The organism is Streptomyces sp. NPDC090106 (assembly GCF_044747265.1).
Classification (GTDB): Bacteria; Actinomycetota; Actinomycetes; order Streptomycetales; family Streptomycetaceae; genus Streptomyces.
In genome coordinates, this window is the sequence record NZ_JBIVDS010000002.1 from 508,638 (window position 1) to 622,287 (window position 113,650).

Genomic DNA, 113,650 nt, shown 5'->3' on the forward strand with positions numbered 1-113,650 from the left:
CGCCCTCGGTGGTGTGGGTGACCAGGCCCTCGGCCTCCAGCTTGGCGAGGCGGGGGTAGACGGTGCCCGCAGAGGGCGCGTACAGCCCCTGGAAGCGCTCCTCAAGCAGCCGGATCACCTCGTAGCCGTGGCGCGGGGCCTCGTCGAGGAGCTTCAGCAGATAGAGACGCAGGCGGCCATGGGCGAAGACGGGGGGCATGTCAGAGCACCTTCTTGTCGGTCGGGCCGTCGGCAGGGGAATTGTCCCCCGGGGCGCTGTGCGTCTCGTCCCCGTCCGTGCTCTCGTCCTCGCGGGGCGGCCGGTGCAGCAGGGCGATGGAGCCGGAGACGGTCGTCGCCCTGAGCTTGCCGGTGCCCGCGCCGAGCCGGCCGGTGACCTTGTGGGCGCCCCACTGGCCGTGGACGCGCAGCCCGTCGAAGGCGTTGGAGATGGTGCCGCTCGCGGTGTTGGCCTCGACCTCGGCGTCGGCGGGCTGGGGGAGCCGGATCGCGATCTCGCCCGAGACGCTCGTCAGCCGGATGTCGGTGGGGCCGCCCGGATCGAGGTCGACGATCATCGAGCCGCTGACCGAGTCGGCCCGCACGGCGGAGCCCGACCCCTCGACGACCGTGAGATCGCCGGAGACGGAGTTGAAGCGGAGGTCGCCGGTGACGGCCTGGGCCTCCAGGTTCCCGGAGACCGTGTCCGCCCGGACCGCTCCGGAGAGGCCGACCAGGGTCGTGTCACCGGTGACGCCCTTGACCACCGAGGGACCGCGCATCCCGGAGACGACGGCCGCCGCGCCCACCACGCCGACCTCGACCCGGGTGTCCGCCGGGACGGCCAGGGAGACGACGGCGCTGCGCTGCCAGCCCTTGCGGTCGAGCCACTTCAGGAAGCCCTTCCAGGGGAGGTCCTCGTAGGCGACGGTCAGGGTGCCGCCTTCCTGTGTCACCACCAGGGGAGGGCCCTCCAGCTCGGACACTTCCAGGCGGGCGGAACCTTCGTCGGTGCCCACGACGTTCACCGTTCCATTGACGATGCGTACATGCAGCGAGCTCACCGGCTCGTCGAACGTGAGCTTGCCCGGCTCCGAGACGGACCACTCGGACATGACCTGACCTCCCCGTGACACCGCGACCGACAACACGCCATATCGCGTCTTCTTCTACTCACGATATATCGCGGCCATGGAAAGTCAAGACACCCGTTCTGGCGACGGCGCCCGCCCCCGAAGTGACCAAACCGCCACAATCCGCCTAGCGTGTGATCATGCCGGAAGCCCTCGCCCCCGCCCCGGGCGCCCTCCTCCTGTGCCGCGCGGAACCCGAAGCCGTCGCGCCCGCCGCCCAGCTCCTGCGCGAACGCATGCTGCTCACCCCCGCGGGAGCGGGCTGGAGCGTCCTCGTCCCCGAGGGAAAGCCCTGGCGCAACGGCGGCGAACCGGTCGACCGCGTCCTGACCGGCTGGGCCACCGCCCTCGCCGTCGGCGCCCCCTGGCCCGTCCTCGCCCTGTGGTGGGACGCCGACCGCGCCGGCTACACCCTCGCCTCCGGCTTCCGCCGCCCGGTCGGCTACGTGTGGCTCGCCAACGGCACCCCCGCCGGCGAGGACGAGGCGATGCGCACCTTCGCCGCCCGGCTCGGCCTCGACCCGGTGCTCGACGTGCAGTCCCTCGACGCGCTCACCGGACCCGACCCGGCCGCCGACGCCCGCGCCCGGCTGCGCGGCCTGCTCGCCGTCCTGACCCGCGCGGACCTCGCCCTCCCCGCGGGGCTGACCCCCGGCGAACCCGCCGACCGGCTCCGCGAGGTGGCCCGCGTCCAGCCGGACACCCGCCCCGTCGAGTGGGAGGGCTGGCAGGAGACCGTCCGCGCCGAACTGGAGGTCGTCGCGGGCCGCCGCCTCGCCCCCTGGCTCCCCTGGTCCGGCGACCCCCGGGCCCGCGTCCTGGCCCTCACCCAGGTCGCCGCCGGCCTCCCGCTCACCGCGTTCGGCCTCCGGCGGCGCAGCGGGGGCTGGCTCACGGCGGGCGCGCTGCTGCTGGCCCACGGGGCGCTGGGGCTGGTGTACGACCTGGCGCGCCCGCGCGACTGAGGGGGCGACGCCTCGCGGGCGGGCGCCGTCGCCGTACCGCATACCCTGAGGGAACAGGTCCGTCCCGTCAGGAGCATGCGTTGTACTTCACCGACCGTGGCATCGAAGAGCTGGAGAAGCGGCGCGGCGAGGAGGAGGTCACCTTCGAGTGGCTCGCCGAGCAGCTGCGGACGTTCGTCGACCTCAACCCGGACTTCGAGGTCCCCGTGGAGCGCCTCGCGACCTGGCTCGCGCGCCTGGACGACGAGGACGACGAGTAGCCCGCTCCGCCGGGAGGCGGCGCGGCGCCCGCGCGACCTGCCTCCCCGTGAACGCCGAAGGGCCCGGCCCCCCAGGGGGACCGGGCCCTTCTCGTGTGCGGGGTCGGGGCCTACGCCTCGAACACCTCACGCACCAGCTGCTCCTGCTCCGCCTGGTGGCGCTTCGCGGAGCCGACCGCCGGGGACGAGCCGTGCGGGCGCGAGATGCGGCGCAGGCGCTCGCCGTGCGGGATGTCCGCGCCGACCGCGAGGTCCAGGTGGTCGATCAGGTTGAGCGCGATGAACGGCCAGGCACCCTGGTTCGCCGGCTCCTCCTGGGCCCACAGGTACTTCTCGACGTTCGGGTACTTGGCGATCTCCGCCTGGAGCTCGGCACCCGGCAGCGGGTACAGGCGCTCTACGCGGATGAACGCGATGTCCGTGGCGCCGCGCTTGGTCCGCTCGGCCTCCAGGTCGTAGTACAGCTTGCCCGCGACGAACACGACCTTGCGGACCGCGGCCGGGTCCACCGTCGAGTCGCCGATGACCGGGCGGAACTGACCCGAGGTGAACTCCTCCGTCTTCGACGCGGCGGCCTTCAGGCGCAGCATCGACTTCGGGGTGAAGACCACCAGCGGCTTGTGGTGCGGGTTGTGCACCTGCCACCGCAGGAGGTGGAAGTAGTTCGACGGGAGCGTCGGCATGGCGACCGTCATGTTGTTCTGGGCGCAGAGCTGGAGGAACCGCTCGACACGGGCCGAGGAGTGGTCCGGGCCCTGGCCCTCGTAGCCGTGCGGCAGGAGCAGCGTCACACCGCTCGTCTGGCCCCACTTCTGCTCCGCCGCCGAGATGTACTCGTCGACGACCGTCTGGGCGCCGTTGACGAAGTCGCCGAACTGCGCCTCCCACATGACGAGCGCGTCGGGACGGGCGAGCGAGTAGCCGTACTCGAAGCCCATGACCGCGTACTCGGACAGCAGGGAGTTGTAGACGTTGTAGCGGGCCTGCTCCTCGGCGAGGTACTGGAGCGGGGTGTGCTCCTCGCCCGTCTCGCGGTCGATGAGGACCGCGTGGCGCTGGCCGAAGGTGCCGCGCTGGGAGTCCTGGCCGGAGAGACGGACCGGGGTGCCCTCCAGGAGGAGGGAGCCGACGGCGAGGGTCTCGCCCATGCCCCAGTCGATCGTCCCGTCCTCGACCATCGTCGCCCGGCGCTGGAGCTGGGGCAGCAGACGCGGGTGGACGTGGAAGGTGTCGGGGATGTTGACCTGGGACTCGGCGATCCGCTTGACGACCTCGGAGGAGATCGCGGTGTTCACGGCGACCGGGAACTCCGCCTGCGGGTCCGAGATCGGGCCCGCGGCCGGCTGGGCCGTGACGGCCTCGCGGACCTCGGTGAAGACCTTCTCCAGCTGGCCCTGGTAGTCCTGGAGCGCCTGCTCGGCCTCTTCCAGGGTGATGTCGCCGCGACCGATGAGGGACTCGGTGTAGAGCTTGCGCACCGAGCGCTTCTTGTCGATCAGGTCGTACATCAGCGGCTGGGTGAAGGCCGGGTTGTCCGACTCGTTGTGACCGCGGCGGCGGTAGCAGATGAGGTCGATGACCACATCCTTGTTGAACGCCTGGCGGAACTCGAAGGCGAGGCGGGCCACGCGGACGACGGCCTCGGGGTCGTCGCCGTTCACGTGGAAGATCGGGGCCTCGATCATGCGGGCCACGTCGGTGGCGTACATGGAGGAGCGCGAGGACTCGGGCGCCGCCGTGAAGCCGACCTGGTTGTTGATGACGATGTGGACCGTGCCGCCGGTGCGGTAGCCGCGCAGCTGCGACATGTTCAGGGTCTCGGCCACCACGCCCTGGCCCGCGAAGGCCGCGTCACCGTGCAGGGCGACGGGCAGGACGGTGAAGTCCGTGCCGCCCTTGTTGATGATGTCCTGCTTGGCGCGGGCGATGCCCTCGATGACCGGGTCGACCGTCTCCAGGTGGGAGGGGTTCGCGGCCAGCGAGACCGTGATCTGCTCGCCGTCCAGGCCGGTGAAGGTGCCCTGGGCGCCCAGGTGGTACTTCACGTCGCCGGAGCCGTGCATCGACTTCGGGTCGAGGTTGCCCTCGAACTCGCGGAAGATCTGGGCGTACGACTTGCCGACGATGTTGGCGAGGACGTTCAGCCGGCCGCGGTGGGCCATGCCGATGACGACCTCGTCCAGGCGCGACTCGGCCGCGGAGTCGATGACCGCGTCGAGCAGCGGGATGACGGACTCGCCGCCCTCCAGGGAGAAGCGCTTCTGGCCGACGTACTTCGTCTGGAGGAAGGTCTCGAAGGCCTCAGCAGCGTTCAGGCGGCGCAGGATGCGCAGCTGCTCCTCGCGCTCCGGCTTGGAGTGCGGGCGCTCGATGCGGTCCTGGATCCACTTGCGCTGCTTGGGGTCCTGGATGTGCATGAACTCGACGCCGGTGGTGCGGCAGTACGAGTCGCGCAGCACGCCGAGGATGTCGCGCAGCTTCATCAGGGACTTGCCGGCGAAGCCGCCGACCGCGAACTCCCGCTCCAGGTCCCACAGGGTGAGGCCGTGCTCGGTGATGTCGAGGTCGGGGTGCTTGCGCTGGCGGTACTCCAGGGGGTCGGTGTCGGCCATGACGTGGCCGCGGACCCGGTAGGAGTGGATCAGCTCGAAGACGCGCGCGGCCTTCGTGACGTCGTCGTCGTGCGAGGCGTCGATGTCCTTGAGCCAGCGGACCGGCTCGTAGGGGATGCGCAGGGCCTCGAAGATGTCGTCGTAGAAGCCGCCGTCGCCGAGGAGGAGGTTCGCGACGATCCGAAGGAACTCGCCGGAGGCGGCGCCCTGGATGACCCGGTGGTCGTAGGTCGACGTGAGCGTCATGACCTTCGAGATGCCGAGCTTGTTCAGGGTGTCCTGGGAGGTGCCCTGGAACTCCGCGGGGTAGTCCATGGAGCCGACGCCCATGATGACCGACTGTCCGGGCATCAGACGCGGCACGGAGTGGACGGTGCCGAGGCCGCCGGGGTTGGTCAGGGAGACCGTGACACCGGTGAAGTCGTCCATGCCGAGCTTGCCGTCGCGGGCGCGGCGGACGATGTCCTCGTAGGCCTGCCAGAACTCGAAGAAGTTCAGCGTCTCGGCCTTCTTGATGCCCGCGACCACGAGCTGGCGGTCACCGTTGGGCTTGACCAGGTCGATGGCGAGGCCGAAGTTGACGTGCTCCGGCTTGACCAGGGTCGGCTTGCCGTCCTTCTCCGCGAAGGAGTAGTTCATCGACGGCATGGCCTTGATCGCCTGCACCATCGCGTAGCCGATCAGGTGCGTGAAGGAGATCTTCCCGCCCCGGGCGCGCTTGAGGTGGTTGTTGATGACGATGCGGTTGTCGAAGAGCAGCTTCACCGGGACGGCGCGCACGGACGTGGCCGTGGGCACCTCCAGCGAGGCGTTCATGTTCTTCGCGACGGCGGCGGCAGGGCCGCGCAGCGTCACCAGCTCGGGGCCCTGCCCGGACGCGGCGGCGGGCGCGGCCTTCGCGGCGGCCGGCTTGGCGGCAGCGGCGGGCTTGGCGGCCGGAGCCGGCGCGGGGGCCGGAGCGGCGGCGGCCGGCGCGGGCGCGGCGACCGGAGCGGCGGGCGCGGGCTGGGCCGGGGCGGCCGGAGCCGGTGCGGGCACCGAGGGGGTGGCCGGGGCCGGGGCGGCGGCCGGTGTGGTGGTCCCCGCGGCCCCCGCGGCCGCGGTACCCGCCGCGGCCGGAGCGGCGGCGGGCGCGCCCGGCTTGTAGTCGGCGAAGAAGTCCCACCAGGCTCGGTCTACCGAATTCGGGTCCTGGAGGTACTGCTGATAGATCTCGTCGACGAGCCACTCATTGGCGCCGAACGCGGCCGCGGGGTTCTTGCCCGCTTGGTCGTTCTCGGTCGAGATGCTCGAGTTACTGGGGGACTGTGGCGACACGGCGGCAACCGCCCTCTTCCGCTTCACAAGGTGATGGACAGCGGGAATAAAGGCTACGCCCCCATGGCCGGGAAGGTCAGGCCGAGCATGGTCATCGTCGCGTAAGTCACACCGGAAAGCGTGTTTCGGGCCCGGAAATGGCGGGAAACAAGCGTGGTTCTGGTCCGGGAGGGAAGGGTGGAGCGCGGCCCGGCGCGATCTTCGCGCGGGTCTGTGGCCGATCACACGTGTCCGTCAGCACGGAAGCACATGGATCTTGGGACTCCGCTTCGAACTTTACGTCAACTTGGCAGAGAAGGGAGTCCCGGAAGAGTGACAAGGATCCGGCAGCCCCGCTCGGATTCGGCCACTCCGATCCGGCCGCCGTGCAGATCCACCGCCCAGCGGGCGATCGCGAGACCGAGCCCGGTGCCGCCGTCGCTGCCCGGGCCGTGCGGACGGCGGACGGCGCCGCGGTTGAACCGCTCGAAGACGCGGTGCCACTCCGAGCGCGGGATGCCCGGCCCCTCGTCGAGGATCTCCAGCTCCAGCGACTCCGGGGACTCCCCGCGCCGGGCCCGCACCGTCACCCGTCCGTGCGGCGGGCTGTGCTTGACCGCGTTGTCGATGAGGTTCGCCACGACCTGGTGGATCCGCTCGGGGTCCGCGTGCGTGGTCAGCTCCGGCGGGGACACGTCCAGGTGCAGATGCACGTCCGTGCGCGAGTGGCTGCCGGAGCCGGAGGCGATGCCCCCGCGCGCCGAGGCGACCATGTTGGCCTCCTTCAGCACGCCCGACAGATAGGGCCACACCTCGAAGCGGCGGCGCTTGAGCGGGACGACGCCGTTGTCCAGGCGGGACAGGTCCAGGAGCGTCTCGACGAGCCGGCCGAGCCGTTCCGTCTGCTTCAGGGCCGTGCGCATGGTCTCGGGGTCCGCGGGCGAGACCCCGTCCACGATGTTCTCCAGCACCGCCCTGAGTCCCGCGATGGGGGTGCGCAGCTCGTGGGAGACGTTCGCCACGAGTTCCTTGCGCTGCTGTTCCTGGGCCTCCAGGTCGTCGGCCATCAGGTTGATGGTCCCGGCGAGGTCGCCCAGCTCGTCCCGGCGGTTCTCGCGCACCCGGCGGGTGTAGTCGCCGTGCGAGATGGCGCGGGCCACCGCGTTCATCTCGTCCAGCGGGGCGGTGAGCGAATGGGCCACGAACTGCGTAATCAGCAGTGTGGCGATCATCGAGAAGACCGTGATGAAGCGGATCTCCGTCTTGGTCTGCACCGCGATCATGGACAGACCCGTGGTGATCAGGACCGAGGCGACGACGAGCGCGCCCAGCTTGGTCTTGATCGAGAACGGGCGCACGCTGCCCCAGGGCTCCTCGGCGGAACCCTTCGGTTCCCCGGGGCCGCTTCTCCGTCCCGCCGGAGCGCCGCTCATGGCGTCGGCGTCTCCAGGGCGTAGCCCACACCGTGCACGGTGCGGATCCGCTCGGCGCCGATCTTCCGGCGCAGGGCCTTGATGTGGCTGTCGACCGTACGGGTGCCGGAGGCGTCCGCCCAGTCCCACACCTCGGCCAGCAGCTGCTCACGGGAGAGCACCGCGCGCGGGGTGTTCGCCAGGCACACCAGCAGGTCGAACTCGGTGGGCGTCAGATGCACGTCCTCCGAGCGCACCCGGACCCGGCGCTGCGCGTGGTCGATCTCCAGCTCGCCGAGCCTGAGGATGCCCGAGCGGGGCGTCGCGGCGGCCAGCGCCGCCCGCTCCACGCGCCGCAGCAGGACGTGCACCCGCGCGGCCAGCTCACGCATCGAGAACGGCTTGGTCATGTAGTCGTCGGCGCCGACCCCGAGCCCGACCAGCATGTCGGTCTCGTCGTCCCGCGCGGTCAGCATCAGCACCGGCACCGGACGGGCCGCCTGCACCCGGCGGCATACCTCCAGGCCGTCGAAGCCCGGCAGCATGATGTCGAGGATCAGCAGATCGGGCTGCCAGGCCTCGGCGGTGTCGACGGCCGCCGGTCCGTCGCCCGCGGTCTGTACGAGGAAGCCCTCGGCGCGCAGGCGGGTTGCGATGGCCTCCACGATCGTCGGGTCGTCCTCGACCACCAGCACGCGGCGCTGTGCGCCGGGGGTCGCCGTGGCCGTGCCGTTGTGGGAGGTGTGTGTCTGCTCCATCGCCCGCCCCATAAGTTGCTTTCCGGAATCAGTGGGGTGATCCCGCTTACTGGCTATGCCTGCGCATGCTTGCGATTGACGCTTGAATGATCTGCGCCAGGGAAGCAGGGTACGGGCAGTAACACTGCCAGGGCTATCCAGGTCTGACCGCGAGGTGGACGGCGTCGGGTACGCCCCGGGCAACGGGGATCTCTTCGGTACGCACCTGCTGGAAACCGGCATTCCGCAGGGAACCTTCGAAATCAGGCGAGGGCTGGGCCGACCACACGGCCAGTACCCCTCCCGGCCTCAACACCCGTGCGCAGCTTGCCAGTCCGGCCGTCGAGTAGAGCCCTTCGTTGCCCTCGGTGACGGTCCAGCCGGGGCCGTTGTCGATGTCGAGGCACAGGGCGTCGTACGTGTCCGATGTCTCATCCAGGTAAGTGACAAGATCGGTTTCCAGAACATCCACGCGCGGATCCGTGCGGGCCCGGGCCGTGAGCGGGGACAACGGACCGTGACGGTGCCAGCCGACAATGGCCGATTCCCGCTCCACGACGGTGATCGCGCCCCAGCGCGGGTCGCCCGCCGCGTGTGCGAGCGAGAAACCCACGCCGAGACCGCCGATCAGCACGCCCGGTCCCTCGCGGCCGTCCAGCGCCCCGAGCGCCGCGTCGATCAGCAGACGCTCGGACCGGCCGTCCGAGGTGTCCATCAGGAAACAGCCGTTGGCGATGATCTGGAGCAACTCCCCGTGCCGGCGCAGCACCACCTCGCCGTACGGTCCCTCGCGACGGTCCAGGACTTCGGGGAGGTCGTACGACGTGGGCATCCGCCCATCCTCACACGGTCAGGCCGTGCCCGTAGGGGAATATCGGGTCCGCCGTGTCGTTGGGGACGTCCGGGCGGGAGGCGGCCACCGCGGCCATCGAGCGCGGGAGTTCGAAGGGCAGCCGCCCCTCCGCCCGCGCGCGCCCGAAGGCCACGTCGAGCAGGGCCGCGTCCGAGGCGCCGTAGTCGGCCACCAGCGCGGCGGCCCGTTCGGCGATCTCCGGGAGTACGGCGGGCCGTTCGAGGTTGACGCACACCAGCGTCGGCACGGTGTCCAGCAGCCGCAGGATCTCCTTGAGCTCGTCCTCGGGGAAGGCGAGCGAACCGGAGTGGAAGAACGACTCGAAGCGGCCCGGCCGTTGCTCGTAGGGGGTGCGCAGCCGCAGGACGGCGACGTCGGCCTCGGCGGGATCGGCGACGACCTCCCCGTAGGCCGCCGCCGTCCCGGGGGCGACGCCCTGGACGTACAGGCGGGGGCGTCCGGTCAGCGGGAGCAGCGCGGAGTTGCCCAGGACCGTCAGCGAGCGGCGCTGGGCGGCCTCGCCGAGCGCGGTGAACTCGGCCGCCCCGACGGTCTCCTCGGCGCGGTCGACGTCGACGTACGGGTTCTCGAAGAGGCCGAGGACGAACTTCTCGCGCAGGAGGCGGCGCACCGACGCGTCGATCCGCTCCTCCGGGACGCGGCCGGATCGGACGAGCTCGACGATCACCTCCGGACACTGCTCGCCGCCGAACTGGTCGGAGCCCGCGTCCAGGGCCTTGGCCGCGCGCTCGGCGACGGAGAGGTGCTCGACGCCCCAGGCGCGGGCCTCGGCGGGCTCGCCCATGATCTCGGCGTCCGTGAGCAGACCCCAGTCGGTGCAGATGACGCCGTCGAAGCCGAGGCGCTCGCGCAACAGGCCGGTCAGGACACCCTTGTTGAAGCCGAAGCCGACCTCCTCCCAGTCGGTGCCGACGGGCTGGCCGTAGTACGGCATCATCTGCGAGCAGCCCGCCTCGACGGCCGCGGCGAACGGCGCGAGGTGGTGCTCGCGCAGCCCGCCCGGGTACACCTGCTCCTTGCCGTGCGGGAAGTGCGGGTCCTCGCCGTCCTTCTGGGGGCCGCCGCCGGGGAAGTGCTTGACCATCGCGGCGACCGACTCCGGGCCGAGCGCGGGACCCTGGAGCCCGCGGACGTACGCCCGGACCAGCTCGCTCGTGGTCTCGGCGCTGGAGCCGAACGTGCCCGACTGGCGGGACCAGCGGGGTTCGGTCGCCAGGTCGATCTGGGGGTGGAGCGCCACCCGGAAGCCGACGGCCAGGTACTCGCGGCGGACCGTGTCCGCGAAGCGTTCCACGAGGTCCGCGTCGCCGATCGCGGCCAGCCCGAGCGGCTCCGGCCAGGCCGAGAAGGCGCCGGAGTTGAAGGAGGCGCCCGGGTTGTCGGTGAAGGTGTGGCGCGGGTCGGTGGAGAGGGTGACCGGGATGCCGAGCCGGGTGCCCGCGGCGAGCTCTTGCATCCGGTTGGCCCAGGTGGCCATCTCGCGGGCGGTGCCCTGGCCGAGGAGGTTGAAGTGGCTGAGCAGGCGCCCGGCGACCAGCTCCGTGGTGCCGTACCGGAGGAAGGGGCCGTCCTCGGCCAGGTCGCCGCCCGGGGCCATGCTCAGCATCGTGTGGAAGAGCTGGCCCGCCTTCTCCTCGAGGGTCATCCGGGAGAGCAGGTCCTCGACGCGTGCGTCGACGGGGAGGTTCGGATCGCGGTAGGCGGGGGCCGGCGTGGTCATCACTGTGTTCCCTTGCTGGACTGGCCGGTCCGGCCGGACCTGTGCGGCCGGCCGGACTCGCTGGACGGGCCCGGTGGTTACTTGACCGAGCGGATGAACTGGACGGCGAGGGCGCCGAGTACGGCCGCGATCGCGCCGAAGAGGAACAGTGCGCCGTAGTTGCCGCCGCCGCCGATCGCGAGGAACGCCGGGGCGACGATCGGGACGAGGGACTGCGGCAGGGCGTTGCCGATGTTGAGCACGCCCATGTCCTTCGCGGACTCCTCCGGGTTGGGCAGCACCGCCGCGGCGAGCGCCATGTCGACGGAGAGGTAGAGGCCCTCGCCGAAGCCGAAGACGACCAGCGCGGCCAGATACATCCCGAAGTTCTGCGCGGAGGCGATCATCGCCAGGCTGACGCCCATGAGCAGCGAGGAGCCCAGCACGTAGGGCTTGCGGCGGCCGGAGCGGTCGGAGAACTGGCCGCCGAGCAGGGAGCCCGCGACGATCGCGACGACCATGACGAGCGTGCCGGACAGGACCTTGCCGGTGACGGTCTCGTCGTCGTAGCCGAGCCGGTCCATCAGGAAGTACACCTGGTAGCTGGTGACGCAGGAGGCGCCGGTGAAGACCAGGAAGCGGCCGGCGAAGTTCCAGGCGAAGTCGGGGTGCCTGACCGGGTTGACCCAGAAGCTGCGCGCGAACTCCTTGAAGCTGTACGGCGCGAAGGCGCCCGGCTTGGCGGGACGGTCCTTGATGACCACGGCGAGGCAGGTCACGGCGGCCACGCCGATCAGGCCCGGCACCAGGAAGGCCAGCGCGATCGAGGAGCTGAAGACGTTGGCGAGCAGGGAGCCGCCGATCATCGCGAGCGAGGTCGTGATGCCGATGACGCCCGAGACCCGGCCCTGCTGACGCGGCGGGATCAGGTCGGGGATGCAGGCGGTCAGCGCGGCCAGGGTGGCGTTGATGCCGAGCTGCGCGAGGGCCCAGCCGGCCATCAGGACCGGCACGCTGCCGCCGACGGCCACGACGAGCAGACCGGCGAACCCGGCCACCATGCCGCCGATCAGCCAGGGGCGGCGGCGGCCGAAGCGGCTGGTGGTGCGGTCGGAGAGGGCGCCGAAGACGGGGTTGCCCAGCATCGCGAGCAGCGCTCCGACGGAGAGCACCTGGCCGAGGGCGGTGCCGCGGTCGGCCTCCGGGACGATCTGGCTGACCCGCAGGGCGAGGGTCACCATGACCGGGGTGAGGACCGCGAGGTAGGCGCCGAACTGGGCGAGGGCGAGCGTGAGGACCAGTTTCGCGGGGGCGAGCGGCCGGTCGTCCTCGGGGGCGAGCGCGGCGGGGGAGGGCGTCGCGTCGAGAGAGGCGTCGTGGCTGAGGGCCATGCGGCACTCCAGTGGGGACGGGGGCGGGCTTCCTTGCCGCGCCGACAGGCCTAGGGAAACAGCAAAACCGAGTAGGTACTAGGTTTTGTTCGGGTGGGCAGAATCACGCTGCACGTGGCTTGAAATTCAGGGTCGTTTACTCGTGTAAGTCATGGGTGTGGGGACGCTGTGAAAGGGCCCTGATCCTTGTGAGTACTGGCTTGTCGTCGTATCGCGTGCCCGATCGTGAAGGATCTGTGCGCGCGGGCGCCGATGGCCGGAAGATGCACTCCTTCGAGCCCTCGCCCCGCTGATCGGGCGACGGCTACTGTGGCCGGTATGACCACGATGGACAGCAAGCCGATCGCCGCCGCCGCCGGCCCGGGCGGGGCGCGGCGGAGCCGGCGGACGTACGCGGTCGGGGACGAGCGTCGGCTGCGGATCATCGACGCCGCGGTCGAGCACTTCGCCCAGCGTGGCTTCCACGCCTCGTCCCTGGCGCAGATCGCGAAGGACGTCGGCATCACCCAGGGCGGCCTGCTGCACCACTTCCGCAGCAAGGAGGACCTGCTCGTCCAGGTCCTGGAACGCATCGACGAGCAGGACGAACAGAAGTTCTTCTGCGAGGAGTTCGGCACGGCCGCCGAGGCCTACGCCAAGCTCCTGCGGCTCACCGCGTACAACGCGGCCCGGCTCGGCCGCACCCGGATGTTCAACGTGCTCGCCGCGGAGGCGGGCGACGTCGCGCACCCGGCCCACGCCTACTTCCGGCGCCGCTACGCCAAGGTCGTCGACTCCATGGCGGCCTGCTTCCGGCACGCCGTCGCCAACGGCGAGCTGAGGCCGGACACCGACGTGACCGGACTCGCCGAGGAGACCGCCGCCGTCATGGACGGCCTCCAGCTCCAGTGGGCGCTCGACCCGCAGGGCTTCGACATGGTCGGCCGCTTCCACCGGTACGCGGACCGTCTGCTGCGGTCGATCACGGTGGCGGGAACCGGGCTGCCCGCCCTCGGCTGAACGGGAGCGTGCGAGAACTCCCTGTGAATCGGGGGCGGGGTGGCGCCCGTCACAGACACGGGGAGGGGTGGGCGCCAATCGTGGGCAGGGACGGAAGGAGCGTCCCGTGGTGGAACGGACGAAGACGGCCTGCCCCCTCCCGGACGCCGCCGGGCTGCTGGACGGCATCCCGGCCCAGCGCGGCACGTCACCGGCCACGCCCGCGCCCTCCCGGCGCCCGCCGATCCCCTTCACCCTCGGATACGGCGCCGTCCTCGCCGCGACCTCCCTGTTCACCGCCTACGCCGACCCCGGCGTCGTCCACAGGCTCCTCCAGGGCTCCAGCACGGACGTCGCCCACCTGCTGCGGGCGCCCTTGTTCGTGCTGCCGGCCAGCGCGCTGTGGGTCGCGGGCGGGCTGCTGTCGCCCTTCTCGGTCGGGTTCCTGCTGGTGCTGGGCGCGCTGGAGCGGCGCGTCGGCGGGGTGCGGGCGGCGGCCGTCTTCCTGTTCGGCCATGTCGTGGCCACGCTCGCCACGGAGGTGCCCGTCGGGTTCGCCGTGCTCGTCGGCCATCTCCCCGGCAGTTCGCTGCACCGCATGGACTACGGCATCAGCTTCGGCGTCGCCACGAGCCTCGGCGCCCTGACCGGTCTGCTGCGCCCCTGGCTGCGGTGGCCCCTGCTCGCGCTGTTCACGGCGATGCTCCTCCAGGACCTCGTCGCCTTCAGGGACCCGCTGTCCGACTGGGGCCATCTGATCGCCCTCGCGCTCGGGGTGGCCGCCTGGCCGGCGGTGAGGCGGTGGCGGGCGGCCGGGCGAGGGATTCGCTGACGCGCTGTCCCGCGCGGGTCAGTTCCCGTCCGAGAGGCGGGCCTTGGCCAGCTGCTTCTCCAACGCCGGTACGCCCAGGCGCTGTTCGTCGACGTTCGTCGCCGCGTGCAGCCGGTTCTGCAACTGGTAGGGGTCGGCGCGCAGGTCGTAGTACTCGCGGAAGAGGGTCTGGCCGGTGCCGTGGGGGCGGCCGTCGGGGCCGAGGCGGGTGCGGTAGTACTCCGTGTACTGCGCGGTCTTGCCGATCAGCGACGCCCACGTGTGGATCGGCTTCTTGTCCTGGCGGTTCCACCACCACTCGGCGAGCAGATGGGTGCGGTCGTTGCCGGGATCGAGCAGGGAGTGCCCGTCGTGCGGGGTGTCGGGGGTGATCCCGGCCGCGTCGAGGAAGGTGGGGGCGATGTCGACGTGGCCGACGAGACGGTCGTCCGTGCGGGCCGTGTGCAGACCGCCCGCCGGCCAGGAGGCGAGGAAGGGCACTTCGAGGCTGGGCCGGTAGGGCACCGACTTGCGCAGCCAGCCGTGGTCGCCCCAGCACAGGCCGTGGTCGCTGGTGAACAGGACGAGTGTGTTCTCCAGCTGGCCCAGCTCCCGCAGCTTGTCCCGGAAGTCGCGCATCGCGTCGTCCACGGACAGCAGGGTGCGCAACTGGCGGGCGCGCAGGGCCGATCCCTCGGCGAACGTGTGCCCGGCCCGCCGCAGGAACGGCGGCTTGTCGGCCTTGCCGCTCTCGAAGACCGACGGGCGGCCCTTCCAGTCCGGCACGCGCGTGTGGGCGTACTTCCGCTCGGCGATGTTCACCTCGTGCGCGGCGCGGGTGGCGACGTACGCGAACCAGGGGCGGCCGTCGTCGCGGGAGCGCTCGATGAAGTCGAGGGCGCGGTCCTTGATGACGGTGGTGTTGTAGCCGGGGATGTTCCGGACGGTCCCGTTGTCGTTGTAGTGGCCGTCGTAGTAGCGCACCGGCTCCTGGAGCAGCCACTCGTCGAAGTGGGGCGGCGCGTCGCCGGTGGGCCAGAAGTTGAGGTACTTGCCGAACAGCCCGGTGCGGTACCCGGCCTCCTGCAACTGCCGCTGCACCACCGTGCGTTGGTCGAGGTGCTCCGGGTGCCGGGTGTCGAGGACGCCGTGGTTGTGCGCGTACCGGCCCGACATGATCGACGCGCGGGACGGCGCGCACAGCGGGGTGTTGGCGTGCGCGCGGCCGAAGGTGGTGCCGTGGCCCGCCAGCCAGTCCAGGGTCTGCGGCAGCGCCCAGTCGGTGTCCTTGGGCTGGTCGTCGGTGAGGACGAAGAGGATGTTGGGGCGGGCGTCCCGCCGGGCCGCGGGCGACGGCGCGAGGGACGTGGCCCGGCTCGCCACAGGGGCGGCGGGACGGGGGGTGGTGCGCGTGGTGGCGACGGGGGAGCCCTCGCTCTCGCGCAGGACGAGCGGGACCGCCGCGCCCGTCGCCGCGACCGCGGCCCCCGCGATCAGCGCGCGCCGTCCCGGCCCACGCCGCTGCCCCTCGGTCATCCGCTTCCCCAAGTCCCCGTAAATCCCCGTACAACGGCCGAGCCGCCTGTGAACGAGCTTGCAGTGTGCAGGGATTTCCTGTGAGTCGCGTTGCGGGTTCGTGACGGCCGGCCCGCGAAGTCGTGGCGAAACGGCGGCGATACGGCGGCTGCGCGGCGCCGGTACGGCGGCTGTGCGGCGGCGGTCAGGTCCGGGAGTCGCCGCCTCGCGGGCCCGTGGACTTCGCGCTGGTCAGCGCCGCCGACACCGTCCAGCCCAGCGACGCGTACAGTCCCCGGCCCGCTGGGGTGGCCGCGAGGACGCAGGTCTCCGCGCCCTCCTCCAGGGCGGTGCGCTGGAGCGTGCGCATCACGAGGCCGCCGAGCCCCTTGCGCCGGTGCGCCGGGGAGGTGGTGATCTGGTCGGCGACCGCGGTCGCGCCGGTCGGGGCGAGCTGGCCGCGCGCCGCCCAGGAGCCGTCGGGGGCGGCGACCATCACCCGGTGGAGTCCGCCGCGCGACCACGCGCGCAGCCGGTAGCCGTCGGGCACCGCGGGCAGCGGGCCGCGCTCCTGCTCCAGCGGCAGCGTCATCAGGTACCCCGGCTCGGGGTCGACCCACCACTGATCGCCCAGCCACGGCCCGACCACCGCCGGGTGCCGGAACACCTTGAGCCAGACGCCCTCGCCGGTCACGGCCCCGGCGACCTTCCGTACGGCCGCCCCGTCCACGTCGTCCCCGAGCGCCCCGAACACATGCCGGGTGACGTGCCCGTCCGCGCCCATGTCGATCGTGCACCCCCACGCCTCGACGTCGGGCGGGGCCGCTCCGCGCGAGAGCACCCACCCGTCGACCCAGGCCCGCACGACCCTGTCCATTCAGCCTCCCGCACTGCCGCGACGGTCTCGTCTCGGTGGACGAATGCAATGGCCGGAATGTAATGGTCGGAAGGTCCATCTGTCTATTACTCGATCGTTGATCGCTCAGAGCGAACGGCACCGGGGGAACATTCGAGGGCTCACGTGCATTGAGTCGGCATAGCTCAACTTGAATGCCGAAGGGGAGATCATGGCTGCTGAGTCCACGCCGTTCACCACGCTCACCCTGCCTGTGCTGCCGCTCGACGACGAGGTCGTGCTCCCTGGCATGGTGGTTCCGCTGGACCTGAACGACACCGATGTGCGCGCCGCGGTGGAGGCCGCCCAGGCCGCCGCGCGGTCGGAGCCCGGGAAGCCGAGGGTCCTGCTGGTGCCGCGTGTCGACGGGACGTACCCGGGCACGGGTGTGCTCGGCACGGTCGAACAGGTCGGCCGGCTCGCCGACGGCGACCCCGGCGCGCTGATCCGGGGCCGGGCCAGGGTCCGTATCGGCGCGGGCACCAACGGCCCCGGTGCCGCCCTGTGGGTGGAGGGCACCCGGATCGACGAGACCGTGCCCGAGCCGCTGCCGGGCCAGGTCGCCGAACTGGTCAAGGAGTACAAGGCGCTGGCCACGGCCTGGCTGCGCAAGCGGGGCGCCTGGCAGGTCGTCGACCGCGTCCAGGCCATCGACGACGTGTCCGCGCTCGCCGACAACTCCGGCTACTCGCCGTTCCTGACCACCGACCAGAAGATCGAACTCCTGGAGACCGCCGACCCGGTCACCCGCCTCAAGCTCGCCACCCAGCAGCTCCGCGACCACCTCGCCGAGCAGGACGTCGCCGAGACCATCGCCAAGGACGTCCAGGAAGGCGTCGACAAGCAGCAGCGCGAGTTCCTGCTGCGCCGCCAGCTCGAAGCCGTCCGCAAGGAACTGCGCGAGCTCAACGGCGACGCCGCGACGGACGGCGAGGAGTCCGACGACTACCGCGCCCGCGTGGAGGCCGCCGACCTGCCCGAGAAGGTCCGCGAGGCCGCCCTCAAGGAGGTCGACAAGCTGGAGCGGTCCAGCGACCAGTCGCCCGAGGGCTCCTGGATCCGCACCTGGCTCGACACCGTCCTCGAACTCCCGTGGAACGAACGCACCGAGGACGCCTACGACATCCAGGGCGCGAAGTCGGTGCTCGACGCCGAGCACGCCGGCCTGGAGGACGTGAAGGAGCGCATCACCGAGTACCTGGCCGTGCGCAAGCGCCGCAGCGAGCGCGGCCTCGGCGTGGTCGGCGGACGGCGCGGCGGTGCCGTGCTGGCCCTCGTCGGCCCGCCCGGCGTCGGCAAGACCTCGCTGGGCGAGTCCGTGGCCCACGCGATGGGCCGCAAGTTCGTCCGCGTCGCCCTCGGCGGCGTCCGCGACGAGGCCGAGATCCGCGGCCACCGGCGCACCTACGTCGGCGCGCTGCCCGGCCGGATCGTCCGCGCGATCAAGGAGGCCGGGTCGATGAACCCGGTGGTCCTGCTCGACGAGATCGACAAGGTCGGCTCCGACTTCCGGGGCGACCCGGCCGCCGCTCTCCTCGAAGTCCTGGACCCGGCGCAGAACCACACGTTCCGCGACCACTACCTGGAGGTCGAACTCGACCTGTCCGACGTCGTGTTCCTCGCGACGGCGAACGTGCTCGAAGCCATCCCGGAGGCCCTGCTCGACCGCATGGAGCTGGTCCGCCTCGATGGCTACACCGAGGACGAGAAGGTCGTCATCGCCCGTGACCACCTGCTCCCGCGCCAGTTGGAGCGCGCGGGCCTGAAGGACGACGAACTCGCCATCGACGAGGGCGCGTTGCGCAAGCTCGCCGGCGAGTACACCCGCGAGGCGGGCGTCCGTACCCTGGAGCGCTCGATCGCGCGCCTGCTGCGCAAGGTGGCCGCCCAGCACGAACTGGGCGAGCGGGAGCTGCCGTTCACGGTGACGGACGCCGATCTGCGCGCCCTCATCGGCCGCCCGCACCACGTCCCCGAGTCCGCCCAGGACCCGGCGGAACGGCGCACGGCGGTGCCCGGCGTGGCGACCGGCCTGGCGGTGACGGGCGCCGGCGGTGACGTGCTCTACGTGGAGGCGTCCCTGGCGGACCCGGAGACGGGCGCCGCGGGGCTGACGCTGACCGGACAGCTCGGTGACGTGATGAAGGAGAGCGCGCAGATCGCGCTGAGCTTCCTGCGCTCGCACGGCGCCGAACTGGAGCTGCCGGTGGCCGACCTGAAGGACCGGGGCGCGCACATCCACTTCCCGGCGGGCGCGGTCCCCAAGGACGGCCCGAGCGCCGGCATCACGATGACGACGGCCCTGGCCTCGCTGCTCAGCGGGCGGTTGGTCCGCACGGACGTGGCGATGACCGGTGAGGTGTCGCTGACCGGTCGGGTCCTTCCGATCGGCGGCGTCAAGCAGAAGCTGCTGGCCGCGCACCGGGCGGGCGTCACGACCGTGATCATCCCCAAGCGCAACGAACCCGACCTGGACGACGTCCCGGCGGAGGTGCTGGACAAGCTCGACGTCCACGCCGTCACCGATGTCCGCCAGGTCCTGGAGCTGGCGCTGTCGCCCGCCACGAACGGCGCGGCACCGGAGGTTCCGGTAGCGGCGTGACGGCTGTGCCCGTTCAGCAGGCTCCGCCTGCGGGTGCCGGTCGGGTGAAGGCCCGGGTCCTTGTGACGGAGGCCCGGGCCTTCGCCGTGGCCGGTGGTGCTCCGGCGCGCTCAGCCGTTGGCGAGGGCCACCACCCGGTCCAGGGCCCCGTTGAACCTGTCGTGGTCGCCGACGGTCGGCCCGGAGGACGTGTACTGCCACATCGTGTAGTACGACCAGCCGGCCGGCAGCGTCCCCACGGTCGAGGCGTACCGGGCGATCCACAGCGGGTTGGCGGCGGCGAAACCGCTGTGGTTCCCGGTGCAGTCCGTCCACCAGCTCGTCGCCGTGTAGATGACGGCGTCCCGGCCGGTACGCGCCTTGTACCGGTCGAGGAAGGAGGCGATCCAGCCGACCATCGCGCTCTGCGACTTGCCGTAGCAGGCGTCGCCGTACGGGTTCCACTCGATGTCCAGCACCCCGGGCAGGGTCCGGCCGTCCTTCGTCCAGCCGCCGCCGTGGTCGACGAAGTAGTCCGCCTGGGCGGCGCCGGTCGTGGTGTCCGGGGTGGCGAAGTGGTAGGCGCCGCGGATCATGCCGACGCCGTAGGAGCCGTTGTACTGCTGCGCGAAGTACGGGTTCGTGTAGTACGTGCCCTCGCTGGCCTTCGCGTAGGCCCACTTCACGCCGCTGCCCCACAGCGTGGACCAGGCGACGTCGCCCTGGTGGCTGGAGACGTCCACGCCCTCCGTCTGGGCGGCGCGGGTGCCCTGCGGGACGCCGTCCTGGCCGTCGTGGGCGAGGACGCCCACGCCCATGCGGGCGGTGCCGCGCGCGGGGGTGTCCGAGGCGGCGGAGGCGGTGGGGGCCAGGAGGGCTCCCGGGAGCAGGGCGAGGAGGGTGAGGGCGACACGGGTGAAGGTGAGACGTACCGATCCGGGTCTGTGCCGGTGTCCGTGCACGGGCATGCGTGCCTCCGAGGGCGAGGTGGGGGGAGAATCCGATGCGCTACTGGCATGGGCATGCCAGTAATTGCCTGGTAAAGAAGCTACGTACGCGGGGGAGCGGGTGGGAAGAGGGCCCGGGGGCTGCCGTTGGTCTGCACCTGCGAAATACTGTCCCAGCTGCGACGATGACGCATTTTGGCGGAAACTTTCACGACCCGGAAAACCTAGGCAGGGACTGACGTGCACGAAGAGCGAAGCGGCGGTATCGACCAGCCCGGATTCCTGGCGCTGGAACGCGAGTTGACCGTCCTGCTGCGGCGCGCCCGGGCCAACCAGGGCGAGATGGCCCGTGAGGTCCACCCGGACCTGGAGTCCTCCGCGTACGGCCTGCTGGTCCGTCTGGACGAACACGGCCAGCAGCGCGCGACCGAGCTGGCCGCCTACATCGGCGTCGGCAAGGCCACCATGTCCCGCCAGCTGCGCGCCCTGGAGGAACTCGGCCTCGTCGCCCGCGCCCCCGACCCCGCCGACGGCCGCGCCTGGCTCGTCGAACTCACCCCCGAGGGGCGCGCCCGCGTCGGCCGGGTCCGCGACGCCCGCCGGGCGCGGTACGCGGGACGCCTCGCGGACTGGGACCCCCAGGAGGTGTCCGAACTGGCCCGGCTGCTGCACCAGTTGAACCTGGGGATGGAGAAGTAGGACCCGGGAGATCGCGGATCGCGCCCCGCCGGACGCATGCGCCGGTCATGCGGGGGGAATCGGGGCGGTACGAGGGCGGGGGCTGATCGTCGGTCCCGGCACGCGGTCCTCGACCTCGGGGGAGGTGCGGTGCGGTGGCGGACATCGAGGGCGACGCACGGTTCGACGTCTTCTTCTCCTATGCCAACGGGGACGGCGACTGGCCCGTCACGCTCGCGGAGAACCTGGAGCGACTGGAGCTGAGGGTCTGGCTCGACGCCTGGGAGATGGTCGGCGGGCAGTCGCCGGCCGCTCGGATGCAGGACGGCCTGGCGCGCGCCGACACCGTGGTCGCCGTGGTCACGCCCCGATGGATCGCCTCCAGGTGGTGCGGTGAGGAGTTCGCGGCGGCCGTCGCCGCCTCGGTGGACGGCCGCCAGCGCCTGATCCCCGTGCTGTGGGGCGACATCGCGACGGTCCCGCCCTTCATCGCCGGCCGCGTCCACTTCGACTTCCGTACGGTGACGGCACCGGGGGAGTACGAGGCGAAAGTGCGGCAACTCCTGCGTGCGGTCAAGGGGTTGCCGTCCGGAGAGCGCCCCAGGGCCACCGGGGTCGTGGTCCCGCCGACGGGGCTGCGGTACCGGCCGGACGCGCCGATCCACGCGGAGTTACGGATCGGGCCCGACGCGGTCGTGTTCTCCACCGAGTTCTCCACCGAGTTCTCCACCGAGGGCGGCTCCGCGCGGAGCGAGGCCTTCGGCCACGAGGCCGGGCCGGTGGATCTGGACGACCCGCTCGGCGCCCTCGAACAGGCCCGCGAGCGGGTGCGCCGGGGCCAGGTGACCCGGACCGGCACGGCATCGGCCGCGCAGGCGGACTCCGCCGGGGTGAACGGCGCGCTGGCCGCCGTCGGACAGGCCCTGGGGGAACGGTTCGTCACCGGGGACGTCGCCGAAGCGCTGCGCCGCGAGGTGGGCCTGGCGCACGACTGCAACGTCCCCCTGCGGATCGGCCTCCAGGTGGACGTGGAGCGGTGGCGGGACCTCCCCTGGGAGAGCCTGGTGGTACCCGGCGCGCAGGAACCCCTGGTCCTGTCCGAGCAGGTCGAGCTCTACCGCAGGGTCCGACGCGCCGCCCCGGCCGTCGAGATGAGGATCCCCGGCCCGCTGCGCATCCTGGCGGTGGTCGCGAGCCCGGAGTCCGGGAGCGGCGAACTCCTCGACCACGAGCGCGAGTTGGCGCGCATCCTGGACGCGGTGGGGTCGGCGCGCAGTCGCCAGGGGGCGTATGTCCGGGTGCTGAACTGGGGCAGCGCCGAGGCGATCCGCCGCGCGCTGGAGGAGGAGTCCTTCCACGTCCTGCACCTGTCCTCCCACGCCGGGCCGGGCGTGCTGTACCTGGAGAAGGGCGACGGCGGCGTGCACGAGGTCGGCGCCCAGGAGTTCATGGACGACGTCCTGCTCCCCGGGTGCGGGGTGCCGCTGGTCGTGCTCTCGGGCTGCTCCACGGCACGGACACCGGAGGGCGACGCCGCCGAGGCACGGGCGGGGCTCGCGAAGGAGCTCCTGGACCGTGGGGTGCCGGGCGTCCTGGCCATGACCGAAGCCGTCAGCGACGCCTACGCCACCGAACTCGCGGCCCAGGTCTACGAGGAGCTCGCGCGGGCCCGGCGCCCCGACCCGCTCACCGCGCTGTCCCGGGCCAGGCGACGCCTGGAGCGCGCGCGGCGGCGCCTCACCGCCGGTCATCCGCGTGCCGCCTGGCCGGAGTGGTCCACCCCGTCCCTGTTCCTCGCGGCCCCGCCCGTGGCCCTGTTCGACGCCGAGCGGGAGCACGAGCCGGTGACCCCGGCACCCGAACGCGCCGTCGAGGAAGGGATGGTGGTGCGGCGCGTCGGCGAATTCGTGGGCCGCCGCGCGGAGTTGAGGCGGCTGCTGGGCGTGCTGCGGGACCCCGGGAAGGCGGGGGTGCTGATCCACGGCATCGGCGGGGTCGGCAAGTCCACGCTCACGGCCGAGCTGCTGCACGACCTGGGGCCGGACGCGGGGCTGGTCGTTCCCGTCCCCGCGGCGACCGTCCCGACCGTCGACTCGGTCCTGGAGATCCTGCGCAAGCGGCTCCTGGCCCACTGCCTGTCCGCCGGTCTGCCGGAGGACGATGCACTGCGCCGGCTCGCGGCGGCGCTGCTCGACGCCTCGCCGCCCTGGCGGGAGCGCTGGGAGCTGATCCGCCAGACGGTCCTGCCCCGGCTCCCGCTGCTCCTGGTCCTGGACAACGCCGAGGACCTCCTCACCCGGACGGACGACGGCTGGACCCTGGCCGACTCCGAACTCGCCGCGTTCCTCGCCTCCTTGGCCGCCGCGGCCCCCCACCCCCGCCTGCTGATCACCAGTCGGTACCCCTTCGCCCTGCCGCAGCGGATGCACCGGCGACTGACCGCGCACCACCTCGGCCCGCTGTCGTTCGCCGAGACCCGCAAGTTGATCTGGCGCCTGCCGGGCCTCGACGCGCTCCCGCCCGAGGACCTCCAGCGCGCGTACACGGACGTCGGCGGTCACCCTCGCGCCCTGGAGTACCTCGACGCGCTGCTGCGCGGCGGACAGGCCCGCTTCCCCGACATCGCCGACCGCATGGAGGACGCCCTGGAGCGGCGTGGCGTCCGCGACCCCGAACGCTGGCTGGCCGGGGTGGCGGGCGACCTGGACCGCGCGCTGGCCGAGACGGTGACGCTGGCGGTGGACGACGTGCTGCTGGACACGTTGTTGGAAGGGTTGGACGGGGTGCCGGGGGCGCGGCGGCTGTTGGACGGGCTTGCGGTGTACCGGCGGGCGGTGGATGTGACGGGGGCGGCTTGGCAGGTGGCGGACCTGAGTGAGGTGTCGGCGCCTGAGCCGGATGCGGCCGAGCCGGTGCGGCCTCCTGCCGCGTGGGACGACGAAGCCGAGCATGCCTTGCGGCTGCTGCTCGAGCTGGGGTTGGTGTCGCCGGTCCTGGTGCCGCGGGACGAGCCGGGCACCCGGCCGCCGGACTTGTACGTGCACCGCTGGACCGCCGACGCCCTACTGCGCCGGGGCGGCTCCGGGGTTGCGGAGGAGGCTCATCGCCGCGCCGCGTCGTACTGGCAGTGGCGTCGCTCCCAGCGGCCTGAGACCGATGACGCCACTCTCGCCGACATGGTCGAAGCCCGCCACCACTACCGGCAGGCGGGGGTTCTGGGCGAGGCGCTGAAGGTCACGGAGCTGCTGTGCAACCGCTTGAGCATCCGTGGGGCGTGGGACTGGGAGAAGCAACTGATCGGTGAAGCTCTCTCCTGGCTTCCCGGCGACTCCTCGGTTGTCCCCTACTTCCTCTTCAAGTTCGGGGAGGTTGCCGAGAGACGAGGTGACTACGACGAGGCCGAAGCGTGCTTCCGGGAAGCACTGGCCATCGGTGAGGACAGGGGGGACCGTTTCGTCATCGCCGATGGTCACCACAACCTGGGTGTCCTCGCGGGAGTACGGGGCGACCAGGCCGAAGCGGAGACGCGCTACCGCGAGGCTCTCGCCATCAAGAGGGAACTGGGGGACAAGGCGCGCATTTCTGTCACGCTCCATCAGCTCGGTTTGGTGGCGCAGAGGCGGGGGGAATTCGCCGAAGCCGAGACGTACCTTCGCAGCTCACTGGAGATCGACGAAGGGCTCGCCGATCGGCAGGGAGTCTCCGTCAGTCTCAATCAACTGGGTGTAGTGGCGGACTTGCAGGAGAAATACGCCGAAGCGGAGGACTGCTACCGCCGTTCGCTGGCCATCAGCGAGGAACTCGGCGACCGGCCCGGGATCGCCATGACGCTCCACAACCTCGGCATGACAGCGGAGAGGCAGGGGCTGTACCCCGAGGCGGGAAGGCTTTACCGCCGTTCGTTCGCCATCAACGAGGAACTCGGCGATCGACGCAGCGTCGCGACCAACTCCAGCCAGCTCGGCAGCCTCCTCACCAAGATGCGGCAACCCGCTCAAGCCGTTCCGCACAGCCTCCGGGCTCTTTCCGCGCGGGCGCAGATGGGAGTCCCGACCGACGCGGACCTCTACGTGCTGAGCTTCCAGCGCGAAGCCCTCGGAGACACCGCCTTCCAGGACATCCTCCGCGTCCACCTCTCCGACGAGGGCGTGGAAGCGGTCATGTCGGCCACCCGCCCCCGGGCCGACTCTCACGATCCGCACCCGGACGATCCCACTCCGTGACTACCCTCGATCCATGAGCCAGCCCAAGAACCTCGACCCCGCCTCCATGAAGGAGTTCTACGGCGCCGAGCTGCGCCGGCTCCGGGAGGCCGCGGGGTTGCCGCAGGAAGGTCTCGGGGAGCAGGTGTACTGCTCGGGGGCGTACGTCGGGATGATGGAGATGGGGGTCCGCACCCCCACGTCGGACCTGTCCCAGCGGTTCGACGCGGTGCTGGCGACGGACGGGCTGTTCGTGCGGCTCTGCGAGGCGATCCGTAAGGCGTCGAAGGTCGCCCACTACTTCGCCGCTGCCGCCGAGATGGAGGAACGGGCGCTGACCCTCTGTAACTTCGCCTCGACGATCGTGCCCGGGGCTTTGCAGACACCGGAGTTCACCCGTGCTCTCGTTCAGGCGTCCCGGCCCCGGGTCGATTCGGAGGAAGTCGAGCGGCGGGTTGCCGTGCGGCAGGAGCGAGCGCGTGCGCTGCTGAAAGATCCGGCCGATCCGGATCTGTGGTTCATCGTCCACGAGGCGTCGTTGCGCATGACGATCGGTGGACGTTCCGTGATGTGTGGCCAGTTGGAGCACATTGTCGAGGTGGCCCGGAACGACCTGGCGGTCGTGCAGGTGATGCCCTTCTCAGGCGGAGCGACTCCGCTCCTGTACGGGACGTCCACGCTCATGACCTTTGTCGACGAGCCGCCGGTGGTCTACACCGAGTCCGCCTACTCAGGTCAGTTGGTCGAGGAACCGGCAGTGGTTCTCAGGTATGCCAAGTCCTACGATCTGGCCAGGGCGTCGGCCCTCCCGCCGGAGGCGTCGCTCGCCTTCGTCGAAGGTCTCCTCGCGAAGGGCCAAGCATCATGAACAGCACGTACGACCTGCGGTCCGTGCGCTGGCGCAAGTCGTCGTACAGCAACGGCGACAACGGTGAATGCGTCGAGGTCGCCCACGGCCTCCCCGGCGTCGTCCCCGTCCGCGACAGCAAGACCCCCTCCGGCCCCGTCCTCCTCGTCTCCGCCACCGCCTGGACCCGCTTCCTCCGTCGCTAGACACGCCCCGGGCGGCTACAGCTCCACGAACACCACCGACGCGTCGTCATGCGTCTTGCTGCGCCGCAGGAACACCCGTTCCGTGTCGGCGCGTTCCAGCGCCCGTACGCGTTCCACCAGCGCCCGCGCACCCTCTTTACGCACGAGCCGGAAGCAGTCCGGCCAGTCGCCCTCGTGGAACTTGTCGACCCAGCGGGTCGCGCCGTCCGTCAGTGCGGCCAGGGCCCGTACGTCGTCGCGCCGCAGGGAGCCCGTCACCGCGCGTGCCGCCACCGAGGGGTCCGCGGCGGCGGTGAAGAAGCCGCCCTCCTTGTTGCGGACCGTCGAGTCGACGAGGGCGTCGGTGGCGAGGGCGGAGCGGGGCAGGCGGGACAGCCGGTCGTCGAGGAGGGCCGTCACCTCGCCGGCCGGGGACTCCACCAGCAGGGCCGAGTCCGACAACACCAGGTATTCCAGGGACCGCTGCGACCAGCGCGCGACGACCACCGTCGCCTGTGGGGTGCGTGGGTGAGAAAGGTCACAGGTTTCGCGATGGGCGTCGGCGGTACGCGCAAGGGCGGCGGACAGGGAGTCGGCGAGGGGAACATCAGGAAGCGAAACGGTCAGTTCGGTCAGAGCGCCGCCCAGCCTCGCTGTGAACCAGGGGACGGAATGCAGACAGCCCGTGTCGCCCTTCGGGGGAGTCACCCCGTCGAGGACCACCAGCACGCCGCCGCGTCCCGACGCGGGAAGGGCGACGCTCGCGAAGTCCTCATTGGGGCGGGCCGGGTCACCGGGCTCCGAAACGAGTTCAGTGTGCATCCAGCCAGTCTGCACGAGGGCTTCACAGGGTTCACAGGCTGTGCAAATGGTGCACCGCAGCCGCATGACCCGGGGCGGTCGCGCAGGTCAGGCGCCTGTTTTGGGCGGGAATCGGGCAATCCGGGAAGGTGTGCTGGCGGATCATGCCATCGGTCGTCCCGGACGTCCAACCGGCAGGCCGCGGAGGCGTTCTGACTGTGCCAAGGGAACTTGCTCCTCAACTCCCCTCCGGGGTTCACTCCTTCGAGTGGCGGGCCGGGTGATGCACGGCCACTGCCCACTGGCGCTGGTTGGGTCGGGAGCCGTACCGGGAGTACCCGTCAGTGACGGAAGGTCACCCGGGCCCATGGGTACACGAGTCAGGAATGCGAGCACCGGTGCAGAAGACGCGGCCTCGTCGTACGAACGAGCAGACGGCCCCCGCCGATCCATCCGCAGACATCCCCACCGGCAAGGGCCGCCCCACGCACGTGCGCAACCGGCTCATCGTCGCCGTCGCGGTGGTGGCCGCGGCGATCGCCGGAGCCGGGACGCCGTCCGTGCTGGCCGCCTCCTCGCAGCTCAGCGACACCCAGGACCTGGTGACGCTCGCCGAGCGGACGCAGGACGCCCTCGCTCTCGCGCACTCCCTGGCCGACGAGCGCGACGAGGTCACGGTGTACGTGGCCGCCGGCCGCCCCAAGTCCGAGGCGCCCTCCGAGCAGCGCAGCGCCCGGGTGGACCGGCAGGTCGAGGAACTGCGCGCCGACAGTGACACCCCGGCGGACCTGCGGGCCGACCTGGACGGCATCGCGGCCCTGCGCAGAGCGGCGCTCACCGGAAAGAGCACCGCTCTCGAAACGCACGCGTCGTACTCCGCCGCCATCACCGAACTGCACCGCCTCGCCGAGCGCCTCGCGGAGGACACCCCGCCCCGCGCCGGAGCGGGCGCCTACGCGCTCGCCGAGCTGGACTCCGCCGTCCAGCAGGCCGCCGCCACCCGCGGGCTGCTCCTCGCCGCCCTCGCCGTGCCCAGCACCACCCAGACGGTCATCGACCCCCTCACCGGGCTCCCCACCACCGTCAGCTCCACCTCCGCGGCCGACGGGAAACAGCGGGACGCCCTCACCGCCGCCGCCCAGCAGGCCCGGCTGCGCTCCGACTCCGCGCTCTCCGACTTCCACGACTCCGCCGCCAAGGCGACGAGCGGGCGCTACGACTCCACGGTCACCGGCCCCGAGGTCAACTCCGCCGAGAAGTACCTGGCCTCCCTCACCGACGAGTCCACCCTCTCCGACCGCGAACTCGACACCAGCGCCAAGAAGCTGGACGCCGCGCTGTCCGCCCGCGTCGACCTGATGCGCGGTGTCGAGTCCGCCCTCTACAACGAGCGCACCAAGGACCTCGCCCAGCTCCGTGACGACGACGTCACCGACTGGGAGATCCGCATCGCGATCCTCGGCGCCCTGATGCTGCTCGCCGTCGGTGTCGCCACCGCCATGGCCCGCACCCTCACCCGCCCCCTCGCCGTCCTGCGCATCGGCTCCGCGCGGCTCGCCCAGGCGGAGGACCCCACCGCGCAGGAGCCGGTCAAGTTCACCGGCCGCAACGACGAGTTCGCCCAGGTCGTCCGCTCCGTCAACGCCCTGCACGCGCACGCCGTCGCCCTCCACCACCGCGTCACCACGCTGGAGGCCGACCGCAAGCACCTCGTCGCCCAGCGGCAGAAGATGGCCGACGCCCGCGAGGAACTGCGCACCGACCTCGCCGAGTCCGCGGCCCACCTCGGCCGCCTCCGCGAGAGCATCGGCGGCACCTTCGTCAACCTGGCGCTGCGCACCCTCGGCCTCGTCGAGCGGCAACTCGCCGTCATCGAGGGCCTGGAGGACCGCGAGCAGGACCCCGAGCGGCTCTCCACCCTCTTCAAGCTCGACCACTTCGCCACGGTCATGCGCCGCCACAGCGAGAACCTCCTCGTCCTCGCGGGCACCGAACACGTCCAGCAGCACGCCGGACCCGTCCCGCTCGTGGACGTCGTCCGCGCGGCCGTCAGCGAGATCGAGCGCTACGAGCGGGTGCGCATCGGCGCCCTGCCGCCGCACGCCCACATCGCGGGCTTCGCCGCCGACGACCTCTCCCACCTCCTCGCCGAACTCATGGAGAACGCCACCTCGTTCTCCCCGCCCGACCTGCCCGTCGAGATCTCCGGCTGGCTCCTGGAGAGCGGCGAGGTCATGCTCTCCGTGCAGGACGAGGGCATCGGCATGACCGAGGAGCGGCTCACCGCCCTCAACGCCCGCCTCGCCGACTTCAGCCCGGACTCGCCGTACGACCAGGAGGGCGAGCAGGGGCTCGGCCTCGGCCTGTACGTCGTCGCCCGGCTCGCCCACCGGCACGGCGTCCGGGTCCAGCTCCGCGAGCAGAAGCAGGGCGGCATCGCGGCGGTCGCGGTCCTGACCGGCGGCCTGCTCGCGGCGGCACCCTCCGCCGCCGTCCCCTCGGCGACCTCGCCGCAGAGCGGCACGGCGACCACGTACTCCCTGCCGGGCGCGGACTCGGAGGCCAACTCCAACGTCCTGCCCACGCGTGCGAAGAACACCGACCCGCTCGTCGCCCTCGCCGAGAAGGCCGTCCAGGACAACGCCGTCCAGGAACAGGCCGTCCAGGAACAGGCCGCACAGGAACACGCCGCACAGGCGCGGGAGACGGACGAGGCGTACGACGGGGCCGGCGCGGAGAGCCCGGCCGAGACGACCATGGTGCTCACCCCGGTCCTGCCGGAGCCGGAGCCGGAGGCCGCCCCCGCCCCCGAGCCCGCCGCCGACGAGGCCGAGACCGAACACGGGCGCGCCGAGGACGGCGACAGCGGTGACGGCGACGTCGAGCGCGACGAGCTGACCGCCAAGGGCCTTCCCAAGCGCACGCCCAGGATCACCGCACCCGCGGAAGCGCCCCGCCGGCGCAGCACCTCCGTGGACGCCGCCGCCCTGCGCCGTAGACTCGGCGGCTTCCGCCAGGGGGCTCAGGCCGGCTACCGCGAGGTGGAGGCGGAGATCGCCGAGAAGACCGGCGAGACCAGGGCACCGCACGACGTACCGCAAGCCGAGGAATCCACGGGGGGCACCGTCGAGGAGGCAAGCAGTTGACCGCGCCCAGTACCTTCGGAACCTTCGCACTGAGCAGTGAGGCCCGCAACCTGCACTGGCTGCTGACGAACCTGGTCGAGGAGGTGCCGGGCATCCAGTCGGTGGCGGTGGTCTCCTCGGACGGCCTGCTCCTGCTCTCCTCCGACCCCGGACACCACGAAGACGCCCGCGCCAAGGCCCCCGAGGGCGGCGCCGCCCAGGCCGCCCGGCCCAAGCCCAAGGGACCGCGCGGCTCCGCCGCCGACCTCGCCACCGTCGTCTCCGGCATCGGCAGCCTCACCGTCGGCGCCGCCAAGCTGATGGCGTACGGCGGGGTCAAGCACACGATGGTCGCCATGGAGGAGGGCAGCCTCTTCGTGATGTCGATCAGCGACGGCTCGCTGCTCGGCGTCCACGGCGCCGCGGACTGCGACATGAGCGTGGTGGCGTACCACATGGCCCTCTTCGTGGGCCGGGCCGGACACGTCCTCACCCCCGAACTCCGCAGCGAGCTGCGAAAATCCCTGGAGTCCGAGAGCGCGGGGAGTGCGCGATGACCGACCGTAAACCCCACCTCCCCGTGCGCGGCGGCGATCGCAAACCCGCCCGCGTGCGCCCGTACTCCCTCACCGGCGGCCGGACCCGCTTCGGCCACGTGCTCCTCGTGGAGACCTTCGTGGCCGCGCTGGAGGCCCCGGAGGAGCGCAAGGAACTGACGAACGGCTCCCTCAGCACCCGGGTCATGCCGGAGATGCAGGCCATCGTCGAACTCTGCCGCCGGATGCGCACCGTGGCGGAGATCGCCGCGCTGCTGCGCATGCCGCTCGGTGTGGTCCGGGTGTTGCTCAGCGACCTCGCGGACCAGGGAAAGATCCGTGTGTACGGCACCGGCACCGGTCACGGCACCGGCCGTCCGGACCGCGCTCTGCTCGAAAGGGTGCTGAGTGGACTCCGTCGTCTTTGAAGACACCGACAGCGATCTGAAGGCCTGGCAGACGGACCGGACCCGGGCCCCGATAGCCACCAAGATCGTGGTCGCGGGCGGGTTCGGCGTCGGCAAGACGACCCTCGTCACCACGGTCTCGGAGATCGCGCCGCTGCAGACCGAGGCGCTGATGACCGAGGCGAGCGAGGAGACCGACGACCTCACCGCCACGCCCGGCAAGCTCACCACCACCGTCGCGATGGACTTCGGCCGTCTCACCCTCGACGACGACCTGGTGCTCTACCTGTTCGGCACCCCGGGCCAGCAGCGGTTCTGGTTCATGTGGGACGACCTCGTGCGCGGCGCGATCGGCGCGGTCGTCCTCGCCGACACCCGTCGCCTCAAGGACTGCTTCCCGGCGCTCGACTACTTCGAGAGCTGCGGACTGCCGTACGTCGTCGCCGTCAACCACTTCGACGGCAGCGAGCTGTTCGACGCGGAGGACGTGCGGGAGGCGCTGACGATCCCGGGCCACATACCTGTCATGATCATGGACGCGCGTCGCCGGATCTCGGCGATCGAGACCCTCCTGGCCCTGGTCGGCCACGCGCTCGACGTAACCCCGGAGTAGGAGAACAGCCAGGCATGCGGAAGATACTCGTCGTGGGGGCCGGCCAGTCCGGTCTCCAGCTCGCGCTCGGCCTCCAGTCGCACGGCTACGAGGTCACCCTGATGTCGAACCGGACGGCGGACGAGATCCGCTCCGGCCGGGTCATGTCCACGCAGTGCATGTTCCACACGGCTCTCCAGCACGAGCGGGACCTCCAGCTGAACTTCTGGGAGTCCCAGGCCCCGAAGATCGAGGGACTCGGCGTCTCGGTCGCCGCCCCCGGCTCCTGGGCCGAGGGCCCGGCGGCCCGCGCGATCGACTGGGTGGGCCGGCTCGACGGGTACGCGCAGTCGGTCGACCAGCGGGTGAAGATGGCCGGCTGGATGGAGACCTTCGCCCAGCGCGGCGGCCAGCTGGTCATCCACGGCGCGGCCGTCTCCGACCTCGACTACTTCTCCCGCACCTACGACCTGGTGCTGGTCTCGGCCGGCAAGGGCGAACTGGTCTCGATGTTCGGCCGCGACGCCGAACGCTCCCCCTACGGCGAGCCGCAGCGCGCCCTGGCCGTGTCGTACGTCCACGGTCTCGGCCCGCGCCCGGAGCACCCGGAGTTCGACGCGGTCCGCTGCAACCTGGTGCCCGGCGTCGGCGAACTGTTCGTCATGCCGACGCTCACCACGTCCGGCCGCGCCGACATCCTGTTCTGGGAGGGCATACCCGGCGGCCCGGTCGACGCGTTCAACGGGATCAAGGACCCGGCGGCGCACCTCTCCCTGACCCTGGAACTCATGGAGAAGTTCACGCCCTGGGAGTACGCGCGGGCCACCAAGGCCGAACTCACCGACGCGGGCGCCACGTTGGCCGGACGCTACGCGCCCACCGTCCGCAACCCGATCGGCCGGCTGCCCGGCGGCGGGCTGGTCCTCGGTGTCGCCGACGTCGTCGTCGCCAACGACCCGATCACCGGCCAGGGCTCCAACTCCGCGTCCAAGTGCGCCGCCGCGTACCTCGCCTCCATCCTCGACCAGGGGGACAAGGAGTTCGACGAGACCTGGATGCGCGCCACCTTCGACCGCTACTGGGACACCGCCCGGCACGTCACCAAGTGGACCAACGCCATGCTCGCCCCGCCGCCGGAGCACGTCCTGGGCCTCATCGGTGCCGCGGGCCAGCTCCAGCCGGCCGCCGACCGCTTCGCCAACGCCTTCGACGACCCGTCCGACTTCGAGAACTTCTTCTACGAGCCGGACAGGACGACGGCATACCTGGCGTCCCTCGGCTAGGACCGGGCCGCTTCGCGTGGAGCCGGAGCCGCTGCCATCGGCCGCCTGCCTGAGCCGGGTCGGAGTTCCGCCCCCGTCGTGCGCGGGCCGCTGCCGGACGGCTTCCGGCCGCGACCGGCCCGTCCGCCGAAGCCGGTCCGCCGGACCCGGTCCTCGGCCCCGGCTCAGTCGCCGGACTTCGGCCCCGGCCTGCTCCAGGGCCAGCGGATCCGGCGGGGATCGCCGTCGGGGTCGTACGCGTACTTCCAGCCCTGCTGCAGGCCCAGGCGTCTGCTGTGGCCGCGGGCGACGCGCCTGTAGATCAGCAGGGTCGGCGGGCCGCCGTCCGGGGCCGGTACCGGTACGCGGTACTGCTTCGGGGGGTGGCCCGTCGGGCCCAGCAGGACGGGGAGGACGCGGCCGTCCAGGGGCCCGCCCTCGAACGGGGTGTCTTGGCTCTTCACGGCACCAGTCTCAGTCATCCGCCGTGAGGGTGCCGAGCAGGGCGGACGTCTGCGGATCACGGCTCGCGGTCACCGACAGCACGGCCACGAACTGCTCGACCAGCCAGTCCCGCAGCTCGTCCGCGGAGGGCTCCTTGCCGTCGTCCAGCCAGATCAGCGACGCGGCCTCCACCGCGGTGATCCACATCCGTACGGTCATCCGCAGCAGGCGTCCCGGATCGGCGACGCCGAGATGGCTGAGGATGCGCCGGGCCGCGGCCCGCCGCACCCCGTCCACGATCGCGGTCGTCCGGGACGTCTCCACCACGCTGCCGCCCTGGAGCAGCGCGCTGAACCCGGTGTCGTGCTGGTCGACGAAGGTCAGATAGCGGTCCAGGGCACGCGAGAGCCGGGTGAGCAGCGGGCCCTCCCGCGGCTCGTCGAAGCACTGCTCCAGCTCCTCGGCCGCGGACCGCAGCGCGGCCTCGTACAACTGCTGCTTGCCGCCCGGGAAGTACCGGTACACGAGAGGGCGGGAGACCCCGGCCGCCTCCGCCACGTCGTCCAGGGACACCTCTTCGGGGGTGCGGTGCGCGAAGAGGCCGAGCGCCGCTTCGAGGAGCTGGCTGCGCCGCTCCTCGACGCTGAGACGACGGTAGGCGGGGGTTGCGGCCGAGGGGGTCATACGCGCAGCGTAACCCCGGCCCGGGGGCGCGAGGAGAGCGCCGGCGGCTACGCCAGCAGCCCCGACGAGCGCCACAGCCTCCGGCCGGCGCCCCGCAGCACGCCGATGTCGTCCAGGAAGTCGGTGAGCCGCTTCGCGCCGGTCCGCATGACCTCCCGGCGGTGCCCGCTCGCCCTCACCTGCGCCAGGGCCGCCCGCCGGTCCAGGCCGACGTTCGTGTAGACCTCCGGGTTCACGAACGCCACCGAGAAGACCCGGGCGAACTCGCCCGAGGTGAGCCGGGTGTACTCCTGCGACCAGCGCGGTGCCGTCACCATCTGGCGGCGCAGCTCCTCACGGGCGTACCGGACGTGCCGGGCCTCCTCCACGACGTGGATCCGTGTCACGCCCCGGACCAGCGGCTGCACCCGCTCGTCCGGGAACGTCAGGCGCTGCATCCAGTCCAGGACCTCCTCGCCCAGGAGGGTGGCCGTGAACGAACCCGGTGTCGTCGAGATCGTCTTGAACAGCCGGCCCAGGTTCTGGTGCGTCCGGCTCACCGGGTACCAGGGCGCGTCGCCGCGGTCGATGAGCCGGGCGAACATCTTCGAGTGGCGGCACTCGTCCTCGATCTCGGTCAGCGCGTAGCGCACGTGCGCGCTCGTCGCCGCCTTGTCGTAGATGTGCCGGACCAGGAGCTGCATGAGGATGATCTCGAACCAGATGCCCAGGGAGGCGAGGGCGGCGGCCTCGTGCTGGGAGAGGAGGATGCGCTGCTCCTCGCTCATCCGCCGCCACATCGGGGTGTCGTAGAGGGAGACCAGTTCCGGTGGCCAGAACCACTTGCCCTCCTCGAAGGGGGCGTCCCAGTCGAGTTCCTCGTCCGGGTCGAAGCTGTGCTTCGCGGAGGAGGCGAGGAGGCGTTCCGCGACCTGTTCGCGGTCCTTCAGCAGGCCGAGGGCATCGCGCAGTCCGTCGAGCGCGTCGGCGTCCGTCAGCGTCGTCGTCATAGCCTTATGAGACTGCTCGTCAGCAAGCCCGTCAATGCTTCCCGCACGACTGTTTCCCGGCGGGGGCGAGGAAGGGCCTGGCTCAGGGCGAGGGCGGGAACGTCGTGCGGAGGGTGAACGCCTGGGGGGTGGGGCCGTTCGTCCGGAGGTGCAGCACGCGCGCCTCCGCCTCCTCCACCGTCGGCCGATGCCCCGCCGGCACCCACCACAGCGCGGTCATCGCCTCCGCGACCTTCTCGAACCACTCCCGCCGCCGCGCGAGCATCTCCCGGTGCCGCCCCTGGTACATGAACGCCACCAGCGCGTCGGTGTCCCGCCACACCGACATGTTGACGATCAGCCACTCGTCCCCGAAGACCGGGATGTCCGTCGCGTCACCCCCGTCCGACTGGAGCCGCCACACGAAACCGCCGGCGGCCTCCGCGTCCGCGTTGACCGGGTCGAGGTGGTCGACGAAGTCCTTCAGCTCCGGGGAGTCCAGCGGGAATTTGAGCCGTGCGAGATTGACCTGGGCGAGTTCGTACGCGGCAGTCGTCATGAACCGAACGGTAGGTCGGCCGGTGGTCCGGCCGGTACCCCCGTCTCACCGGCCGAGCACCGCCTCCATCACCGCCCGCGCGATCGGCGCCGCGTCCCCGCCGCCGCTGATCTCCCCGCGGTCCGCCGCCGCGTCCTCCACCACCACGGCCACCGCCACCTTCGGCTCCATGTCCCGCTCGCCCTGCGCCCAGGAGATGAACCAGGCGTACGGCGTACCGGAGTTGCCGACCCCGTGCTGCGCGGTGCCGGTCTTGCCGCCGACGGTCGCCCCGGGGATCGCGGCGTTCGTGCCGGTGCCCTCGCGGACCACGTCCGCCATCAGCTCCTTCAGCCGGACGGCCGTCGCCGGGTGCATCGCCTGCCGAACCGGGCGCGAGCCCGCCGTCGACACCGTCGTGCCGCCCGACCGGGTCGTCCGCTCCACCAGATAGGGGGAGCGGATCTGCCCGCCGTTGGCCACCGCCGCCGAGACCATCGCCATCTGGAGCGGTGTGGCCCGGGTGTTGTACTGGCCGATGGACGACAGGGCGAGCTGCGCCTTGTCCACGGACACGTCGAAGGTGCTCTCCGCGACCGGGTACGGGATGCCCAGCCCGGTGTCGTTGAAGCCGAACCCGGCCGCCGTCGTCGCCATGTCGTCCACGCCGACCCGGACGCCCAGCCGCGCGAACACCGTGTTGCAGGACCACATGAACGCCGCCCGCACCGGCGCGTCCTCGCACCCCGTGGCCTCGTTGGTGAGGGAGGTCGTCGTCCCCGGCAGGGGATAGGGGTCGGGGGAGTCCGTCGCCCGGTCCACGTCCGTCACCACCCCCGCGTCGAGCGCCGCGGCGAGCGTCACCACCTTGAAGGTCGACCCCGGCGGATACGTCTGCCGCACCGCCCGGTTGAGCATCGGCTTGTCCGGGTCGGCGTTGAGCCGGGCCCAGGAACGCTCCACGGAACCGTCGTTCCCGGACAGCAGCTGGGGGTCGTACGACGGGCTGGTCACCAGCGCGAGGACGCGGCCGGTCGACGGCTCGACGGCCGCCACCGCGCCCTTGCGGCCCGCGAGCCCCGCGTACGCGGCCCGCTGCGCCGCTGCGTCGATGGTCGTCACCACGTTCCCGCCGGGGTTCTGGCGCCGGGTCAGGTCGTTCCAGAGGGGGAACGCGGAGAGCATCGGGTCGGTGCCGGACAGCAGGTCGTCCTCGGTGGCCTCCAGGAACGTGGTGCCGTACACCTGCGAGGCGAAGCCGGTGACCGGCGCGTACAACGGGCCCTTGGGGTAGGTGCGTTCGTAGCGCAGCCGGCCCGAGGTGTCCTCCGAGCCGGTGACGGAGTCCCCGCCGACCAGGATGTCGCCGCGCGGCTGGCCGTAACGGGCGATCGCGGAGCGCCGGTTGGCCGGGTTGTCGTCGTACGGCTTCGCCTCGAAGACCTGGACGCGGGTGGCGTTGACGAGCAGGGCGAGCAGCAGCAGGGCGCAGAAGCAGGCCGCGTGGCGGATGTACCGGGTCATGGGGCCTCCCGCCCGTCGTACTGGCTGCGGGCCGAGTCGCTGACCCGGATCAGCAGGGCGACGATCGCCCAGTTGGTCACCACCGAGGAGCCGCCCTGGGCGAGGAACGGCATCGCCATGCCGGTGAGCGGGATCAGGCCGGTCACCCCGCCCGCGATCACGAACACCTGGAGGGCGACGATCGAGGCGAGCCCGACCGCGAGGAGCCTGCCGAAGGGGTCGCGCAGCGAGAGGCCGGCCCGGTAGCCCCGCTCCACCAGCAGGGCGTAGAGCAGGACGATCGCGGACAGACCCGACAGGCCCAGTTCCTCGCCCGCCGTCGCCAGGATGAAGTCCGACTTGACGGCGAAACCGATGAGGATCGAGTGGCCGAGGCCCAGGCCGGTGCCGAGGGTGCCGCCGGCGGCGAACGAGAACAGCGACTGGGAGAGCTGGTTGGGCCCCTGTCCCGCCTCGATGGTCGCGAACGGGTGCAGCCAGTCCTGGACCCTGCTGTGCACGTGCGGCTCCAGCCAGCCGACGGCGACCGCGCCGAGGGCGGCGAGCAGCAGACCGACCGCGATCCAGCCGGTGCGCCCGGTCGCCACGTACAGCAGGACCACGAACAGGCCGAAGAAGAGCAGCGAGGTGCCGAGGTCCCGTTCCAGGACCAGCACCACCACGCTCAGCAGCCAGATCGCGACGATCGGGCCGAGGACCCGGCCGGTGGGCAGTTGCAGCCGCCACACCCTGCGGCCCGCGTACGCGAGCGCGTTGCGGTTGGCGGCCAGGTACGCGGCGAAGAAGACGGCGAGGAGCACCTTCGCGAACTCGCCCGGCTGGATGGAGAATCCGGCGATCCTGATCCAGATCCGGGCGCCGTTCACGGCGGGGAAGAAGATCGGCAGGATCAGCAGCACCATGGCCCCGGCGACGCTGACGTACGCGTACCGCTGAAGGACCCGGTGGTCGCGCAGCAGCAGCACGACCACGATGAACAGGGCCACGCCGACCGTCGACCAGACGAGCTGGGCCGGGGCCGCCCGGTCGCCGGGGGTCTCCAGGTCGAGGCGGTAGATGAGGACCAGGCCGAGCCCGTTGAGCAGCACGCCGATCGGCAGCAGCAGGGGGTCGGCGTAGGGGGCGCGGAAGCGCACCGCGAGATGCGCGAGGAGCGCGAGCACACCGAGCCCGGCGCCGTAACCGGCGGCGCCGGGCGGGACGGTGCCGTGTCTGGCGAGGCCGACAGCGCAGTAGCCGTACACGGAGAGCAGTACGGCCAGGACGATGAGGGACAGCTCGATGCCACGGCGCCGGGGGAGGCGTACGGCTGGAGCGGGGAGTTCCGCTGGAGCCACGGTGGTTCCGGCCTTGGTCATGTCCGGAACTTACCCAAATGGGACGTGATGTCGTCCTGTGTGTCCTAGCACCAGCGTGGCGTGGCCCCGATGGAGTCGATGTACCGGGCGGTGCCCCAGGCCCAGGTGCCGTCCGCGAGGAGGTACCAGATCGGGTTGCCCTCGATGCGCTGGCCGGGCGTCTTGCAGAAGATCTTGACGATCTCGCCCCGGTAGGCGGTGCCGATGATCTGCGAGCCGCGGTTGGGGGCGCTGCGCAGATTCAGCGTGCTCGCGGTGACCCGGCCCTTGTAGTAGCGCGGGTTGTGCTGCTGCTGGTGGTGCCCCCCGTCGCCGCGGGAGTCCTCTTCCCAGCCGTCGTTGGCGACGGCGGGAGTGGCTGCGGCGGCTGCGAGGAGAGCGGCGGCGGTCACGGATATGGAGAGGCGGGAGCGCAGGGACATGGGGGATGAACCTCCACGAAGGGGACGGACTTGACTAATCGCCACATTAGGAGCGGCCGTCGGCGCGCGCCCCTCACGCTGCGCCATAAGGGAGCGGGCCGGGGCACCGCCGGGTGTTCAGGGGACCGTCAGTTCCGCCAGCGCCCCGCCGTCCGGCGCGTTCGTGAAGTCGAGGCGCGCCCCCAGCACCTCGGCCTGCCCCCGCGCGATCGTCAGCCCCAGACCGTGCCCCTTGGACCCCCCGTCCGTACGGAACCGCTGGGGCCCGTGCTCGACCAGGTACGCCGGATAGCCGTCCCCGTGGTCCCGGACACGCACCACGCGGCCGTCGACGCTCAGCACCACCGGCGCCCGTCCGTGCCGGTGCGCGTTGGCGACCAGGTTGCCCAGCACCCGCTCCAGCCGCCGCCGGTCCGTCTCGACCGTCACGTCCCGCACGACGACCACCTCGGTGTCGGTCCCGGACGCCCGCACCACCCGCTCGGCCAGCGCGCCCAGCGGCTCCGCGTCCAGCTCCAGCCGCTCCCGGCCGCTGTCGAGGCGGGAGATCTCCAGCAGGTCCTCGGTCAGCGTCCGCAACGCGGCCACCCGGTCCCGCACCAGCTCGGTGGGGCGCCCCGGCGGCAGCAGCTCGGCCGCCGCGTGCAGCCCCGTCAGCGGGGTGCGCAGCTCATGGGCCACGTCCGCGGTGAACCGCTGCTCGCTCAGCAGCTTGCCCTGGAGCGAGGCCGCCATGGAGTCCAGCGCGGCGGCCACCGCGGCCACCTCGTCCTGGGGGCGCGTCGGGTCCTTCGTCCGGGGGTCGCCGACCCGGGCGTCCAGGTCGCCGCCGCTGATCCGCCGCGCCACCCGCGCCGTCGCGTGCAGCCGGCGCGTCACCCGGGTCACCGCGACCGCGCCGACCAGCAGCGTCGCGCCGATCGCCAGCGCCGAGGACCACAGGATCGCCCGGTCCAGGGCGGCGATGGTGCGGGCCTGCTGGGAGTAGTCGACGACGACCGCGAGGACCCGGCCGCCGTCGGCGGGACCGGCCGCCCACATGGTGGGACGTCCGTCCCGGTCGGCGACCATCGTGCCGCGCTCGCCGTCCGCCGCCAGCTTCCGCAGCCCGGTCGGCAGTCCCGGCGGATCGACCCCCTCGCCCGGCAGCAGGGTGTCGCCCGCCGCGTACGCCTCGGTCGCGTCCGCCAGCCGGGACAGCGCCAGCTCACGGGCCTGGCCGACGGTCTGGTTCGTCACCTGGACGTGCACCAGGACGCCGAGCAGCGCGGCGAGGGCGCAGCACATGACCGTGATGAAGACGGCGGCCTTCACGGCGAGGGTGCCGGACCACCGGGGGAGCCTCATGAGGCGCTCGGGGACGGGCTGGGGGACGGGGTCGCGGAGGGGGTGGGCGAAGGGCTCGCGGACGGGGCGGGCGACGGGCTCCGGCCGATGTGCAGCATCTCGTCGTGCGTGAGCAGCATGACGCGCTGGTCCGGGTCCCACGTCCACTGGAACCGGTACTCGTAGTCCGCGAGGTCGGACGGCGCGTGGATGATCACCGAGTGCCCGGCCAGCTCCACCCCGCTCACCGCGTCGTCGTTGGCCATCACCTGCACCAGCCGCCCGCCCTGCACGGTGTAGACGCGCACCGCTGTCTGGTTGCCCGGCAGCAGCCGGAAGCCGAGCGTCAGCTCGTCGTGGCCGTCGCCCGTCAGATCGCGGTAGTAGGCCTTCAGGACGGGGCAGTCGGCGTCGGGCGGCGTCCGCCCGCAGTCCGCCATCCGCTCGGCGGTCTCGCGGTACGACGCCTTCGCGCCCGCGTAGTCGTCCGGATGCCGGGCGATCTCCGCCCGCACCACGGCCACCGGATCCACCCGCCGCACGTCGCCGCCGGGCACGGAGACGCCCTTCATCACCTCGGACTCGCCGTCGTCGTAGTTCCACGCGGGGCTGGACGCCGGGGTCAGGCCGGGCCACAGCCTGGCCGGACTCGTCGCCGTCGGGGTCGCCCCCGCGCCCTGGAGGCCGCCCGCGTCACCGCAGCCCGCGGCGGTCGCCAGCAGCACGGCGACGGCGGCAGCGGCGAGGACGGTACGGACGGGGCGTGGCACTGTGCTCCAGGGACGGCAGGGACGGCTCGGGCGACTTGGGTGGCCGGGGTGGCCGGGGTGTCCAGGTGGGGTGCGGCGTGCGGGATACAGGGTGCGGGATGCGCTGGGGGAACGTCGTACACCTTATTCGTACGGCTGTCCTTTTTGCCCAGTCGGTCACGCGGGGGCGTTCACGCGAGGGCGCTCACCCGGGTGCGCCTGCCCGGCCGGTGCTCACTCGGTCAGCTCCTCCAGCAGCCGGGCCGTCTGGAGGCCCGCCCGCAGATAGTCGACGAACAGGTCGTTGTGCAGGGCCCAGGGCGAGCGCCGTGACCTGATCAGCCGTATCGCCTCCTCCGCGGAGTACCCCGCGCGGATCAGGGACTGGGCGACGACCAGTCCCGAGCGGTTGTAGCCGTGGTGACAGCGGACGAGGACCCTGCGGCCCTCGTCGACGGCCTCGCCCGCGGCCCGCGCCAGCCGGATGACCCCCGCGAGCTGGGTCCCGTCCAGCGGGCCGTCCGGTATCGGCCACACATGATGCTCGACGCCGGGCTCCGGACCGTGCCCCGGCAGCCTCAGCAGGGTCTGGACGAGATCGAACTCGTCCCGTACGACGGCCGGTTCCGGTTGTCCCGAGCGCCCCCTGAACTCGTGGCCGCCCATCCACAGGCCGGGCACGATCTCGTTCCAGGGACTTTCCGGGACGGGTACGTCGGGCTGCCTCCTGCGGGTACGCAATCACGCCTCCCCTGAGCGCCTGGTCCCTGCGGGCCGCTCTCAAAGGTAACCGCCTTCTTGCCCCTGGAGTACCTCGCCTGTTCCCATGGTCGAGGGGTGATGCCGCATGACCGGACTGCGCGTGGTACCTACCTGGCGGCACGGCCAGGAGCGGCTCTACGTGTGCCGCACGGACGGGCGGAACATCGCCTGGTACGACCGTGAGGCTGCCCGGGTCAACCTGCTCAGCGACGAGAGCAGGGACGACGTGCTGGAGGCGCTCGGTCCGTTCCTGACCGGCCCGGTCGCCGTGGGCCCGCCCCCGGTGCCCACCCCCGCCGAACTGGCCCGGCTCACCCTCCACCCGGACGACGACCTCGCCCCCAACCGGCCCGGCGAGGCCCTCCAGATCGCCCTCGACCGCGACCCGGGCCCCGCCCACCGGCTCCGCCCCGACCCGCGCCGCCGGGCCCTGCTGGCCGAGCAGACGGTCGGCGACGCCCTGGACCGGCTCGACGGCGCCGGCTGGCACGCCCTGCACTCGGTGCCCCTGCCCGGCGGCGACCGCGTCCACCACCTCGCGCTCGGCCCCGGCGGGCTCTTCGCGGTCCACACCCTGTACGCCCGCAAGCAGCGCGTCACGGTCGCCGACCCCATGGTCGCGCTCGGCCGGCACGAGCCCCACCCGCTGCTGCGCCGCGTCCGCGCCGACGCCGACCGCGCCTCCTACGCCCTGACCGCCGAGGTCCGCCCGCTCCTCGCCCTCGTGGAGCCCTCGGAGGTGCGGGTCACCGCGCCGCTGCGCGAGGTGCGCGTCGTCGCGGGCGCGGAACTGGGCGACCTGGCCCGTCTCGGCGGGGTGCTGAAACCGGCGGACGTCGAGGCCCTGCACGCGATGGCCCGGGACCGGAACACCTGGTCCCGCGTGTGACGGTCCGGCGCCGCGGGGCGCCGGACCGGCCTCACGGCATACGGGCTTCACGGCATACGGGCCTCACGGCAGAGGGGCCGCGGCGCCCGGGGCGAGCAGCGGGGCGAGCAGGTCGCCGTGGGAGCGGAGGCGGGGGCCGATCTCCGGGGCGAGGAAGGTGAGCCGGCCGGGATCGCCGGAGGTCCGGCACTCCTCGACCTCCTCCCAGGTCACCGGGGCCGACACGGTGGGCTCGGGCCGGGCGCGCAGCGTGTAGGGGGTCGCCGTCGTCTTGCGGGCGGCGTTCTGGCTCCAGTCGACGAACACCTTGCCCGGCCGCAGGTTCCTCGCCATCCGGTGCACGACCAGCCGGGGCAGGGCCCGCTCCGCGGCCACGGCCAGTTCCTTGGCGTACTCCGTCACCCGGTCGGACGGCGTCGGCGCCACCGCCGCCAGCAGGTGCAGCCCCTTCGACCCGGACGTCTTCGCGTACGCCTCGATCCTGTCCGCCGCGAGCCGCTCCCGCAGCCACCGCGCGACCTCGCAGCACTCCACCACGGAGGCCGGGGCGCCGGGGTCGAGGTCGAGGACGATCCGGTCGGCCTCGGCGGGCGCGCCGATCACCCACTGGGGCGTGTGGAACTCGGTGACGAGGTTCGCCGCCCACATCAGGCTCGCCAGATCCTGCACGAGGACCATGCGCGCGGGTCCCTCCGAGCGCGGCACCTCGGCGGTGCGGACCCAGTCGGGCGTGCCCGGCGGCACGTTCTTGGCGAAGAACACCTGACCGTCGTGGCCGTCCGGATAGCGCAGGAAGGACACCGGCCGGTCCCGCAGATGGGGGAGCAGTGCTCCGGCGGTGGTCGCGTAGTAGTGCAGCACCTCGCCCTTGGTGAACCCGGTCGCCGGGTACAGCACCTTCTCCAGATTGCTCAGCGCGAGCCGGTGCCCCTCCACATCGGTGATCGGCGTCATACGATGACAATCCCACGCATATCGGTGAATGACGATGACACCGACGTGCTCGCGTCACGTGAACGGCGGCCCGTGCGGCCGGAAAGGATGCCGATCGTGCGATCCATATGGAACGGCGCCATCTCGTTCGGCCTGGTCAGCATCCCCATCAAGCTGGTCAACGCGACGGAGAGCCACTCGATCTCGTTCCGCCAGATCCACCTGGAGGACGGCGGACGCATCCGCTACCGCAAGGTCTGCGAGCTGGAGGAGCGCGAGGTCGCCACGGCGGAGATCGGCAAGGGGTACGAGGACGCCGACGGCACGATCATCCCGATCACCGACGAGGACCTGTCCCATCTGCCGCTCCCGACGGCGAAGACGATCGAGATCGTCGCCTTCGTGCCGGCCGACCGGATCGACCCGCTCCAGATGGACGCCGCGTACTACCTCGCGGCGGGCGGCGCCCCGGCGGCCAAGCCGTACACGCTGCTGCGGGAGGCGCTCAAGCGCAGCAACAAGGTGGCCATCGCCAAGTACGCCCTGCGGGGCCGGGAACGGCTCGGCATGCTGCGGGTCGTCGACGACGCGATCGCCATGCACGGGCTGCTGTGGCCGGACGAGGTCCGCGCGCCGCAGGGTGTCGCCCCGGAGACCGAGGTCACCGTCAACGCCAAGGAACTCGACCTCGCGGACGCCCTGATGGACACGCTCGGCGAGATCGACATCGAGGACCTGCACGACGAGTACCGCGAGGCGCTGGAGGAGGTCGTCGCCGCCAAGGCGTCCGGCGAGGCCCCGCCCTCGGCGCCGGAATCGGCCCGCGGCGGCAAGGTCCTCGACCTCATGGCCGCCCTGGAGAACAGCGTCCGGGCCGCCCGCGAGTCCCGCGGCGAGGAACCGGCGGAGGTCACCCCGCTCCCCGCCCGCAAGTCGGCGCGGACGGCACCGAAGCAGCCGACGGGGAAGAAGTCGACGTCCACCGCGTCCGCCTCGTCCGCCAAGAAGACGGCGACAGCGAAGAAGCCCCCCAGAAAGGCCACCCCGGCCAAGAAGACGACGGCGACCACGAAGACGACGGCCACCACGAAGAAGTCGGCGACAGCGGCCAAGAAGCCCTCGACGGGCAAGACCCCCATCCGCAAACGCTCGGCTTGAGCCCGGTCGCCGCCCGGCGATGCCGGTCAAGAAGGCGACGGGGACCGCGAGGACGGCCGGAACCTCGAAGGCGGCCGGGGCCGTGAGGGCGACCGCGGTCACGAAGGAGTCGGCGGCGGCAGCCGAGATGGCGCTGACGGGCAGGTCCCCGCCCGCAGACGCTCAGCCCGACCCCTCGCCGCAGCCCGGCTCGCCCACGGCGGTCGAGAAGGCGACCGGGACCGTTAGGTGGCTGTGGCTGTGGCTGTGGCTGTGGCTGTGGCTGTGGCTGTGGCTGCGGAGGAGGGGCGGCGGCAGCCGAGACGGCGCCGGGGCCCCGCCCGTAGACGCTCGGCCTGGGGCCCGCCTACGCCCGGTCCGGCGACGCCCGCTTCCGTCCGGCCCGCGACGCCCGCCGAAAGAGGGCCGGGGCGTGGGGGCGGCTGCCGTCACGGAGGAGTCGGTGGCGGCAGCCGAGGAGGCTCTGACCGGCGAGGCCCCCGCCCGAGAGCGCTAGGCCTGGCCCCCGTCGTCCGGCCCGGCGACGCACGTCACCCCGCGGCGAGCCGGCGCAGTGCCAGGACCGCGTTGTGGCCGCCGAAACCGAAGGAATTGCTGAGGGCGAGGTCTCCGTCCGACGGCAGTGAGCGGGGGGCGCCGGTGACCACGTCCAGTGCCACCGCGTCGTCCACCTCCCGGCACCCCACGGTCGGCGGCACCGTGCCGTGATGCAGCGTCAGCACGGTGGCCACGGCCTCGACACCGCCGGCGGCGCCCTGGAGGTGTCCGAGATGCCCCTTCAGTGCGGTCACCGGGACCGACCGCAGGCCGAGCACCGCCCGCAGGGCCTCCGCCTCGGCGAGATCGCCCTCCGCGGTCGCGGTCGCGTGCGCGTTGACGTGGACGACGTCGACCACATGACCCCCGGCGTCCTGGACGGCCCGCCGCAGCGCGAGCGCGACGCCGCTGCCGGACGGATCGGGCGCGGCCATGTGATGGGCGTCGGCGGAGAGCCCCCAGCCGGCGGCCTCGCAGTAGATGCGCGCGCCCCGGGCCCGCGCGTGCTCCTCGGCCTCCAGGACCAGCACCCCCGCGCCCTCGCCGTTCACGAACCCGCCCCGGTCCTTGGCGAACGGCCGCGACGGTGAGCGCCCGTCGTCGAGTCCGGCCCGGGACAGGGCGCGCATGGAGGCGAAGGACGCCATGATCGCGGGGGTCACGACCGCCTCGGCACCGCCCGCGAGAGCGACGTCGACCCGGCCGTACCGGATGCGGTCGACGGCCTGGCCGATCGCCTCGGTGCCGGAGGCGCACGCGCTGGTGACCGTCCGCGCCTCACCGGTGATGTGCAGGTCCAGCGACACCTGGGACGCGGCCTGCGAGGGCACGGTCATCGGCGTGGTGAGCGGCGACACGGCCCGCGGGCCCCGGTCCCGCAGGTTGCGGTCCCCGCCGACCAGCACGGACGCGTCACCGAGGATGGCCCCGAGACTCACCCCGATCCGCGCCGGGTCGAGCCCGCTCTCGCGCGTGCCCCCGTCCGCGAACCCGGCGTCGCCCCATGCCTCGCGCGCCGCGAGCACCGCGAACTGCGCCGCCCGGTTCATCCGCCGCGCGGCGGCCCGGGGCAGCAGCCCGGCGGGATCGACGGGCACGGTCCCGGCCACCCGTACCGGCAGACCGCCGAACTCCTCCCCGTCCAACTCCCTTATCCCGTGCCGCCCGTCGAGCAGCCCCCGCCACAGCTCGTCCACGCCGACCCCGAGCGGCGTCACGGCCCCGAGCCCGGTCACCACCACCCGCCGCGGCCCGGCGGCCACGGCCTCCCGCACGGCCACGGGGTGATGCCGTACGACGTACCCGTCCCGGTCGGCGTCCCGCGCCCACCGGCGTACCTCCGCGTCCGGCACCGGCGGTTCGGTGCAGTCGTCGAGGTCCCGGTGCCAGATGCCCCACCGGCGCACGTACGTCACCTCGGCCGCGCCCGGGTCGACGGCCCGCAGCGAGCCCACCCGGTCGCCGTCCCGGAACCGGACGTCCTCCAGCCCGGGCGAGGACAGCCGGGGCACGTTCCGCGCGTCGATCCGGCGGCACGCGACGGTCACCTCCCGCTCCCGGCCGAGCACTTCGTCCCGGTCCACCCCGCCCAGCGGTGGCCGCAGGGACATCCGGATCGTCTCCGGCGACTCGGGCAGCGTGTGGGTGACGACGTACCAGCACTGCGCCTCGGCGTCGGCCGGCGACAGGGCGACCAGATCGCCGGGGATCACCTCGGCGGCGCTGACGGTGTGCGGACGTATCGGTATGTGTGACGATGCGGACGAAGTGGACATGCCGGTACACGCTTCCTGTTTCCCGAACTGCCTTGCGGTGAACCGTCCTGAGTGAACCGGGCGAAAGCCGCGAAGGCGACTGTTGAAGGGAAAACATGCCCGGATTCTTAAGGTCCGCAAACGGGACGGAAGGTGTGACGGCCGTCAACTGGCCTTACCTGCACATCGGTTACCTGCGCACCTGTGAATGATCTGTGGGCAACGTCACGGGCGCGCACGACGACCGCGCCACACCGGCGAGCAGCCGCAGCGCCGCGTCGGAGGGCGAACCGGGCGCGGCGGTGTAGGTGATCATCCGCCGCCCGGGAGCGCCGGGCGGGCCGGGGAGCACCAGGTTCTCGAAGCTGAGCGTCAGCCGCCCGACGGCGGGGTGGAGCAGTTCCTTCACCCCCGACGTGCAGGTCCGCACGGGATGCCGCGCCCAGAGCGCCGCGAACTCGTCACTGCGCAACGCGAGCTGCCCGACGAGCTCGGCCGGCCCGCGGTCCTCGGGGTGGCGACCCGCCTCGATCCGCAGCGAGGCGACGGCGAGCCGCGCCTCCTCGGCCCGGTCCACGTACAGCGCCCGGTACCGCTCGTCGAGGAACAGCATCCGGAGCAGATTGACACCCCCGGTGCCCCCGATGCCGCCGGTGCCGCCGGAGCTTCCGGTGCCGCCCGGGCCGCCGGGTACCTCGTACGGCAGATGCGATCCGAGCAGCGCGTGCCCCAGCGGGTTCCAGGCGAGCACCTCGCCGCACCGGTCCAGGAGGAGGGCGGGCACGTCGGTCATGGCGTCCAGGAGCTGTCGTACCGAGTCGGGGGCGGGTGCCGTCCGGGGCGCGGACCGGGTGCGGGGGCGGGCGAGGTCCTTGAGGTGGGCCGTCTCGTCCTCGGTGAGGCGCAGCGTGCGCGCGAGGGCCTCCAGCACGGAGTCCGAGACGCCGGTGGCCCGTCCCTGTTCGAGGCGGGTGTAGTGCGTGATGCTCACCCCCGCGAGCATGGCCAGCTCCTCACGGCGCAGCCCGGCCACCCGCCGCCGCGACGGATGCGGGGTGATGCCGACGTCCTGCGGACGCACGGAGGCACGACGGGACTTGAGGAAGCCGCCGAGTTCGGACGGACGTTCCACCATCGACTGCCTCCGGGGTCAGGGCTCCGCTGTCCCCTCCATGATGTCCGCCGCCGATCGCGTGGGGGAGCCCTGAGGGTGGTCGTGGAAGGACCACCCTCAGGGAGGTTCTGGCTGGGGGAGCGGGACGGGACGAGCCTGTGGTTCCCGATCACGGCCGGGCGACCGGCAGGCCGTGCGACCCGGACACAAGGAGGCGACGGCATGCCCGTCACCGGAACGACGCCCCGCACCACCGCCGGGGCGCCCCCTCGGCCACGGCTGACCCTGGTCGTGCTGCTCGCGGCCCAGTTCATGCTGGCCGTGGACTTCTCCATCCTGAACGTGGCCCTGCCGGTCATCGGCGAGGGCCTCGGCCTCACCCTGTCCGGCCTCCAGTGGATCGCGACCGCGTTCGCGCTCTGCGCGGCCGGCTTCACCCTCCTGTTCGGCCGGATCGCGGACCTCTTCGGCCGCAGGCGGCTGTTCCTCGGCGGACTGGCCGTCCTGGCGGCGGCCTCACTGGCGGGCGGCCTGGCCTCGACCCCGGAGGTCCTGATCGCGGCCCGCGTGTTCCAGGGACTGGCCACCGCCGCGGTGACCCCGGCCGGCCTGTCCCTGCTGACGACGTCCTTCCCGGAGGGCCCGCTGCGGCGCAGGGCGCTGGGCCTCAACGGCGCCCTGATGTCGGCGGGCTTCACGACCGGCGCGATCCTCGGCGGCGTCCTGACCGAACTCCTCTCCTGGCGCTGGGCGTTCCTCGTCAACGTCCCGGTGGCCCTGGCGGTCCTGCTCGTCGCCCCCGCGATCCTCCGGGAGTCCCGCGAGACCGGCCGGCCCTCCGCCCTCGACGTCCCCGGCGCGGTGACGGTCACCCTGGCCCTCCTCTCCCTGACGTTCGGCCTCACCCGGGCCGGCGACCACGGCTGGGGATCGGCCACCGCTCTCGTACCGCTCCTCGCGGGAGGGGCGCTGCTGCTCCTCTTCCACGCGGTCGAGCGGCGGGTGGCGACCCCGCTGGTGCCGCCGGCCGTCCTCGCCCGGCGCACGGTGGCGTGGGGCAACGTGGCGGGCCTGACCGCGTTCCTGACGGAGACGTCCCTGGTCTTCCTGCTGACGCTCTACCTCCAGGACGTCCTCGGCTTCTCCCCGCTGGCCGCCGGTCTGACCTTCGGGGTGCTGGGCCTCGGCACGGTCCTCGGCGGCGCGGCGGCCCCGCGGATCGCCGGCCGTGTCGGCACCAGGGCGACCCTCCTCACCGGCGGCCTCGTCCAGACCGCCGCGACGGTGGCGCTGCTGGGCCTGGGCGACGACCGCGCCTGGCTGTGGCTGCTGCTCCCCGCCACGTTCGTCGGCGGTGTCGGCAACATGCTCGCCATCGTCGCCTTCATGATCACCGCCACGTCCGGTCTCCCCGACCACGAACAGGGCCTCGCCACCGGCCTCGCCACCATGACCCAGCAGATCGGCATCACGATGGGCACCCCGGTCATGGCCGCCCTCGCGACCGGCGCCCCGCTCGTCCTCGACGGCATCAGAACGGCGATCACCGCCAACGCGGCCCTGGCACTGCTGGGTACGGCCATGAGCGCGCTGTTCCTGCGGCCGGAGAGGTGAGGTGGTCGACGCGGGACGGGTGACGGCCGCGAAGGGTGTGACGGGCTGCGGAGGGGGTGACGGCCCGGGGGACAATCCCGGAGTGTCACCGACTCCCGTCCCGATACCGCCCGCATCCGTTCCGGCGGGCACCCCCGCCTGGTCCTCCGCCGACGCCGCCCGCTGGACGCAGGCCGGACCGGCGCCCTGGGCCCGCCCCGCGTGGTCCGTGCTCGCGCTGCTGTCCACCGTCGTCTGGGCCGTCGCGTTGTCCTCGGAACCCCGGTGCAGCGACGCCGCCCCCTGTACCGCCGACTGGGTCGGCCTCATCCAGATGGCCCTGGCCGTCGGCCTGTTGTACTGGCTCGCCCGGCTCCCGGAACTCGCACTGCTCGCGGCGCCCGCGCTGGCGGCGATCGTGGTGTGGGGTGAACTCCCGTACGCCGAGGGGATGTCGTGGGCCGCGAACGTCACCGTCCTCGCGGCCCTGGCCCTCGGCTTCCTCCAGGCCCGCGAGCGGCTGGCGGCCCGCGCACGTCAGCGGGAACTCGCCGAGCGCGCGTCCGGCGTCCGGCACAAGAACCCCGGCCCCCTCGGCCCCTTCACCCGCGGCCTGGTCCCGCTCGTCACCGGGCTGCTCCTGTGCGCCGTGGCCGCCACCGCCCTCGCGACGGGCCTGCGGGGCATCGACGCGGACGAGCGCCACGCGGCCCGCGCGGTACCCGTGACGGCGAAGGTGCTGAGCCGCGCCGAGGAGTCGATACGGGTCGGCACCGACGACGAACGCACCCTCACCGTCGACGCGTTCTTCCCCGAGGACTACGACATCGGCTCCACGGTGACCGTCCTGGAAGACGGCCCCTGGCGACGCCTCACCGCCGAACCGTACGACGCCTTCGACCGGCAGCTCCTGATCCTGGTGACCGCGCTCCCCGGCGTCTCCCTCCTCACGACGGCCGCCCTCGCCCGCCGCCGCGCCCGCCACCTTCGCGACACCCCGGTCCCGGCCCTCCGGGTCCTGGACCGCACGGACCACCACGGACGCACCTGGATCTACGCGGCCGACGACACCGAGGCCCGCACCCCGCTGTTCACCTGCTTCTGCACCCCGACCCACCTGGAACCGCCCGCCACGACGGAACTCCCCGCCGACACCCGCCTGCACGAGACGATCCTGCTCGGCGCCCCGCACGACTCCGCCGAACTGACCCTGCTCACCACCGACCGCACCGGCACCCCCCTGACCCTCCGCACCACGGCCCCGGCCAGACTCCTCTGACCCCACTGACCCCACGCAAAAGAGAGCGGGACCCGATCAGAACCGGGTCCCGCTCTCTTTTCCGTCCAAGGTGCCCACGGCAGGATTCGAACCTGCGCACACGGTTCCGGAGACCGTTGCTCTATCCCCTGAGCTACGCGGGCGGGGTGTGTGCCGCAACGTGTGCGGCGACGGGTAGAACCCTACCAGCATCGGTGGGGTCGTCATGAACAGGTATTTCGCGGAGGGCTGGGGCGTCGTCGCGGGTGGAAGTGGGGAAAAGCCGGACGCGGTGGCCGGTCCGGACCTACTCTCGAGTTGTGCCAGGCGCGTCGGGCCGAGTGCTTGTTGTGGACGACAACAAGGTCATCCGGCAGTTGATCAGGGTCAATCTCGAGCTGGAGGGTCTCGAGGTCGTGACCGCGGCCGACGGTGCCGAGTGTCTGGAAGTCGTCCATCAGGTGCGCCCCGATGTGGTCACCCTCGACGTGGTCATGCCCCGGCTGGACGGTCTGCGGACCGCGGCCCGGCTGCGCTCCGACCCCCGTACCCGTGATCTGCCCGTCGCGATCGTCAGCGCCTGCACCCAGTACGAGGTCGACACCGGGCTCGACGTCGGGGTCGACGCCTTCCTCGCCAAGCCCTTCGAGCCCGCCGAACTGGTGCGAATCGTCCGCCAGTTGGTGGAGCAGCGGCGGGGGAGCGGCACCCCCGGGAGCGACGGGGACGTGCTCGACCGGGTGATCGGCGCCGGTGAGGCGGAGAAGGTCGGGCGGGGCGCCGCGAACTGAGGCGCGGTGATCATGCCGGGTACGGCAGTGCGTCCACATCCCGGGACCTCGGCCAAACCGGCTCGCCTACCCACCCCCCTCCTCCCCTACGCTTGTCCCGTGACCCCCGTCGAGCTCTCCCGTACCGTGCTGCGCGCGGTGCGTCGTGCTGTCGACGACGGGGAGCTCAGCGTTCCCGTGCCCGGGGACCGGGACGTCGTCGTCGCGCCTCCGGGGCCCGGCGGGCGGGGGGACTACGCCACCAACGTCGCCCTGCGCCTCGCCCGCCCCGCCGGACAGCCGCCCCTGCGCGTCGCCGCGATCCTCCAGCCGTACCTGCGGGACATGGACGGTGTCGCCGACGTCGTCGTCACCGGGCCCGGCTTCCTCAACCTCACCCTCACGGACACCGCGCCCACCGCGCTCGTCGCCGAGATCCTGCGCCGCGGGGAGCGGTACGGCCACGCCGACGCCCTCGCCGGGGAGGCCGTGCGGCTGCACGCCGCGCACGAGGTCCGCGCCGTCGCCGTGATGGACGCCGCCGCCCGCATCCTGCGGTCCCAGGGCGCCCTGGTCCGTACGTCGTGCGCCGCCGCGCCCGAGCCCGCCTGGACCGGCGTCCTCGGCGCATGCGTCGACGTCCACGGCACGCCGGAGGACCCCGCGCCCCTCGACGCCGTCGTCCGCCCCGTCCCCGCGCCCGCCGACCCCGTCCCGCTCGGCCGGGACGCCGCCCGCTGGGCCCTGCTGCACCCCGCCGCCCACGACCGGCCCCGCATCGACGACACGCATCTCGTCCAGCGTGAGGGCAACCCCCTCTTCCGGGTCCGTTACGCCCACGCCCGCACCCGGGCCGTCAGCCGTAACGCCGCCGATCTGGGCTTCACCGCCGAGCCGGGGGACGTACGCGATCCGCTGTGCGCCCTGCTCGCCGACCACCCCCGCGTCCTCGCCCGCGCGGCGGCGCACCGCACCCCGGACAGCCTTGCCCGGCATCTCGTCGCCGTCGCCGACGCCGTCCTGCCGACGCTGCCCGCCGTCCTGCCGCTCGGTACGGAGAAACCCTCGGCCGCCCACCGTGCCCGGCTCGCGCTCGCCGAAGCCGCCGGGGCGGTGCTGGCCGGCGGCCTGTCCCTGCTCGGCATCGACGCACCCCGACACCTCTAGAGAGCCTGCCAAGAAGATGAGCCGTTCCGCGCACCCCGCCGGGCCCCGCCACGCCGACGTCCTCCCCGAGGGGCGCTCCGCAGCGAACACAGCCCCGCCCGCCGACCTCAACACCCTCGACCCCAAGGTCTGGGCCCACACGGTCGAGCGGAACAGCGACGGTGTGGTCACCGTCGGCGGTGTCGACGTCAAGACACTCGCCGAGGAGCACGGCACGCCCGCGTACATCCTCGACGAGGCCGACTTCCGCTCCCGCGCGCGCGGCTGGCGCACCGCGTTCGGCCAGGACGCCGACGTGTTCTACGCGGGCAAGGCGTTCCTCTCCCGCGCCGTCGTGCGCTGGCTGCACGAGGAAGGGCTCAACCTCGACGTCTGCTCCGGGGGCGAGCTCGCCACCGCGCTGTCCGCCGGCATGCCCGCCGAGCGCATCGCCTTCCACGGCAACAACAAGTCCACGCACGAGATCCGCCGTGCCATCGAGGCGGGCGTCGGACGCATCGTTCTCGACTCCTTCCAGGAGATCGTCCGCGTCGCGCACATCGCGGCCGAGCTCGGCAGGCGCCAGCGCGTCCAGATCCGGATCACCGTCGGCGTCGAGGCGCACACGCACGAGTTCATCGCCACCGCCCACGAGGACCAGAAGTTCGGCATCCCGCTGGCCGGGGGACAGGCCGCGGAGGCCGTACGGCGGGCCCTCCAGCTCGACTCCCTCGACGTCATCGGCATCCACTCCCACATCGGGTCGCAGATCTTCGACATGTCCGGCTTCGAGGTCGCCGCCCACCGGGTCGTCGGACTGCTGAAGGACATCCGCGACGAGCACGGCGTCGAGCTGCCCGAGATCGACCTCGGCGGCGGCCTCGGCATCGCCTACACCTCCGACGACGACCCCCGCGAGCCGCACGAGATCGCCAAGGCGCTCACCGAGATCGTCACCAGGGAGTGCGAGGCGGCGAAGCTGCGCACCCCGCGGATCTCCGTCGAGCCGGGCCGCGCCATCGTCGGCCCCACCGCCTTCACGCTCTACGAGGTCGGCACCATCAAGCCCCTCGACAACCTCCGCACCTACGTCTCCGTCGACGGCGGCATGTCGGACAACATCCGCACCGCGCTGTACGACGCCGAGTACAGCGTCGCGCTCGTGTCACGGGCCTCGGAGGCGGCCCCCATGCTCGCCCGCGTGGTCGGCAAGCACTGCGAGAGCGGGGACATCGTCGTCAAGGACGCGTTCCTGCCTGCGGACATCGCGCCGGGCGACCTGATCGCCGTACCGGCGACGGGCGCCTACTGCCGGTCCATGGCCAGCAACTACAACCATGTGCCGCGCCCGCCGGTCGTCGCCGTCAAGGACGGCGCGTCGCGGGTCGTCGTCCGGCGGGAGACGGAGGAGGACCTCCTGCGTCTCGACGTCGGCTGAGATCCACCGCAGCGAGAAGGGCCGGAAGATCTCCTGTCATCCGGCCCTGAGAAAATGAAATACATGTCTCACGATCCGGACGAGGGGCAGAAACCCCCGTCCGGTGAGTGAGACTGGTCCCACCGTAGACGGTATGAGGAAACGAGGTCGGATGATGCGTACGCGTCCGCTGAAGGTGGCGCTGCTGGGCTGTGGGGTCGTCGGCTCAGAGGTGGCGCGCATCATGACGACGCACGCCGACGACCTCGCACAGCGGATCGGTGCCCCGGTCGAGCTGGCCGGCGTCGCCGTGCGACGGCCCTCCAAGGTGCGCGAGGGCATCGACCCGAGCCTGGTCACCACCGACGCCACCGCCCTCGTCAAGCGCGGCGACATCGACGTCGTCGTCGAGGTCATCGGCGGCATCGAGCCGGCCCGCACGCTCATCACCGCCGCCTTCGAGCACGGCGCCTCGGTCGTCTCCGCCAACAAGGCCCTCCTCGCCCAGGACGGCGCCGCCCTGCACGCGGCGGCCGACGAACACGGCAGGGACCTCTACTACGAGGCCGCCGTCGCGGGCGCCATCCCGCTGATCCGCCCGCTGCGCGAGTCCCTCGCCGGCGACAAGGTCAACCGGGTGCTCGGCATCGTCAACGGCACCACGAACTTCATCCTCGACAAGATGGACTCGACCGGCGCCGGCTACCAGGAGGCCCTCGACGAGGCCACCGCCCTCGGATACGCGGAGGCCGACCCGACCGCCGACGTCGAGGGCTTCGACGCCGCCGCCAAGGCCGCGATCCTCGCCGGCATCGCCTTCCACTCGCGCGTGCGCCTGGACGACGTCTACCGCGAGGGCATGACCGAGGTCACCGCCTCCGACTTCGCCTCCGCCAAGAACATGGGCTGCACCATCAAGCTGCTCGCCATCTGCGAGCGGGCCGGGGACGGCGGCTCCGTCACCGCGCGCGTGCATCCCGCGATGATCCCGCTGACCCATCCGCTGGCCTCGGTGCGCGGCGCGTACAACGCGGTGTTCGTGGAGTCGGACGCCGCCGGCCAGCTCATGTTCTACGGCCCCGGCGCCGGTGGTGCCCCCACCGCCTCGGCCGTGCTCGGCGACCTCGTCGCCGTCTGCCGGAACCGGCTCAACGGTGCGACCGGTCCCGGCGAGTCCGCGTACGCCGCCCTGCCCGTCTCGGGCATGGGCGAGGTCGTCACGCGGTACCACATCAGTCTCGATGTCGCCGACAAACCGGGCGTTCTCGCCCAGGTCGCGACCGTGTTCGCCGAGCACGGGGTTTCCATCGATACGGTGCGCCAGACGGGCAAGGACGGCGAGGCGTCCCTCGTCGTCGTCACCCACCGGGCCTCCGACGCCTCCCTGTCCGGGACCGTCGAGGCGCTGCGCAAGCTCGACACCGTGCGTGGTGTCGCCAGCATCATGCGGGTTGAAGGAGAGTAACCAGCAATGACCCACCAGTGGCGCGGAATCATCGAGGAGTACCGGGACAGGCTGCCGGTATCCGACACCACCCCGGTCGTGACGCTCCGCGAGGGCGGCACGCCCCTCGTGCCCGCGCAGGTGCTCTCCGAGCGCACGGGCTGTGAGGTCCACCTGAAGGTCGAGGGGGCCAACCCGACCGGTTCCTTCAAGGACCGGGGCATGACCATGGCGATCACGCGGGCCAAGGAGGAGGGCGCGCAGGCCGTCATCTGCGCCTCCACCGGCAACACCTCGGCGAGCGCCGCCGCGTACGCCGTGCGCGCCGGCATGGTCTCCGCGGTGCTCGTCCCGCAGGGCAAGATCGCGCTCGGCAAGATGGGCCAGGCCCTCGTGCACGGCGCGAAGATCCTCCAGGTCGACGGCAACTTCGACGACTGCCTCACCCTCGCCCGCTCGCTGAGCGAGAACTACCCGGTGGCGCTGGTCAATTCGGTCAACCCGGTCCGGATCGAGGGCCAGAAGACGGCCGCGTTCGAGATCGTGGACATGCTCGGTGACGCCCCCGACATCCACGTCCTCCCGGTCGGCAACGCGGGCAACATCACCGCGTACTGGAAGGGGTACACGGAGTACGCCGCGGACGGCATCGCCGCGAAGACCCCCCGGATGTGGGGCTTCCAGGCCTCCGGCAGCGCCCCGATCGTGCGCGGCGAGGTCGTCAAGGACCCCTCGACGATCGCCACCGCGATCCGTATCGGCAACCCGGCCTCCTGGCAGTACGCGCTGGCCGCGAAGGAGGAGTCCGGCGGCTTCATCGACGAGGTGACGGACCGTGAGATCCTGCGCGCCTACCGGCTGTTGGCCGCGCAGGAGGGTGTCTTCGTGGAGCCCGCGTCCGCCGCGTCGGTGGCCGGTCTGCTGAAGGCCGCCGAGCAGGGCAAGGTCGACCCGGGCCAGCGCATCGTCTGCACGGTCACCGGCAACGGCCTCAAGGACCCCGACTGGGCCGTCGCGGGCGCCCCCCAGCCGGTCACGGTCCCGGTCGACGCGGCGACGGCGGCCGAGCGCCTCGGCCTCGCGTAACGGCGGTTCACCCGGCGCCTTCCACCAGGGGGTGCACAGGGGGCTTACGACACGCATCGTGCGCCTCCTGTGCGCCCTATGTCGCCACAGAACCTTCCTTCGATAGGCTGTACCGAACACGCCCCCCGCATATGCCCGAGCGCATGTCCGGGAGCCTCGTCCTCGCGCGGCCCCACGGGGTCCCCAGGTACGTATCGAACGTCTTCGACCCTCACACAGCTCCACACCCCAGTCACGCAGCTCCATACGTCATTCCGCAGCTCAAGGAGAGTCATCGAGCGATGGCCGGTCCAGCGTTCCGCGCCGCCGCCGTCCGGGTGCGCGTCCCCGCCACCAGCGCCAACCTCGGCCCGGGCTTCGACAGCCTCGGCCTGTCGCTGGGGCTCTACGACGACGTCGTCGTCCGGGTGGCCGACTCAGGGCTGCACATCGACATCGCCGGCGAGGGCAGCGAGACCCTCCCGCGCGACGAGCAGCACCTTCTCGTCCGTTCCCTGCGCACCGCCTTCGACCTGCTCGGCGGTCAGCCGCGCGGTCTGGAGATCGTGTGCGCCAACCGCATCCCGCACGGCCGCGGCCTCGGCTCCTCCTCCGCCGCGATCTGCGCCGGCATCGTCGCCGCGCGCGCGGTGACCATAGGCGGCGAGTCCAAGCTCGACGACGCCGCGCTGCTGGAGCTCGCGACCGAGATCGAGGGCCACCCCGACAACGTCGCGCCGTGTCTGCTCGGCGGGTTCACCATCGCGTGGATGGAGGCGGGAGCGGCGCGCGCGATCAGGCTGGACCCCGACGATTCCATCGTTCCGGTGGTCTTCGTGCCCGGGAAGCCGGTCCTCACCGAGACCGCGCGCGGACTGCTCCCGCGCACCGTGCCGCACGTCGACGCCGCCGCCAACGCGGGCCGCGCCGCACTGCTCGTCGAGGCCCTCACCCGGAGCCCCGAGCTGCTGCTGCCCGCGACCGAGGACCGGCTGCACCAGGAATACCGGGCTCCGGCGATGCCGGAGAGCGCCGCGCTCGTCGAACGCTTGAGGGCGGACGGAATTCCGGCCGTGATTTCCGGAGCGGGACCCACCGTTCTCGCGCTCGCCGACGAGGGCAGCGCCGACAAGGTGGCTCATCTCGCAGGTCAGGGCTGGGCGGCCAACCGCCTGGACCTCGACGCGCAGGGAGCGAGCGTGCTGCCGCTTGCGCCCTGAGACACGGTTGCCGGATTTCGAGAGGGGGAATGTTTGTTGGATCCGGTAGTGTTAACCTCAAGTCTGCACCCGACCCCACCATGGCGAGGTGCTTCGTGTCCCCGTCCGGGACAGACATTCTTCCGGGAGCCTCCCAAGCCGCACTGTGTTTCGTACGACGTACGCGGGCTGTACCTCGTACGCGGGCGCTGAGCGACTTGCCGGGCACGCTCCGGAGCCGGTGCGACCGAGCCCAGTGACACAGACCGTCGGTGTCGCAGCTCTGGGAAGCGCCATCACCAGATATTCCTCCGCCGCTGTGGCGGACCACCGCCCCGGCATGGTCCACAAGGACAGGGCCAAAGCCGGACAGCACAACCGGTCGCCGAGCCAGACAGGCCGACGTCCGCTCCAGGGAAGGACCCTTCGTGAGCGACACCACCGATCTGATGGGCGCACGTGTCGAGGAGACCGCTGCCGCGCCCGCCACGGACGCCTCCGCGCCCAGCGGTGCCGGCTCCCGGCGGCGCCGCGGCACCGGCCTTGAGGGCATGGTGCTGGCCGAGCTGCAGCAGGTCGCCTCGGGCCTCGGTATCAGGGGCACCGCGCGGATGCGCAAGAGCCAACTGATCGAGGTCATCAAGGAGGCGCAGGGCGGGGGTGGTTCCGCGGCTCCCAAGGCGGAGGCGGCCACCGAGACCAAGCCGAAGCGCCGCGCGACCTCCAAGGCCCGCACCGGCGACGCCGCCGAGAAGAAGGCGGAGGCCGCCGAGGCCAAGGCCCCGGCCGAGAAGGCCACGGCGCAGCAGCAGATCGAGATCCCCGGCCAGCCGGCCTCCGACGAGGCGCCCACCGAGCGCCGTCGTCGTCGCGCCACCGCCGAGGCGGGCAGCCCCGAGACGGTGACCGCCGAGGCGAAGAGCGAGCCGAAGGCCGAGACGCCCGCCCAGCAGTCCCCGTCGCAGGGCGACGCCGGTGACGCCGAGGGCCGTCAGGGCCGTCGCGACCGCCGTGACCGCGGCGACCGCCAGGACCGTGACCGCGGTGGCCGTGACCGCGACCGCCGTGGCAAGGGCGACGACCAGCAGGGCCAGGGCGGCCAGCGCCAGCAGCAGAACCAGCAGCAGGGCGGCGGCCGTCAGGACCGCAACACCGGTCCCCAGGACGACGACGAGTTCGACGGCCGCCGTGGCCGCCGCGGCCGCTACCGGGACCGCCGGGGCCGTCGTGGCCGTGACGAGATCGGCGGCACCAGCGAGCCGCAGGTCTCCGACGACGACGTGCTGATCCCCGTCGCGGGCATCCTCGACATCCTCGACAACTACGCGTTCATCCGGACCTCCGGCTACCTGCCGGGCCCGAACGACGTGTACGTGTCGCTGGCCCAGGTCCGCAAGAACGGTCTGCGCAAGGGCGACCACGTCACCGGCGCGGTCCGTCAGCCCAAGGAGGGCGAGCGCCGCGAGAAGTTCAACGCGTTGGTCCGCCTCGACTCCGTCAACGGCATGGCGCCCGAACACGGCCGTGGCCGCCCGGAGTTCAACAAGCTGACGCCGCTGTACCCGCAGGACCGCCTCCGTCTGGAGACGGACCCGGGCGTGCTCACCACCCGCATCATCGACCTCGTGTCGCCGATCGGTAAGGGCCAGCGCGGTCTGATCGTGGCCCCGCCGAAGACCGGCAAGACCATGATCATGCAGGCGATCGCCAACGCGATCACGCACAACAACCCCGAGTGCCACCTGATGGTCGTCCTGGTCGACGAGCGTCCGGAAGAGGTCACCGACATGCAGCGGTCGGTGAAGGGCGAGGTCATCTCCTCGACCTTCGACCGCCCCGCCGAGGACCACACCACGGTCGCCGAGCTCGCCATCGAGCGCGCCAAGCGTCTGGTGGAGCTGGGCCACGACGTGGTCGTGCTGCTCGACTCGATCACGCGTCTGGGCCGTGCCTACAACCTGGCGGCGCCGGCCTCCGGCCGCATCCTGTCCGGTGGTGTCGACTCGACCGCCCTGTACCCCCCGAAGCGCTTCTTCGGCGCGGCCCGCAACATCGAGGACGGCGGTTCGCTGACCATCCTCGCCACCGCGCTGGTGGACACCGGGTCCCGCATGGACGAGGTGATCTTCGAGGAGTTCAAGGGCACCGGCAACATGGAGCTCAAGCTCGACCGCAAGCTCGCCGACAAGCGCATCTTCCCGGCGGTGGACGTGGACGCGTCCGGTACCCGTAAGGAAGAGATCCTGCTCGGCAACGAGGAGCTCGCGGTCACCTGGAAGCTCCGCCGGGTGCTGCACGCGCTCGACCAGCAGCAGGCGATCGAACTGCTCCTCGACAAGATGAAGCAGACGAAGTCGAACATCGAGTTCCTGATGCAGATCCAGAAGACGACGCCGACCCCCGGCAACGGCGACTGATCCCGGTCTCCCACCGCTCAACAGAGGGCCACCCTTGTGACAAGGGTGGCCCTCTTCGTTGTCCGTGCCACGTTGTACGATCGCGCTCTTCGGTCACTTCTTCGACCGTGGAACTTCCGATCCCGAGGGGGGACTTGAGTGGGTACAGCCATGTCAGGAGCGGGTCGGCACAGACGCCGGATACGGATCGCCCTGCCCGTCGCCGCGGCCGGTGTGGCCGCCGCCGTCACCGCCGCCCTGCTGACCACGTCCGCGGGCGCCGCCACCGCCGCTCCCGAGCCGGCGAAGCCCGCCGTGTCGACGGTCTCGACCGCCGAGCTCACCGAGCGCGTCGCGGGCGCCCTGGCCAGTGACGACACCGCCGGGGAGACGGTGTCCAAGTCGGCCCAGAGCTCCAGCACCAGCAGCGGCACGGTCGACGCGAAGATCATCGGCGGCTCCACCACGACCATCACCTCGGCCCCGTGGATGGCGCAGCTCTGGTACTACGACGACACCACCGACACCGGCTTCTTCTGCGGTGGCACCGTCGTCTCCCGGACGAAGATCCTCACCGCCGCGCACTGCGTGAAGGGCTACGACTGGGCCAACTACGGCGCGATCGTCACCGGCACCACGAACATGCCCGACGCCTCGGGCAACACCGACGGCACGGTCACCGGCGCGCTGCGGCAGTGGAGCCACCCCTCGTACAGCTCGCGGACCATCGACAACGACATCGCGGTCATCACCCTGTCGGCGCCGGTCACGGCCACCCCGATCCGGATGACGACGTCGACGGACACCACGTCGTACAAGGCCGGCACCAGCGCGAAGCTCTACGGCTGGGGCCGTACCAGCTCCACCACCGACGACGTCTCCGACGTGCTGAAGACGGCGACGCTGCCGATCCAGTCGGACACCACCTGCGCGAACTACTACGGCGCGGACTTCGTCAAGGGCCACATGGTGTGCGCGGGCACCGCCGCGAGCGGCAGCGACGACGGCACGACCGCGTCCTGCAACGGCGACTCGGGCGGCCCCCTCGTCGTCGGCGGCCGGATCGTCGGCGTCGTGTCCTGGGGTGTCGTCGACTGTGTCGCGGAGGGCTCCTACAGCGTCTTCTCGAAGGTCAGCACCTACCTCGGTGCCGCCTACGCGCAGGTCGACGACGCGAGCCTGAGCTACACCGACGCCAAGGCCGACATCTTCGTGCGCAAGTCGAGCACGAAGGAGGCCTTCGAGAAGGACTCCAAGGGGACCTCCTTCGGTGCCCGGCGCAGCCTCGGCTACTGGGGTTCCTACAACCTGGTCCTCCAGACCGACCTCAACCGGGACAGCGTCCAGGACCTCGTGTACCGCAACAGCTCCACCGGGGCCGTCTACTGGGACCGCTACGTGTGGTCCACGGACTCCTGGTCCAGGAAGAAGATCTTCGACAACTGGAAGACCCGCACCCGGATCGTCACCCCCGGTGACCTCACCGGCGACTACATCCCCGACATCGTGTCCGTGGACTCCGCCGGCAAGGCCTGGCTCTACCCGGGCAAGGGCGACGGCACCTTCTCGGCGCGCAAGCAGATCGGTACGGGCACCGGCTGGAACTCCTACAACCTGGTGCGCGGCAAGGGCGACTTCAACGGTGACGGCAAGGCCGACCTGATCGCCCGCAACAAGAGCACCGGCGCCGTCTATCTCTACAAGGGCACCGGCTCGGCCTCCAGCCCGTTCTCCGCCCGCGTGAAGGTGCGCACCTGGAGCAACTCGTCGTACAACGCCTTCGACGCCGTCGGTGACATCACCGGTGACGGCAAGGCCGACTTCCTGGCCCGGACGCCCGGCGGCACGCTGTATCTGTACAAGGGCACCGGAAAGGCCACGAGCGAGATCTTCGCCACAAGAATCAAGGTTGCCACCGATTTCAAGCAGTACGACATTCTCGGCTGACATCGCAGGTGAACCGGGTACGGCCCGGTGAAGCGGTGACGCACTGTGCCCACTCCTCCACGGGGTGGGCACAGTGCGTTGTGCAACCCTTTCCCCGGTTTCCCCGTCTGACCCGACGGAGCGACCATGGTGTGGTCCGAGTCGTGGGAGCCGGCCTCCCGCGACCATGTCTGACCCTGAAAGCAGGGGGTAGCCGACCGTCACGAGAACGAGGAGCACATGTCCGCCGAGAGCACGCCGGAACCCGGCATACCGGGGGAGACCGGCACCGAGGGCCCGCGCCACCGCGCCAAGGGCCGACGCCGCAGGAACCGGGGCGACCGCAGGGGCATGAAGATCATGGCCTGGACCGCCGCGGGCATCGTCGTGCTGGGCGGCACCGGGGCCGGCTACCTGTACTTCAAGCTCAACGGCAACATCAAGAGCGTCGACATCGACCAGGCCCTGGGCACCGACCGGCCCACCAAGGTCGACAACGGCTCCGAGAACATCCTCGTCCTCGGCTCGGACTCCCGCTCCGGCAGCAACAAGAAGGCCGGCGGCGGCACCGACGACGGCAGCGCCCGCTCGGACACCGCGATGATCGTGCACGTCTACGAGGGCCACAAGAAGGCCAGCGTGGTCTCCATACCCCGCGACACCCTCGTCGAGCGCCCCGAGTGCACCGACGCCGACGGCACCGTCCACGACGCCGCGAGCAGCGTGATGTTCAACTCCGCCTACTCCACGGGCGGCGCCGCCTGCGCCGTGAAGACCGTCGAGTCGCTCACCGGCATCCGCATGGACCACTACCTCGAAGTCGACTTCTCCGGCTTCGAGAAGCTCATCGACGAGCTCGGCGGCGTCGAGGTCACCACGACCGAGGACATCAGCGACTCCGACAGCCATCTGGACCTCAAGGCCGGCACCCACACCCTCACCGGCAAGCAGGCCCTCGGCCTGGTCCGCACCCGGCACGGCGTGGGCGACGGCTCCGACCTCGGCCGCATCCAGCTCCAGCAGGCGTTCATCAAGGCCCTGGTCAACCAGGTCAAGGACATCGGCCTGTTCACCAGCCCGGCCAAGCTCTACGACCTCGCCGACACCGCCACCAACGCCGTCACCACCGACACCGGCCTCGGCACGGCCAAGAAGCTCCTGTCCTTCGTCAACGGCCTCAAGGGCATCAGCTCCAAGAACATGACCATGGTCACCATGCCCGTCCAGTACGACAGCGCGGACGCCAACCGTGTCCTCGTCGACAAGACCAAGGCCGACCTGGTCTGGAAGGCCCTGGAGAACGACCGGGCGATCCCGAAGGCCGCCACCGAGGGCACCGCCACCGGCCAGGCCAAGGGCGTCGTCACCTCGTCGTAGGCCCTCGGGGAGGCCCTCGGGGAGGCCTCGCGCGGGGCCCCGGGAATACCGGGGACCTCACCCCCGTTTTGGGGGATGCGGCCAGTGCTGGCAGACTGGTACGTCGGCCCCGGTTCACGCTCCCGCATCCCGCGGTTGGCGACCCGGTGCCCTCCCGAAACTAGGAGACACCTTGAAGCGCGACATCCACCCCGAGTACGTCGAGACGCAGGTCAGCTGCACCTGTGGCGCGTCGTTCACGACTCGTAGCACCATCCAGTCCGGCACCATCCGTGCCGAGGTCTGCTCCGAGTGCCACCCGTTCTACACGGGCAAGCAGAAGATCCTCGACACCGGTGGCCGTGTGGCCCGCTTCGAGGCCCGCTTCGGCAAGGCCGCCGGCTCCAAGAAGTAGCGAGCCCCATTTCGCCGGTCCACGGCAGCGCCCCGCCCGGGCGTGCCGGGACCGGCGTTTTTGGTCGCCGCCCACTTCACAGCCGTACCCCGCCCGCATACAGGAGCACCCAAGATGTTCGAGGCCGTCGAGGAACTGGTCACTGAGCACGCCGACCTGGAGACGAAGCTCGCCGATCCCTCGGTCTTCGCCGACCAGGCCAACGCGCGCAAGCTGAACAAGCGCTACGCCGAGCTCACCCCGATCGTCGCCACGTACCGCTCCTGGAAGCAGCTCGGGGACGACATCGAGACCGCGCGCGAGTTCGCCGCCGACGACCCGGACTTCGCCGCCGAGGTCAAGGTGCTCGGCGAGCAGCGCGAGCAGGCGACCGAGAAGCTGCGTCTGCTGCTGGTCCCGCGCGACCCCAGCGACGACAAGGACGTCATCCTGGAGATCAAGGCGGGTGCGGGCGGCGACGAGTCGGCCCTGTTCGCCGGCGACCTCCTGCGCATGTACCTCCGCTACGCCGAGCGGGTCGGCTGGAAGACCGAGATCATCGACTCCACCGAGTCCGAGCTGGGCGGCTACAAGGACGTCCAGGTCGCCGTGAAGACCAAGGGCGGCCAGGGCGCCACCGAGCCCGGCCAGGGCGTGTGGGCGCGGCTGAAGTACGAGGGCGGCGTGCACCGCGTGCAGCGCGTCCCGGCGACCGAGTCGCAGGGCCGCATCCACACCTCCGCGGCCGGTGTGCTGGTCACCCCGGAGGCCGAGGAGATCGACGTGGAGATCAACCCCAACGACCTCCGCATCGACGTCTACCGGTCCTCGGGCCCCGGCGGGCAGTCCGTCAACACCACCGACTCCGCGGTGCGCATCACGCACATTCCCACCGGAGTCGTCGCCTCCTGCCAGAACGAGAAGAGCCAGCTGCAGAACAAGGAGCAGGCGATGCGTATCCTGCGCTCCAGGCTGCTCGCGGCGGCGCAGGAGGAGGCGGAGAAGGAGGCCGCGGACGCCCGCCGCAGCCAGGTCCGCACCGTCGACCGCTCCGAGAAGATCCGTACGTACAACTTCCCGGAGAACCGCATCTCGGACCACCGCGTCGGCTTCAAGTCGTACAACCTCGACCAGGTCCTCGACGGCGACCTGGACGCGGTGATCCAGGCCTGTGTCGACGCGGACTCGGCGGCGAAGCTGGCCGCCGCGTAACACCCGGCACGGACGCGTTACTCAACTCCGGAGGACTTGCGTGAACCTGCTGCTCGCAGAGGTGGCCCAGGCCACCCAGCGGCTGGCCGACGCCGGCGTGCCCTCGCCGCGCAACGACGCGGAGGAACTCGCCGCGTTCGTGCACGGTGTGAAGCGGGGCGCGCTGCACTCCGTGAAGGACGCCGACTTCGACGCCCGGTACTGGGAGGTCATCGCCCGCCGTGAGCAGCGCGAGCCGCTCCAGCACATCACCGGGCGGGCCTTCTTCCGCTACCTGGAACTCCAGGTCGGCCCCGGTGTCTTCGTGCCCCGGCCGGAGACCGAGTCCGTGGTCGGCTGGGCGATAGACGCCGTGCGCGCGATGGACGTCGTCGAGCCCTGCATCGTCGACCTGTGCACCGGCTCCGGCGCCATCGCGCTCGCCCTCGCCCAGGAGGTCCCGCGCTCCACCGTGCACGCCGTGGAGCTGTCCGAGGACGCCCTGGTCTGGACCCGCAAGAACGTCGAGGGCTCCCGCGTCGACCTGCGCCAGGGCAACGCCCTCGACGCGTTCCCCGAGCTCGACGGCCATGTCGACCTGGTCATCTCCAACCCGCCGTACATCCCGCTGACCGAGTGGGAGTACGTCGCCCCCGAGGCGCGGGACTACGACCCCGAACTCGCCCTGTTCTCCGGCGAGGACGGCCTCGACCTCATCCGGGGCATCGAACGCACCGCCCACCGCCTGCTCCGCCCCGGCGGGGTCGTCGTCATCGAGCACGCCGACACCCAGGGCGGCCAGGTGCCGTGGATCTTCACCGAGGAACGGGGCTGGGCCGACGCGGCCGACCACCCCGACCTCAACAACCGCCCCCGGTTCGCGACGGCCCGCAAGGCACTGCCGTGACCACCACCCAGACTTCGAATCAGCAGTACGTGTACGAGGAGGCCCGCTAGACATGGCACGGCGATACGACACCAACGACGCGACGGACCGTACGACGGGTCTGCGCGAAGCCGCGTCCGCCGTCCGCCGGGGCGAGCTGGTCGTCCTCCCGACCGACACCGTGTACGGGATCGGCGCCGACGCGTTCTCCTCGGAGGCCGTCCACGACCTGCTGGAGGCCAAGGGCCGGGGCCGCAACATGCCCACCCCCGTCCTCATCGGCTCCCCGAACACCCTCCACGGTCTCGTCACGGACTTCTCCGAGCTGGCCTGGGAGCTGGTCGACGCGTTCTGGCCGGGCGCCCTCACGCTCGTCGCCAAGCACCAGCCGTCCCTCCAGTGGGACCTGGGCGACACCCGGGGCACGGTCGCCATCCGGATGCCGCTGCACCCCGTCGCCATCGAGCTCCTCACCGAGGTCGGCCCCATGGCGGTGTCGTCGGCCAACCTGACGGGCCACCCCGCGCCGGAGGACTGCGACGCGGCCCAGGGCATGCTCGGCGACTCCGTCTCCGTGTACCTCGACGGCGGCCCGACCCCCGGCATCGTCCCGTCCTCGATCGTCGACGTGACCCGTGAGGTGCCGCTGCTGCTGCGCGCCGGCGCGATCTCGGCGGAGGAACTGAGGAAGGTCGTACCCGACCTCGAGGTGGCGAATTGACGGCCCCTGACGCGGGGCGTGGCATATGGGACGGGGAAGAGACGCGGACCTTCACGGGTCTCCCGCGTGACACCTTCCGCATCCTCCACGTCAGCACCGGCAACGTGTGCCGCTCGCCGATCACCGAGCGGCTGACCCGGCATGCCCTGGCGGACCGGCTGGGCGACCCGCTGTGGGGCGGTCTCGTCGTGGAGAGCGCGGGCACCTGGGGCCACGAGGGCGCGCCCATGGAGGCCAACGCGGAGGCCGTCCTCGCCGACTTCGGCGCGGACCCGACCGGCTTCACGGGCCGTGAGCTCCTCGACGAGCACGTCATCATGGCCGACCTGGTCCTGACGGCCACCCGTGACCACCGCGCCCAGGTCATCTCCATGGGCCACTCGGCGGGCCTGCGCACCTTCACCCTGAAGGAGTTCACCCGCCTGGTCCGCGCGATCGACCCGACCACGCTCCCGCCCCTGGAAGAGGGCCTGGTCATCCGCGCCCGCGCCCTCGTCCGCGCGGCAGCGGCCCTCAGAGGCTGGCTCCTGGCCCCCACCCCGGACGCCGACGAGGTCTACGACCCCTATGGCGCCCCGCTGCCCTTCTTCCGCTCCATCGGCGACGAGATACAGCAGGCGATCGATCCGGTGGTGACGGCTCTCACGGGGGTGCCCGCGAGGGCGTAACGGGCGCGCAGGTCGGGGGGTGCGGGCCTACATTGGTCGTACGTCACCGTCGAGGCCCGGAGCTCATCATGTCGGTCACGCATGCCCCCGAGACCGCCGCCGACGTGCTGCGGCGGCAGGACCCCGAGCTGGCCGAGATCCTGCTCGGTGAGCTGGCCCGGCAGTCGACGTCCCTGCAGCTCGTCGCCGCCGAGAACTTCACCTCGCCCGCGGTGCTGGCCGCCCTCGGGTCGCCGCTGGCGAACAAGTACGCCGAGGGGTACCCCGGCGCCCGCCACCACGGCGGCTGCGAGATCGTCGACGTCGCGGAACGCATCGCCGTGGACCGCGCCAAAGCCCTCTTCGGCGCCGAGCACGCCAACGTGCAGTCCCACTCCGGCTCGTCGGCCGTCCTGGCCGCGTACGCCGCCCTCCTGCGCCCCGGGGACACCGTCCTGGCCCTCGGGCTGCCGCACGGCGGCCACCTCACCCACGGGTCGCCCTCGAACTTCTCGGGCCGCTGGTTCGACTTCGTCGCCTACGGGGTCGACGCGGAGACCGGGCTCGTCGACTACGACCAGCTGCGCGACCTGGCCCGCACGCACCGCCCCAAGGCCATCGTGTGCGGCTCCATCGCCTATCCGCGCCACCTCGACCACGCCCTCTTCCGCGAGGTCGCCGACGAGGTCGGCGCCTATCTCATCGCCGACGCCGCCCACCCGATCGGCCTGGTGGCCGGGGGAGCGGCGCCCAACCCGGTGCCGTACGCCGACGTCGTCTGCGCGACCACGCACAAGGTGTTGCGCGGGCCACGGGGCGGCATGATCCTGTGCGGCGCGGAGCTGGCGGAGCGGGTCGACCGGGCCGTGTTCCCCTTCACCCAGGGCGGCGCGCAGATGCACACCATCGCCGCGAAGGCGGTCGCGTTCGGCGAGGCGGCGACACCGGCGTTCACGGCGTACGCCCATCAGGTGGTCGCCAATGCGAAGGTGCTCGCCGCGGGGCTGGCCGCCGAAGGGCTGACGGTCGTCACCGGCGGTACCGACACCCACCTGATCGTGGCCGATCCCGCCCCGCTCGGCGTGGACGGACGCACCGCGCGGGGCCGGCTCGCCGCCGCCGGGGCGGTCCTGGACTGCTGCGCGCTGCCGCACGGGGACGGCCGCGGCCTGCGCCTGGGCACGGCCGCGCTGACCAGCCAGGGCATGGGCGAGGAGGAGATGGCGTACGTCGGCGCCCTTCTCGCGGGGGTGCTGCGCGGCGAGACCGACCCCCAGAAGGCGCGTGAAGAGGTACGGGAGCTCGCCGGGAGATTTCCCCCGTATCCGGGCTGAGCGGGGGTAACCGCAGGGCGTGGACCCCGCCGTACAGCCGGTCGCCGACCGGTCGCACAGCCACACATGCAACCATCGTCGCTACCCGGAAGTCCCCATCCATATGCGTCCCTCGCTAGGGTGTGGGGCTGAGATGGCCAGCGAGACCTGTGGGGAAGCCTGTGCGTGAATACCTGCTGACGCTCTGCATCACGGCCGCGGTGACGTATCTGCTGACAGGGCCGGTACGGAAGTTCGCGATCGTGGCCGGGGCGATGCCGGAGATCAGGGCCCGTGACGTGCACCGGGAACCGACTCCGCGGCTCGGCGGTATCGCCATGTTCTTCGGCCTGTGCGCGGGGCTGCTGGTCGCGGACCACCTGACCAACCTCAACGAGGTCTTCGAGAAGTCCAACGAACCGCGGGCGCTGCTCTCGGGGGCCGCGCTGATCTGGCTGATCGGCGTCCTGGACGACAAGTTCGAGATCGACGCCCTGATCAAGCTGGGCGGCCAGATGATCGCGGCCGGCGTGATGGTCATGCAGGGTCTGACGATCCTGTGGCTGCCCATCCCGACGGTCGGCAACGTCGCGCTGACCCAGTGGCAGGGCACCCTGCTGACGGTGGCGCTGGTCGTCATCACCATCAACGCGGTGAACTTCGTCGACGGTCTCGACGGCCTCGCGGCCGGCATGGTCTGCATCGCCTCGGCGGCGTTCTTCCTCTACGCCTACCGCGTCTGGGTGTCGTACGGCATCGAGGCCGCCGCCCCGGCGACGCTGTTCTCGGCGATCCTGATGGGCATGTGCCTGGGCTTCCTGCCGCACAACATCCACCCGGCGCGCATCTTCATGGGCGACTCCGGGTCGATGCTGATCGGCCTGGTGCTCGCGGCGGGTGCGATCTCCATCACGGGGCAGGTCGACCCGGACGCCCTGAAGCTGTTCGCGGGTTCGGAGAAGGCGGCCGTGCACCAGACGGTGCCGGTGTACATCCCGCTGCTGCTGCCGCTCACGATCATCGCGATCCCGGCCGCCGACCTGATCCTGGCGATCGTGCGGCGCACCTGGCGCGGCCAGTCGCCGTTCGCGGCCGACCGGGGGCATCTGCACCACCGGCTGCTGGAGATCGGCCACAGCCACAGCAGGGCGGTGCTGATCATGTACTTCTGGTCGGCGCTGATCGCCTTCGGGGCGCTCGCCTACTCCGTGAACTCGGCCTCCATGTGGATCGTCCTGGGCGTGGTGTTCCTGAGCGCGATCGGGCTGATCCTCCTGCTGCTGCCGCGCTTCACCCCGCGGGTGCCGATGTGGGCCCAGGCGGTCGTGCCGCCCCGGTACCGCAGGCGCCGGGCGGCGGCCCTGGAGGCCGCGGCATCGGTCCCGGACGCCTCGGCCCAGGAGCCCGCGGCGGACGTGGAGGAGCGCACTCCGGTGGGGGCGGGGGCGGGCCGCGTCAACGGGGCGACCGCCATCGGTGCCCGTTCGCGCTTCCTGGACCGGCGTAAAGCGGGATCGTCGCGCTGACGCGGCAAGGTAAGAATCTGACTAGAGCATTGCCAAGTCGTGGGACTGATATGGGGCGGGGATGGGGGTGCGAAGTGCCCAATACCAGACATAGCGATCGGTCGCCCGCACAGACGCGCACCGTCACCCTCATGTGTGACACCGAGCACACCATCCAGGTAAAGACCTCATCAAATAGTTTGTGATACGGTTCACGAGAACCCCGGGATAGAGCCGAAGGACCCCAGTGCGAGGGTCCATTGGTGTGAGGTTCTCTCTCAGCCCGGGACTACGCTCGTCCATGACGACACCCCCTGCCTCCTTTGAAATGCGGAGTTGCCGCCATGCCGTCCAATGACGCCCGGAACCTGTTGCAGACCGCCGTGCCCACGGCCGCGGTCGGCGTGGTCACGGTCGTCGTCAGCGGCATCGTCGCGGGAGGCGAGGGTGCCCTCGGAGCCGGCATCGGAACGGTGCTGGCGATCCTCTTCATGGGGATCGGTCTCTACGTCCTCCAGTGGACGGCAAAAACGCTCCCGCAGCTGTTCCAGGCCATGGGGCTGATGCTCTATGTCGCCCAGCTCCTGCTGCTCCTGATCTTCGTGGCCCTCTTCAAGGACACCTCACTCTTCAACGCGAAGGCCTTCGCGGTCTCGCTCGTCGTCTCGACGGTCGTGTGGATGGCGGCACAGGCCCGCGCCCACATGAAGGCCAAGATCTTCTACGTCGACCCCGAGCCCGCGAAGAGTGAGAAGCCCGAGAAGACGGGACCTTCGACGTGAGGGGTAGGGGCGGGATAAAGGCACGCAAGAACTCCTGCTATCGTCCGGTGCCAACTGCGGCATCGCGGGCGCGGGCATCCGAGCTGACGCCTGTTCGATCGCGAGGCTCGAAGCCCCCCAGCCGCCCCCACATCCGTAACACCAGTCCGGTGCCGACTCGCGGCTGCGCGCCGCGCCGACACAACGAGGTTGCCGTACCCATGCGTCACGCCGAAGGAGCCCGCGGTGAGTGCTGACCCGACCCAGCTCGCCTTTGAGTGGGATTGCCGCATCCTGTCCGACAACGGCTGCGGCTTCCCGGCTCCTGGCCTGCACTCGTTCCTCTTCCAGCCGATCGCCACGGTCGGCGGGTTCGAGTTCAACAAGGTGATGCTGCTCGCGCTGCTCACCACCCTGATCGTCGTCACGTTCTTCTGGACGGCGTTCGGCAAGGCGAAGGTCGTTCCGGGCAAGCTCCAGATGATCGGCGAGGCCGGCTACGACTTCGTCCGCCGCGGCATCGTCTACGAGACCCTCGGCAAGCGCGAGGGCGAGAAGTACGTCCCGCTCATGGTCTCGCTGTTCTTCTTCGTCTGGATCATGAACGTCTGGTCCGTGATCCCGGTGGCCCAGTTCCCGGTGTCGTCGATCATCGCGTACCCGATCGTCCTCGCGGGCGTCGTCTACGTCACCTGGGTCGCGCTGACCTTCAAGAAGCACGGCTTCGTCGGCTTCTTCAAGAACGTCACCGGCTACGACAAGTCGCTCGGCCCGGTGCTGCCGCTGGTCATGGTCATCGAGTTCTTCTCGAACCTGATCGTGCGCCCCTTCACCCACGCGGTCCGGCTCTTCGCCAACATGTTCGCCGGTCACCTGATGCTGGTCATGTTCACCGTGGCCTCCTGGTACCTGCTGAACGGCGCGATGATCCCGGCGGCCGGCGTCTCCTTCGTCATGACGATGGTCATGATCCTCTTCGAGCTCTTCGTGCAGGCTGTCCAGGCGTACGTGTTCGTGCTCCTCGCCTGCTCGTACATTCAGGGCGCTCTCGCCGAGCACCACTGAGTACCGCCCCACCCCACCCCCTGAACGTCCGGTGGCCAACTCCCACCGGTCCGCAAAGAGAAGGAAGAATCAGCATGGCTGCCACTGAGACCCTCGCCGCCGTCTCCGGTTCGCTCGGCTCCATCGGCTACGGTCTGGCCGCGATCGGCCCCGGCGTCGGCGTCGGCATCATCTTCGGTAACGGCACCCAGGCCCTCGCCCGTCAGCCCGAGGCTGCCGGCCTGATCCGCGCCAACCAGATCCTCGGCTTCGCCTTCTGTGAGGCGCTCGCCCTCATCGGCATCGTCATGCCGTTCGTGTTCGGTAAGTAATCACCTTCCTTACTGACACACATCCACGAAAGGCACTGATGTGATCGCCAACCTGGTACAGCTGGCGGCCGAGGAGGAGCAGAACCCGCTCGTTCCTCCGGGCCCCGAGCTGCTCGTCGGCGCCATCGCCTTCGCCATCGTGTTCTTCTTCTTCTGGAAGAAGCTGCTCCCGAACATCAACAAGGTTCTGGAGGAGCGTCGCGAGGCGATCGAAGGTGGCATCGAGAAGGCCGAGGCCGCTCAGGTCGAGGCCCAGAGCGTCCTTGAGCAGTACAAGGCCCAGCTCGCCGAGGCCCGGCACGAAGCCGCGCGTCTGCGCCAGGAGGCGCAGGAGCAGGGTGCCGCGCTCATCGCCGAGATGCGTGCCGAGGGTCAGCGCCAGCGCGAGGAGATCGTCGCCGCCGGCCACACCCAGATCGAGGCCGACCGCAAGGCCGCCTCGTCCGCGCTCCGCCAGGACGTCGGCAAGCTCGCCACCGACCTGGCCGGCAAGCTCGTCGGTGAGTCCCTCGAGGACCACGCCCGCCAGTCCCGTGTGATCGACCGCTTCCTCGACGAGCTCGAGGAGAAGGCCGAGGCTGCTCGATGAACGGAGCGAGCCGCGAGGCCCTGGCAGCCGCACGTGAGCGTCTCGACGCGCTGACGGACTCCACGTCCGTGAACGCCGGCACGCTCGCCGACGAGCTGGCCGCCGTCACCGCGCTGCTCGACCGCGAGGTGTCGCTGCGTCGGGTCCTGACCGACCCGGCGCAGTCCGGTGAGGCCAAGGCCGAGCTCGCCCAGCGACTCTTCGGCGGCCAGGTGAGCGGGACGACCGCCGATCTGGTCTCCGGCATGGTGCGTACCCGCTGGTCGCAGTCGCGCGACCTGGCGGACGCCCTGGAGGAGCTGGCGAACGTCGCCGACCTCACCGCCGCCCAGCAGACGGGCGCGCTCGACGACGTCGAGGACGAACTGTTCCGCTTCGGCCGGATCGTCTCCTCGAACACCGAGCTGCGTGCCGCGCTCACCGACCGCGCCGCGGCCGGTTCCGCCAAGAGCGAGCTGCTGCGCAGCCTGCTCGGCGGCCGTGCCAACGCGACGACGGAGCGTCTGGTGACCCGTCTGGTGACCGCGCCGCGTGGACGTAGCCTGGAGTCGGGCCTGGAGGCCCTGTCCAAGCTCGCCGCGGAGCGCCGGAGCCGTCTGGTCGCCGTCGTCACCACGGCGGTGCCGCTGAGCGACCCGCAGAAGCAGCGCCTGGGCGCCGCCCTCGCGAAGCTCTACGGCCACCAGATGCACCTGAACATCGACGTGGACCCCGAGGTCCTCGGCGGGATCCGGGTGCAGGTCGGTGACGAGGTCATCAACGGCTCCATCGCGGACCGTATCGAGGACGCCGGCCGCCGCCTGGCGGGCTGACCGCCGCACGGCGGGCTGAGCAGCAACTTCATAAGCAGTACGTACTTACGGCCCGGTTGGGCCGTGCAGAGGATTCCTGGGGGTCGCCCCCAGACCCCCAAGTTGAAACTTCGGGCCCAACAAGGAGAGCAGGGAACCCAGATGGCGGAGCTCACGATCCGGCCGGAGGAGATCCGGGATGCGCTGGAGAACTTTGTCCAGTCGTACAAGCCGGACGCGGCCTCGCGCGAGGAGGTCGGTACGGTCACCCTTGCCGGCGACGGCATCGCGAAGGTCGAGGGTCTTCCCTCGGCCATGGCCAACGAACTGCTGAAGTTCGAGGACGGCACCCTCGGCCTCGCGCTCAACCTGGAAGAGCGCGAGATCGGCGCCATCGTCCTCGGCGAGTTCAGCGGCATCGAGGAGGGGCAGCCGGTCTCCCGTACCGGTGAGGTCCTCTCCGTGGCCGTCGGCGAGGGCTACCTCGGCCGCGTCGTCGACCCGCTCGGCAACGCGATCGACGGCCTCGGCGAGATCGAGACGTCCGGCCGCCGCGCCCTGGAGCTTCAGGCTCCGGGCGTCATGGCCCGTAAGTCGGTGCACGAGCCGATGGAGACCGGCTACAAGGCCGTCGACGCGATGACCCCGATCGGCCGTGGCCAGCGTCAGCTGATCATCGGTGACCGTCAGACCGGCAAGACCGCCCTGGCCGTCGACACGATCATCAACCAGCGCGACAACTGGCGCTCCGGCGACCCGAAGAAGCAGGTCCGCTGCGTCTACGTCGCCATCGGCCAGAAGGGCTCGACCATCGCCTCCGTGCGTGGCGCCCTGGAAGAGGCCGGCGCGCTGGAGTACACGACCATCGTCGCCGCCCCGGCGTCCGACCCGGCCGGCTTCAAGTACCTGGCGCCGTACACCGGTTCGGCCATCGGTCAGCAGTGGATGTACGAGGGCAAGCACGTCCTCATCATCTTCGACGACCTGTCGAAGCAGGCCGACGCCTACCGCGCCGTGTCGCTGCTGCTGCGCCGCCCGCCGGGCCGTGAGGCCTACCCGGGTGACGTCTTCTACCTGCACTCCCGTCTGCTGGAGCGCTGCGCGAAGCTCTCCGACGAGCTGGGCGCGGGCTCGATGACCGGTCTGCCGATCGTCGAGACGAAGGCCAACGACGTCTCGGCGTTCATCCCGACCAACGTCATCTCCATCACCGACGGCCAGTGCTTCCTGGAGTCGGACCTCTTCAACGCCGGTCAGCGCCCCGCGCTGAACGTCGGTATCTCCGTCTCCCGAGTCGGTGGTTCCGCGCAGCACAAGGCGATGAAGCAGGTCTCCGGCCGTCTGCGCCTGGACCTGGCCCAGTACCGCGAGCTGGAGGCGTTCGCCGCCTTCGGTTCCGACCTGGACGCCGCGTCGAAGGCCCAGCTGGAGCGCGGTCAGCGTCTGGTCGAGCTGCTCAAGCAGGCTCAGTACCAGCCGATGCCGACCGAGGACCAGGTCGTCTCCGTGTGGGCCGGCACCACCGGCAAGATGGACGATGTCCCGGTCAACGACATCCGCCGCTTCGAGAAGGAGCTCCTGGAGTTCCTGCACCGCAAGGAGCAGGGCCTCATGACCTCCATCAAGGAGGGCGGCAAGATGTCGGACGACACCCTCACCGCTGTTGCCGACGCGATCGCCGACTTCAAGAAGCAGTTCGAGACCTCGGACGGCAAGCTTCTCGGCGAGGACGCCCCGGCCGCGGCCAAGTGACGTAAGGAAGGGACCTGACTCATGGGAGCCCAGCTCCGGGTCTACAAGCGTCGCATCCGATCCGTCACCGCGACCAAGAAGATCACCAAGGCGATGGAGATGATCGCCGCCTCGCGTGTCGTCAAGGCGCAGCGCAAGGTGGCGGCCTCCACGCCGTACGCGACCGAGCTCACCCGCGCGGTCACGGCGGTCGGTACCGGCTCGAACACGAAGCACCCGCTGACCACGCAGGCCGAGACGGTCGTGCGGTCCGCGGTGCTGCTCCTGACGAGCGACCGCGGTCTCGCCGGTGCCTTCAACGCCAACTCCATCAAGGCCGCCGAGAAGCTCACCGAGCGTCTTGAGGCCGAGGGCAAGCAGGTCGACACGTACATCGTCGGCCGGCGCGGTCTGGCCCACTACAACTTCCGCGAGCGCAAGGTCGTGGAGTCGTGGTCGGGCTTCACCGACGAGCCCACTTACGCGGACGCGAAGAAGGTCGCGGGTCCGCTGATCGAGGCCATCGAGAAGGAGACGGCGGACGGCGGCGTGGACGAACTCCACATCGTCTACACCGAGTTCGTCTCGATGATGACGCAGACGGCGACCGACAGCCGACTGCTTCCGCTCAGCCTCGAAGAGGTCGCAGCGGAGGCCGCGCCCAAGGGCGAGATCCTCCCGCTGTTCGACTTCGAGCCCTCGGCGGAGGACGTCCTCGACGCCCTGCTGCCGCGCTACGTGGAGAGCCGCATCTACAACGCGCTTCTCCAGTCGGCCGCTTCGAAGCACGCCGCCACGCGGCGCGCGATGAAGTCGGCGACCGACAACGCGGGCGAGCTGATCACCACGCTCTCCCGTCTTGCCAACGCGGCCCGCCAGGCCGAAATCACCCAGGAAATCAGCGAGATCGTCGGTGGCTCCGCAGCCCTGGCCGACGCGACCGCGGGGAGTGACAGGTAATGACGACGACAGTTGAGACGGCCGCTGCCACGGGCCGCGTCGCCCGGGTCATCGGCCCGGTCGTCGACGTGGAATTCCCCGTCGACGCCATGCCCGACATCTACAACGCCCTTCACGTCGAGGTCGCCGACCCGGCGCAGGACGGCGCGAAGAAGACGCTGACCCTGGAGGTCGCCCAGCACCTGGGTGACGGCCTGGTCCGCACCATCTCGATGCAGCCCACCGACGGTCTGGTCCGCCAGGCCGCCGTCACCGACACGGGTGCCTCCATCACCGTGCCGGTCGGCGACTTCACCAAGGGCAAGGTGTTCAACACCCTCGGCGAGGTGCTGAACGTCGACGAGCAGTACACGGGCGAGCGCTGGGGCATCCACCGCAAGGCCCCGAACTTCGACGAGCTCGAGTCGAAGACCGAGATGTTCGAGACCGGCGTCAAGGTCATCGACCTTCTCACCCCGTACGTCAAGGGTGGAAAGATCGGTCTGTTCGGTGGTGCCGGCGTCGGCAAGACGGTGCTCATCCAGGAGATGATCTACCGCGTCGCCAACAACCACGACGGTGTCTCCGTGTTCGCCGGTGTCGGTGAGCGCACCCGTGAGGGCAACGACCTCATCGAGGAGATGGCCGACTCGGGCGTCATCGACAAGACCGCGCTGGTCTTCGGTCAGATGGACGAGCCCCCGGGCACCCGTCTGCGCGTGGCCCTCGCGGGTCTGACCATGGCGGAGTACTTCCGCGATGTGCAGAAGCAGGACGTGCTGTTCTTCATCGACAACATCTTCCGCTTCACGCAGGCCGGTTCCGAGGTCTCGACCCTGCTCGGCCGTATGCCCTCCGCGGTGGGTTACCAGCCGAACCTGGCCGACGAGATGGGTCTCCTCCAGGAGCGCATCACCTCGACCCGTGGTCACTCGATCACCTCGATGCAGGCGATCTACGTCCCCGCGGACGACCTGACCGACCCGGCCCCGGCCACCACCTTCGCCCACCTCGACGCGACGACGGTTCTCTCCCGTCCGATCTCCGAGAAGGGCATCTACCCGGCCGTGGACCCGCTGGACTCGACGTCCCGCATCCTGGACCCCCGCTACATCGCGGCGGACCACTACAACACGGCCATGCGTGTCAAGGGTGTCCTCCAGAAGTACAAGGACCTCCAGGACATCATCGCGATCCTCGGTATCGACGAGCTGGGCGAGGAGGACAAGCTCACCGTCCACCGTGCCCGTCGCGTGGAGCGCTTCCTGTCCCAGAACACCCACGTCGCCAAGCAGTTCACCGGCGTCGACGGGTCGGACGTCCCGCTGGAGGAGTCGATCGCGGCCTTCAACGCGATCATCGACGGCGAGTACGACCACTTCCCGGAGCAGGCGTTCTTCCTCTGCGGTGGCATCGAGGACCTGAAGGCCAACGCGAAGGACCTGGGTGTCTCCTGAACTCGCTTGAGTTCACCGTGAGTTCACTGTGAGTTCCGTGACTCACACCTGAGGGGGCGGGGTACGTCCCGCCCCCTCTTTCACGCCCATTAGACTTGTAACCAACACCCGGCAGAACCGCCGGGTGGTGACCCGAGGAGCCACCTTGGCTGCTGAGCTGCACGTCGCGCTGGTCGCGGCCGACCGAGAGGTCTGGTCCGGTCAGGCCACCCTGGTCGTCGCGCGCACCACGTCCGGCGACATCGGCGTCATGCCCGGTCACCAGCCGCTGCTCGGTGTGCTGGAGTCGGGCCCGGTGACCATTCGTACGAGTGACGGTGGAACGGTCGTCGTCGCGGTGCACGGCGGTTTCATCTCGTTCGCCGACGACAAGCTGTCGCTGCTGGCCGAGATCGCCGAGCTGTCGGACGAGATCGACGTCCAGCGCGCCGAGCGCGAGCTGGAACGCGCGAAGGCGGAGGGCGACGCCGCCGCCGAGCGTCGCGCGGACGTACGCATCCGTGCGGCGGCGACGCGCTAGCCTGCGCGAGACCGTATGACGTCACTCAGCCGCGGCTGGGACCGGAGCAATCCGGCCCTGGCCGCGGCTGAGGCAAATGTGGATGTTTTTTCCGTTCCGTTACCTGATTCGAAGGTACCTAGGAGACGAGGAGGTCGGTGTCGATGATCCTCGCTCTGACTGTGTGCGGAATCGTCGTGGCGCTCGTGGTGCTGGGGCTGTTCGTCTTCGGCCTCCGGCGCAGACTGATCCAGCGCTCCGGCGGCACCTTCGACTGTTCGCTGCGCTGGGACGTGACGGAGAAACCCGACGCCAACGGCAAGGGCTGGAGCTACGGCGTCGCCCGCTACAACGGTGACAGCGTCGAGTGGTACCGCGTCTTCTCCTACGCCTACCGGCCACGCCGGGTTCTGGAGCGGGCCCAGATCGAGGTGGCCGGCCGTCGCCTGCCCGAGGGCGAGGAGGAGCTGGCGCTACTGTCCGACGCCGTCGTCCTCACCTGTGTGCACCGGGGCACCCGGCTGGAGCTCGCCATGAGCGAGGACGCCCTGACCGGATTCCTCGCCTGGCTGGAGGCAGCTCCGCCCGGGCAGCGGGTCAACGTGGCCTGAGCCGAACACGAAGGTCACATTGAGCGGCCAGACGGCGAGCAGCGCCGCGAGGGTCGTGCCGGTGAACATCCCGGCGTAGGTGATCACCTGGCCGCGGGCCGTCCGGTTGCCGCGACGCCCCCGGTCGGTCCTGCCGGGCCTGTTGGTCCTCTTGGTCCTGCGCTTCATGCGGTCCCCCCGAAATCCCCGAACACTTCATTCCGCTTTGCTGGTCGAGATACAGGATGTGCCCGGTCACAGGGCCTCTCCCACCGGCCGACCAGCCCTCGGCAGGGGCCGGTCGGCCCTCTGGGGCGCACGCCAAGGGGCGTGCGGTTCGCACCGCACGCCCCTTGGTTCTTGCCTCACCCGGTCCCGGTGTCTAGCCCAGGCCGCTGTTGATCGCGGTCACCAGCTCACCGTTGCTGGTGTCACCGCTGAACTCCCAGAAGAACGCGCCGCCCAGACCCTGGTTCTTGGCCCAGGTCATCTTCCCGGCGATGGTCGAGGGAGTGTCGTACGACCACCAGTTGGTGCCGCAGTAGGCGTACGCCGTGCCCGCGATCGTGCCGGTGGCGGGGCAGGACGTCTTGAGGACCTTGTAGTCCTCGATGCCCGCCTCGTAGGTGCCCGGGGCCGCGCCCGTCGCCGTGCCGCCCGGGGCCGCCTGGGTCACCCCGGTCCAGCCGCGGCCGTAGAAGCCGATGCCGAGCAGGAGCTTGGCGGAGGCCACGCCCTTGGCCTTGAGCTTGGCGATCGCGTCCGCGGAGTTGAAGCCCGCGGTCGGGATGCCGGAGTACGAGGTCAGCGGGGAGTGCGGGGCGGTCGGGCCCTGTGCGTTGAAGGCGCCGAAGTAGTCGTACGTCATCACGTTGTACCAGTTGACGTACTGGGAGGCGCCGCCGTAGTCGGCCGCGTCGATCTTGCCGCCGGAGGAGCCGTCGGCGGTGATGGCGGCGGTGACGAGGTAGTCGCTGCCGAACTCGGTGCGCAGCGCCGACATCAGGTTCTTGAAGGCGGCGGCACCGGAGGTGTCACAGGTCAGACCGCAGGCGTTCGGGTACTCCCAGTCGATGTCGATGCCGTCGAAGACATCGGCCCAGCGGGAGTCCTCGACCACGGCCTTGCAGGAGGCGGCGAACGCGGCCGGGTTGGCCGCCGCCTGGGCGAAGCCGCCCGAGTAGGTCCAGCCGCCGAAGGAGTACAGCACCTTGATGTTCGGGTACTTGGCCTTCAGCTGGCGCAGCTGGTTGAAGTTGCCGCGCAGCGGCTGGTCCCAGGTGTCGGCGACGCCGCTGACGGACTGGTCGGCGGTGTACGCCTTGTCGTAGGCGGCGTAGGTGTCGTCGACGGTGCACTGACCGTTCTTGACGTTGCCGAACGCGTAGTTGATGTGCGTGATCTTCGACGCGGAGCCGGAGGTCACCAGGTTCTTCACGTGGTAGTTGCGGCCGTAGACGCCCCACTCGGTGAAGTAGCCCAGCTTGGTCTTGCCGCCGGTGCCCGGGTCCGGGTCGGTGGTGCCGCCCGTGGTGGTCACCGAGACCGCGCCGCTCGCCGGACCGGTCTGGTCGGCGGTGTCACGGGCCTGGACGGTGTACGAGTAGCTGGTGCCGGCGGTCAGCCCCGAGTCGGTGTACGACGTCGTCGTCACCGTCGCGACCTTGGTGCCGTTGCGCAGCACGTCGTAGTTCTTGATGCCCTTGTCGTCCGTCGCCGCGCTCCAGGAGAGCGTGGCCGAGGTGTTGGTGACCGCGGACGCGGTGGGGGTGCCCGGGGCGCTCGGCGCGCTGTCCCCGGGGGTGGTGGTGCCGCCGTCGCAACTGCCGCCGTTCAGCTTGCAGTTGGAGGGGGCGCCGGAGCCGGAGCCGTTGAAGCCGAAGGAGACGGAGGCGCCGGGGGCCAGCGTGCCGTTCCAGGACTTGTTCTTGGCGGTCCAGTGGGTGCCGGAGGAGGTGACGTCGGCGTCCCAGGCGGAGCTGACGGCGGTGCCGGAGGGGAAGTCCCACTCCACGGTCCAGGAACTGAGGGAGGTGTCACCGGTGTTCTTGACGGTCCACTTGCCCTCGAAGCCGGTGCCCCAGTCCTGGGTCTTGGCGTAGGTCGCGGTCGCGGATGTCGCCGCCTGGGCGGGGCTGGCGAGCCCGACCAGTCCCGCGAAGGGGAGCAACAGCGTCGCGATGCCTGCCGCGGCTCTGTGTCTGAAGCGCATGCCGCGCCTCCTTAGGGGATGGTGGGGCACGACTGAGCCTTCGTACCCCGGGTGCCGCGAGAATAGAAAGGTCTGGACCACGGGTCAATAGGTCTGGACCACTCTCGTATGCAACCCTCAGGCGCCCAACTCCCCGACCGGGGCCGCCGCTTGCGCCCGGCCGCGCGGCTCCGGCCCGGCCGGGAGGCGGCTGACGTGCGTCTTCACCGTCGCCTCCGCCGCACCCGGCCGCCTCGCGACGTCTGTGTCGGACCTTCCCTCTCCGAGGCGCGGCAACACCTCGCGTTCACGCCGGTTCAGGGTCTCCGGGACCCGGGGAGGGCTTCGACGGGGCTCCGGAGGCTCAGCGCTCCCCGCCCGGGACCCACAGCACGTCCCCGACGTCCTTGTTGGCCGTCCGCGCGAGGATGAAGAGCAGGTCCGACAGCCGGTTGAGGTAGGTCGCGGTGAGGGGGTTCATGCTCTCGCCGTGGACCTCCATCGCCGACCAGGTCGAGCGCTCGGCGCGGCGGACCACCGTGCAGGCCTGGTGCAGCAGGGCCGCGCCCGCGGTGCCGCCGGGCAGGATGAAGGAGCGGAGCTTGTCCAGGCGCTCGTTGAAGCGGTCGCAGTCCGCCTCCAGCTTGTCGACGTAGAACTGCTCGACGCGCAGCGGAGGGAACTCCGGGTTCTCGACGACCGGCGTCGACAGGTCGGCGCCGACGTCGAACAGGTCGTTCTGGACCCGGGTGAGGACCGCGACGACGTCCTCCGCCAGCCCGCCCAGGGCGATCGCCGTCCCGATCACCGCGTTCGCCTCGTTGGCGTCGGCGTACGCGGTGATCCGGGGATCGGTCTTGGCGACCCGGCTCATGTCCCCGAGGGCGGTGGTGCCCCGGTCGCCGGTCCTGGTGTAGATACGCGTCAGATTGACCATGGGCCCAGCGTAGTTAGGCCCCGGCCGTCCGGAAGACGCGTGTGCCGACCGTCACGGACAGCGCGGCGAGGGCGACGGCCACCAGGACGCCGTACAGCATGTGCGCGGTGGCGTACCGGCCGACGTAGGCGTCCCGCATCGCGTCCACCAGATAGCGGAACGGCATGGCGTGCGAGAGGGCGTCCAGCCAGCCCGGTCCGAGCGTCATCGGCAGCATCAGGCCGGAGAGCAGCATCGACGGCATCGACACGGCGTTGACCGCCGGCCCGAACTCCTGCGGGGTGCGGACCTTCATCGCCAGCGCGTACGACAGCGAGGCCAGCGACACGGTCAGCAGTGCGACGAACCCGAACCCGATCAGCACGCCCGCCACGGGCGCCCGCAGCCCCATCGCGACCGCGGCCAGCACCAGCAGCACCGCCTGGAGGACGAACACCGTGGCGTCCCGCAGCACCCGGCCCAGGAGCAGCGCGAGCCGGCTGACGGGAGTGACCCGCATCCGCTCGACCACCCCCTGCCCCTTCTCGATGATGATCATGAATCCGGCGAACAGGGCGCCGAACAGGCCGAGTTGCAGCAGAAGGCCCGGGACCAGCACCTGCCAGGAGCTGCCCGGGCCGCCGAGCGGGAGGCCGGTCAGCAGCGGGCCGAAGAACACCAGGTAGAGCAGTGGCATCAGCACCCCGAACAGCAGCGCGAACCGGGAGCGCAGCGACTGGCGCAGATAGCGGCCGTAGACGAGGCCGGTGTCGTGGAGGAGTGTCACGGGAGTCCTATACGGCTAGTCACGGGAGTCCTATACGGCTACGGGGGCGGCGTCGGTCGCGGTCGCGCCGCGGCCGGTGATGGCGAGGAAGGTGTCCTGGAGCGTGGCGTCGATCGACCCGCCGTACCGGAGCTTGAGGGCGGACGGCGTCCCCTCGGCCACCACCACGCCCTCGTCGACGATCACCAGCCGGTCCGCGAGGGCGTCGGCCTCGTCCAGGTAGTGCGTGGTCAGGAAGACGGTCGTGCCGTGCTCGTCGCGCAGCCGCCGGACCAGGTCCCACAGGCCGGCGCGACTGGCCGGGTCGAGCCCTGTCGTCGGTTCGTCGAGGAAGAGGACCTTCGGGCGGTGCGTGAGCGCCATCGCGATGTCGAGGCGGCGGCGCTGGCCGCCGGAGAGGGCGCCGCACCTGCGGTCCAGGAGGTCGGCCAGGCCCAGCTCCCGGGCCAGCTCCTCGGCGCGGGCGACGGCCCGGGCCTTGGTCAGACGGTAGAGGCGGCCCTGGGTGACCAGTTCCTCCCGCACCGAGATCTGGGTGTCGACCCCGCCCGACTGGGCCACGTACCCACACACCCGCCGCACCCCCGCGGCGTCGGTCGCGAGGTCGTGTCCGGCGACCGTGGCCGCGCCGCCGGTGGGCGCGAGCAGGGTCGTGAGCATCCGCAGGGTCGTCGTCTTGCCGGCGCCGTTGGGCCCGAGGAAACCGAGGATCTCGCCCTCGCGGACGGTCAGGTCGATGCCTCGGACGGCCTCCACGGGGCCGAGCCTGGTCTGGAAGGTACGGGCCAGTCCGGCCGTACTGATGAGGGGCATGCGCCCAGAAAAACAGAGTCCCCCAAATTTTGCAATGACTCCAAACTTTCAGCCGACGCAAAGATTGAGCCAGTGCAAGTGTTTGGCCGGTGCAAAGATTCAGGGAGTGCAGCGAAGTTAGGATGAGGTCATGGCGGAAGGGCTCAGGGAGCGGAAGAAGCGCGAGACACGGCAGCGGATCTCGGACATCGCCACCGGGCTGTTCCTGGAGCACGGATTCGTGACGGTGACCGTCGCGGAGGTGGCCGAGGCCGCCGACGTCTCCGTGAACACCGTCTACAACTACTTCCCCGCCAAGGAGGACCTGTTCTTCGACCGCTCCTCCGGTGTCGTCGAGCAGCTCTCCCGCTATGTCCGCGCCCGTGACGCCGGCGAGTCCGCCGCCCGGGCCGTGCTGCGCGAACTGCGTGCCGAGGTCGAGGCGGTCTCGCCCCGCATCGGGCTCATGGAGGGCTACGACCGGTTCATGCGCTGCATCCACGAGGCGCCGCCGCTGCGGTCCTGGCTGTGGAGCCTCCAGCAGCGGATCGCCGACCATCTCACCCAGACCCTCCGTGAGGAGACCGGCGCCGGTCCGGCCGACCCGCTGCCGGGTCTGATCTCCGGTCAGATCGCCTGGATCCACCAGACCCTGTTCGCGGCCGTGGGCCGTGAGATGGTCGCCGGGCGCAATCCGGACGAAGTGTCACGAGAGGTGCTGGTCCTTCTCGACGACATCGAGGACCTGTTGAGCGAGAAGGTCCTCAACTACGCCGTACGGGAGCGTCCCTGACCCCCTCCGGTGTGATGTCCGTCAGATGAGACGTGACGCGCGTTACTAACCGGTCACACAGCACCTCACGGACGCTAAGGTCCGCCGAAGAGGCAACTGAACAGGGCGCAAGGCCTTCACAAGGGGAGTCGTAACAGTGGCACGGAAGCTTGCCGTCATCGGCGCCGGCTTGATGGGTTCCGGCATCGCCCAGGTCTCCGCCCAGGCGGGCTGGGACGTCGTTCTGCGGGACGTCACCGACGAGGCACTGGACCGTGCCGTCGGCGGGATCCAGGCGTCGTACGACAAGTTCGTGAGCAAGGGCAGGCTGGAGGCGCACGACGCCGAGGCGGCCCTGGGGCGCATCCGTACCACCACCGACCTGGACGCCGTCGCCGACGCGGACATCGTCGTCGAGGCCGTCTTCGAGAAGCTGGAGGTCAAGCACGAGATCTTCCGCGCGCTCGACAAGATCGTGCGCCCGGACGCCGTGCTCGCCTCCAACACCTCGGCCATCCCGATCACCAAGATCGCGGCGGCCACCGAGCGCCCCGAGCGGGTCGTCGGCGTGCACTTCTTCTCGCCGGTGCCGATGATGCAGCTCGTCGAGCTGGTCCGCGGCTACAAGACCAGCGACGAAACCCTCGCCACCGCACGGGAGTTCGCCGAGTCCACCGGCAAGACCTGCATCGTCGTCAACCGGGACGTCGCCGGGTTCGTGACCACCCGGCTGATCTCGGCGCTCGTCGTCGAGGCCGCCAAGCTCTACGAGTCCGGGGTCGCCAGCGCCGAGGACATCGACCTCGCCTGCAAGCTCGGCTTCGGACACGCCATGGGTCCGCTCGCCACGGCGGACCTGACCGGCGTCGACATCCTGCTCCACGCCACCAGCAACATCTACACCGAGTCCCAGGACGAGAAGTTCGCTCCGCCCGAGCTGATGCGCCGGATGGTGGACGCCGGTGACATCGGCCGCAAGAGCGGGCAGGGCTTCTACTCGTACTGACCGAGGCCGCCGTCCCGCGGCGGTCGCGGTCCCCTCGCACCGATCACCGACTCATACCGATCGTCGACTCGTACCGAGAGTCGACCGAAACCGCAAATGCCTCTCAGGTGTCACACCCGAGGGTGAATTCGGTATCGGTTCGCTTACAGACGGCAACCTCTGACCGCCGAACGCAGTCAGAGGTTGCATCACCGGACATCACATTCGCGGAGCCATCGAGACGCACCACGGGGAGCGCATATGTTCATCAGGGGCGACCACGTCGAGCTGGTCGTCGGGGGCCGCCTCGACGTACGCAGCGCGGCGGACGCCCGTACGGTCCTGCACTCGGCCGTCGACGACGGAGTCGGCGATCTCGTGCTGGACCTGTCCGAGCTCGACTCCTGGGACGCCACCGGACTCGGCGTGATCATGGGAGCCCACCGAAGGGCCGGCCGCTGCGGCCGGCGTCTGGTGCTGCGCGACGTGCCGCCGCAGATGCAGCGCCTCCTGGTGGCCACCCGGCTGCACCGGATCCTGGCGATCGAGGGCGGTATCGGGGTGGAGTCACTGCCCCGCGTGTGACACCCCGTACCCCTGGGGCCGGATGTCCGTGCGTTCCACCTGCTAATCGCACCTCGCGCACAATCCTCACGAGACTGTGACGTCTCGGACGGCGCGGTACCCCGGACTGTCGTAGATACTGTGCGAAGGTTTAGGGTTCGGTCGCCCGCCACATTGCATCCCTGAACCGGCGGGTCCGGACCAGAAGCGACAGCGCGGTGTGCAAGAGGCCGGGAGGGGCTTGGGTCCCGGAGGACCCACGGCACACGAGACGCTTTTGGGGGGCTTGAAACCTATGGACCCGAACAACCGGGGACCCGAGGAGTACGGCCATGACGGCGACGGCAGCGCGCCGCGCCAGCGCCCGCCCAGGGACCCCCTCACACCCGACTTCGGCCAGAGCACGCCCGCCCTGGCCCGCACGGTGCAGCTCGTCTCCGGCGACTACCTGCTCACCGTCAACCCGGTCGACGGCAGCGAGATGGAGATCTGCCCGCCGGGCGAGCGGCCCGCGCCGCCCCGCAAACTCGGCGCCGCCGAACGCGCCGAGGTGGACCGCGCGGCCAAGCCGCCCACCCCGCCCGGCCAGGACCGCCCGGCACCGCCCCTGCTGGCCCGCCAGGACGAGCGGGAGCGGCTCGTACGGCTGCTCGCCCGCGGCCGTTCCGTGCGGCTCACCGGCCCCGGCGGCTCCGGCCGCACCGCCCTGCTCGACCTGGTCGCCGAGGACTGCGCGGACCTCGCCCCCGACGGCGTCATCCGCCTCACCGGCTTCGACCGCACCCTCGACGACCTGCCCCACGACCTCTTCTACGCCGTCTTCGAGGCGCCCCTGCACCGCCCGGCACCGGACGAGCTGCGGCGCCACGTCCGGGAGATCGGCGCGGTCGTCGTCCTCGACGACGTCGAGTTCGGCGGCGCCGCCCTCGACGAGCTGATCGACTCCACGCCTGAGTGCGCCTTCCTGATCGCCGCGACCCCGGACGTCCCCGCGCCGTCCGCCGACTCGGCCATCGAGGAGGTCTTCCTCAGCGGTCTCGACCGCGCGGGCGGCGTGGAGCTGCTGGAACGCGGCGTCGGCCGGGTCCTCACCGAGGAGGAGTCCCAGTGGGCCGGTGACCTCTGGTTCGAGTCCGAGGGACTGCCGCTGCGCTTCGTCCAGGCCGGCGCCCTGCTGCGCCAGCGCGACGAACTGCGGGCCAGCTCCGACGCCTTCGACGAGTTCGGCGTCTTCCAGGAAGCCCAGGTCGACGCCCCCTACGCGGCCGGCGACGGCCACGACGTCCCGCTGCCCTCGCTCGCCGAGGGCGCGGCCCCCGCCGCCCTGCTCGCCGCCCGGCTCAGCGAGTCGGCGCGCGCCGCCCTGCGGTTCGCCGTGGCGCTCGACGGCGAGGTGCCCCACCAGGCCCATCTGCCCGCCCTGGTCGGCGACACCCACGCGGACGCCGCCCTCGGCGAGCTGCTGGGCTGCGCGCTGGTCTCCCCGGTCGGCACCCGCTACCGGCTCGCCGCCGGGGTGCAGACCCAGCTGGAGGCCGCCGGGTACGACGAGGACATCGAGGAGCAGGCCCTCGCCGCCGCCCAGCACTACGCCTGGTGGTCCGGCCACCCCTCGGTCACCCCGGAGCGGGTGTGCGCCGAGGCCGACGCCGTGCTCGCCGCCCTGGCCCGGCTGGTGCCCGTCACCGCGCCGCCCGCCGAGGACGAGGAGAGCGTCACCGTCCGGCTCGCCCGGACCGCGGCACCCGCCTTCGCCGCCGGACTGCACTGGAGCGCCTGGGAGCGCAGCCTCAGGCTCGGCGCCGAGGCCTCCCGGCTCGCCGGTGAGGTGGGGGAACAGGCCTACTTCCAGCACGAGTTGGGCATCCTCGCGCTCTGCGCCGACCACCTCGACGTGGCCCGCGCCGAGCTGGAGGCGTCCATCGCGCTGCGCGGCGCCCTCGCCGACAAGCGCGGTGCCGTCGCCGGCCGGCGGGCGCTGGCGCTGGTCGCGGACCGTGCCGGGGACACCCCGGGGGCCGGCATCGCGGCCACCGCGGGGGAGGAGGTGTCCGACGCCCGGTACGAGGAGTCGCAGTCGCCGCCGCGCGGGATACCCGCCGCGTTCCCGACGCTCCAGCAGCCGCCCGTGGACGCCACGACGCTGGTCACCCACCGGTCCGCCGGAGCACCCGTCCCGGTCGCCACGCACAACAAGGCCCGCGGGGGTCTGAAGGGCCTCGCCCGGCGCAACCTCGTCGCCGCCGGGGCCGGCGCGCTGCTCGCCGCCGTGCTCGGCACGGTCGTGACGCTGGGCGCCACCTCCGACAACGGCGACGAGCCGTCCACCCGGGTCGGGGTCAACCCCTCGGCCAGCACGGGCCTGGAGGACGGCAGCCTCGGCGCGGACGTCCCGAAGAACGACGACGGCGACGAGGGCGACACCGGTACGGCGACCAGCCGTCCCACCGACCCCGGCCCGGACGGCACGTTCGGCACCTCCGACGACCCGACGCCCACCGAGGCCGCGGAGCCGTCCGACGACCCGAGCGGCACCAAGGGCTCGTCGAGCTCGCCGTCCAAGTCGCCGTCGAAGTCGTCGACGCCCAAGCCGTCCACGAGCTCGACCAAGCCGCCGACCACCTCGACCTCGCCGACACCGAGCACCGAGCCCAGCGACTCGGAGTCGCCCACGACGACCCCCTCGGAGCCCACCACGGAGGAGCCGACCACCACGGACTCCGCCAGCGGCCCCGCCACCTCCAGCAGCTCGGCGAGCGCGCCGGACAGCGGCGGGGCGGGCACCCCGAGCACCTCGGGCTCGGCGTCGGACACGGTGATCTGACGCCGACGGGAAGCACACGCACGTGAGGGCCGGGTCCGGTTGCGGACCCGGCCCTCACGCCGTCGTCGGAAAGGCGTCGGAACAGGCGTCAGAACAGACGCAGTTTGTCGTCCTCGATGCCGCGCAGGGCGTCGTAGTCCAGGACCGAGCAGCCGATGCCGCGGTCGGTGGCCAGGACACGGGCCTGGGGCTTGATCTCCTGGGCGGCGAAGATGCCGCGGACCGGGGCGAGATGCGGGTCCCGGTTCAACAGGTCGAGATAGCGGGTGAGTTGCTCGACACCGTCGATCTCGCCGCGCCGCTTGATCTCCACGGCGACGGTCTGCCCCTCGGCGTCCCGGCACAGGATGTCGACGGGGCCGATGGCGGTCATGTACTCGCGGCGGATGAGCGTGTAGCCCTCGCCGAGGGTCTCGATACGGTCGGCGAGGAGCTCCTGGAGGTGCGCTTCCACGCCGTCCTTGATCAGGCCGGGATCGACGCCGAGTTCGTGCGACGAGTCGTGGAGGACCTCCTCCATCGTGATGATCAGCTTCTCGCCGGCCTTGTTGACGACCGTCCAGACGCCTTCCTCGTCGCCTGACCCCTCCTTCAACGTGCAGGGCGGCGACATCCAGTTCAGGGGCTTGTAGGCCCGGTCGTCGGCGTGGATCGAGACGCTGCCGTCCGCCTTCACGAGGATCAGGCGGGGGGCGGACGGGAGGTGGGCGGTGAGCCGGCCCGCGTAGTCGACGGAACACCGGGCGATGACGAGACGCATGGTGGGCAACGCTACTCGACGGCTGCCTGTCGACGCGATTCGCCCACCGCACAACCCTGGTTGCGTTGAATCACCCGGAACATCCCCTGTTCGTTTATGGCCGATTGTGTGCTCAACCCGGACGTCCTATGTACGCATTCACCTGGTGTCGTCACCGTCGGTTGCTTACGGTAGTAACCGGGAGGTCGCGAGGCGTGTACACAGAGTGCTCGACATCGCGGACTCCCTTATCTGTCCGGCAACCCCTGTGGCCCACAGGGGTGCGAGAGGAGAACCCATGTCGCTCGACGTCTCACCGGCCCTACTCGAGAAGGCCGAGCGAGGCGAGGTCGACGAAGCGGAATTCGTCGACTGCGTCCGGACCTCCCTGCCCTACGCGTGGGAGATGATCAGCTCCCTGGTGGCTCAGCTGAAGGTGGACGGCGGCCAGTTCGCCGACAACCAGACGCCTCCGCCGGACGAGCAGGCGCGCGGTCAGTTGCTGCGTGCGCTCGCGAGTGACGCGATACGCGGCGCCCTGCAGCGGCACTTCGGGGTGCGGCTGGCCTTCCAGAACTGCCACCGGGTGGCGGTGTTCCCGCTGGACCCCTCGGTCGACGAGAGGCTGGCCCGCTTCACCTCGGTACGAGGTCAACTGCTGAACCAGTCACCGGAGTTGAGGGACTGCTGACGCGGTGAGTCGCCGGCTTGCCGCTCCGTACGCGGGAGGTGCATTCAGTACCGGGGCGGCAAGTCCGACGACCGGCTGGTCAGCCGAGGTGGGGGAGCACCTCGGCGCCCAGCCGCCGTACGTTCTCCTCCGTGGCCGCGAGGTCCCCCGAGCCCTCCACCAGCAGGGCGAAGCGGGAGATGCCGGTCCGCTCGCTCGTCGCCGCGAGCCGGTCGGCGCACAGCCTGGGCGTGCCCACCGGGTGCAGCCCGCAGAGGAGTTCGGTGTAGGCGACGGGATCGCGCATCGCACGTTGTCGGCCGTCCACCGTGACATGGGCGCCCAGCCCCTGCCGCAGCCAGCCCGGCATCGCCTTCACCAGCGTCTCGACCGCGTCCGTGCGCCGGTCCGCGATCTGGCAGACGCCCGCCGAGACATGGCCCGCGCCGAACACCTCGTCGGACGGACGGCCCGCCGCGCGCGCGTGCCCCTGCCACAGCGCGACCATCTCGGCCTTCTCCTCGTCCCCGACATGCATCCCGAGGAGCATCGGCAGCCCGCGCTCGGCCGCGAGCCGCACGCTCGCCGGGGACGTGCACGCGACGACCACCTCGGGGCCGGGGGCCTCCGCCAGATTCTCCGAGGGGCGCGGTACGACGGGCACCTCGCGGAAGCTGTACCGCTCGCTGTCGGCGGCCACGGACGGCTCCCGCAGCCAGCGCACCAGCAGATCGAGTGATTCCGGGAACCCCTCCTCGTACGCCGCGAGCCCCGCCCCGAAGACCTCCAGGTCGACCCAGGGGCCACCGCGTCCCACGCCCAGCGAGAACCGTCCGCCGGAGGTGAGATGGAGCAGCGCCGCCTGCTCGCCGAGGGCCACCGGGTGGACCGTGGGCAGCACGCTCACCGCGGTGCCGACGCGGAGCCTGCGGGTGCGGCCGAGCAGTAACGCGGCCAGGGTGATCGCCGACGGGCAGGTGCCGTACGGCACGAAGTGGTGTTCGGCGAGCCACACCGAGTCCAGACCGGCCTCCTCGGCGACCTCGGCCGAGCGGACCGCGCGGTGCAGCGCCTCCCCCTGGCCCTGTCCCGGGAACTGGGCCGCCAACACGAAACTTCCAACGCGCATAGTGCTTTTCCTGCTTCCTTGGCCCCGACGCGGAGCTCCCCCACCGGGCATAACCGTCTGACACGTGCCGAGGACACGGGTCGGTGAGGAGATTTGCGGATTGTCTGCAGAATGGGTCGCCGTGGAGGGGGACTTGTACGGTTTGGTTCCGTACGCGTACCCCTGTCCGCGCCGCGTAGGCTGGACATGACCCCTGCTTCCTGTATAGCCCCGTGAGGTGTCCCGTGTCCCCGCGTCGCAACCGACCCAAGGGTGCCGATTCCGGCTCCGGTGCCGAGGACGACCGCGCGGGCCGCTACGGGGGCTGGCAGTCCACGGAGAGCTGGCAGGGCGAGGAGTGGAACATCCGCCATGTCGCGGGGGCGAGCGCGCAGGGCAAGTCGTACCGCTGCCCCGGCTGCGACCAGCTCATCCCCGACGGTGTCCCGCACGTGGTGGCCTGGCCCGAGCACTCTGGCGTCGACGAGCGCCGGCACTGGCACAAGGCGTGCTGGAACGCGAAGGACCGCCGCACCTCCCGGGTGCAGCGGTCCCGTAACGCACCGAAGTTCTAGGCGTTCCGGCCCACTTGGGCGCGGACGGCCCCGTGGCTCACACGTCCCGGCTGTCCAGCAGGAGGCACGCGCCGGCGAACGCGGCGGCCGTCAGGCCCACCATGATCCACAGGGGGTCCCAGCCCGAGGGGCCGCTGGCGCTGAGCGAGTTGGAGTAGAAGACGCTCAGCTGGTTCGGGATGGAGTACTCCAGCAGGAAGTCGCGCAGGCCCTCCAGCGACGAGGCGAACATGAACAGCGCGATGACCAGCGGGGCCAGCACCACCCCGATCATGATCGTGATCGCGCCCGCCGAGTGCCGGATGATCGAGCCGATCAGCAGCGAGAACAGTCCGAGCAGCGCCAGGTAGAGCGAGATGCCGAGCGTGCCCTTGAGCCACTCCGAGCCGGTGGGCTCCCGTGCGCCGGTGCTCTCCAGCAGACCGACGTCCGCGAGGGCGACGAGCACGGACGAGGCGAGCGTGACCACGAAGGCCACGACGAAGAACACGATCGCCTTCGCCGTCAGCACCCGGATCCGGCTCGGGCACGCGGTCGTCGTGGTGCGGATCATGCCGGTGCCGTACTCGGAGGCGGTGGTCAGCACGCCGAGGGTGATCAGGCACATGCAGCCGAGGAGCAGCCCGAAGAAGCCGAAGGACAGCGGGTTCTCCCCGGCCAGATCGGTCTCGCCGGCGCTGTTGCTCACCACCACGGCGGCCAGCAGGCCGATGCCGATGACGAGCAGCACGAACACCCCGAGCGTCCACATCGTCGAGCGCACGGAGCGGATCTTCGTCCACTCCGAGCTGATCGCGTGCCCCAGATGCGTCCGCACGACCGGGATCGGCGAGGTGTACGTCGGGTACGGGTGGCCGGGCGCCGCCTGCCAGTCGGGTGCGGCGGCCTGCGGCATCGGAGGCTGGGGCGTGCTCATCGGGCGTCCTCGGGCTTCGTCAGGTCGGCTGCGGGCTGGTCGGCGGCGGGCGCGGGCGTGGCCGTGGGCGCGGGCGCCGGTTCCACGGGTGCGGCGGCCGGGACCGGGGGCACCGGAGCGGCGACAGGAGGCGCCTGCGGGGCCTGGGGCGCCTGTGCGGCCTGCGGGGCGCCCGGAGCGGCCGGGGAGGCGTACGGGTTCACCGGAGCGCCGTAGGGGCCCGCAGGGGGCTGCACGGCGCCGAACGCGCCCTGGGGGGCCTGCGGTGCGCCCTGCTGGGGCGGCGGCGGGGCGTACCAGCCCGGCTGGCCCTGCCCCGGGACCGGCATCTGCGGCTGGGCGCCCGGCGGCAGCGGCTGCATGAGCCCCGCCTTCGGGTCGGTCGTCGAGCGGTAGTCCACGGCCGCCTGCGTCATCCGCATGTACGCCTCCTCCAGGGAGGCCGAGTGCGGCGACAGCTCCCACAGCCGCACGTCCGCGTCATGGGCGATGTCGCTGATGCGGGGGAGCGGCAGACCGGTCACCCGCAGCCCGCCGTCCTGCTCGGGCAGGACATGGCCGCCCGCCTCGGTCAGCGCGGTCGTCAGCTTCTCGCGCAGCTGCGGCTCGGTGTCGGGGGTGCGGACCCGCGCGAACCCGGCGGAGTTGGCGGCGATGAAGTCCTTCACGCCCATGTCCGCGAGCAGCTGGCCGCGCCCGATCACGATCAGATGGTCGGCGGTCAGCGCCATCTCGCTCATCAGATGAGAGGAGACGAAGACCGTACGGCCCTCCGCGGCGAGCGCCTTCATCAGGTTGCGCACCCACAGGATGCCCTCGGGGTCGAGACCGTTGACCGGCTCGTCGAAGAGGAGGACCTGCGGGTCGCCCAGGAGCGCGGCGGCGATGCCGAGCCGCTGGCCCATGCCGAGGGAGAAGCCCTTGGACCGCTTGCGCGCCACGTCCTGGAGCCCGACCACGCCGAGCACCTCGTCCACCCGGCGGGCCGGGATGCCGGAGAGCTGGGCGAGGCAGAGCAGGTGGTTGCGGGCGTGCCGGCCGCCGTGCACCGCCTTGGCGTCGAGCAGCGCGCCGACCTGGCGGGGCGCGTTGGGGAGCTTGCGGTACGGGAAGCCGCCGATCGTGACCTGGCCCGCCGTGGGGTTGTCCAGGCCCAGGATCATCCGCATCGTCGTCGACTTCCCGGAGCCGTTGGGCCCCAGGAAGCCGGTGACGGCACCGGGCCGCACCTGGAAGGACAGGTTGTACACAGCGGTCTTGTCGCCGTAGCGCTTGGTCAGGCCGACTGCCTCGATCATGCTCCGCACCCATCGAAAGGTTCAGGACAGCAGGGCGCACGCCCCCGTAAGGGTTAGGAGCTTATCCGGGCGCTGACGGTTCCACTCAAGGGAGGGCAAAGCCTTTCTGCCGTCGCGCGGCCCCTCAGGCGTCCCGCTTCTTCAGCAGCGCGTACCCGCCCAGGACGGCCGCCGCCACCCACAGCACCATGATCGCGAGCCCGCCCCACGGGCCGTAGGGGGTGTCGTCGTCGACCGGTGTGACCACCTGCATGATCTTGCTGCCGGCCTGGTCGGGCAGGAACTGGCCGATCTTCTTGGTGGCCGGGACGTTGCCGAGGATGTTGGAGATCAGGAAGAAGAACGGCATCAGGATGCCCAGCGACAGCATCGGCGAGCGCAGCATCACGGCGACGCCCATCGAGAACACCGCGATGAGGGTCATGTAGATCCCGCCGCCGATGACCGCCCGCAGCACCCCCGGGTCGTCGAGGTGCGCCCGGTGGTCGCCCAGCACGGCCTGGCCGAGGAAGAAGGCGACGAAGCTGGTCGCCATGCCGACCGCGAGACAGAGCCCGGCGGCCACGCCGATCTTGCTGAACAGGAACGTCCCGCGCTGCGGCACCGCGGCCAGCGAGGTGCGGATCATGCCGGTGCTGTACTCGTTCGACACCACCAGCACCCCGAACACGATCATCGCGAGCTGCCCGAGGCTCATCCCGGCGAAGCTGATGTACGTCGGGTCGAAGGAGAGCCGGTCGTCGCGGCTCATCTTGTCGAACTCGTTCTTCGACAGCGCCGAGATCAGGACACCGAGCGCGAGCGTGACGAACACGGCGAGGGACAGCGTCCACACCGTCGACGCCACGGACCGGATCTTGGTCCACTCGGACCGCACGACCTGCATCGCCGCCATCGTCAGTTCCCCTTCCAGCCGTCGCCCCAGGCCGCGGGCTGCGCGGTGCCGGGAGCGCCGGGGGCGTCGGTGTGCGCGTGGTACTCGACCGACTCCGCGGTCAGCTGCATGAACGCCTCCTCCAGGGAGGCCTGCTGGGGGCTCAGCTCGTGCAGCACGACCTGGTGCTGGGCCGCCAGTTCCCCGATGTGCTCGGCCTTGCCCCCGTCGATCTCCAGCGCCCCGCCCCCGGTCTCCACGACCGTGATCCCGGCCCCGTGCAGCAGATCGAGCAGCCGCTCGCGCTGGGGGGAGCGGACCCGGACGTAGGAGCGCGAGTTCTGCTGGATGAAGTCGGCCATGGAGGTGTCGGCGAGCAGCCGGCCCTGGCCGATGACGACGAGATGGTCGGCGGTCAGCGCCATCTCGCTCATCAGATGCGAGGAGACGAACACGGTCCGCCCCTGGGCGGCCAGCGATTTCATCAGATTGCGGATCCAGTGGATGCCCTCGGGGTCGAGTCCGTTCACCGGCTCGTCGAACATCAGGATCCGCGGATCACCCAGCAGCGCGCCCGCGATCCCGAGCCGCTGCCCCATGCCGAGCGAGAACCCCTTGGCCTTCTTCTTCGCGACGGCGGTCAGCCCGACCGTGTCCAGCACCTCGGCGACCCGGGCGCGCGGGATGCCGTTGCTCTGCGCGAGACAGAGAAGGTGGTTGAAGGCGCTGCGCCCGCCGTGCATGGCCTTCGCGTCCAGCAGCGCGCCGATGTACGTCAGCGGGTCCCGCAGCCGGTCGTAGTGCCGGCCGTCGATCCGGACGTCCCCGGACGTGGGGCGGTCCAGCCCGAGCATCATGCGCATCGTCGTCGACTTGCCCGCGCCGTTGGGACCGAGGAAGCCCGTGACGATGCCCGGTCTGACCGTGAAGGTCAGATCGTCGACCGCGACCTTCTCGCCGTACCGCTTGGTCAGCCCCTCGAGCTCGATCATGCGGCCACGCTAAGACGGGCGCCTGGCCACTGCCACTTGAGCGCCCCCGCCCCCGTCCCCGCCCCCCGGTTCCCGTCCGGGCACGCCGAAGGCCCGCACCCTTCGGGGGAATCGGTGCGGGCCTTCGTCGCGCTGTGCGTTGCCGGGCTGGTTACCGGGACTGCTGGGCCGGAACCCCGCGGGAGATCGGCTCGTCCTCGGCCGGGGTGCCGGCGGCGGCGACCGCGGCGCCCGTGAGCGTGGCGAGCATCTCGCGGACGTTCGTCAGCTGGGCGTTGATCGAGTCGCGACGGTTCGTCAGCGCCGCCAGCTCGCGCTCCGACTCCGAACGGATCCGGTCGGCCTTGGCGTTCGCGTCGGCCACGATGTCCTCGGCCTGGCGCTGGGCCGTCTCCACCGTCTGGCGGGCGCGGCGCTCGGCGTCCGTGCGCAGCTTCTCGGCCTCCAGGCGGAGCTGCTCCGCGCGGTGCTCGATCTCCGCGAGGCGCTTCTCGGCCTTCTGCTGACGCGAGGCCAGGTCGCGCTCGGACTGCTCGCGGCGCTTGGCGAGGTTCGTCTCGAAGTCGGCGGCGGCCTGCGCGGCCTTCGCACGGGTCTCCTCGAAGAGGGCGTCCGCCTCCTCGCGCTTGGACTGCGCGTCCTTCTGGGCCTCGGAGCGCAGCTGCGACGCGTCGCTCTTGGCCTTCTCGACGATCCGGACGCCTTCGTCCTCGGCCTTGGACTTGCGCTCCGCGGCGAACGACTCGGCGTCGTTGCGCACCTGCTGGGCCGCCGACTCGGCGAGCTCACGGTGCTGCTCGGCGGCCCGACGGGCCTCCTCGCGCAGGTCCTTGGCCTCCTCCTCGGCGAGGCGGAGGATCTTCTCGACACGCGCGCCGAGACCGGCGTACGACGGCTCGGCGTCGGAGACCTGAGCCTGGGCGTTCTGCGTTTCGAGGTGGAGCTCCTCGATGCGCTTTTCCAGAGCGGTGATGCGGGTGAGAGCGCTGTCACGGTCGGAGACGAGCTTGTTGATGCGTTCGTCCACCTGAGCGCGGTCGTACCCACGCCGCACAAGCTCGAAGCCGTAGGGGGAAGTGTCGCTCATGGGGTTCCTGTCAAATGAGACCGGTGAGGTGATAGGGGGAATCCTAGGGGCCTAAGCGGTGTGTCATCGAGCGGATACGTGTTTGATCTGGAGAATGACACCCCTTTTGAGTGGCTAACCTTGGGACGGCTTGCCAAAAAGTCGGTCAAATGCCCCAGATGGCATCTGAAACAGACCTGTTGGTCAGCTGTCCGAAGCCTTGCCACCCGAACGAGGGGCACCGACCGAGACGCCCGCCTTGACGCCGCCGTCCTTGCCCGCCGCCGGGGCCTCGAAGGATTCCAACGCCTCCAGGACGTCCTGGACACGGGAGATCTCGGCGTTGATGTCCTCGCGCCGGCGCACCAGGATCTCCAGCTCGCGCTTGCCCTCCTCGACCGTGCGCTTGGCCTCGCGGATCGCCTCGGCCCGCAGTTCCTCGGCCTCCCGCACGAGCGTCGACTTCTTCTGCTCGGCCTCCTTCAGGAGCAGCTCGGCCTTCTTCACGGCGGCGATCCGGACCTTGCCTGCCTCCGAATTGGCCTCCGAGACCAGCTCCTTGGCCTTCGCCTGCGCCTTGGCTAGCTGCTCCTCGGACGCCTTGATGAGCGCGTCGCAGCGGTCGCCCGTCGACCTCATCGTCTCGGCCGACTCCCGGCGGGCCCGCTCGTGCAGATCCTCGATCTCGGTCGTGATCCGGTCGCGCAGCTCCTCGGCCCGCTCCCTTATGGCGGTGGCGTCCCGGCGGGCACCGACGAGCAGCTCGTCGGCGTCCGTACGGGCCTTCTCCACCAGGGAGTTGCCCTCGACCGTGCCCTCCGAGACCAGCCGGTCGGCCTCCTTGCGGGCCGCGCCGACCATGCTGTCGGCCTGCGTCTCCGCGTCCGCGGTCGTCTGGTGGGCCTGCTGCTGGGCCTCGGTGAGCAGCTTGTCCGCTTCCGCGGTGGTCTCGTTGATGAGCGTGTCGACCTGCTCGGCCACGTCCTGGCGCCGCCTGGCCGCGTCCCGCCGGACCTCGTCCAGGGTCCGCTCGGCCTCGGCCCGCGCCTCGGACCTGACCCGCTCCGACTCGTTGCGGATCCGCTCGGCGTGCTGCTGCGCGGCGCCGACCGTCTCGGCGGCCTCGGCACGCAGCCGCTCGGCGTCACCGGTGGCGTCGGCGATGAGGTGCTCCGCGTTGGCGATCGCCTCGACGCGGACCCGCTCGGCCTCGGCGACCGTGTCCTGACGCAGCCGGTCGGTGTCCCGGATCGTCTCCGTGGTGAGCCGCTCGGCCTCGTTGCGCGCCTCGGTGATCAGGGTGTCGACCTGCGAGGCCGCGTCCGAACGGATCCGGTTGGCGTCCTCCCGGGCGTCCGCCCGGGTCCGGGCCGCGGCCTGGTCGGCCTCGGCCATCGCGTCGGAGGCCTCCGTGCGCAGCCGCTGGGCGTGCTCGGACGCCTCGGAACGCAGCCGCTCGGAGTCCGCCATCGCCTCGGCCATGGTCCGCTCCGCCAGCGACTTCGCCGCCTCGGACTCCTCGCTCGCCTCCCGCCGGACCCGGCCCGCGTCCTCGGCGGCCCGCTCCCGCTCCGCGTAGGCGTCGGCACGGACCCGGTCCGACTCGGCCTCGGCCTCGCGCCGGGTCCGGTCCGCCGCGTGCTCCGCGGCCGACCGCAGCCCGTTGATCTCGTCCTGCGCCTGCTCGTGCAGCCCCGCGACGGAGTCGCGCACCTGCTGGGCGTGCTGCTCCGCCGCCGAGACCATCTCGCTCGCGCGCGCGTCGGCCTCCTCGACCAGGCGTACCGCCTCGGCCTGGGCCTCCTCCACCCGGTTGCGGGCGGCGGCCAGCAGCTCCTCGCTCTGCTCGCGGGCCCGCTCGCGCTCCTGGTCGGCCTCGGTCCGCGCCGTGCCGAGGGTCTCCTCGGCCTCGCGCCGGCGCCGTACGGCCTCCTCCTGGGCGGCGGCCAGCGTCTCGGACGCCTCCGTGGCCAGCCGCTCGGCGGCGGCCTGCGCCTCCGCGCGGACCCGGTCGGCGGTGTCCTGCGCCTCGGCCCGCAGCCGCTCCGCCTCGGTCGCGGCCTCCGACCGCAGCCGTACGGCGACGGCCTCGCCCTCGGCGCGGGACGCGGACGCGTCGGACGCGGCCTCGTCGCGCAGCCGCTGGGCCTCGGCCTCGGCCTGCTGCTGGAGGGCGCGGATGCGGTCGGCGGCCTCCGAGCGCAGCCGCTCGGTCTCCTCGGCGGCCTCCCGGCGGATCCGCCCGGCCTCCTCATGGGCCTCGGTCAGCGCCTGCTCGGCGGCGGCGAGCCGCTCCTCGGCCTCGGTGCGCAGCCGGGTCAGTTCGTCGGCGGCGTCGGCCTTGCGCGCCTCTATGGCCCGCTCGGTCTCCTCGTGCAGCTCACGGGCGGCCCGCTCGGCCTCCTCGCGGATGCCGTCGGACTGCTCGATGATCTCGGCGCGGTGCCGCTCGGCCTCGGCGCGGGTGCGCTCCAGGGTCTCCTCGGCCTGCCGGCGCAGGGTCGTGGCCCGCTCGATGGCCTCGGTGCGGACCTTCTCGCTGTCCCCCGTGGCCTTCTGGCGCAGCTCGTCCGCGTCCTGGCGGGCCTTGGCGAGCAGTTCCTCGGCGGTCTTGGCCGCCTCCTCGATCTGCTGGACGGCCTCCTTGCGGGCCTCCGCGCGGATCTTCTCGCCCTCGGCGACCGCCTCGGAGCGCAGCGTCTCCGCCTCGCCGCGCAGCCGGCGGGCCTCCTCCTGGAGCTCGACGGTCTTGGCGCGGTACTCCTTGGTGTCGTCCTTCGCCGCGCCCTTGAGCTGCTCGGAGATGTCGTGCGCCTCGGAGCGCAGCCGGTCCGCCTCGGCCTCGGCCTCGGTCCGGATCCGCTCGGCCTCCTCGGAGGCGGCCTTCGTGGTGTTGCGGGCGTCCTCGGACGCCTTTATCAGGACGTCCTCGGCGGTCTTGGCGGCCTTGCCGAGCTGGGAGGCGGTCTCCTCCGCGGTGATCGTCCGGGCCTTCTCGGAGGCCTCGCTGACGATCTTCTCGGCCTCCGCACGGGCGTCGGCGACGATCTGCTCGGCGTCCGACTTGGTGGCCTCGGCCTCCTTGGTGGCCTCCGTGACCAGCCGGGCGACCTGCTCCTTGGCCGTGCGCATCCGCTGCTCGTTGGCCGCCTCGGCGCCCGACAGCGCCTTCTCGGCGGCCGACTTGGCCTCGGTGACCAGCTTCTCGGCCTCGGCCTGCGCCTTGCGCAGCGACTCCTCGGCCTCCGCGATCCGCTCCTCGGCGGCCCGGCTCAGCTCGGAGGCCTGGCGGCGCGCCGAGTCCGACTCGGACACGGTGGACGAGCGCAGCTGCTCGGCGTGGTCGGAGGCCTCCTGGGCCTGCGTGGACGCGGCGTTCAGCAGCCGCTCGGCGTCCGTACGGGCCCGGCGCAGGATCTGCTCGGCCTCCGTACGCGCCGACTCGGCCTCGCCGGTCACCCGCTGCCGGGCCTCGCCCACCAGCCGCTCGGCCTCCGCGCGGGCGGCGGCCATCGACTGGTCGGCCTCCGTGCGCGACTCCTCCAGGAGCCGCCGCGCCTGCTGCTCGCTGCGCGCCCGCAGCTGCTCGGCCCACGCCACGTTCTCGTTGACGTGCGACTCGACGGTCTGGCGGCGCTCCGCCAGCTCCTGGTCGAGCTGCTGGCGCCGGGTGACGGCCTCCTGGTGCAGCTCCGCCTGGAGCCGGGCCGCGTTCTCCGCGTGCTCCTGGAGGATCCGCTGGGTCTGCGCCCTGACCTGGCTCAGCTCACGCTCGGCGTCCTGACGCAGCTGGTCGGCCTGCATCTGGGCGTTCCGCAGCAACTGCTCGGCCTGATAGCCGATGTCACCGCCCGTGAACTCGGGCCGGGACATGATGGTGCGGCGCGCCTCGTGCAGCTTGGCGCGCAGCACCTCGACCTGGTAGCCGAGGTCCTCGGCGTGCTGGATCGCCTTTTCCCGCTCGGTCTTCAGCCGCTTCATCTCGGCCTCGAACCGAGAGAGGTGGTCGACGTCAGCCGCCGGCTCTCGCTCCTGGCTCTCGTAGCCCCGCACTGCGCGGTCCCATCCGTCCCCTGGTCGCAAGTCTGGCCTTACGAGCCCCGTCCGTTCGACGGACGGTGCCCCCGGGGAATGGTGTCAGATCAACGGCAGAGCCTGGGCAGCCGCCCAGACGCCCGCCCCCCGAAAACCAGGCCCCGGCAAACGGCCACCCCGGTTCACGGGAGCGACCGCCCCCAACCCTACCGGCCCTTATGTACGGCGGTCAGTGCTCAGGTGACTCAACGGGCGCCGAAGTGACCAGTTCTGTCAGTACGCCGTGGCAATCCTTTGGGTGCAGGAAGGTGATGCGCGACCCCATGGAGCCGATGCGCGGCTCGTCGTACAGAACGCGTACGCCCTTGTCACGGATGTCCGCGGCGTCCCCGTCCACATCCGCCGTACCGAAGGCGATGTGGTGGACCCCCTCACCGTTCTTGGCCAGCCACTTCCCGACGGCGGAGTCCTCGCGGGTCGGTTCCAGGAGCTGGAGGTAGGAGGCGCCTCCGTCGGAGGTCCCGTTGATCTTGAGCATGGCCTCGCGCACGCCCTGCTCCTCGTTGACCTCGGAGTGGAAGACCTCGAAGCCGTACGTGGCCCGGTAGAACTCGACGGTCGCGTCGAGGTCGTGGCAGGCGATCCCGATGTGGTCGATTCGCGTCAGCATGGTGCCAGTGGAGCGCTCCTGAAACGGTTACGCAACGTGCGCGCGATCACACCGACGGCCCGATGACGGCACGGAGTGCCACGCAATACATTCGAAGTAAACCCTCGTTCACTCCTCGGCTGCCGAAGCTGGAAGGGGATCGCACCTCATGTCTGGAACTACCTCGGTGATCGTCGCGGGCGCAAGGACGCCCATGGGACGGTTGCTCGGTTCACTGAAGTCCTTCTCCGGAGCCGACCTCGGCGGCTTCGCGATCAAGGCCGCCCTCGACCGTGCGGGGATCGGTGGCGACCAGGTGCAGTACGTGATCATGGGCCAGGTCCTCCAGGCCGGCGCGGGCCAGATCCCGGCCCGCCAGGCCGCCGTCAAGGGCGGCATCCCCATGAACGTCCCGGCGCTCACCGTCAACAAGGTCTGCCTCTCCGGCCTCGACGCCATCGCCCTCGCCGACCAGCTCATCCGGGCCGGCGAGTTCGACGTGATCGTCGCGGGCGGCCAGGAGTCCATGACCAACGCCCCGCACCTGCTCCCCAAGTCCCGCGAGGGCTACAAGTACGGCGCCGTCGAGGTCCTCGACGCGATGGCGTACGACGGGCTCACCGACGCCTTCGAGAACATCGCGATGGGCGAGTCCACCGAGAAGCACAACGCGCGCCTCGGCATCCTGCGCCCCGAGCAGGACGAGATCGCCGCCCTGTCCCACCAGCGCGCCGCCGCCGCCCAGAAGAACGGCGTCTTCGAGGCCGAGATCACCCCGGTCGAGATCCCGCAGCGCAAGGGCGAGCCGGTCGTCTTCAGCAAGGACGAGGGCATCCGCGGCGACACCACCGCCGAGTCCCTCGGCAAGCTCCGCCCCGCCTTCACCCGCGACGGCACGATCACCGCGGGCACCTCCTCGCAGATCTCGGACGGCGCCGCGGCCGTGGTCGTGATGAGCAAGGCCAAGGCGCAGGAGCTCGGCCTGGAGTGGATCGCCGAGATCGGCGCCCACGGCAACGTGGCCGGCCCCGACAACTCTTTGCAGTCGCAGCCGTCCAACGCGATCCTGCACGCCCTGAAGAAGGAGGGCCTGGACGTCTCCGACCTCGACCTCGTCGAGATCAACGAGGCCTTCGCCGCCGTCGCGGTCCAGTCAATGAAGGACCTCGGCGTGTCCACGGAAAAGGTGAACGTCAACGGCGGCGCCATCGCCCTGGGCCACCCCATCGGCATGTCGGGCGCCCGTCTCGTGCTCCATCTGGCCCTGGAGCTCAAGCGGCGCGGCGGCGGTGTCGGCGCGGCGGCCCTGTGCGGCGGCGGCGGTCAGGGTGACGCCCTGATCGTGCGGGTACCGAAGGCCTGAGCAAGAAGTTCTCCCCTGTGAACGGAGCTGTGATGCAGGACGTCTCCTCGCTGGTCGCCCAGGCCAGGGAAGGCCGGCCGCGGGCCGTGGCCCGGCTGATCTCCCTCGTGGAGGGGGCGTCCCCGCAGCTCCGTGAGGTCATGGCGGCGCTCGCCCCGCTCACCGGCGGGGCGTACGTCGTCGGCCTCACCGGCTCACCCGGCGTCGGCAAGTCCACGTCGACGTCCGCGCTGGTCACCGCGTACCGCAAGCAGGGCAGGCGGGTCGGCGTCCTGGCCGTCGACCCGTCCTCGCCGTTCTCCGGCGGCGCCCTGCTCGGCGACCGGGTCCGGATGTCGGACCACGCCTCCGACCCGGGTGTCTACATCCGCTCGATGGCCACCCGCGGCCATCTCGGCGGCCTCGCCTGGGCCGCCCCGCAGGCCATCCGCGTCCTGGACGCGGCGGGCTGCGACGTGATCCTCGTCGAGACCGTCGGCGTCGGCCAGTCCGAGGTGGAGATCGCCTCCCAGGCCGACACCTCGGTCGTCCTGCTCGCCCCCGGCATGGGCGACGGCATCCAGGCCGCGAAGGCCGGAATCCTGGAGATCGGCGACGTCTACGTCGTCAACAAGGCCGACCGGGACGGCGCCGACGCCACCGCCCGCGAACTGAACCACATGCTGAGCCTCGGCGGATCCCGGGGCCCCGGCGACTGGCGGCCCCCGATCGTCAAGACGGTCGCCGCCCGCGGCGAGGGCGTCGACGAGGTCGTCGAGGCCCTGGAGAAGCACCGCGCCTGGATGGAGGAGCGGGACGTGCTGGCCGAGCGCCGCCGCTCCCGCGCCGCCCGCGAGGTCGAGACGATCGCGGTCACGGCCCTGCGGCAGCGCATTGGCGACCTGCACGGCGACCGCCGCCTCGGCGCGCTCGCGGAACGGATCGTGGCGGGCGAACTGGACCCGTACCGGGCGGCGGACGAACTCGTGGCGGGGATCGTGGAGAGCGAGAACTGACCCTGGCCGACGGGTCCACGCCGTTGATACCTTGATCGGCATGACGTTCCTCATGGCATAGAGCGCGCCCGTGCGTGTGACCGGCCGACGGTGAACCACCGCGACCGGCACGGCACCCCGGCGACCCCTCGCTCATGCCTTCCGCAGAGGAACCCCACCCATGTCCGCGACAGCCTCGCGGCGGCCCTCGTACGCCGCCGCGCTCTCCGTCCCTCATGCCCGTCGCACCTTCGCCGCGGCCCTCCTGGCCCGGCTCTCGTACGGCGTCGCCCCCCTCGCCGTGATGCTGGCGGTGACCCGTGCGACCGGGTCGTACACCGCGGCCGGGGTCGTCATGGCCCTGTTCGGCGCCACCGTCGTCCTTCTGTCCCCCTACCGCGCGGCCCTCGTCGACCGCCACGGGCCCCGGCGGACCCTCACGCCCATGGCCCTGCTCCACGCGGGACTGCTCTGCACGCTGGCCGCGGCCTCCTGGCGTCCCGGCGCCCCCGCCGCCGTCCTCGGCGCCCTGGCCGCCGCCGCGGGCGCGTGCGCGCCGCCGCTCGGCCCCACGATGCGCGTGGTGTGGGCACGGCTCGTCGGGGACGGGCCGCTGCTGCACCGCGCGTACAGCCTCGACGGGGTCGCCGAGGAACTCCTCTTCGTCACCGGGCCGTTGCTCGTGGGCGCCGTGATCGGCGTCACGTCACCGGCGGTCGGGGTGCTGCTGGGCGCGGCGCTCATGGCCGGAGGAACACTCGCGTTCGTGACGTCACCGGCAGTGGCGGTCACGGGAACGGAGGCGGGGGCGCGGGGCGCGTCCGGCGAGGGGCCGGACCGGGTCGGCCGGTCCCTGCCCCGGAGCCTGGTCCCCCCGGTCGTCGTCGCGGCCGGGACGGGGCTCGCGCTCGGCGCGGTGGACCTCATGGTGGTCGCCTTCGCCGCACAGCGGCACGCCGGGGACGCCGCCGTCACCTGGGTCCTCGCGGCGCTGTCCGCGGGCAGCGCGGTCGGCGGGCTCGTCAACGGCTCCGTCTCCTGGCGGCTGTCCGAGCGGCGACGGCTGCCGCTGCTCGCCGCGGCGCTCGGGGTGACGCTGATCGGGGCCGGGGCGGCGCCGGACACGGCCGTGCTCGCGGTGGCCGCCGCCTGCGCCGGGCTGTTCGTCGCGCCCGCCCTCACCACGGCGTATCTCATCGCACACGACTGCGTGCCCGCCGAGGCGCGGACGCGGGCCGGGGCGTGGGTCAACACGGCCGTCAACGCCGGGAGTTCGACGGGGGCGGCGACCGCGGGCCTGCTCGTGGACCGACTGCCCCCGGGGGCGTGCTTCGCGCTGGCGGGGTGCGTGGCACTGGCCGCCGCGCTGGCGGCGGGGTGCCTGTTCTCCAGCCCCCGCCGCCCCTTCCCGTTCCCGTTCCCGTCCCAGGGGGCGCGGAAGGTCAGTCGTCGTCGTGGTCGGCCGTGACCTTGCCCGTGCGGAGGTCGACCGTCCACTCGCCCTTCGTCGTCTCCACGTTCCAGGCGACGGTCCGGTCGTCGTCGTCCAGGCTCACCTCGGTGACGGTTCCCTTCCCGGCGACGGCGACCGCCGCGTCGCGGGCGCTGACGTCGGCCCCCTTGAGCGCGGAGAGCCCGTCGTCGTCCCGGCCGTCGTCGTCCCGGTCGTCCCGGTCGTCGCGGTCCTCGCGGTCCCGGTGGGCGCCGGTCACCGCGCCCGTGTCGAGCGAGACCCGGACCTCGTACTCGGTCCCGTCGGCCTTCACCACGTCCACCTCCCAGGCGCCAGCCCCGTCGTCCTCCCGGTCGACGGAGAGGACCGTGCCCGGGGTGTGCTTCAGCGCGGCGTCGACGGCGTCGGTAACGCTCACCGGGGCGGCGGCGGAGACGGTGGTCGAACCGGACCCGGAGTCGGCGACGACGTCGGCCCTGGAGACGGAGCCCGACCCGGTGGCCGGCGTGGACGTGCCCCGGTCGTCCGACCCGACGGCGAGGGCCGTGGCCGTACCGCCCGCTGCCAGGGCCAGGACGGTCACGGCGGCGATGGCGATGTTGCGCTTCATGGGGTTTCCTCCCGAATCGTTGGCGACATGAGCCACTGTCACCGACCGACGCTGAGCGGAACCTGAAGGGACCTGAAGGGATCTTCAGCTCCGGTTTGCGAACCTGGGGACCATGCGCCTGTTGATCGTCGAGGACGAGAAGCGGCTGGCCGTGTCGCTCGCGAAGGGTCTGGCCGCCGAGGGATATGCCGTGGACGTCGTCCACGACGGCCGCGAGGGCCTGCACCGGGCCACGGAGAGCTCGTACGACCTGGTGATCCTCGACATCATGCTGCCCGGCCTGAACGGCTACCGCGTCTGCGCGGCCCTGCGCGCCGCCGGACACGACGTACCGATCCTGATGCTGACGGCGAAGGACGGGGAGTACGACGAGGCCGAGGGGCTCGACACGGGCGCCGACGACTACCTGACCAAGCCGTTCTCGTACGTCGTGCTGGTCGCCCGGGTGAAGGCGCTGCTCCGGCGCCGCCGCCCGGGCGCCTCGCCGGTGATCACGCACGGCGACCTCAGGATCGACACCGCCGCCCGCCGGGTCTTCCTCGGCGAGGACGAAGTGGCCCTCACCGCGAAGGAGTTCGCGGTGCTGGAGCAGCTCGCCACGCGGGCCGGCGAGGTGGTGTCGAAGGCGCAGATCCTGGAGCACGTCTGGGACTTCGCCTACGACGGCGACCCCAACATCGTCGAGGTGTACATCAGCGTGCTGCGCCGGAAGCTGCGGGCCGGGCTGATCAGGACCGTGCGCGGCGCCGGTTACCGGCTGGAGGCGGAGCGATGAGACGCCTGTTCGGATCGGTGCGGGCGCGGGCCACCCTCGGGGCGACGCTCGTCGTGGCGGTGGCCCTGGTGGCGGCCGGTACGGCCGTGCTGCTGTCGCTGCGGTCCAATCTGATGGACCAGGCGGGCACCCAGGCCGAGCGCACGGCCCGCAATGTCGCCGCCCAGCTCGCCTCGGGCCGCTCGTACGGCGAGCTGGACCTGGACGACGACACCCCGATCCAGGTCGTCGACGACAACGGCACGCTGGTCGCGGCCAGTTCGGAGCTGGAGCGGATCAGCGGCACGGGCACCGCGGCGGTGACCCCGGGTCCGGCGGCCGGGACCACAGCGCCCGGTACCGACGACGATGACGACGACAGCGGTGACGACGACGGCGGTGGCGACGACCGCCGCGGGGACGACGACGGGTCGCTGGAACCCGGCGAGATCCAGGAGCACGCCGACTTCACCGACGGCTCCGCGACGGTCGACGGCGAGAGCCACGACTACCGTTTCGCGGCCGTCGAGGTGGAGACCGAGGACCGGGGCACGCTCACCGTCCACGCCGGCGCCTCCCTGGACGCCGAGCAGAGCGCCGTGAACACGGCGACCACCGTCATGCTCATCGGCTTCCCGCTGCTGCTGGGCGTGGTCGCCGGGGTGACGTGGCTGGTCACCCGGCGGGCGCTGCGGCCGGTGGAGGGCATCCGGCGCGAGATGGCCACGATCACCGCCTCGGAGGACCTGGCGCGCCGGGTGCCGCAGCCCGACACCCACGACGAGGTGGCCCGGCTCGCCCGCACCACCAACGAGACGCTGGCCGCGCTGGAGTCCTCCGTGGAGCGCCAGCGCCGGTTCGTCGCCGACGCCTCGCACGAGCTGCGCAGCCCGATCGCCTCCCTGCGCACCCAGCTCGAAGTGGCCGCGGCCCATCCGGAGCTGCTCGATCTGGGCGGCGCCGTCGAGGACACCGTGCGGCTCCAGCAGCTCGCCGCCGATCTGCTGCTGCTGGCCCGGCTGGACGCGGGGGAGCGGCCCGGGGACGGCCGGGTGGACCTGGCCGCGCTCGCCGGGGAGGCGGTCGAGGGCCGCACCGGGGTGACGGTGACGGCCGAGGGCCCGGTGGAGGTCACCGGTTCGCGGGCGCAACTGGGCCGGGTGCTCTCCAACCTGCTGGACAACGCCCGTCGGCATGCCCGCTCGGCGGTCACGGTGACCGTGCGCCGGGACGGGGACCGGGCGGTCGTCGAGGTCGCCGACGACGGCCACGGGGTGGCTCCGGCCGACCGGGAGCGGATCTTCGAGCGGTTCGTGCGTCTGGACGAGGCCCGCAGCCGGGACGACGGCGGTGCCGGGCTCGGTCTCGCGATCGCCCGGGACGTCGCCGCCCGCCACGGCGGCACGCTCACGGTCCGTGAGGCGCCGGCAGGCGGAGCCCTGTTCGCGCTCCGCCTGCCGCTCGCCTGATCAGAGGGGTGTCACGGGCGCCCGCGCTGCCCTCGCAGGTGCTCGGCGATCGGCTTCAACGAGGTGTCGAGCTCCGCCATGGCCTCGGGGGAGAGCAGATCGATGAAGTGCCGCCGCACGGACGCCACATGGTGTGGCGCGACCTTCTTCATCGTCTCCGCGCCGTGCTCGGTCAGTACCGCGTACAGGCCGCGGCGGTCGGACTCGCAGTTCTCGCGGCGCACCAGGTTCGCGTTCTCCATGCGGGTGATCTGGTGCGAGAGGCGGCTCTTGGACTGGAGGGTGGCGGAGGCGAGGTCGCTCATTCGCATCCGCACATCCTCCGACTCCGAGAGGTTCACCAGGATCTCGTAGTCGTTCATCGTCAGGCCGAAAGGCTGGAGGTCCTTCTCCAGTTGGTACGTCAACAGCCTGTTGACCTCCAGGTGGGTGCGCCAGGCGCACTGCTCCGCATCGGTCAGCCAGCGCGTGGCCGTCTCGGTCTCCATGAATGAAGTCTACCTAAGAAGTTGAAAGGCGAACTAGTGAGGGTTGAGCCGTGACGGTGTGCACACGTTCGATGTCACACTCCGCAGACTACCGCTCACAGCCCGAAGCGACGCTGGAGGTCTCCGAGCTGGCCGGGAAGGCGCGGTGTGCCCTGTTGCTGTGAGTGGCCTGTGGACGGCACCCCGGGCCCCGGGACTCCGGCCTGCTGTGGCACCGTGCCCGTGGCCTGCTCCGCCATCAGCGTCTCCGAGGACTGGAGCAGCACGCTGCCCGCCCCCACGAACTCGAACTGGTGCTCCTCCCCGGACGCCCCGCCGAGGCCCGTCATGGCCCGCAGGCCGCCCATCAGACCGGTCATGTAGCCGTGGTCGTAGTGATGGCACGGCGAGGGGCAGTCGGCCCAGCCGACCAGCGCCTGCGGGTCCACCCGGATCGGGGGTTCCATGAACACCACCGGCCCGTTGGAGGCCGCCACGAACTTTCCGGTTCCGATCAGGGTCAGGAACCCGGGCACGATCGACTGCTTGAGCGCCAGAGTTGGCTGAAAAGCGAGCAGATTGCCGGAGCGAATGGTCAGGTTGCCGTCGGTCAGGTCGTACGAATTCACGTCGAAGGCCCGGTCGGCGAGGAGCATCTTGCCCTGGCCCTCGGCCACGACCCAGTCGCTCGCGTGCAGTGGCGAATGGAACGACGTACGGACGAGCCGGTCGAGCCGGCCGTGTCCCACGCCGTTGAAGTCGATCGAGCCGTAGTAGGCGATCATCTTCCCCTTCTGCAGGAACCACTGGCTCCCCTTGAGCTCCACGCAGAAGGTGTAGTTGTTCACGTTGTCGTCGCTGGGCAGCGTCATCGGGTCGTACACCGTGGGGCCCGCGCCGCCCGGGTAGTGGCTCACAGCTTCTCCTCCGAGGCCTGGACGAACACCGCGCCGCTGCCGCTCAGCTCCAGCTGGAAGGCCTCGCCTGAACCGCGGCCCACCATGTCGCGCCAGCCGAGCGCGGTCGACAGCTTGTTGCGCACGTCGCCGTGGTGCGCCACGTACGCCTGCGGGTCCACATGGACCGGCCGCTGCGGTGTGATGGGCAGCTCGATGACTCCGCCGTGCGCCATCACGGCCACCGAGCCGTGGCCCTTGAGCGTGGTGGTGAACAGCCCCTGCCCGCTGATCTGGCCGCGCACCATGCCCATGACGCCGCCCTGCGAGCCCATGAACATCGTCCCCTGCTGGAGGGTGCCCTCGAAGGCGAGGAGCCGGTCCGCCTCGACGTACAGGGTGTCTCCGGTGAGGTCGATCACCTGGACGTGGTGCCCGCCGTGCCCGAACAGCACGGTCCCGCTGCCCTCGACCGTCATCAGCGGGGTGTCCTCGTTGGCCACCCGGCGCCCGATCATCGACATGACCCCGCCCCGGCCGCCGGTCAGGCTGGGCGTGAACGAGACCTCGCCCCGGTAGGCGAGCATCGCCCCGCGCTGGCTGAACAGCCGCTGCCCCGGCAGGACCGCCGCCTCGACCATCTTCGAGTTGATCTCACGGAAGGCCATGTCACACATCCCCCGCGATCGTGTTCCGCTCGCTGGGCTGGACGTACACCAGGCCGTCGCCCTCGAAGCGGATCTGGAAGGCCTCGCCGCCGCCCTCGCCCAGGAACGTGCGGAACGTCACACCGGACTGGAAGGACTGCCGCAGGTTCCCCTGGTGCGCGATGTACGCCCCCGGGTCGACGCTCAGCGGGTACTGCGGGCTGACGCGCAGCACCACGGCCGGGCCGTCGGACATGATCGCCGCCTGCCCGTGTCCCTCGACGGTCGTCGTGAACAGCCCGTTGCCCTGCGTGGCCCCGCGCAGTCCGGTGAAGCTGGTCCCCGTGCGCAGACCGGCGTCGGTCGCGAGCAGGTTGCTCGACTCCACGTAGAGCTTGTCCCCCTGGAGGCCGACGAGGTTGATCTCGGACGCGCGGTCCGCGAACCAGCAGGTCCCGTGCCCCTTCACCTCCATCACCGTCATCTGCTCACCCGTGATGCGCCGGGTCACCATCCCCCGGATGCCCTCGCCGCCCCCGCTGAGCTTCTTGAACGCCATCTGACCGTCGTACGCGACCATCGAGCCGTTCTTCGCCTTCACGGCGTCCCCGGCCATCTCGACGGCGAGCACCTTGCTTCCTTGAAGCCGAAACATCGCCACGCTGCGAAGGTAGCCCGCGACAGGGCCGACCGGACAGGGCCCGTGGGTGGAGACCTACCCTGACCGCACCCTTAGGGGCCCGGCCGGCCCGGTCGGCTTCCGTTCCCGGGCAGCCGGATCACGGCCGACCCCGCGTTCAGGTCCACCGTCGACCGGGGCGGCGCGCCGTCCTCCTCGTCGTCCCGCATGACCAGGGCGCTCCGGCGCTCCTTCAGCTCGTTCTGCTTGCCCGGCGACAGCGCGGCGTGCAGCTGCTCGAAGCCGGTCGCGGAGACCTGCCCCCGCCGTGCCGCGTTCCGCCAGGGCAGGATCCCGGCCCGCCCGGCCCGCAGCAGCAGCTGATCGAGGAACGCCAGCAGGGTGAGCAGCACCACGAGGCCCGGCAGGGTCATGAAGAACACGAACGGCACGGACACTCCCGAGGACTCGGACGGCCAGGCATGTGGGGGCGGACCCCCGAGCCTGCCCCCGCCGGAGGGTTTGCCACAATGGACGAACGTTTGTGCATGCGTTCACAAACCGACTGGCCCCTCGCCGCCGTTCCTCCCACCGAAGGTGACCTGTGGACATCAAGACCGCCACCGCCCTCCGCCGCCTCCGTCTCGTCTCCGCGCCCGAGGCGGTGTCCTTCCTGCTCCTGCTCGTCTGCTCGGTGCTGAAGCGGACCACGGACTTCAACGCGGTGCCCGTGATGGGCGCGGTCCACGGCGCTCTCTTCGTCCTCTACGTGATCTTCTGGGCGGACGCCTGGAACCGCGCGAAGTGGCCCCTCGGCACGGCGGCTCTGTACTTCGTCCTCTCGGTCCTGCCCACGGGCGGCTTCTTCGCCGAGCGCAAGCTCAAGCGCGAGGCCGAGGACGCGGTCATCGCCTCGCGCGCCCGGCACGAGGCGGCGGTGAAGACGTCATGATCGTCGCCTTCTCCGTGACGCCGCTGGGTGTGGGCGAGGAGGTGGGGGAGTACGTCGCCGACGCCGTCCGCGTGGTCCGCGAGTCGGGGCTGCCCCACCGTACGGACGCCATGTTCACCTCGATCGAGGGCGACAGCTGGGACGAGGTCATGGACGTCGTCAAGCGGGCCGTCGCCGCCGTCGAGGAGCGCGCGCCGCGGGTGTCCCTCGTCCTGAAGGCGGACATCCGCCCCGGCGTCACCGACGGTCTGACCTCCAAGGTCGAGACGGTGGAACGGCACCTCGCCCAGTAGCACGAACCCGAGAACCCCGGTCCGGCAGCACGGACCGGGGTTTTCTCGTCATCGCCCTTTGAGCGACTGCTCAATTCCATGTACAGTCACATCCGTCAAGTTTGAGCGTCCGCTCAAAATGGCAGCTCGCAGGGGGACACATGAGCAAGCACGCAGGAGGGCTCTACATAGAGGCGCGCATCCGTGCCGACCTCGACGACCTCTGGGCCCGCACCCAGGACCCGGCCCAGCACCAGCGCTGGGACCTCCGTTTCGGTGAGATCGAGTACCTCCCGCGCGAGGAGGGGGCACCCCAGTCCTTCCGCTACGCGACCCGCGTACTGCCCGGCCTCACGGTCGCCGGCACCGGCGTCTCGGCGGGCGAGAGGGAGCGCCCGGACGGAACACGGACATCCGCGCTCCGCTTCGGCTCCCCCCACCCGCTGTCGCCGCTGGCCGAGGGGAGCGGGTACTGGCGGTACGTCCCGGACGGCGACGGCGTCCGCTTCCTCACGGGCTACGACTACCGCCCCCGCTGGGGCGCCTTCGGGGCGCACGCCGACCGATGGCTGTTCCGCCCCCTGATGGGCTGGGCGACGGCCTGGTCCTTCGACCGCCTGCGCCTGTGGCTGGAGCACGGGATCACGCCGGAGCGGGCCCGCCTGAACTGGCTGACGGAACTGACGGCCCGAGCCCTGGTGATCTTCCTGTCCTGCACCGGCCTGGGTCTGGGCTCCTTCGTCCGCCTCTTCGGCCCGCTGGCCCCGGCGGTGGCGTACCTCTGCCCCCTCCTCCTCGCGGTGGCGATCTCCGTGGCGCTCTTCAAGGCACCCCTGCCCCACACCCCGGCGGCCCGCCGCTGCCTGCGCGTACCGGCCGTACGGGTCCGCGCCCCGCGTCTGCTGCGCACCCTGGAGAACCCGAGATGACGTCGATCTTCCGCAACGCGATGGGCCCGTCCTTCGACCACCTCCACCCCCAGCTCCGGCGCCGCTTCTCGGTCGGCCTCACGTCGGGCCGGGCCTGCACGGGCCACGGTGTGATGGACCGCATCTGGCACGGCGGGGCATTCGTCAGGCCCTTCCTCGCCCTGGGAGCGACCCGCAACATCCTCGTCCCCGCCACCGGCCGCCATGTCCCGTTCGTGATCGAGAACGTCCCGTACCTGGACACCTACGGACGTGAGACGGTGAGCTTCGTGCGCACCTTCCACCTCCCCGGCGGCCCGCGCCGCTTCGACGCCCAGATGGTCCTGAGCCCGAAGGGCGACCGGGTCCTCGACTACCTGGGCACCCACCAGCACCTGGCGAGCGACCTCCACCTCAGCGCCGAACCCGATGGCTCCCTCCTGATCCGCTCGGGCGAACACCGCTTCCGCGAGGCGATGGTGGACGTCCGGGTCCCGGAACTGCTCGGCGCCACAGCGGAGGTGAGGGAGTCCTACGACGAGAAGGAAGACCGCTTCCGCATCCGGGTAAAGGTCGTCAACAAGTACTTCGGCCCCCTCTTCGGCTACGAGGGCAGCTTCAGGGCCACTTACTCGGACATCCGCACCCATGGCGTCCGTCCCGGACTGCGCCC

General features: G+C 71.4%; 104 protein-coding genes and 1 tRNA gene (2 of these 105 only partly in view). 59 read left to right on the forward strand and 46 right to left on the reverse strand.

What is annotated here, in order from left to right:
- On the reverse strand, positions 1-199 hold the 5' portion of the coding sequence (locus ACIPSE_RS07850) for a helix-turn-helix transcriptional regulator (protein ID WP_401658665.1). The gene continues 845 nt to the left of window position 1, outside the view; only the first 199 of its 1,044 coding nucleotides appear in the window; the start codon lies at positions 197-199; its stop codon lies off the left edge, out of view.
- Between the two features lies 1 nt (position 200).
- Positions 201-1,094 carry a DUF4097 family beta strand repeat-containing protein gene (locus tag ACIPSE_RS07855; protein ID WP_401658668.1) on the reverse strand — a complete coding sequence of 298 codons (894 nt, stop codon included), beginning with the start codon at positions 1,092-1,094 and terminating at the stop codon, positions 201-203.
- Positions 1,095-1,252: 158 nt separating this feature from the next.
- On the opposite strand from ACIPSE_RS07855, the gene ACIPSE_RS07860 reads away from it, so the two are divergent.
- The gene (locus tag ACIPSE_RS07860; protein WP_401658671.1) at positions 1,253-2,077 is read left to right on the forward strand and encodes a hypothetical protein; all 825 of its coding nucleotides are present in this window, start codon (positions 1,253-1,255) and stop codon (positions 2,075-2,077) included.
- A gap of 80 nt (positions 2,078-2,157) precedes the next feature.
- Positions 2,158-2,337, forward strand: coding sequence for a DUF6104 family protein (locus ACIPSE_RS07865; RefSeq protein WP_003992906.1), 180 nt, complete (start codon positions 2,158-2,160; stop codon positions 2,335-2,337).
- A gap of 110 nt (positions 2,338-2,447) precedes the next feature.
- Here ACIPSE_RS07865 and ACIPSE_RS07870 read toward each other — a convergent pair whose 3' ends face one another.
- The 6 genes from ACIPSE_RS07870 to ACIPSE_RS07895 all read right to left on the reverse strand — a co-directional run bounded on the left by ACIPSE_RS07870 (position 2,448) and on the right by ACIPSE_RS07895 (position 12,358).
- Complete coding sequence (locus ACIPSE_RS07870) at positions 2,448-6,266, reverse strand: multifunctional oxoglutarate decarboxylase/oxoglutarate dehydrogenase thiamine pyrophosphate-binding subunit/dihydrolipoyllysine-residue succinyltransferase subunit (protein WP_401658674.1); 3,819 nt, start codon at positions 6,264-6,266, stop codon at positions 2,448-2,450.
- A 281-nt stretch (positions 6,267-6,547) separates the two neighbouring features.
- Positions 6,548-7,678 (reverse strand): sensor histidine kinase, encoded by a 1,131-nt coding sequence (locus ACIPSE_RS07875; protein ID WP_401658677.1) that lies wholly within the window; start codon positions 7,676-7,678, stop codon positions 6,548-6,550.
- Complete coding sequence (locus tag ACIPSE_RS07880) at positions 7,675-8,415, reverse strand: response regulator transcription factor (RefSeq protein ID WP_046261291.1); 741 nt, start codon at positions 8,413-8,415, stop codon at positions 7,675-7,677. The genes ACIPSE_RS07875 and ACIPSE_RS07880 overlap by 4 nt, the downstream gene beginning before the upstream one ends.
- Positions 8,416-8,548: 133 nt before the next feature.
- Positions 8,549-9,226 carry a spermidine synthase gene (locus ACIPSE_RS07885; protein WP_401658680.1) on the reverse strand — a complete coding sequence of 226 codons (678 nt, stop codon included), beginning with the start codon at positions 9,224-9,226 and terminating at the stop codon, positions 8,549-8,551.
- A gap of 10 nt (positions 9,227-9,236) precedes the next feature.
- A complete protein-coding gene (locus ACIPSE_RS07890) occupies positions 9,237-10,988 on the reverse strand; it encodes a glycoside hydrolase family 3 protein (RefSeq protein ID WP_401658683.1) in 1,752 nt (583 codons plus the stop codon).
- 77 nt (positions 10,989-11,065) lie between these two features.
- Entirely contained in the window at positions 11,066-12,358 is a 1,293-nt protein-coding gene (locus tag ACIPSE_RS07895; RefSeq protein ID WP_401658685.1) for an MFS transporter, read from the reverse strand.
- A gap of 318 nt (positions 12,359-12,676) precedes the next feature.
- Here ACIPSE_RS07895 and ACIPSE_RS07900 point away from each other — a divergent pair, with 318 nt between their 5' ends.
- Both ACIPSE_RS07900 and ACIPSE_RS07905 read left to right on the forward strand, forming a co-directional pair.
- Positions 12,677-13,357 carry a TetR/AcrR family transcriptional regulator gene (locus ACIPSE_RS07900; protein ID WP_401658688.1) on the forward strand — a complete coding sequence of 227 codons (681 nt, stop codon included), beginning with the start codon at positions 12,677-12,679 and terminating at the stop codon, positions 13,355-13,357.
- Between the two features lie 109 nt (positions 13,358-13,466).
- Positions 13,467-14,168, forward strand: coding sequence for a rhomboid-like protein (locus ACIPSE_RS07905; RefSeq protein ID WP_401659754.1), 702 nt, complete (start codon positions 13,467-13,469; stop codon positions 14,166-14,168).
- 18 nt (positions 14,169-14,186) lie between these two features.
- On the opposite strand, the gene ACIPSE_RS07910 is transcribed toward ACIPSE_RS07905, so the two are convergent.
- The gene (locus ACIPSE_RS07910; RefSeq protein WP_401658691.1) at positions 14,187-15,683 is read right to left on the reverse strand and encodes a sulfatase; all 1,497 of its coding nucleotides are present in this window, start codon (positions 15,681-15,683) and stop codon (positions 14,187-14,189) included.
- A gap of 184 nt (positions 15,684-15,867) precedes the next feature.
- Entirely contained in the window at positions 15,868-16,539 is a 672-nt protein-coding gene (locus ACIPSE_RS07915) for a GNAT family N-acetyltransferase (RefSeq protein WP_401658693.1), read from the reverse strand.
- Positions 16,540-16,729: 190 nt separating this feature from the next.
- Here ACIPSE_RS07915 and lon point away from each other — a divergent pair, with 190 nt between their 5' ends.
- Positions 16,730-19,159 carry an endopeptidase La gene (gene lon / locus ACIPSE_RS07920; protein WP_401658696.1) on the forward strand — a complete coding sequence of 810 codons (2,430 nt, stop codon included), beginning with the start codon at positions 16,730-16,732 and terminating at the stop codon, positions 19,157-19,159.
- 110 nt (positions 19,160-19,269) lie between these two features.
- On the opposite strand, the gene ACIPSE_RS07925 is transcribed toward lon, so the two are convergent.
- Positions 19,270-20,106, reverse strand: coding sequence for a lysozyme (locus ACIPSE_RS07925; RefSeq protein ID WP_401658698.1), 837 nt, complete (start codon positions 20,104-20,106; stop codon positions 19,270-19,272).
- A gap of 219 nt (positions 20,107-20,325) precedes the next feature.
- On the opposite strand from ACIPSE_RS07925, the gene ACIPSE_RS07930 reads away from it, so the two are divergent.
- The 4 genes from ACIPSE_RS07930 (at position 20,326) to ACIPSE_RS07945 (ending at position 26,018) form a co-directional block, all read left to right on the forward strand.
- The gene (locus tag ACIPSE_RS07930) at positions 20,326-20,784 is read left to right on the forward strand and encodes a MarR family winged helix-turn-helix transcriptional regulator (RefSeq protein WP_401658701.1); all 459 of its coding nucleotides are present in this window, start codon (positions 20,326-20,328) and stop codon (positions 20,782-20,784) included.
- 134 nt (positions 20,785-20,918) lie between these two features.
- Complete coding sequence (locus ACIPSE_RS07935) at positions 20,919-24,986, forward strand: tetratricopeptide repeat protein (protein ID WP_401658704.1); 4,068 nt, start codon at positions 20,919-20,921, stop codon at positions 24,984-24,986.
- 13 nt (positions 24,987-24,999) lie between these two features.
- A complete protein-coding gene (locus tag ACIPSE_RS07940) occupies positions 25,000-25,833 on the forward strand; it encodes a Scr1 family TA system antitoxin-like transcriptional regulator (protein ID WP_401658707.1) in 834 nt (277 codons plus the stop codon).
- Positions 25,830-26,018: a DUF397 domain-containing protein gene (locus ACIPSE_RS07945; RefSeq protein ID WP_401658710.1), complete on the forward strand. Its 189-nt coding sequence runs from the start codon at positions 25,830-25,832 to the stop codon at positions 26,016-26,018. The genes ACIPSE_RS07940 and ACIPSE_RS07945 overlap by 4 nt, the downstream gene beginning before the upstream one ends.
- A gap of 15 nt (positions 26,019-26,033) precedes the next feature.
- Here the strand turns inward: ACIPSE_RS07945 and ACIPSE_RS07950 are convergent, their stop codons facing one another.
- A complete protein-coding gene (locus tag ACIPSE_RS07950; protein ID WP_401658713.1) occupies positions 26,034-26,819 on the reverse strand; it encodes a protein phosphatase 2C domain-containing protein in 786 nt (261 codons plus the stop codon).
- Between the two features lie 377 nt (positions 26,820-27,196).
- On the opposite strand from ACIPSE_RS07950, the gene ACIPSE_RS07955 reads away from it, so the two are divergent.
- Genes ACIPSE_RS07955 through ACIPSE_RS07975 form a run of 5 tightly spaced genes read left to right on the forward strand, consistent with a single transcriptional unit; the run spans position 27,197 to position 32,741 of the window.
- On the forward strand, positions 27,197-29,944 hold the full coding sequence (locus tag ACIPSE_RS07955) for a nitrate- and nitrite sensing domain-containing protein (protein ID WP_401658716.1): 2,748 nt from the start codon (positions 27,197-27,199) through the stop codon (positions 29,942-29,944).
- Positions 29,941-30,480, forward strand: a complete 540-nt coding sequence (locus tag ACIPSE_RS07960) for a roadblock/LC7 domain-containing protein (protein WP_401658719.1) — start codon at positions 29,941-29,943, stop codon at positions 30,478-30,480. Before ACIPSE_RS07955 ends, ACIPSE_RS07960 begins: the two co-directional genes overlap by 4 nt.
- Positions 30,477-30,887, forward strand: coding sequence for a DUF742 domain-containing protein (locus ACIPSE_RS07965; RefSeq protein WP_401658722.1), 411 nt, complete (start codon positions 30,477-30,479; stop codon positions 30,885-30,887). The genes ACIPSE_RS07960 and ACIPSE_RS07965 overlap by 4 nt, the downstream gene beginning before the upstream one ends.
- Complete coding sequence (locus ACIPSE_RS07970) at positions 30,868-31,479, forward strand: GTP-binding protein (RefSeq protein ID WP_401658724.1); 612 nt, start codon at positions 30,868-30,870, stop codon at positions 31,477-31,479. The genes ACIPSE_RS07965 and ACIPSE_RS07970 overlap by 20 nt, the downstream gene beginning before the upstream one ends.
- Positions 31,480-31,493: 14 nt before the next feature.
- On the forward strand, positions 31,494-32,741 hold the full coding sequence (locus ACIPSE_RS07975; RefSeq protein WP_401658727.1) for a styrene monooxygenase/indole monooxygenase family protein: 1,248 nt from the start codon (positions 31,494-31,496) through the stop codon (positions 32,739-32,741).
- Between the two features lie 164 nt (positions 32,742-32,905).
- Here ACIPSE_RS07975 and ACIPSE_RS07980 read toward each other — a convergent pair whose 3' ends face one another.
- The 10 genes from ACIPSE_RS07980 to ACIPSE_RS08025 form a co-directional block, all read right to left on the reverse strand.
- Positions 32,906-33,202, reverse strand: a complete 297-nt coding sequence (locus tag ACIPSE_RS07980; protein WP_401658729.1) for a hypothetical protein — start codon at positions 33,200-33,202, stop codon at positions 32,906-32,908.
- Positions 33,195-33,848, reverse strand: coding sequence for a TetR/AcrR family transcriptional regulator (locus ACIPSE_RS07985; protein WP_401658731.1), 654 nt, complete (start codon positions 33,846-33,848; stop codon positions 33,195-33,197). Before ACIPSE_RS07985 ends, ACIPSE_RS07980 begins: the two co-directional genes overlap by 8 nt.
- Before the next feature lie 47 nt (positions 33,849-33,895).
- Entirely contained in the window at positions 33,896-34,837 is a 942-nt protein-coding gene (locus tag ACIPSE_RS07990) for a diiron oxygenase (protein ID WP_401658734.1), read from the reverse strand.
- Positions 34,838-34,919: 82 nt separating this feature from the next.
- The gene (locus ACIPSE_RS07995; protein WP_401658737.1) at positions 34,920-35,375 is read right to left on the reverse strand and encodes a DUF3291 domain-containing protein; all 456 of its coding nucleotides are present in this window, start codon (positions 35,373-35,375) and stop codon (positions 34,920-34,922) included.
- 45 nt (positions 35,376-35,420) lie between these two features.
- Positions 35,421-36,878, reverse strand: a complete 1,458-nt coding sequence (locus ACIPSE_RS08000; RefSeq protein WP_401658739.1) for a penicillin-binding transpeptidase domain-containing protein — start codon at positions 36,876-36,878, stop codon at positions 35,421-35,423.
- Positions 36,875-38,236 (reverse strand): FtsW/RodA/SpoVE family cell cycle protein, encoded by a 1,362-nt coding sequence (locus ACIPSE_RS08005; protein WP_401658742.1) that lies wholly within the window; start codon positions 38,234-38,236, stop codon positions 36,875-36,877. The genes ACIPSE_RS08000 and ACIPSE_RS08005 overlap by 4 nt, the downstream gene beginning before the upstream one ends.
- Positions 38,237-38,280: 44 nt before the next feature.
- On the reverse strand, positions 38,281-38,658 hold the full coding sequence (locus tag ACIPSE_RS08010; RefSeq protein ID WP_401658745.1) for an SH3 domain-containing protein: 378 nt from the start codon (positions 38,656-38,658) through the stop codon (positions 38,281-38,283).
- A gap of 117 nt (positions 38,659-38,775) precedes the next feature.
- Complete coding sequence (locus ACIPSE_RS08015; RefSeq protein ID WP_401658748.1) at positions 38,776-40,005, reverse strand: ATP-binding protein; 1,230 nt, start codon at positions 40,003-40,005, stop codon at positions 38,776-38,778.
- Entirely contained in the window at positions 40,002-40,754 is a 753-nt protein-coding gene (locus ACIPSE_RS08020) for a hypothetical protein (RefSeq protein WP_401658751.1), read from the reverse strand. The genes ACIPSE_RS08015 and ACIPSE_RS08020 overlap by 4 nt, the downstream gene beginning before the upstream one ends.
- Positions 40,755-40,967: 213 nt before the next feature.
- Positions 40,968-41,474: a dual specificity protein phosphatase family protein gene (locus ACIPSE_RS08025; RefSeq protein WP_401658754.1), complete on the reverse strand. Its 507-nt coding sequence runs from the start codon at positions 41,472-41,474 to the stop codon at positions 40,968-40,970.
- 106 nt (positions 41,475-41,580) lie between these two features.
- On the opposite strand from ACIPSE_RS08025, the gene ACIPSE_RS08030 reads away from it, so the two are divergent.
- Complete coding sequence (locus ACIPSE_RS08030) at positions 41,581-42,384, forward strand: nuclease-related domain-containing protein (RefSeq protein WP_401658757.1); 804 nt, start codon at positions 41,581-41,583, stop codon at positions 42,382-42,384.
- A gap of 63 nt (positions 42,385-42,447) precedes the next feature.
- Here ACIPSE_RS08030 and ligD read toward each other — a convergent pair whose 3' ends face one another.
- Positions 42,448-43,338: a non-homologous end-joining DNA ligase gene (gene ligD, locus ACIPSE_RS08035; protein ID WP_401658759.1), complete on the reverse strand. Its 891-nt coding sequence runs from the start codon at positions 43,336-43,338 to the stop codon at positions 42,448-42,450.
- Positions 43,339-43,425: 87 nt separating this feature from the next.
- On the opposite strand from ligD, the gene ACIPSE_RS08040 reads away from it, so the two are divergent.
- On the forward strand, positions 43,426-44,475 hold the full coding sequence (locus ACIPSE_RS08040; RefSeq protein WP_401658761.1) for a Ku protein: 1,050 nt from the start codon (positions 43,426-43,428) through the stop codon (positions 44,473-44,475).
- A 530-nt stretch (positions 44,476-45,005) separates the two neighbouring features.
- Here the strand turns inward: ACIPSE_RS08040 and ACIPSE_RS08045 are convergent.
- Entirely contained in the window at positions 45,006-46,787 is a 1,782-nt protein-coding gene (locus ACIPSE_RS08045) for a beta-ketoacyl-[acyl-carrier-protein] synthase family protein (protein WP_401658764.1), read from the reverse strand.
- A 169-nt stretch (positions 46,788-46,956) separates the two neighbouring features.
- Entirely contained in the window at positions 46,957-47,901 is a 945-nt protein-coding gene (locus tag ACIPSE_RS08050; RefSeq protein ID WP_401658766.1) for a helix-turn-helix transcriptional regulator, read from the reverse strand.
- Positions 47,902-48,102: 201 nt separating this feature from the next.
- On the opposite strand from ACIPSE_RS08050, the gene ACIPSE_RS08055 reads away from it, so the two are divergent.
- Positions 48,103-49,494 (forward strand): MFS transporter, encoded by a 1,392-nt coding sequence (locus ACIPSE_RS08055; RefSeq protein WP_401658769.1) that lies wholly within the window; start codon positions 48,103-48,105, stop codon positions 49,492-49,494.
- Positions 49,495-49,576: 82 nt separating this feature from the next.
- On the forward strand, positions 49,577-50,752 hold the full coding sequence (locus ACIPSE_RS08060) for a hypothetical protein (RefSeq protein ID WP_401658772.1): 1,176 nt from the start codon (positions 49,577-49,579) through the stop codon (positions 50,750-50,752).
- 71 nt (positions 50,753-50,823) lie between these two features.
- Here ACIPSE_RS08060 and ACIPSE_RS08065 read toward each other — a convergent pair.
- Positions 50,824-50,895, reverse strand: a tRNA-Arg gene (locus ACIPSE_RS08065).
- A gap of 108 nt (positions 50,896-51,003) precedes the next feature.
- Here ACIPSE_RS08065 and ACIPSE_RS08070 point away from each other — a divergent pair.
- The 26 genes from ACIPSE_RS08070 (at position 51,004) to ACIPSE_RS08195 (ending at position 78,861) form a co-directional block, all read left to right on the forward strand.
- Complete coding sequence (locus tag ACIPSE_RS08070; RefSeq protein WP_401659757.1) at positions 51,004-51,522, forward strand: response regulator; 519 nt, start codon at positions 51,004-51,006, stop codon at positions 51,520-51,522.
- Positions 51,523-51,621: 99 nt separating this feature from the next.
- The gene (gene nrtL, locus ACIPSE_RS08075) at positions 51,622-52,668 is read left to right on the forward strand and encodes an ArgS-related anticodon-binding protein NrtL (protein ID WP_401658775.1); all 1,047 of its coding nucleotides are present in this window, start codon (positions 51,622-51,624) and stop codon (positions 52,666-52,668) included.
- 16 nt (positions 52,669-52,684) lie between these two features.
- Positions 52,685-54,085, forward strand: coding sequence for a diaminopimelate decarboxylase (lysA, locus tag ACIPSE_RS08080; RefSeq protein ID WP_401658777.1), 1,401 nt, complete (start codon positions 52,685-52,687; stop codon positions 54,083-54,085).
- A gap of 151 nt (positions 54,086-54,236) precedes the next feature.
- A complete protein-coding gene (locus tag ACIPSE_RS08085) occupies positions 54,237-55,529 on the forward strand; it encodes a homoserine dehydrogenase (protein ID WP_401658780.1) in 1,293 nt (430 codons plus the stop codon).
- A gap of 6 nt (positions 55,530-55,535) precedes the next feature.
- Positions 55,536-56,594: a threonine synthase gene (gene thrC, locus ACIPSE_RS08090; protein WP_401658783.1), complete on the forward strand. Its 1,059-nt coding sequence runs from the start codon at positions 55,536-55,538 to the stop codon at positions 56,592-56,594.
- A gap of 281 nt (positions 56,595-56,875) precedes the next feature.
- Complete coding sequence (gene thrB / locus ACIPSE_RS08095; RefSeq protein WP_401658786.1) at positions 56,876-57,793, forward strand: homoserine kinase; 918 nt, start codon at positions 56,876-56,878, stop codon at positions 57,791-57,793.
- Positions 57,794-58,200: 407 nt separating this feature from the next.
- Positions 58,201-60,189, forward strand: coding sequence for a transcription termination factor Rho (rho, locus tag ACIPSE_RS08100; protein ID WP_401658788.1), 1,989 nt, complete (start codon positions 58,201-58,203; stop codon positions 60,187-60,189).
- 150 nt (positions 60,190-60,339) lie between these two features.
- Positions 60,340-62,115 (forward strand): trypsin-like serine protease, encoded by a 1,776-nt coding sequence (locus ACIPSE_RS08105; RefSeq protein ID WP_401658791.1) that lies wholly within the window; start codon positions 60,340-60,342, stop codon positions 62,113-62,115.
- A gap of 219 nt (positions 62,116-62,334) precedes the next feature.
- A complete protein-coding gene (locus ACIPSE_RS08110) occupies positions 62,335-63,471 on the forward strand; it encodes an LCP family protein (RefSeq protein ID WP_401658793.1) in 1,137 nt (378 codons plus the stop codon).
- A 172-nt stretch (positions 63,472-63,643) separates the two neighbouring features.
- Positions 63,644-63,865 carry a 50S ribosomal protein L31 gene (rpmE, locus tag ACIPSE_RS08115; protein WP_059301453.1) on the forward strand — a complete coding sequence of 74 codons (222 nt, stop codon included), beginning with the start codon at positions 63,644-63,646 and terminating at the stop codon, positions 63,863-63,865.
- 114 nt (positions 63,866-63,979) lie between these two features.
- Positions 63,980-65,056, forward strand: coding sequence for a peptide chain release factor 1 (prfA, locus tag ACIPSE_RS08120; protein ID WP_401658796.1), 1,077 nt, complete (start codon positions 63,980-63,982; stop codon positions 65,054-65,056).
- 40 nt (positions 65,057-65,096) lie between these two features.
- Positions 65,097-65,942, forward strand: coding sequence for a peptide chain release factor N(5)-glutamine methyltransferase (gene prmC, locus ACIPSE_RS08125; protein WP_401658799.1), 846 nt, complete (start codon positions 65,097-65,099; stop codon positions 65,940-65,942).
- 52 nt (positions 65,943-65,994) lie between these two features.
- Positions 65,995-66,642, forward strand: coding sequence for an L-threonylcarbamoyladenylate synthase (locus ACIPSE_RS08130; protein ID WP_401658801.1), 648 nt, complete (start codon positions 65,995-65,997; stop codon positions 66,640-66,642).
- Positions 66,639-67,310: a protein-tyrosine-phosphatase gene (locus ACIPSE_RS08135; protein ID WP_401658804.1), complete on the forward strand. Its 672-nt coding sequence runs from the start codon at positions 66,639-66,641 to the stop codon at positions 67,308-67,310. The genes ACIPSE_RS08130 and ACIPSE_RS08135 overlap by 4 nt, the downstream gene beginning before the upstream one ends.
- A 68-nt stretch (positions 67,311-67,378) precedes the next feature.
- A complete protein-coding gene (gene glyA / locus ACIPSE_RS08140) occupies positions 67,379-68,623 on the forward strand; it encodes a serine hydroxymethyltransferase (protein WP_401658807.1) in 1,245 nt (414 codons plus the stop codon).
- A 161-nt stretch (positions 68,624-68,784) separates the two neighbouring features.
- Complete coding sequence (locus ACIPSE_RS08145) at positions 68,785-70,128, forward strand: MraY family glycosyltransferase (RefSeq protein WP_401658810.1); 1,344 nt, start codon at positions 68,785-68,787, stop codon at positions 70,126-70,128.
- Positions 70,129-70,451: 323 nt separating this feature from the next.
- Positions 70,452-70,889, forward strand: a complete 438-nt coding sequence (locus ACIPSE_RS08150; RefSeq protein WP_401658813.1) for a hypothetical protein — start codon at positions 70,452-70,454, stop codon at positions 70,887-70,889.
- Positions 70,890-71,162: 273 nt separating this feature from the next.
- The gene (atpB, locus tag ACIPSE_RS08155) at positions 71,163-71,933 is read left to right on the forward strand and encodes a F0F1 ATP synthase subunit A (protein WP_401659760.1); all 771 of its coding nucleotides are present in this window, start codon (positions 71,163-71,165) and stop codon (positions 71,931-71,933) included.
- Positions 71,934-72,007: 74 nt separating this feature from the next.
- The gene (locus ACIPSE_RS08160) at positions 72,008-72,244 is read left to right on the forward strand and encodes a hypothetical protein (RefSeq protein WP_015657805.1); all 237 of its coding nucleotides are present in this window, start codon (positions 72,008-72,010) and stop codon (positions 72,242-72,244) included.
- Positions 72,245-72,284: 40 nt separating this feature from the next.
- Positions 72,285-72,833, forward strand: a complete 549-nt coding sequence (locus tag ACIPSE_RS08165) for a F0F1 ATP synthase subunit B (protein WP_401658816.1) — start codon at positions 72,285-72,287, stop codon at positions 72,831-72,833.
- Positions 72,830-73,645, forward strand: a complete 816-nt coding sequence (locus ACIPSE_RS08170; RefSeq protein WP_401658819.1) for a F0F1 ATP synthase subunit delta — start codon at positions 72,830-72,832, stop codon at positions 73,643-73,645. Before ACIPSE_RS08165 ends, ACIPSE_RS08170 begins: the two co-directional genes overlap by 4 nt.
- 141 nt (positions 73,646-73,786) lie before the next feature.
- Positions 73,787-75,376, forward strand: a complete 1,590-nt coding sequence (atpA, locus tag ACIPSE_RS08175; protein WP_401658822.1) for a F0F1 ATP synthase subunit alpha — start codon at positions 73,787-73,789, stop codon at positions 75,374-75,376.
- A gap of 21 nt (positions 75,377-75,397) precedes the next feature.
- Positions 75,398-76,315 (forward strand): F0F1 ATP synthase subunit gamma, encoded by a 918-nt coding sequence (locus ACIPSE_RS08180; RefSeq protein WP_401658825.1) that lies wholly within the window; start codon positions 75,398-75,400, stop codon positions 76,313-76,315.
- Positions 76,315-77,751, forward strand: a complete 1,437-nt coding sequence (atpD, locus tag ACIPSE_RS08185; RefSeq protein ID WP_401658828.1) for a F0F1 ATP synthase subunit beta — start codon at positions 76,315-76,317, stop codon at positions 77,749-77,751. Before ACIPSE_RS08180 ends, atpD begins: the two co-directional genes overlap by 1 nt.
- 145 nt (positions 77,752-77,896) lie before the next feature.
- Positions 77,897-78,271 carry a F0F1 ATP synthase subunit epsilon gene (locus tag ACIPSE_RS08190; protein WP_401658831.1) on the forward strand — a complete coding sequence of 125 codons (375 nt, stop codon included), beginning with the start codon at positions 77,897-77,899 and terminating at the stop codon, positions 78,269-78,271.
- Positions 78,272-78,414: 143 nt separating this feature from the next.
- Positions 78,415-78,861, forward strand: a complete 447-nt coding sequence (locus ACIPSE_RS08195; protein ID WP_401658834.1) for a DUF2550 domain-containing protein — start codon at positions 78,415-78,417, stop codon at positions 78,859-78,861.
- Positions 78,862-79,222: 361 nt separating this feature from the next.
- Here the strand turns inward: ACIPSE_RS08195 and ACIPSE_RS08200 are convergent, their stop codons facing one another.
- The 5 genes from ACIPSE_RS08200 to ACIPSE_RS08220 form a co-directional block, all read right to left on the reverse strand.
- Positions 79,223-81,052, reverse strand: a complete 1,830-nt coding sequence (locus ACIPSE_RS08200; protein WP_401658836.1) for a glycosyl hydrolase family 18 protein — start codon at positions 81,050-81,052, stop codon at positions 79,223-79,225.
- Positions 81,053-81,169: 117 nt separating this feature from the next.
- A complete protein-coding gene (locus ACIPSE_RS08205) occupies positions 81,170-81,352 on the reverse strand; it encodes a LuxR C-terminal-related transcriptional regulator (RefSeq protein WP_401659763.1) in 183 nt (60 codons plus the stop codon).
- A 43-nt stretch (positions 81,353-81,395) separates the two neighbouring features.
- On the reverse strand, positions 81,396-81,968 hold the full coding sequence (locus ACIPSE_RS08210) for a cob(I)yrinic acid a,c-diamide adenosyltransferase (protein ID WP_401658838.1): 573 nt from the start codon (positions 81,966-81,968) through the stop codon (positions 81,396-81,398).
- A gap of 13 nt (positions 81,969-81,981) precedes the next feature.
- Positions 81,982-82,734: an ABC transporter permease gene (locus ACIPSE_RS08215; RefSeq protein WP_401658841.1), complete on the reverse strand. Its 753-nt coding sequence runs from the start codon at positions 82,732-82,734 to the stop codon at positions 81,982-81,984.
- Positions 82,735-82,764: 30 nt separating this feature from the next.
- Complete coding sequence (locus tag ACIPSE_RS08220; RefSeq protein ID WP_401658844.1) at positions 82,765-83,547, reverse strand: ABC transporter ATP-binding protein; 783 nt, start codon at positions 83,545-83,547, stop codon at positions 82,765-82,767.
- A 130-nt stretch (positions 83,548-83,677) separates the two neighbouring features.
- Here ACIPSE_RS08220 and ACIPSE_RS08225 point away from each other — a divergent pair, with 130 nt between their 5' ends.
- From ACIPSE_RS08225 to ACIPSE_RS08240, 4 genes are all read left to right on the forward strand, one after another.
- The gene (locus ACIPSE_RS08225; RefSeq protein WP_401658847.1) at positions 83,678-84,319 is read left to right on the forward strand and encodes a TetR/AcrR family transcriptional regulator; all 642 of its coding nucleotides are present in this window, start codon (positions 83,678-83,680) and stop codon (positions 84,317-84,319) included.
- A 136-nt stretch (positions 84,320-84,455) separates the two neighbouring features.
- Positions 84,456-85,304: a 3-hydroxyacyl-CoA dehydrogenase family protein gene (locus ACIPSE_RS08230; RefSeq protein ID WP_401658850.1), complete on the forward strand. Its 849-nt coding sequence runs from the start codon at positions 84,456-84,458 to the stop codon at positions 85,302-85,304.
- A gap of 240 nt (positions 85,305-85,544) precedes the next feature.
- Entirely contained in the window at positions 85,545-85,868 is a 324-nt protein-coding gene (locus tag ACIPSE_RS08235) for an STAS domain-containing protein (RefSeq protein ID WP_059192313.1), read from the forward strand.
- Between the two features lie 274 nt (positions 85,869-86,142).
- A complete protein-coding gene (locus ACIPSE_RS08240; protein ID WP_401658854.1) occupies positions 86,143-88,671 on the forward strand; it encodes an ATP-binding protein in 2,529 nt (842 codons plus the stop codon).
- A gap of 88 nt (positions 88,672-88,759) precedes the next feature.
- Here ACIPSE_RS08240 and nucS read toward each other — a convergent pair whose 3' ends face one another.
- Positions 88,760-89,431, reverse strand: coding sequence for an endonuclease NucS (gene nucS / locus ACIPSE_RS08245; RefSeq protein WP_401658857.1), 672 nt, complete (start codon positions 89,429-89,431; stop codon positions 88,760-88,762).
- Between the two features lie 277 nt (positions 89,432-89,708).
- Here nucS and ACIPSE_RS08250 point away from each other — a divergent pair, with 277 nt between their 5' ends.
- On the forward strand, positions 89,709-90,101 hold the full coding sequence (locus tag ACIPSE_RS08250; RefSeq protein ID WP_401658860.1) for an SCO5389 family protein: 393 nt from the start codon (positions 89,709-89,711) through the stop codon (positions 90,099-90,101).
- Between the two features lie 79 nt (positions 90,102-90,180).
- Here ACIPSE_RS08250 and ACIPSE_RS08255 read toward each other — a convergent pair whose 3' ends face one another.
- Positions 90,181-91,209, reverse strand: coding sequence for an LLM class flavin-dependent oxidoreductase (locus ACIPSE_RS08255; RefSeq protein ID WP_401658863.1), 1,029 nt, complete (start codon positions 91,207-91,209; stop codon positions 90,181-90,183).
- Positions 91,210-91,433: 224 nt separating this feature from the next.
- On the opposite strand from ACIPSE_RS08255, the gene ACIPSE_RS08260 reads away from it, so the two are divergent.
- On the forward strand, positions 91,434-91,763 hold the full coding sequence (locus tag ACIPSE_RS08260) for an ATP/GTP-binding protein (RefSeq protein ID WP_401658865.1): 330 nt from the start codon (positions 91,434-91,436) through the stop codon (positions 91,761-91,763).
- A gap of 37 nt (positions 91,764-91,800) precedes the next feature.
- Here ACIPSE_RS08260 and ACIPSE_RS08265 read toward each other — a convergent pair whose 3' ends face one another.
- From ACIPSE_RS08265 to mce, 7 genes are all read right to left on the reverse strand, one after another.
- Positions 91,801-92,679 (reverse strand): ABC transporter permease, encoded by an 879-nt coding sequence (locus ACIPSE_RS08265; RefSeq protein ID WP_401658867.1) that lies wholly within the window; start codon positions 92,677-92,679, stop codon positions 91,801-91,803.
- Complete coding sequence (locus ACIPSE_RS08270) at positions 92,676-93,977, reverse strand: ABC transporter ATP-binding protein (protein ID WP_401658869.1); 1,302 nt, start codon at positions 93,975-93,977, stop codon at positions 92,676-92,678. Before ACIPSE_RS08270 ends, ACIPSE_RS08265 begins: the two co-directional genes overlap by 4 nt.
- A 124-nt stretch (positions 93,978-94,101) precedes the next feature.
- Positions 94,102-94,872 carry an ABC transporter permease gene (locus ACIPSE_RS08275; protein ID WP_401658872.1) on the reverse strand — a complete coding sequence of 257 codons (771 nt, stop codon included), beginning with the start codon at positions 94,870-94,872 and terminating at the stop codon, positions 94,102-94,104.
- Positions 94,873-94,874: 2 nt separating this feature from the next.
- A complete protein-coding gene (locus ACIPSE_RS08280) occupies positions 94,875-95,843 on the reverse strand; it encodes an ABC transporter ATP-binding protein (protein ID WP_401658874.1) in 969 nt (322 codons plus the stop codon).
- Positions 95,844-95,994: 151 nt separating this feature from the next.
- The gene (locus ACIPSE_RS08285; protein WP_401658876.1) at positions 95,995-96,930 is read right to left on the reverse strand and encodes a cellulose-binding protein; all 936 of its coding nucleotides are present in this window, start codon (positions 96,928-96,930) and stop codon (positions 95,995-95,997) included.
- A 183-nt stretch (positions 96,931-97,113) separates the two neighbouring features.
- Positions 97,114-100,962 (reverse strand): polarized growth protein Scy, encoded by a 3,849-nt coding sequence (scy, locus tag ACIPSE_RS08290; RefSeq protein WP_401658878.1) that lies wholly within the window; start codon positions 100,960-100,962, stop codon positions 97,114-97,116.
- A 211-nt stretch (positions 100,963-101,173) separates the two neighbouring features.
- Positions 101,174-101,614, reverse strand: a complete 441-nt coding sequence (gene mce / locus ACIPSE_RS08295) for a methylmalonyl-CoA epimerase (protein ID WP_401658881.1) — start codon at positions 101,612-101,614, stop codon at positions 101,174-101,176.
- 148 nt (positions 101,615-101,762) lie between these two features.
- Here mce and ACIPSE_RS08300 point away from each other — a divergent pair, with 148 nt between their 5' ends.
- The 3 genes from ACIPSE_RS08300 to ACIPSE_RS08310 all read left to right on the forward strand — a co-directional run bounded on the left by ACIPSE_RS08300 (position 101,763) and on the right by ACIPSE_RS08310 (position 105,398).
- Positions 101,763-102,956, forward strand: a complete 1,194-nt coding sequence (locus ACIPSE_RS08300; RefSeq protein WP_401658884.1) for an acetyl-CoA C-acetyltransferase — start codon at positions 101,763-101,765, stop codon at positions 102,954-102,956.
- Positions 102,957-102,988: 32 nt separating this feature from the next.
- Positions 102,989-103,951 carry a methylmalonyl Co-A mutase-associated GTPase MeaB gene (gene meaB / locus ACIPSE_RS08305; protein ID WP_401659766.1) on the forward strand — a complete coding sequence of 321 codons (963 nt, stop codon included), beginning with the start codon at positions 102,989-102,991 and terminating at the stop codon, positions 103,949-103,951.
- 160 nt (positions 103,952-104,111) lie between these two features.
- The gene (locus tag ACIPSE_RS08310) at positions 104,112-105,398 is read left to right on the forward strand and encodes an MFS transporter (RefSeq protein ID WP_401658887.1); all 1,287 of its coding nucleotides are present in this window, start codon (positions 104,112-104,114) and stop codon (positions 105,396-105,398) included.
- Here the strand turns inward: ACIPSE_RS08310 and ACIPSE_RS08315 are convergent.
- Complete coding sequence (locus tag ACIPSE_RS08315) at positions 105,373-105,993, reverse strand: PepSY domain-containing protein (RefSeq protein ID WP_401658890.1); 621 nt, start codon at positions 105,991-105,993, stop codon at positions 105,373-105,375. The two genes, ACIPSE_RS08310 and ACIPSE_RS08315, sit on opposite strands and share 26 nt — an antisense overlap.
- A gap of 112 nt (positions 105,994-106,105) precedes the next feature.
- On the opposite strand from ACIPSE_RS08315, the gene ACIPSE_RS08320 reads away from it, so the two are divergent.
- Together ACIPSE_RS08320 and ACIPSE_RS08325 are read left to right on the forward strand one after the other, a co-directional pair.
- Complete coding sequence (locus tag ACIPSE_RS08320; protein ID WP_401658893.1) at positions 106,106-106,768, forward strand: response regulator transcription factor; 663 nt, start codon at positions 106,106-106,108, stop codon at positions 106,766-106,768.
- The gene (locus ACIPSE_RS08325) at positions 106,765-108,216 is read left to right on the forward strand and encodes a sensor histidine kinase (protein WP_401658895.1); all 1,452 of its coding nucleotides are present in this window, start codon (positions 106,765-106,767) and stop codon (positions 108,214-108,216) included. The genes ACIPSE_RS08320 and ACIPSE_RS08325 overlap by 4 nt, the downstream gene beginning before the upstream one ends.
- An 11-nt stretch (positions 108,217-108,227) precedes the next feature.
- Here the strand turns inward: ACIPSE_RS08325 and ACIPSE_RS08330 are convergent, their stop codons facing one another.
- From ACIPSE_RS08330 to ACIPSE_RS08350, 5 genes are all read right to left on the reverse strand, one after another.
- Positions 108,228-108,704, reverse strand: a complete 477-nt coding sequence (locus ACIPSE_RS08330; protein ID WP_401658897.1) for a MarR family winged helix-turn-helix transcriptional regulator — start codon at positions 108,702-108,704, stop codon at positions 108,228-108,230.
- A gap of 95 nt (positions 108,705-108,799) precedes the next feature.
- Positions 108,800-109,600: an AIM24 family protein gene (locus tag ACIPSE_RS08335; RefSeq protein WP_401658900.1), complete on the reverse strand. Its 801-nt coding sequence runs from the start codon at positions 109,598-109,600 to the stop codon at positions 108,800-108,802.
- Positions 109,597-110,247, reverse strand: a complete 651-nt coding sequence (locus tag ACIPSE_RS08340) for an AIM24 family protein (protein ID WP_401658903.1) — start codon at positions 110,245-110,247, stop codon at positions 109,597-109,599. The genes ACIPSE_RS08335 and ACIPSE_RS08340 overlap by 4 nt, the downstream gene beginning before the upstream one ends.
- Before the next feature lies 1 nt (position 110,248).
- The gene (locus tag ACIPSE_RS08345; RefSeq protein WP_401659770.1) at positions 110,249-110,881 is read right to left on the reverse strand and encodes an AIM24 family protein; all 633 of its coding nucleotides are present in this window, start codon (positions 110,879-110,881) and stop codon (positions 110,249-110,251) included.
- A 77-nt stretch (positions 110,882-110,958) separates the two neighbouring features.
- Positions 110,959-111,297 carry a DUF6191 domain-containing protein gene (locus tag ACIPSE_RS08350; protein WP_401658906.1) on the reverse strand — a complete coding sequence of 113 codons (339 nt, stop codon included), beginning with the start codon at positions 111,295-111,297 and terminating at the stop codon, positions 110,959-110,961.
- A 152-nt stretch (positions 111,298-111,449) separates the two neighbouring features.
- Here ACIPSE_RS08350 and ACIPSE_RS08355 point away from each other — a divergent pair, with 152 nt between their 5' ends.
- The 4 genes from ACIPSE_RS08355 to ACIPSE_RS08370 form a co-directional block, all read left to right on the forward strand.
- Positions 111,450-111,797, forward strand: a complete 348-nt coding sequence (locus ACIPSE_RS08355; RefSeq protein ID WP_401658909.1) for a DUF3817 domain-containing protein — start codon at positions 111,450-111,452, stop codon at positions 111,795-111,797.
- Positions 111,794-112,090 carry an MTH1187 family thiamine-binding protein gene (locus ACIPSE_RS08360; protein ID WP_401658911.1) on the forward strand — a complete coding sequence of 99 codons (297 nt, stop codon included), beginning with the start codon at positions 111,794-111,796 and terminating at the stop codon, positions 112,088-112,090. Before ACIPSE_RS08355 ends, ACIPSE_RS08360 begins: the two co-directional genes overlap by 4 nt.
- A 140-nt stretch (positions 112,091-112,230) precedes the next feature.
- The gene (locus tag ACIPSE_RS08365; protein ID WP_401658914.1) at positions 112,231-112,998 is read left to right on the forward strand and encodes a hypothetical protein; all 768 of its coding nucleotides are present in this window, start codon (positions 112,231-112,233) and stop codon (positions 112,996-112,998) included.
- On the forward strand, positions 112,995-113,650 hold the 5' portion of the coding sequence (locus ACIPSE_RS08370) for a DUF4166 domain-containing protein (protein ID WP_401658917.1). It continues 25 nt past the right edge of the window; only the first 656 of its 681 coding nucleotides appear in the window; its start codon is at positions 112,995-112,997; the stop codon falls past the right edge of the window. Before ACIPSE_RS08365 ends, ACIPSE_RS08370 begins: the two co-directional genes overlap by 4 nt.

Excerpts from the sequence above, each read along its gene's own strand:
- ACIPSE_RS07855 (WP_401658668.1), bottom strand. The coding sequence starts at position 1,094 with ATGTCCGAGTGGTCCGTCTCGGAGCCGGGCAAGCTCACGTTCGACGAG.
- ACIPSE_RS07860 (WP_401658671.1), top strand. The coding sequence starts at position 1,253 with ATGCCGGAAGCCCTCGCCCCCGCCCCGGGCGCCCTCCTCCTGTGCCGC.
- ACIPSE_RS07875 (WP_401658677.1), bottom strand. The coding sequence starts at position 7,678 with ATGAGCGGCGCTCCGGCGGGACGGAGAAGCGGCCCCGGGGAACCGAAG.
- ACIPSE_RS07880 (WP_046261291.1), bottom strand. The coding sequence starts at position 8,415 with ATGGAGCAGACACACACCTCCCACAACGGCACGGCCACGGCGACCCCC.
- ACIPSE_RS07885 (WP_401658680.1), bottom strand. The coding sequence starts at position 9,226 with ATGCCCACGTCGTACGACCTCCCCGAAGTCCTGGACCGTCGCGAGGGA.
- ACIPSE_RS07890 (WP_401658683.1), bottom strand. The coding sequence starts at position 10,988 with ATGACCACGCCGGCCCCCGCCTACCGCGATCCGAACCTCCCCGTCGAC.
- ACIPSE_RS07895 (WP_401658685.1), bottom strand. The coding sequence starts at position 12,358 with ATGGCCCTCAGCCACGACGCCTCTCTCGACGCGACGCCCTCCCCCGCC.
- ACIPSE_RS07900 (WP_401658688.1), top strand. The coding sequence starts at position 12,677 with ATGACCACGATGGACAGCAAGCCGATCGCCGCCGCCGCCGGCCCGGGC.
- ACIPSE_RS07910 (WP_401658691.1), bottom strand. The coding sequence starts at position 15,683 with ATGACCGAGGGGCAGCGGCGTGGGCCGGGACGGCGCGCGCTGATCGCG.
- ACIPSE_RS07915 (WP_401658693.1), bottom strand. The coding sequence starts at position 16,539 with ATGGACAGGGTCGTGCGGGCCTGGGTCGACGGGTGGGTGCTCTCGCGC.
- lon (WP_401658696.1), top strand. The coding sequence starts at position 16,730 with ATGGCTGCTGAGTCCACGCCGTTCACCACGCTCACCCTGCCTGTGCTG.
- ACIPSE_RS07925 (WP_401658698.1), bottom strand. The coding sequence starts at position 20,106 with ATGCCCGTGCACGGACACCGGCACAGACCCGGATCGGTACGTCTCACC.
- ACIPSE_RS07940 (WP_401658707.1), top strand. The coding sequence starts at position 25,000 with ATGAGCCAGCCCAAGAACCTCGACCCCGCCTCCATGAAGGAGTTCTAC.
- ACIPSE_RS07945 (WP_401658710.1), top strand. The coding sequence starts at position 25,830 with ATGAACAGCACGTACGACCTGCGGTCCGTGCGCTGGCGCAAGTCGTCG.
- ACIPSE_RS07950 (WP_401658713.1), bottom strand. The coding sequence starts at position 26,819 with ATGCACACTGAACTCGTTTCGGAGCCCGGTGACCCGGCCCGCCCCAAT.
- ACIPSE_RS07965 (WP_401658722.1), top strand. The coding sequence starts at position 30,477 with ATGACCGACCGTAAACCCCACCTCCCCGTGCGCGGCGGCGATCGCAAA.
- ACIPSE_RS07975 (WP_401658727.1), top strand. The coding sequence starts at position 31,494 with ATGCGGAAGATACTCGTCGTGGGGGCCGGCCAGTCCGGTCTCCAGCTC.
- ACIPSE_RS07980 (WP_401658729.1), bottom strand. The coding sequence starts at position 33,202 with ATGACTGAGACTGGTGCCGTGAAGAGCCAAGACACCCCGTTCGAGGGC.
- ACIPSE_RS07985 (WP_401658731.1), bottom strand. The coding sequence starts at position 33,848 with ATGACCCCCTCGGCCGCAACCCCCGCCTACCGTCGTCTCAGCGTCGAG.
- ACIPSE_RS07990 (WP_401658734.1), bottom strand. The coding sequence starts at position 34,837 with ATGACGACGACGCTGACGGACGCCGACGCGCTCGACGGACTGCGCGAT.
- ACIPSE_RS07995 (WP_401658737.1), bottom strand. The coding sequence starts at position 35,375 with ATGACGACTGCCGCGTACGAACTCGCCCAGGTCAATCTCGCACGGCTC.
- ACIPSE_RS08000 (WP_401658739.1), bottom strand. The coding sequence starts at position 36,878 with ATGACCCGGTACATCCGCCACGCGGCCTGCTTCTGCGCCCTGCTGCTG.
- ACIPSE_RS08005 (WP_401658742.1), bottom strand. The coding sequence starts at position 38,236 with ATGACCAAGGCCGGAACCACCGTGGCTCCAGCGGAACTCCCCGCTCCA.
- ACIPSE_RS08010 (WP_401658745.1), bottom strand. The coding sequence starts at position 38,658 with ATGTCCCTGCGCTCCCGCCTCTCCATATCCGTGACCGCCGCCGCTCTC.
- ACIPSE_RS08015 (WP_401658748.1), bottom strand. The coding sequence starts at position 40,005 with ATGAGGCTCCCCCGGTGGTCCGGCACCCTCGCCGTGAAGGCCGCCGTC.
- ACIPSE_RS08030 (WP_401658757.1), top strand. The coding sequence starts at position 41,581 with ATGACCGGACTGCGCGTGGTACCTACCTGGCGGCACGGCCAGGAGCGG.
- ligD (WP_401658759.1), bottom strand. The coding sequence starts at position 43,338 with ATGACGCCGATCACCGATGTGGAGGGGCACCGGCTCGCGCTGAGCAAT.
- ACIPSE_RS08040 (WP_401658761.1), top strand. The coding sequence starts at position 43,426 with ATGCCGATCGTGCGATCCATATGGAACGGCGCCATCTCGTTCGGCCTG.
- ACIPSE_RS08045 (WP_401658764.1), bottom strand. The coding sequence starts at position 46,787 with ATGTCCACTTCGTCCGCATCGTCACACATACCGATACGTCCGCACACC.
- ACIPSE_RS08050 (WP_401658766.1), bottom strand. The coding sequence starts at position 47,901 with ATGGTGGAACGTCCGTCCGAACTCGGCGGCTTCCTCAAGTCCCGTCGT.
- ACIPSE_RS08055 (WP_401658769.1), top strand. The coding sequence starts at position 48,103 with ATGCCCGTCACCGGAACGACGCCCCGCACCACCGCCGGGGCGCCCCCT.
- lysA (WP_401658777.1), top strand. The coding sequence starts at position 52,685 with ATGAGCCGTTCCGCGCACCCCGCCGGGCCCCGCCACGCCGACGTCCTC.
- ACIPSE_RS08085 (WP_401658780.1), top strand. The coding sequence starts at position 54,237 with ATGATGCGTACGCGTCCGCTGAAGGTGGCGCTGCTGGGCTGTGGGGTC.
- thrC (WP_401658783.1), top strand. The coding sequence starts at position 55,536 with ATGACCCACCAGTGGCGCGGAATCATCGAGGAGTACCGGGACAGGCTG.
- thrB (WP_401658786.1), top strand. The coding sequence starts at position 56,876 with ATGGCCGGTCCAGCGTTCCGCGCCGCCGCCGTCCGGGTGCGCGTCCCC.
- ACIPSE_RS08105 (WP_401658791.1), top strand. The coding sequence starts at position 60,340 with ATGTCAGGAGCGGGTCGGCACAGACGCCGGATACGGATCGCCCTGCCC.
- ACIPSE_RS08110 (WP_401658793.1), top strand. The coding sequence starts at position 62,335 with ATGTCCGCCGAGAGCACGCCGGAACCCGGCATACCGGGGGAGACCGGC.
- prfA (WP_401658796.1), top strand. The coding sequence starts at position 63,980 with ATGTTCGAGGCCGTCGAGGAACTGGTCACTGAGCACGCCGACCTGGAG.
- ACIPSE_RS08130 (WP_401658801.1), top strand. The coding sequence starts at position 65,995 with ATGGCACGGCGATACGACACCAACGACGCGACGGACCGTACGACGGGT.
- glyA (WP_401658807.1), top strand. The coding sequence starts at position 67,379 with ATGTCGGTCACGCATGCCCCCGAGACCGCCGCCGACGTGCTGCGGCGG.
- ACIPSE_RS08150 (WP_401658813.1), top strand. The coding sequence starts at position 70,452 with ATGCCGTCCAATGACGCCCGGAACCTGTTGCAGACCGCCGTGCCCACG.
- ACIPSE_RS08160 (WP_015657805.1), top strand. The coding sequence starts at position 72,008 with ATGGCTGCCACTGAGACCCTCGCCGCCGTCTCCGGTTCGCTCGGCTCC.
- ACIPSE_RS08170 (WP_401658819.1), top strand. The coding sequence starts at position 72,830 with ATGAACGGAGCGAGCCGCGAGGCCCTGGCAGCCGCACGTGAGCGTCTC.
- atpA (WP_401658822.1), top strand. The coding sequence starts at position 73,787 with ATGGCGGAGCTCACGATCCGGCCGGAGGAGATCCGGGATGCGCTGGAG.
- ACIPSE_RS08180 (WP_401658825.1), top strand. The coding sequence starts at position 75,398 with ATGGGAGCCCAGCTCCGGGTCTACAAGCGTCGCATCCGATCCGTCACC.
- atpD (WP_401658828.1), top strand. The coding sequence starts at position 76,315 with ATGACGACGACAGTTGAGACGGCCGCTGCCACGGGCCGCGTCGCCCGG.
- ACIPSE_RS08195 (WP_401658834.1), top strand. The coding sequence starts at position 78,415 with ATGATCCTCGCTCTGACTGTGTGCGGAATCGTCGTGGCGCTCGTGGTG.
- ACIPSE_RS08200 (WP_401658836.1), bottom strand. The coding sequence starts at position 81,052 with ATGCGCTTCAGACACAGAGCCGCGGCAGGCATCGCGACGCTGTTGCTC.
- ACIPSE_RS08210 (WP_401658838.1), bottom strand. The coding sequence starts at position 81,968 with ATGGTCAATCTGACGCGTATCTACACCAGGACCGGCGACCGGGGCACC.
- ACIPSE_RS08220 (WP_401658844.1), bottom strand. The coding sequence starts at position 83,547 with ATGCCCCTCATCAGTACGGCCGGACTGGCCCGTACCTTCCAGACCAGG.
- ACIPSE_RS08225 (WP_401658847.1), top strand. The coding sequence starts at position 83,678 with ATGGCGGAAGGGCTCAGGGAGCGGAAGAAGCGCGAGACACGGCAGCGG.
- ACIPSE_RS08235 (WP_059192313.1), top strand. The coding sequence starts at position 85,545 with ATGTTCATCAGGGGCGACCACGTCGAGCTGGTCGTCGGGGGCCGCCTC.
- ACIPSE_RS08240 (WP_401658854.1), top strand. The coding sequence starts at position 86,143 with ATGGACCCGAACAACCGGGGACCCGAGGAGTACGGCCATGACGGCGAC.
- nucS (WP_401658857.1), bottom strand. The coding sequence starts at position 89,431 with ATGCGTCTCGTCATCGCCCGGTGTTCCGTCGACTACGCGGGCCGGCTC.
- ACIPSE_RS08250 (WP_401658860.1), top strand. The coding sequence starts at position 89,709 with ATGTCGCTCGACGTCTCACCGGCCCTACTCGAGAAGGCCGAGCGAGGC.
- ACIPSE_RS08255 (WP_401658863.1), bottom strand. The coding sequence starts at position 91,209 with ATGCGCGTTGGAAGTTTCGTGTTGGCGGCCCAGTTCCCGGGACAGGGC.
- ACIPSE_RS08265 (WP_401658867.1), bottom strand. The coding sequence starts at position 92,679 with ATGAGCACGCCCCAGCCTCCGATGCCGCAGGCCGCCGCACCCGACTGG.
- ACIPSE_RS08270 (WP_401658869.1), bottom strand. The coding sequence starts at position 93,977 with ATGATCGAGGCAGTCGGCCTGACCAAGCGCTACGGCGACAAGACCGCT.
- ACIPSE_RS08275 (WP_401658872.1), bottom strand. The coding sequence starts at position 94,872 with ATGGCGGCGATGCAGGTCGTGCGGTCCGAGTGGACCAAGATCCGGTCC.
- ACIPSE_RS08280 (WP_401658874.1), bottom strand. The coding sequence starts at position 95,843 with ATGATCGAGCTCGAGGGGCTGACCAAGCGGTACGGCGAGAAGGTCGCG.
- ACIPSE_RS08285 (WP_401658876.1), bottom strand. The coding sequence starts at position 96,930 with ATGAGCGACACTTCCCCCTACGGCTTCGAGCTTGTGCGGCGTGGGTAC.
- mce (WP_401658881.1), bottom strand. The coding sequence starts at position 101,614 with ATGCTGACGCGAATCGACCACATCGGGATCGCCTGCCACGACCTCGAC.
- ACIPSE_RS08300 (WP_401658884.1), top strand. The coding sequence starts at position 101,763 with ATGTCTGGAACTACCTCGGTGATCGTCGCGGGCGCAAGGACGCCCATG.
- meaB (WP_401659766.1), top strand. The coding sequence starts at position 102,989 with ATGCAGGACGTCTCCTCGCTGGTCGCCCAGGCCAGGGAAGGCCGGCCG.
- ACIPSE_RS08310 (WP_401658887.1), top strand. The coding sequence starts at position 104,112 with ATGTCCGCGACAGCCTCGCGGCGGCCCTCGTACGCCGCCGCGCTCTCC.
- ACIPSE_RS08315 (WP_401658890.1), bottom strand. The coding sequence starts at position 105,993 with ATGAAGCGCAACATCGCCATCGCCGCCGTGACCGTCCTGGCCCTGGCA.
- ACIPSE_RS08320 (WP_401658893.1), top strand. The coding sequence starts at position 106,106 with ATGCGCCTGTTGATCGTCGAGGACGAGAAGCGGCTGGCCGTGTCGCTC.
- ACIPSE_RS08325 (WP_401658895.1), top strand. The coding sequence starts at position 106,765 with ATGAGACGCCTGTTCGGATCGGTGCGGGCGCGGGCCACCCTCGGGGCG.
- ACIPSE_RS08330 (WP_401658897.1), bottom strand. The coding sequence starts at position 108,704 with ATGGAGACCGAGACGGCCACGCGCTGGCTGACCGATGCGGAGCAGTGC.
- ACIPSE_RS08340 (WP_401658903.1), bottom strand. The coding sequence starts at position 110,247 with ATGGCCTTCCGTGAGATCAACTCGAAGATGGTCGAGGCGGCGGTCCTG.
- ACIPSE_RS08345 (WP_401659770.1), bottom strand. The coding sequence starts at position 110,881 with ATGTTTCGGCTTCAAGGAAGCAAGGTGCTCGCCGTCGAGATGGCCGGG.
- ACIPSE_RS08360 (WP_401658911.1), top strand. The coding sequence starts at position 111,794 with ATGATCGTCGCCTTCTCCGTGACGCCGCTGGGTGTGGGCGAGGAGGTG.
- ACIPSE_RS08365 (WP_401658914.1), top strand. The coding sequence starts at position 112,231 with ATGAGCAAGCACGCAGGAGGGCTCTACATAGAGGCGCGCATCCGTGCC.